This is a genomic window from Streptomyces sp. NPDC087845, from assembly GCF_044742755.1.
In the GTDB taxonomy this organism is placed as follows: Bacteria; Actinomycetota; Actinomycetes; order Streptomycetales; family Streptomycetaceae; genus Streptomyces.
In genome coordinates this window covers 54,774-166,039 of sequence record NZ_JBIUVC010000004.1, presented here as the reverse complement: position 1 = coordinate 166,039, position 111,266 = coordinate 54,774, and the positions used below count along the sequence as shown (strand labels likewise).

Annotated in this window: 107 protein-coding genes, 1 tRNA gene, 1 pseudogene and 1 riboswitch (1 of these 110 only partly in view); of the genes and pseudogenes, 42 read left to right on the top strand and 67 right to left on the bottom strand. The window is 71.5% G+C overall.

From position 1 onward, the window contains the following. From ACIOMQ_RS12755 to ACIOMQ_RS12745, 3 genes are all read left to right on the top strand, one after another. Nucleotides 1-2,439, top strand: the 3' portion of a protein-coding gene (locus ACIOMQ_RS12755; RefSeq protein WP_402188935.1) for a phosphoribosyltransferase. The gene continues 222 nt to the left of window position 1, outside the view; the window shows 2,439 of its 2,661 coding nt (coding positions 223-2,661); its start codon lies beyond the left edge, outside the window; the stop codon is at nucleotides 2,437-2,439. A 116-nt stretch (nucleotides 2,440-2,555) separates the two neighbouring features. After that, a complete protein-coding gene (locus ACIOMQ_RS12750; RefSeq protein ID WP_402189099.1) occupies nucleotides 2,556-3,392 on the top strand; it encodes an HAD family hydrolase in 837 nt (278 codons plus the stop codon). Between the two features lie 74 nt (nucleotides 3,393-3,466). Continuing rightward, the gene (locus ACIOMQ_RS12745; protein ID WP_362194491.1) at nucleotides 3,467-4,126 is read left to right on the top strand and encodes an O-methyltransferase; all 660 of its coding nucleotides are present in this window, start codon (nucleotides 3,467-3,469) and stop codon (nucleotides 4,124-4,126) included. A 35-nt stretch (nucleotides 4,127-4,161) separates the two neighbouring features. Here ACIOMQ_RS12745 and ACIOMQ_RS12740 read toward each other — a convergent pair whose 3' ends face one another. The 4 genes from ACIOMQ_RS12740 to ACIOMQ_RS12725 all read right to left on the bottom strand — a co-directional run bounded on the left by ACIOMQ_RS12740 (nucleotide 4,162) and on the right by ACIOMQ_RS12725 (nucleotide 7,594). Beyond that, nucleotides 4,162-4,386: a zinc ribbon domain-containing protein gene (locus ACIOMQ_RS12740; RefSeq protein ID WP_093895504.1), complete on the bottom strand. Its 225-nt coding sequence runs from the start codon at nucleotides 4,384-4,386 to the stop codon at nucleotides 4,162-4,164. Nucleotides 4,387-4,552: 166 nt separating this feature from the next. Next, nucleotides 4,553-5,149: a DUF4383 domain-containing protein gene (locus ACIOMQ_RS12735; RefSeq protein ID WP_362194495.1), complete on the bottom strand. Its 597-nt coding sequence runs from the start codon at nucleotides 5,147-5,149 to the stop codon at nucleotides 4,553-4,555. Between the two features lie 196 nt (nucleotides 5,150-5,345). Next, nucleotides 5,346-6,758 (bottom strand): hypothetical protein, encoded by a 1,413-nt coding sequence (locus ACIOMQ_RS12730; RefSeq protein WP_402188933.1) that lies wholly within the window; start codon nucleotides 6,756-6,758, stop codon nucleotides 5,346-5,348. Nucleotides 6,759-6,829: 71 nt separating this feature from the next. Further along, nucleotides 6,830-7,594, bottom strand: a complete 765-nt coding sequence (locus tag ACIOMQ_RS12725; protein ID WP_362194501.1) for a DUF4097 family beta strand repeat-containing protein — start codon at nucleotides 7,592-7,594, stop codon at nucleotides 6,830-6,832. A 259-nt stretch (nucleotides 7,595-7,853) separates the two neighbouring features. Between ACIOMQ_RS12725 and ACIOMQ_RS12720 the strand changes: the two genes are divergently transcribed. Further along, nucleotides 7,854-7,928 (top strand) — tRNA-Val (locus tag ACIOMQ_RS12720). Nucleotides 7,929-8,028: 100 nt separating this feature from the next. Here the strand turns inward: ACIOMQ_RS12720 and ACIOMQ_RS12715 are convergent. Next, the gene (locus ACIOMQ_RS12715; protein WP_362194567.1) at nucleotides 8,029-8,523 is read right to left on the bottom strand and encodes a cupin domain-containing protein; all 495 of its coding nucleotides are present in this window, start codon (nucleotides 8,521-8,523) and stop codon (nucleotides 8,029-8,031) included. Between the two features lie 80 nt (nucleotides 8,524-8,603). Between ACIOMQ_RS12715 and ACIOMQ_RS12710 the strand changes: the two genes are divergently transcribed. Further along, nucleotides 8,604-9,455: a LysR family transcriptional regulator gene (locus ACIOMQ_RS12710; RefSeq protein ID WP_401753289.1), complete on the top strand. Its 852-nt coding sequence runs from the start codon at nucleotides 8,604-8,606 to the stop codon at nucleotides 9,453-9,455. A 431-nt stretch (nucleotides 9,456-9,886) separates the two neighbouring features. Here the strand turns inward: ACIOMQ_RS12710 and ACIOMQ_RS12705 are convergent, their stop codons facing one another. Together ACIOMQ_RS12705 and ACIOMQ_RS12700 are read right to left on the bottom strand one after the other, a co-directional pair. Continuing rightward, nucleotides 9,887-10,270, bottom strand: coding sequence for a peptidase inhibitor family I36 protein (locus tag ACIOMQ_RS12705; protein ID WP_401263936.1), 384 nt, complete (start codon nucleotides 10,268-10,270; stop codon nucleotides 9,887-9,889). A 512-nt stretch (nucleotides 10,271-10,782) separates the two neighbouring features. After that, nucleotides 10,783-11,724, bottom strand: a complete 942-nt coding sequence (locus ACIOMQ_RS12700; protein WP_362194576.1) for a peptidoglycan recognition family protein — start codon at nucleotides 11,722-11,724, stop codon at nucleotides 10,783-10,785. A 44-nt stretch (nucleotides 11,725-11,768) separates the two neighbouring features. Between ACIOMQ_RS12700 and ACIOMQ_RS12695 the strand changes: the two genes are divergently transcribed. After that, nucleotides 11,769-11,930 (top strand): hypothetical protein, encoded by a 162-nt coding sequence (locus ACIOMQ_RS12695; RefSeq protein ID WP_401753293.1) that lies wholly within the window; start codon nucleotides 11,769-11,771, stop codon nucleotides 11,928-11,930. A gap of 384 nt (nucleotides 11,931-12,314) precedes the next feature. Here ACIOMQ_RS12695 and ACIOMQ_RS12690 read toward each other — a convergent pair whose 3' ends face one another. Continuing rightward, entirely contained in the window at nucleotides 12,315-12,626 is a 312-nt protein-coding gene (locus ACIOMQ_RS12690; protein ID WP_401264321.1) for a hypothetical protein, read from the bottom strand. Here ACIOMQ_RS12690 and ACIOMQ_RS12685 point away from each other — a divergent pair. After that, a pseudogene (locus ACIOMQ_RS12685) lies at nucleotides 12,523-12,753 on the top strand (phosphatase PAP2 family protein); the annotation flags it as partial. The gene ACIOMQ_RS12690 and the pseudogene ACIOMQ_RS12685 sit on opposite strands and share 104 nt — an antisense overlap. An 87-nt stretch (nucleotides 12,754-12,840) precedes the next feature. Here ACIOMQ_RS12685 and ACIOMQ_RS12680 read toward each other — a convergent pair. From ACIOMQ_RS12680 to ACIOMQ_RS12670, 3 genes are all read right to left on the bottom strand, one after another. Then, entirely contained in the window at nucleotides 12,841-13,527 is a 687-nt protein-coding gene (locus ACIOMQ_RS12680; protein ID WP_402188927.1) for a response regulator, read from the bottom strand. A gap of 7 nt (nucleotides 13,528-13,534) precedes the next feature. Then, on the bottom strand, nucleotides 13,535-15,001 hold the full coding sequence (locus ACIOMQ_RS12675; protein WP_402188925.1) for a sensor histidine kinase: 1,467 nt from the start codon (nucleotides 14,999-15,001) through the stop codon (nucleotides 13,535-13,537). 320 nt (nucleotides 15,002-15,321) lie between these two features. After that, the gene (locus tag ACIOMQ_RS12670; protein WP_100661309.1) at nucleotides 15,322-15,396 is read right to left on the bottom strand and encodes a 50S ribosomal protein bL37; all 75 of its coding nucleotides are present in this window, start codon (nucleotides 15,394-15,396) and stop codon (nucleotides 15,322-15,324) included. A gap of 313 nt (nucleotides 15,397-15,709) precedes the next feature. Between ACIOMQ_RS12670 and ACIOMQ_RS12665 the strand changes: the two genes are divergently transcribed. From ACIOMQ_RS12665 to ACIOMQ_RS12655, 3 genes are all read left to right on the top strand, one after another. Then, complete coding sequence (locus ACIOMQ_RS12665; RefSeq protein WP_362194588.1) at nucleotides 15,710-16,144, top strand: hypothetical protein; 435 nt, start codon at nucleotides 15,710-15,712, stop codon at nucleotides 16,142-16,144. Nucleotides 16,145-16,308: 164 nt separating this feature from the next. Then, nucleotides 16,309-17,682, top strand: coding sequence for a DUF1254 domain-containing protein (locus ACIOMQ_RS12660; RefSeq protein ID WP_401937675.1), 1,374 nt, complete (start codon nucleotides 16,309-16,311; stop codon nucleotides 17,680-17,682). Nucleotides 17,683-17,855: 173 nt separating this feature from the next. Next, the gene (locus ACIOMQ_RS12655) at nucleotides 17,856-18,080 is read left to right on the top strand and encodes a DUF2277 domain-containing protein (RefSeq protein ID WP_362194594.1); all 225 of its coding nucleotides are present in this window, start codon (nucleotides 17,856-17,858) and stop codon (nucleotides 18,078-18,080) included. Here ACIOMQ_RS12655 and ACIOMQ_RS12650 read toward each other — a convergent pair. From ACIOMQ_RS12650 to ACIOMQ_RS12640, 3 genes are all read right to left on the bottom strand, one after another. After that, a complete protein-coding gene (locus ACIOMQ_RS12650) occupies nucleotides 18,067-18,747 on the bottom strand; it encodes a VTT domain-containing protein (RefSeq protein ID WP_362194597.1) in 681 nt (226 codons plus the stop codon). The two genes, ACIOMQ_RS12655 and ACIOMQ_RS12650, sit on opposite strands and share 14 nt — an antisense overlap. A 426-nt stretch (nucleotides 18,748-19,173) precedes the next feature. After that, a complete protein-coding gene (locus tag ACIOMQ_RS12645; protein WP_401937671.1) occupies nucleotides 19,174-19,629 on the bottom strand; it encodes a DoxX family protein in 456 nt (151 codons plus the stop codon). Between the two features lie 742 nt (nucleotides 19,630-20,371). Further along, nucleotides 20,372-21,016: an HNH endonuclease family protein gene (locus tag ACIOMQ_RS12640; protein ID WP_362194603.1), complete on the bottom strand. Its 645-nt coding sequence runs from the start codon at nucleotides 21,014-21,016 to the stop codon at nucleotides 20,372-20,374. Between the two features lie 267 nt (nucleotides 21,017-21,283). On the opposite strand from ACIOMQ_RS12640, the gene ACIOMQ_RS12635 reads away from it, so the two are divergent. Then, nucleotides 21,284-22,087 (top strand): ABC transporter permease, encoded by an 804-nt coding sequence (locus ACIOMQ_RS12635; protein WP_362194605.1) that lies wholly within the window; start codon nucleotides 21,284-21,286, stop codon nucleotides 22,085-22,087. Here ACIOMQ_RS12635 and ACIOMQ_RS12630 read toward each other — a convergent pair. From ACIOMQ_RS12630 to ACIOMQ_RS12620, 3 genes are all read right to left on the bottom strand, one after another. Next, on the bottom strand, nucleotides 22,084-22,752 hold the full coding sequence (locus tag ACIOMQ_RS12630; protein ID WP_401937668.1) for an HAD-IA family hydrolase: 669 nt from the start codon (nucleotides 22,750-22,752) through the stop codon (nucleotides 22,084-22,086). The two genes, ACIOMQ_RS12635 and ACIOMQ_RS12630, sit on opposite strands and share 4 nt — an antisense overlap. A 507-nt stretch (nucleotides 22,753-23,259) precedes the next feature. Next, nucleotides 23,260-23,430, bottom strand: a complete 171-nt coding sequence (locus ACIOMQ_RS12625; RefSeq protein WP_362194611.1) for a hypothetical protein — start codon at nucleotides 23,428-23,430, stop codon at nucleotides 23,260-23,262. Nucleotides 23,431-23,868: 438 nt separating this feature from the next. Continuing rightward, entirely contained in the window at nucleotides 23,869-24,021 is a 153-nt protein-coding gene (locus tag ACIOMQ_RS12620) for a hypothetical protein (RefSeq protein WP_402188923.1), read from the bottom strand. 179 nt (nucleotides 24,022-24,200) lie between these two features. Here ACIOMQ_RS12620 and ACIOMQ_RS12615 point away from each other — a divergent pair, with 179 nt between their 5' ends. Next, nucleotides 24,201-25,445, top strand: coding sequence for a Twin-arginine translocation pathway signal (locus ACIOMQ_RS12615; protein WP_402188921.1), 1,245 nt, complete (start codon nucleotides 24,201-24,203; stop codon nucleotides 25,443-25,445). A 1-nt stretch (nucleotide 25,446) separates the two neighbouring features. Further along, nucleotides 25,447-25,764 carry a 4a-hydroxytetrahydrobiopterin dehydratase gene (locus tag ACIOMQ_RS12610; protein ID WP_402188919.1) on the top strand — a complete coding sequence of 106 codons (318 nt, stop codon included), beginning with the start codon at nucleotides 25,447-25,449 and terminating at the stop codon, nucleotides 25,762-25,764. A 120-nt stretch (nucleotides 25,765-25,884) separates the two neighbouring features. Here ACIOMQ_RS12610 and ACIOMQ_RS12605 read toward each other — a convergent pair whose 3' ends face one another. The 5 genes from ACIOMQ_RS12605 to ACIOMQ_RS12585 form a co-directional block, all read right to left on the bottom strand. Continuing rightward, nucleotides 25,885-26,169: a hypothetical protein gene (locus ACIOMQ_RS12605; RefSeq protein ID WP_402188917.1), complete on the bottom strand. Its 285-nt coding sequence runs from the start codon at nucleotides 26,167-26,169 to the stop codon at nucleotides 25,885-25,887. A gap of 755 nt (nucleotides 26,170-26,924) precedes the next feature. After that, nucleotides 26,925-28,118 (bottom strand): ABC transporter permease, encoded by a 1,194-nt coding sequence (locus tag ACIOMQ_RS12600; protein ID WP_362194626.1) that lies wholly within the window; start codon nucleotides 28,116-28,118, stop codon nucleotides 26,925-26,927. Further along, on the bottom strand, nucleotides 28,115-28,846 hold the full coding sequence (locus ACIOMQ_RS12595; protein WP_362194629.1) for an ABC transporter ATP-binding protein: 732 nt from the start codon (nucleotides 28,844-28,846) through the stop codon (nucleotides 28,115-28,117). Before ACIOMQ_RS12595 ends, ACIOMQ_RS12600 begins: the two co-directional genes overlap by 4 nt. Further along, nucleotides 28,843-29,916 carry a peptidoglycan-binding domain-containing protein gene (locus ACIOMQ_RS12590; RefSeq protein ID WP_362194633.1) on the bottom strand — a complete coding sequence of 358 codons (1,074 nt, stop codon included), beginning with the start codon at nucleotides 29,914-29,916 and terminating at the stop codon, nucleotides 28,843-28,845. Before ACIOMQ_RS12590 ends, ACIOMQ_RS12595 begins: the two co-directional genes overlap by 4 nt. Beyond that, nucleotides 29,913-30,572, bottom strand: coding sequence for a hypothetical protein (locus tag ACIOMQ_RS12585; RefSeq protein WP_401263911.1), 660 nt, complete (start codon nucleotides 30,570-30,572; stop codon nucleotides 29,913-29,915). Before ACIOMQ_RS12585 ends, ACIOMQ_RS12590 begins: the two co-directional genes overlap by 4 nt. A 135-nt stretch (nucleotides 30,573-30,707) precedes the next feature. Here ACIOMQ_RS12585 and ACIOMQ_RS12580 point away from each other — a divergent pair, with 135 nt between their 5' ends. The 3 genes from ACIOMQ_RS12580 to ACIOMQ_RS12570 are packed head-to-tail and all read left to right on the top strand — an operon-like array spanning nucleotide 30,708 to nucleotide 33,493. Beyond that, nucleotides 30,708-31,400, top strand: a complete 693-nt coding sequence (locus ACIOMQ_RS12580; protein WP_362194639.1) for a response regulator transcription factor — start codon at nucleotides 30,708-30,710, stop codon at nucleotides 31,398-31,400. Between the two features lie 45 nt (nucleotides 31,401-31,445). Beyond that, nucleotides 31,446-33,002: an ATP-binding protein gene (locus tag ACIOMQ_RS12575; RefSeq protein WP_402189097.1), complete on the top strand. Its 1,557-nt coding sequence runs from the start codon at nucleotides 31,446-31,448 to the stop codon at nucleotides 33,000-33,002. Next, nucleotides 32,999-33,493, top strand: coding sequence for a hypothetical protein (locus tag ACIOMQ_RS12570; protein WP_362194642.1), 495 nt, complete (start codon nucleotides 32,999-33,001; stop codon nucleotides 33,491-33,493). The genes ACIOMQ_RS12575 and ACIOMQ_RS12570 overlap by 4 nt, the downstream gene beginning before the upstream one ends. Before the next feature lie 178 nt (nucleotides 33,494-33,671). Here the strand turns inward: ACIOMQ_RS12570 and ACIOMQ_RS12565 are convergent, their stop codons facing one another. The 3 genes from ACIOMQ_RS12565 to ACIOMQ_RS12555 form a co-directional block, all read right to left on the bottom strand. Further along, nucleotides 33,672-36,062 (bottom strand): ATP-binding cassette domain-containing protein, encoded by a 2,391-nt coding sequence (locus ACIOMQ_RS12565; RefSeq protein WP_402188915.1) that lies wholly within the window; start codon nucleotides 36,060-36,062, stop codon nucleotides 33,672-33,674. Nucleotides 36,063-36,613: 551 nt separating this feature from the next. Further along, nucleotides 36,614-37,030 (bottom strand): VOC family protein, encoded by a 417-nt coding sequence (locus ACIOMQ_RS12560; RefSeq protein ID WP_362194648.1) that lies wholly within the window; start codon nucleotides 37,028-37,030, stop codon nucleotides 36,614-36,616. Between the two features lie 9 nt (nucleotides 37,031-37,039). Continuing rightward, nucleotides 37,040-37,459, bottom strand: a complete 420-nt coding sequence (locus tag ACIOMQ_RS12555) for a helix-turn-helix transcriptional regulator (RefSeq protein WP_362194651.1) — start codon at nucleotides 37,457-37,459, stop codon at nucleotides 37,040-37,042. 189 nt (nucleotides 37,460-37,648) lie between these two features. On the opposite strand from ACIOMQ_RS12555, the gene ACIOMQ_RS12550 reads away from it, so the two are divergent. Beyond that, a complete protein-coding gene (locus ACIOMQ_RS12550) occupies nucleotides 37,649-39,700 on the top strand; it encodes an MFS transporter (protein ID WP_401263906.1) in 2,052 nt (683 codons plus the stop codon). 119 nt (nucleotides 39,701-39,819) lie between these two features. Here the strand turns inward: ACIOMQ_RS12550 and ACIOMQ_RS12545 are convergent, their stop codons facing one another. Beyond that, entirely contained in the window at nucleotides 39,820-40,305 is a 486-nt protein-coding gene (locus ACIOMQ_RS12545) for a GNAT family N-acetyltransferase (RefSeq protein ID WP_362194657.1), read from the bottom strand. A 161-nt stretch (nucleotides 40,306-40,466) separates the two neighbouring features. Then, nucleotides 40,467-41,639, bottom strand: coding sequence for a DUF2330 domain-containing protein (locus tag ACIOMQ_RS12540; RefSeq protein ID WP_362194660.1), 1,173 nt, complete (start codon nucleotides 41,637-41,639; stop codon nucleotides 40,467-40,469). A 333-nt stretch (nucleotides 41,640-41,972) separates the two neighbouring features. Between ACIOMQ_RS12540 and ACIOMQ_RS12535 the strand changes: the two genes are divergently transcribed. Next, complete coding sequence (locus tag ACIOMQ_RS12535; protein WP_402189095.1) at nucleotides 41,973-43,958, top strand: bifunctional glycosyltransferase 87/phosphatase PAP2 family protein; 1,986 nt, start codon at nucleotides 41,973-41,975, stop codon at nucleotides 43,956-43,958. Nucleotides 43,959-44,137: 179 nt separating this feature from the next. On the opposite strand, the gene ACIOMQ_RS12530 is transcribed toward ACIOMQ_RS12535, so the two are convergent. Next, nucleotides 44,138-45,406, bottom strand: coding sequence for an ROK family transcriptional regulator (locus tag ACIOMQ_RS12530; RefSeq protein WP_402188912.1), 1,269 nt, complete (start codon nucleotides 45,404-45,406; stop codon nucleotides 44,138-44,140). 189 nt (nucleotides 45,407-45,595) lie between these two features. Between ACIOMQ_RS12530 and ACIOMQ_RS12525 the strand changes: the two genes are divergently transcribed. After that, complete coding sequence (locus ACIOMQ_RS12525; protein WP_402188910.1) at nucleotides 45,596-47,893, top strand: alpha-N-acetylglucosaminidase; 2,298 nt, start codon at nucleotides 45,596-45,598, stop codon at nucleotides 47,891-47,893. Nucleotides 47,894-48,073: 180 nt separating this feature from the next. Here ACIOMQ_RS12525 and ACIOMQ_RS12520 read toward each other — a convergent pair whose 3' ends face one another. Then, nucleotides 48,074-49,087 carry an AEC family transporter gene (locus ACIOMQ_RS12520; protein ID WP_401263900.1) on the bottom strand — a complete coding sequence of 338 codons (1,014 nt, stop codon included), beginning with the start codon at nucleotides 49,085-49,087 and terminating at the stop codon, nucleotides 48,074-48,076. Nucleotides 49,088-49,368: 281 nt separating this feature from the next. Further along, complete coding sequence (locus ACIOMQ_RS12515) at nucleotides 49,369-50,640, bottom strand: cytochrome P450 (RefSeq protein WP_401263898.1); 1,272 nt, start codon at nucleotides 50,638-50,640, stop codon at nucleotides 49,369-49,371. A 281-nt stretch (nucleotides 50,641-50,921) separates the two neighbouring features. Here ACIOMQ_RS12515 and ACIOMQ_RS12510 point away from each other — a divergent pair, with 281 nt between their 5' ends. After that, nucleotides 50,922-52,091: a steroid 3-ketoacyl-CoA thiolase gene (locus tag ACIOMQ_RS12510; RefSeq protein ID WP_362194675.1), complete on the top strand. Its 1,170-nt coding sequence runs from the start codon at nucleotides 50,922-50,924 to the stop codon at nucleotides 52,089-52,091. Between the two features lie 107 nt (nucleotides 52,092-52,198). Then, on the top strand, nucleotides 52,199-53,506 hold the full coding sequence (locus ACIOMQ_RS12505) for an alpha/beta hydrolase (RefSeq protein ID WP_401263896.1): 1,308 nt from the start codon (nucleotides 52,199-52,201) through the stop codon (nucleotides 53,504-53,506). A 66-nt stretch (nucleotides 53,507-53,572) separates the two neighbouring features. On the opposite strand, the gene ACIOMQ_RS12500 is transcribed toward ACIOMQ_RS12505, so the two are convergent. From ACIOMQ_RS12500 to ACIOMQ_RS12460, 9 genes are all read right to left on the bottom strand, one after another. Then, nucleotides 53,573-54,193, bottom strand: a complete 621-nt coding sequence (locus ACIOMQ_RS12500) for a hypothetical protein (RefSeq protein ID WP_362194681.1) — start codon at nucleotides 54,191-54,193, stop codon at nucleotides 53,573-53,575. Between the two features lie 275 nt (nucleotides 54,194-54,468). Continuing rightward, entirely contained in the window at nucleotides 54,469-54,909 is a 441-nt protein-coding gene (locus ACIOMQ_RS12495; protein WP_362194684.1) for a transglycosylase SLT domain-containing protein, read from the bottom strand. 321 nt (nucleotides 54,910-55,230) lie between these two features. Continuing rightward, nucleotides 55,231-56,049, bottom strand: coding sequence for an ECF transporter S component (locus tag ACIOMQ_RS12490; RefSeq protein ID WP_362194687.1), 819 nt, complete (start codon nucleotides 56,047-56,049; stop codon nucleotides 55,231-55,233). Next, a complete protein-coding gene (locus ACIOMQ_RS12485) occupies nucleotides 56,046-57,992 on the bottom strand; it encodes an ABC transporter ATP-binding protein (RefSeq protein WP_401753322.1) in 1,947 nt (648 codons plus the stop codon). The genes ACIOMQ_RS12490 and ACIOMQ_RS12485 overlap by 4 nt, the downstream gene beginning before the upstream one ends. Continuing rightward, complete coding sequence (locus ACIOMQ_RS12480; protein WP_362194693.1) at nucleotides 57,989-59,143, bottom strand: energy-coupling factor transporter transmembrane protein EcfT; 1,155 nt, start codon at nucleotides 59,141-59,143, stop codon at nucleotides 57,989-57,991. Before ACIOMQ_RS12480 ends, ACIOMQ_RS12485 begins: the two co-directional genes overlap by 4 nt. After that, entirely contained in the window at nucleotides 59,140-59,829 is a 690-nt protein-coding gene (locus tag ACIOMQ_RS12475; protein ID WP_402188907.1) for an SCO2322 family protein, read from the bottom strand. Before ACIOMQ_RS12475 ends, ACIOMQ_RS12480 begins: the two co-directional genes overlap by 4 nt. Further along, nucleotides 59,826-61,106, bottom strand: a complete 1,281-nt coding sequence (locus tag ACIOMQ_RS12470; protein ID WP_362194699.1) for a prenyltransferase/squalene oxidase repeat-containing protein — start codon at nucleotides 61,104-61,106, stop codon at nucleotides 59,826-59,828. The genes ACIOMQ_RS12475 and ACIOMQ_RS12470 overlap by 4 nt, the downstream gene beginning before the upstream one ends. Before the next feature lie 108 nt (nucleotides 61,107-61,214). Beyond that, nucleotides 61,215-61,350: riboswitch (cobalamin riboswitch) on the bottom strand. A gap of 52 nt (nucleotides 61,351-61,402) precedes the next feature. After that, nucleotides 61,403-62,443, bottom strand: a complete 1,041-nt coding sequence (locus ACIOMQ_RS12465; RefSeq protein WP_401263886.1) for an MBL fold metallo-hydrolase — start codon at nucleotides 62,441-62,443, stop codon at nucleotides 61,403-61,405. Nucleotides 62,444-62,708: 265 nt separating this feature from the next. Continuing rightward, entirely contained in the window at nucleotides 62,709-63,212 is a 504-nt protein-coding gene (locus tag ACIOMQ_RS12460; protein ID WP_362194705.1) for a lipocalin-like domain-containing protein, read from the bottom strand. A gap of 250 nt (nucleotides 63,213-63,462) precedes the next feature. Here ACIOMQ_RS12460 and ACIOMQ_RS12455 point away from each other — a divergent pair, with 250 nt between their 5' ends. The 3 genes from ACIOMQ_RS12455 to ACIOMQ_RS12445 all read left to right on the top strand — a co-directional run bounded on the left by ACIOMQ_RS12455 (nucleotide 63,463) and on the right by ACIOMQ_RS12445 (nucleotide 65,539). Continuing rightward, nucleotides 63,463-64,923 carry an aldehyde dehydrogenase gene (locus tag ACIOMQ_RS12455; RefSeq protein ID WP_362194708.1) on the top strand — a complete coding sequence of 487 codons (1,461 nt, stop codon included), beginning with the start codon at nucleotides 63,463-63,465 and terminating at the stop codon, nucleotides 64,921-64,923. Beyond that, nucleotides 64,923-65,156, top strand: coding sequence for a ferredoxin (locus ACIOMQ_RS12450; protein WP_362194711.1), 234 nt, complete (start codon nucleotides 64,923-64,925; stop codon nucleotides 65,154-65,156). Before ACIOMQ_RS12455 ends, ACIOMQ_RS12450 begins: the two co-directional genes overlap by 1 nt. A gap of 173 nt (nucleotides 65,157-65,329) precedes the next feature. Further along, nucleotides 65,330-65,539: a hypothetical protein gene (locus ACIOMQ_RS12445; RefSeq protein ID WP_362194714.1), complete on the top strand. Its 210-nt coding sequence runs from the start codon at nucleotides 65,330-65,332 to the stop codon at nucleotides 65,537-65,539. Between the two features lie 75 nt (nucleotides 65,540-65,614). Here the strand turns inward: ACIOMQ_RS12445 and ACIOMQ_RS12440 are convergent, their stop codons facing one another. Together ACIOMQ_RS12440 and ACIOMQ_RS12435 are read right to left on the bottom strand one after the other, a co-directional pair. Next, a complete protein-coding gene (locus ACIOMQ_RS12440) occupies nucleotides 65,615-66,058 on the bottom strand; it encodes a hypothetical protein (RefSeq protein WP_362194717.1) in 444 nt (147 codons plus the stop codon). Between the two features lie 208 nt (nucleotides 66,059-66,266). Further along, nucleotides 66,267-67,736 carry a PHB depolymerase family esterase gene (locus ACIOMQ_RS12435; RefSeq protein WP_402188905.1) on the bottom strand — a complete coding sequence of 490 codons (1,470 nt, stop codon included), beginning with the start codon at nucleotides 67,734-67,736 and terminating at the stop codon, nucleotides 66,267-66,269. 235 nt (nucleotides 67,737-67,971) lie between these two features. On the opposite strand from ACIOMQ_RS12435, the gene ACIOMQ_RS12430 reads away from it, so the two are divergent. The 3 genes from ACIOMQ_RS12430 (at nucleotide 67,972) to ACIOMQ_RS12420 (ending at nucleotide 71,918) form a co-directional block, all read left to right on the top strand. After that, nucleotides 67,972-68,958 carry an aldo/keto reductase gene (locus tag ACIOMQ_RS12430; protein WP_362194723.1) on the top strand — a complete coding sequence of 329 codons (987 nt, stop codon included), beginning with the start codon at nucleotides 67,972-67,974 and terminating at the stop codon, nucleotides 68,956-68,958. Nucleotides 68,959-69,067: 109 nt separating this feature from the next. Continuing rightward, on the top strand, nucleotides 69,068-69,910 hold the full coding sequence (locus ACIOMQ_RS12425; protein ID WP_401753330.1) for a 3-hydroxybutyrate dehydrogenase: 843 nt from the start codon (nucleotides 69,068-69,070) through the stop codon (nucleotides 69,908-69,910). A 31-nt stretch (nucleotides 69,911-69,941) separates the two neighbouring features. Next, on the top strand, nucleotides 69,942-71,918 hold the full coding sequence (locus ACIOMQ_RS12420) for a GAF domain-containing protein (protein ID WP_362194729.1): 1,977 nt from the start codon (nucleotides 69,942-69,944) through the stop codon (nucleotides 71,916-71,918). Nucleotides 71,919-71,960: 42 nt separating this feature from the next. On the opposite strand, the gene ACIOMQ_RS12415 is transcribed toward ACIOMQ_RS12420, so the two are convergent. From ACIOMQ_RS12415 to ACIOMQ_RS12380, 8 genes are all read right to left on the bottom strand, one after another. Further along, nucleotides 71,961-72,863 (bottom strand): alpha/beta fold hydrolase, encoded by a 903-nt coding sequence (locus ACIOMQ_RS12415; protein ID WP_402127622.1) that lies wholly within the window; start codon nucleotides 72,861-72,863, stop codon nucleotides 71,961-71,963. Then, the gene (locus tag ACIOMQ_RS12410; protein WP_402188902.1) at nucleotides 72,860-74,008 is read right to left on the bottom strand and encodes a branched-chain amino acid ABC transporter permease; all 1,149 of its coding nucleotides are present in this window, start codon (nucleotides 74,006-74,008) and stop codon (nucleotides 72,860-72,862) included. The genes ACIOMQ_RS12415 and ACIOMQ_RS12410 overlap by 4 nt, the downstream gene beginning before the upstream one ends. Continuing rightward, the gene (locus ACIOMQ_RS12405; protein WP_362194736.1) at nucleotides 74,005-74,892 is read right to left on the bottom strand and encodes a branched-chain amino acid ABC transporter permease; all 888 of its coding nucleotides are present in this window, start codon (nucleotides 74,890-74,892) and stop codon (nucleotides 74,005-74,007) included. The genes ACIOMQ_RS12410 and ACIOMQ_RS12405 overlap by 4 nt, the downstream gene beginning before the upstream one ends. Next, entirely contained in the window at nucleotides 74,892-75,656 is a 765-nt protein-coding gene (locus tag ACIOMQ_RS12400; protein WP_362194739.1) for an ABC transporter ATP-binding protein, read from the bottom strand. The genes ACIOMQ_RS12405 and ACIOMQ_RS12400 overlap by 1 nt, the downstream gene beginning before the upstream one ends. Continuing rightward, entirely contained in the window at nucleotides 75,653-76,444 is a 792-nt protein-coding gene (locus ACIOMQ_RS12395; RefSeq protein WP_401937624.1) for an ABC transporter ATP-binding protein, read from the bottom strand. The genes ACIOMQ_RS12400 and ACIOMQ_RS12395 overlap by 4 nt, the downstream gene beginning before the upstream one ends. A gap of 3 nt (nucleotides 76,445-76,447) precedes the next feature. Continuing rightward, the gene (locus ACIOMQ_RS12390; protein ID WP_401753342.1) at nucleotides 76,448-77,695 is read right to left on the bottom strand and encodes a substrate-binding domain-containing protein; all 1,248 of its coding nucleotides are present in this window, start codon (nucleotides 77,693-77,695) and stop codon (nucleotides 76,448-76,450) included. A gap of 235 nt (nucleotides 77,696-77,930) precedes the next feature. Next, nucleotides 77,931-78,275: a DUF4190 domain-containing protein gene (locus ACIOMQ_RS12385; protein ID WP_401263867.1), complete on the bottom strand. Its 345-nt coding sequence runs from the start codon at nucleotides 78,273-78,275 to the stop codon at nucleotides 77,931-77,933. Nucleotides 78,276-78,344: 69 nt separating this feature from the next. Continuing rightward, a complete protein-coding gene (locus ACIOMQ_RS12380) occupies nucleotides 78,345-78,956 on the bottom strand; it encodes a TetR family transcriptional regulator (protein WP_362194751.1) in 612 nt (203 codons plus the stop codon). A 230-nt stretch (nucleotides 78,957-79,186) separates the two neighbouring features. On the opposite strand from ACIOMQ_RS12380, the gene ACIOMQ_RS12375 reads away from it, so the two are divergent. The 7 genes from ACIOMQ_RS12375 (at nucleotide 79,187) to ACIOMQ_RS12345 (ending at nucleotide 85,720) form a co-directional block, all read left to right on the top strand. After that, nucleotides 79,187-80,518, top strand: a complete 1,332-nt coding sequence (locus ACIOMQ_RS12375) for a glycosyltransferase family 4 protein (RefSeq protein ID WP_401937618.1) — start codon at nucleotides 79,187-79,189, stop codon at nucleotides 80,516-80,518. Between the two features lie 54 nt (nucleotides 80,519-80,572). Then, nucleotides 80,573-81,328, top strand: a complete 756-nt coding sequence (locus ACIOMQ_RS12370) for a class I SAM-dependent methyltransferase (RefSeq protein ID WP_362194758.1) — start codon at nucleotides 80,573-80,575, stop codon at nucleotides 81,326-81,328. Further along, a complete protein-coding gene (locus ACIOMQ_RS12365) occupies nucleotides 81,325-82,398 on the top strand; it encodes a prenyltransferase (RefSeq protein WP_401986226.1) in 1,074 nt (357 codons plus the stop codon). The genes ACIOMQ_RS12370 and ACIOMQ_RS12365 overlap by 4 nt, the downstream gene beginning before the upstream one ends. 165 nt (nucleotides 82,399-82,563) lie before the next feature. Further along, nucleotides 82,564-83,115 (top strand): hypothetical protein, encoded by a 552-nt coding sequence (locus ACIOMQ_RS12360; protein ID WP_362194945.1) that lies wholly within the window; start codon nucleotides 82,564-82,566, stop codon nucleotides 83,113-83,115. Between the two features lie 41 nt (nucleotides 83,116-83,156). Continuing rightward, a complete protein-coding gene (locus tag ACIOMQ_RS12355; RefSeq protein ID WP_401263862.1) occupies nucleotides 83,157-83,933 on the top strand; it encodes a maleylpyruvate isomerase family mycothiol-dependent enzyme in 777 nt (258 codons plus the stop codon). A 118-nt stretch (nucleotides 83,934-84,051) separates the two neighbouring features. Then, nucleotides 84,052-85,140: a PHP domain-containing protein gene (locus ACIOMQ_RS12350; RefSeq protein ID WP_362194767.1), complete on the top strand. Its 1,089-nt coding sequence runs from the start codon at nucleotides 84,052-84,054 to the stop codon at nucleotides 85,138-85,140. 4 nt (nucleotides 85,141-85,144) lie between these two features. Next, on the top strand, nucleotides 85,145-85,720 hold the full coding sequence (locus ACIOMQ_RS12345) for a VOC family protein (protein WP_362194770.1): 576 nt from the start codon (nucleotides 85,145-85,147) through the stop codon (nucleotides 85,718-85,720). Between the two features lie 48 nt (nucleotides 85,721-85,768). Here ACIOMQ_RS12345 and ACIOMQ_RS12340 read toward each other — a convergent pair whose 3' ends face one another. From ACIOMQ_RS12340 to ACIOMQ_RS12310, 7 genes are all read right to left on the bottom strand, one after another. After that, a complete protein-coding gene (locus ACIOMQ_RS12340) occupies nucleotides 85,769-86,776 on the bottom strand; it encodes an LLM class F420-dependent oxidoreductase (protein WP_401986400.1) in 1,008 nt (335 codons plus the stop codon). Nucleotides 86,777-86,898: 122 nt separating this feature from the next. Then, nucleotides 86,899-87,735 (bottom strand): hypothetical protein, encoded by an 837-nt coding sequence (locus ACIOMQ_RS12335; RefSeq protein WP_362194773.1) that lies wholly within the window; start codon nucleotides 87,733-87,735, stop codon nucleotides 86,899-86,901. 190 nt (nucleotides 87,736-87,925) lie between these two features. Beyond that, complete coding sequence (locus ACIOMQ_RS12330; RefSeq protein ID WP_362194776.1) at nucleotides 87,926-88,870, bottom strand: N-acetylmuramoyl-L-alanine amidase; 945 nt, start codon at nucleotides 88,868-88,870, stop codon at nucleotides 87,926-87,928. A gap of 214 nt (nucleotides 88,871-89,084) precedes the next feature. Beyond that, nucleotides 89,085-89,741, bottom strand: a complete 657-nt coding sequence (locus ACIOMQ_RS12325; protein ID WP_401263859.1) for a class I SAM-dependent methyltransferase — start codon at nucleotides 89,739-89,741, stop codon at nucleotides 89,085-89,087. A 145-nt stretch (nucleotides 89,742-89,886) separates the two neighbouring features. After that, nucleotides 89,887-91,215, bottom strand: coding sequence for a M20/M25/M40 family metallo-hydrolase (locus ACIOMQ_RS12320; protein ID WP_362194779.1), 1,329 nt, complete (start codon nucleotides 91,213-91,215; stop codon nucleotides 89,887-89,889). Then, on the bottom strand, nucleotides 91,212-92,600 hold the full coding sequence (locus ACIOMQ_RS12315) for a cytosine permease (protein WP_362194782.1): 1,389 nt from the start codon (nucleotides 92,598-92,600) through the stop codon (nucleotides 91,212-91,214). Before ACIOMQ_RS12315 ends, ACIOMQ_RS12320 begins: the two co-directional genes overlap by 4 nt. Further along, complete coding sequence (locus tag ACIOMQ_RS12310; RefSeq protein ID WP_401753353.1) at nucleotides 92,600-93,553, bottom strand: DUF1177 domain-containing protein; 954 nt, start codon at nucleotides 93,551-93,553, stop codon at nucleotides 92,600-92,602. Before ACIOMQ_RS12310 ends, ACIOMQ_RS12315 begins: the two co-directional genes overlap by 1 nt. Before the next feature lie 152 nt (nucleotides 93,554-93,705). Here ACIOMQ_RS12310 and ACIOMQ_RS12305 point away from each other — a divergent pair, with 152 nt between their 5' ends. Both ACIOMQ_RS12305 and pepE read left to right on the top strand, forming a co-directional pair. Beyond that, nucleotides 93,706-94,533: an IclR family transcriptional regulator gene (locus tag ACIOMQ_RS12305; RefSeq protein ID WP_362194788.1), complete on the top strand. Its 828-nt coding sequence runs from the start codon at nucleotides 93,706-93,708 to the stop codon at nucleotides 94,531-94,533. Nucleotides 94,534-94,562: 29 nt separating this feature from the next. After that, nucleotides 94,563-95,291 carry a dipeptidase PepE gene (gene pepE, locus ACIOMQ_RS12300; protein ID WP_362194954.1) on the top strand — a complete coding sequence of 243 codons (729 nt, stop codon included), beginning with the start codon at nucleotides 94,563-94,565 and terminating at the stop codon, nucleotides 95,289-95,291. On the opposite strand, the gene ACIOMQ_RS12295 is transcribed toward pepE, so the two are convergent. Continuing rightward, nucleotides 95,254-97,047, bottom strand: coding sequence for an MFS transporter (locus ACIOMQ_RS12295; RefSeq protein WP_402188900.1), 1,794 nt, complete (start codon nucleotides 97,045-97,047; stop codon nucleotides 95,254-95,256). The genes pepE and ACIOMQ_RS12295 overlap by 38 nt on opposite strands. 258 nt (nucleotides 97,048-97,305) lie before the next feature. Between ACIOMQ_RS12295 and ACIOMQ_RS12290 the strand changes: the two genes are divergently transcribed. The 3 genes from ACIOMQ_RS12290 to ACIOMQ_RS12280 all read left to right on the top strand — a co-directional run bounded on the left by ACIOMQ_RS12290 (nucleotide 97,306) and on the right by ACIOMQ_RS12280 (nucleotide 102,397). Beyond that, on the top strand, nucleotides 97,306-99,486 hold the full coding sequence (locus ACIOMQ_RS12290) for an acyl-CoA dehydrogenase (RefSeq protein WP_362194794.1): 2,181 nt from the start codon (nucleotides 97,306-97,308) through the stop codon (nucleotides 99,484-99,486). Nucleotides 99,487-99,552: 66 nt separating this feature from the next. After that, on the top strand, nucleotides 99,553-100,749 hold the full coding sequence (locus ACIOMQ_RS12285) for a lipid-transfer protein (RefSeq protein ID WP_362194957.1): 1,197 nt from the start codon (nucleotides 99,553-99,555) through the stop codon (nucleotides 100,747-100,749). Between the two features lie 214 nt (nucleotides 100,750-100,963). Further along, nucleotides 100,964-102,397 (top strand): DHA2 family efflux MFS transporter permease subunit, encoded by a 1,434-nt coding sequence (locus ACIOMQ_RS12280; protein ID WP_401937601.1) that lies wholly within the window; start codon nucleotides 100,964-100,966, stop codon nucleotides 102,395-102,397. 28 nt (nucleotides 102,398-102,425) lie between these two features. Here the strand turns inward: ACIOMQ_RS12280 and ACIOMQ_RS12275 are convergent, their stop codons facing one another. Both ACIOMQ_RS12275 and ACIOMQ_RS12270 read right to left on the bottom strand, forming a co-directional pair. Beyond that, a complete protein-coding gene (locus ACIOMQ_RS12275; protein ID WP_401263849.1) occupies nucleotides 102,426-103,067 on the bottom strand; it encodes a response regulator in 642 nt (213 codons plus the stop codon). Nucleotides 103,068-103,362: 295 nt separating this feature from the next. Continuing rightward, on the bottom strand, nucleotides 103,363-103,686 hold the full coding sequence (locus ACIOMQ_RS12270) for a hypothetical protein (RefSeq protein ID WP_401986220.1): 324 nt from the start codon (nucleotides 103,684-103,686) through the stop codon (nucleotides 103,363-103,365). 182 nt (nucleotides 103,687-103,868) lie between these two features. Between ACIOMQ_RS12270 and ACIOMQ_RS12265 the strand changes: the two genes are divergently transcribed. Continuing rightward, the gene (locus ACIOMQ_RS12265; RefSeq protein WP_401263847.1) at nucleotides 103,869-104,132 is read left to right on the top strand and encodes a GntR family transcriptional regulator; all 264 of its coding nucleotides are present in this window, start codon (nucleotides 103,869-103,871) and stop codon (nucleotides 104,130-104,132) included. Nucleotides 104,133-104,523: 391 nt separating this feature from the next. Here ACIOMQ_RS12265 and ACIOMQ_RS12260 read toward each other — a convergent pair whose 3' ends face one another. The 7 genes from ACIOMQ_RS12260 to ACIOMQ_RS12230 all read right to left on the bottom strand — a co-directional run bounded on the left by ACIOMQ_RS12260 (nucleotide 104,524) and on the right by ACIOMQ_RS12230 (nucleotide 109,060). Further along, nucleotides 104,524-104,967, bottom strand: coding sequence for a hypothetical protein (locus ACIOMQ_RS12260; RefSeq protein ID WP_402188898.1), 444 nt, complete (start codon nucleotides 104,965-104,967; stop codon nucleotides 104,524-104,526). Between the two features lie 261 nt (nucleotides 104,968-105,228). Then, nucleotides 105,229-106,368 carry a methyltransferase domain-containing protein gene (locus ACIOMQ_RS12255; protein WP_401986216.1) on the bottom strand — a complete coding sequence of 380 codons (1,140 nt, stop codon included), beginning with the start codon at nucleotides 106,366-106,368 and terminating at the stop codon, nucleotides 105,229-105,231. Between the two features lie 13 nt (nucleotides 106,369-106,381). Then, nucleotides 106,382-107,251 (bottom strand): radical SAM protein, encoded by an 870-nt coding sequence (locus ACIOMQ_RS12250; RefSeq protein ID WP_401263840.1) that lies wholly within the window; start codon nucleotides 107,249-107,251, stop codon nucleotides 106,382-106,384. A 477-nt stretch (nucleotides 107,252-107,728) separates the two neighbouring features. Further along, the gene (locus tag ACIOMQ_RS12245) at nucleotides 107,729-107,950 is read right to left on the bottom strand and encodes a hypothetical protein (protein WP_401263838.1); all 222 of its coding nucleotides are present in this window, start codon (nucleotides 107,948-107,950) and stop codon (nucleotides 107,729-107,731) included. A gap of 192 nt (nucleotides 107,951-108,142) precedes the next feature. Then, nucleotides 108,143-108,367: a hypothetical protein gene (locus tag ACIOMQ_RS12240; RefSeq protein ID WP_402188895.1), complete on the bottom strand. Its 225-nt coding sequence runs from the start codon at nucleotides 108,365-108,367 to the stop codon at nucleotides 108,143-108,145. A gap of 88 nt (nucleotides 108,368-108,455) precedes the next feature. Then, nucleotides 108,456-108,650: a hypothetical protein gene (locus ACIOMQ_RS12235; protein ID WP_401263834.1), complete on the bottom strand. Its 195-nt coding sequence runs from the start codon at nucleotides 108,648-108,650 to the stop codon at nucleotides 108,456-108,458. Between the two features lie 215 nt (nucleotides 108,651-108,865). Beyond that, a complete protein-coding gene (locus tag ACIOMQ_RS12230; RefSeq protein ID WP_401263832.1) occupies nucleotides 108,866-109,060 on the bottom strand; it encodes a hypothetical protein in 195 nt (64 codons plus the stop codon). A gap of 170 nt (nucleotides 109,061-109,230) precedes the next feature. Between ACIOMQ_RS12230 and ACIOMQ_RS12225 the strand changes: the two genes are divergently transcribed. Both ACIOMQ_RS12225 and ACIOMQ_RS12220 read left to right on the top strand, forming a co-directional pair. After that, nucleotides 109,231-110,061 carry a helix-turn-helix domain-containing protein gene (locus ACIOMQ_RS12225; RefSeq protein WP_401263830.1) on the top strand — a complete coding sequence of 277 codons (831 nt, stop codon included), beginning with the start codon at nucleotides 109,231-109,233 and terminating at the stop codon, nucleotides 110,059-110,061. Next, nucleotides 110,058-110,267 (top strand): DUF397 domain-containing protein, encoded by a 210-nt coding sequence (locus ACIOMQ_RS12220; protein ID WP_401263828.1) that lies wholly within the window; start codon nucleotides 110,058-110,060, stop codon nucleotides 110,265-110,267. Before ACIOMQ_RS12225 ends, ACIOMQ_RS12220 begins: the two co-directional genes overlap by 4 nt. An 88-nt stretch (nucleotides 110,268-110,355) precedes the next feature. On the opposite strand, the gene ACIOMQ_RS12215 is transcribed toward ACIOMQ_RS12220, so the two are convergent. Continuing rightward, a complete protein-coding gene (locus ACIOMQ_RS12215; protein WP_402188893.1) occupies nucleotides 110,356-110,622 on the bottom strand; it encodes a hypothetical protein in 267 nt (88 codons plus the stop codon). Between the last annotated feature and the right edge of the window lie 644 nt (nucleotides 110,623-111,266).

The following is a 111,266-nucleotide window of genomic DNA, read 5'->3' as shown; positions in this document are numbered from 1 at the left end:
TACGGCGTCGGATTCGAGCTCGGCCGACGGGTGCACGCACTTCTCGGCGACGCCGAGGCGCGCCGGGCGGTCGTGCTCGGTTACGCGGAGACGGCCACCGGTCTCGGCCACGCGGTCGCCGACGGGCTCGGCGTGGCGCCGTACCTGCACTCGACCCGCCGCCCCGTCGAGGGTGTGGCGCGGGCAGGCGGCTTCGAGGAGTCGCACTCGCACGCCACCTCACACCTGCTGCTCCCCGAGGACCCGAACCTGCTGGCGGGCGGGCACGACCCGGCGGGCTCGGGCGCGGGCGCGCAGACCGGCGTGGACGCGGAAGCGGACGCGGGAAGAAGCGCGGACGCCCCGCTGGTGCTGGTGGACGACGAGTTCTCCACGGGCAACACGGTGCTCAACACCATCCGCGCGCTGCACGAGAGGTACCCGCGGAGCAGATACGTCGTCGTCGCCCTGGTGGACATGCGGTCCGCGGCCGACCAGGGGCGACTGACCGAGTTCGCCGCGGAGATCGGCGCGCGCGTCGACCTGGTGGCGAGGAGCTCGGGCACGGTCGTCCTCCCGGAGGGCGTCCTGGCCAAGGGCCAGGCACTGGTCGCCGCGCAGGAGAGCGCCGCCTCCGGGAGTCCGGAGAGGAGTCCGGAGAGGGCGGGTTCCCCGGCTTCGGAAACGGCCGTAGAGCCTGTTCGCCGACCGTGCACCCGGGTGGACCTCCAGTGGCCCGCCGGTGTGCCCGACGGCGGACGGCACGGCTTCACACCCGCTCACCGGGCCGCTCTGGAGCCGGCCCTCCCGGCCATGGCCGCCCGCCTTGCCGCGGCACTGGGCGACGCCCGCCGCGTACTGATCCTCGGCTTCGAGGAGCTCATGTACGCCCCCCTCCGCCTGGGCACGGCCCTGGAGGGCCGCATCGACGCAGAGGTGCGCTACTCCACCACCACGCGTTCCCCCGTCCTGGCCGTGGACGACCCCGGCTATGCGATACGCAGCCGGCTGGTCTTCCCGGCCCACGACAACCCGGCCGACGGGCCCGGTGACCGGTACGCGTACAACGTCGCGGGCGCCGGTTTCGACGCCGTGGTCGTGGCCGTCGACTCCACCGCCGACACGCCCGAACTCCACGCTCCCGACGGCTTGCTGGCGCAGCTCGCCGCCCACACCGACCACGTCCTGCTGGTGGTCGTTCCCTCGTACGTCCCGTCGGAGGACCGGCCGGGTCTCCACCCGTACGTTCCGTCGGACGTCCCGTCGGCCGGGACGCTGAACCCCACTCCGAACGTCTCCGAACGGCAGGACCCCCGCATGCTGCCCGAGCCCCTCCGCGGCCCCGCCTTCTCCTCCTACGCACCGGACGACGTCGGCTGGCTGCTCCAGGACCTCTCGGACACCGAGCTGGAGGCGCCCACCGAGGAGCGCGAGGAGGCGATACAGAGCGGTGGCGCGCACTACGCCGAGTCGCTGCCCGTCGAGTACCAGCCGTCCGCCCAGTACCAGGAGCTCTTCAAGGCGGCCCTGGAGCTGTCGGCCGCCCGCGTCGCCCGTGCCGTCGGCACCGTCACCGAGACGGTCCTCGCCGAGCGGGGCCCCCGGCCCGTTCTGGTCTCGCTCGCCAGGGCCGGTACTCCGGTCGGCGTGCTCATGCGCCGCTGGGCCCGGCACCGGCACGGGGTCGATCTGCCGCACTACGCCGTCTCCATCGTGCGGGGGCGCGGCATCGACGCCACCGCGCTGCGCTGGCTGGCCGCCCACCACGACCCGGCGGACGTCGTCTTCGTCGACGGCTGGACGGGCAAGGGGGCGATCACCCGTGAACTCTCCGCGGCGCTCGCCGAGTTCGACGGCTTCAACCCGGAGATCGCGGTCCTGGCCGACCCGGGGGGCTGTGTCCGCACCCATGGCACCCGCGAGGACTTCCTCATTCCGTCCGCCTGTCTCAACTCGACCGTGTCCGGGCTGATTTCGCGGACCGTCCTGCGCTCCGACCTGGTCGGCCCGGACGACTTCCACGGCGCGAAGTTCTACCGGGAGCTTGCGGACGCCGATGTGTCCGGCCACTTCCTCGACGCCGTCGCCGCCCATTTCGACGAGGTCGTCGACGCCGTGGACGCCGACGTCAAGGAGCTCCTCGCGGCCGACCGCGCGCCCACCTGGGAAGGCTGGGCCGCGGTGGAACGCATCAGCGAGGAGTACGGCATCCACGATGTGAACCTGGTCAAGCCGGGCGTCGGCGAGACGACCCGCGTACTGCTGCGCCGCGTCCCGTGGAAGATCCTCGCCAAGCGCGGCGCGGGCGCGGACCTCGATCACATCCGTCTGCTGGCCGAGCAGCGGGGTGTACCGATCGAAGAGGTCGACGGACTCCCGTACACCTGCGTCGGGTTGATCCACCCGAAGTACACCAGGGGTGCGACGGGCGCGGACGGCAAGGCGGTGGAGTCGAAGTGACGACCCCGGCCGCCCCCGCCACTTCTGCCGTCCCGGCCACTTCTGCCGTCCCGGTCGCCGCGCCCGCCCCGGCCGTTTCCGCTGCCTCTGCCACCTCTGCCGTCCCGGCCGCCCCTGTGACGCTGGTCGCCAGCGACCTCGACCGCACCCTGATCTATTCGGCGGCGGCGCTCCGGCTCTCCATGCCGGATGCCGAGGCGCCCCGGTTGCTCTGTGTAGAGGTGTACGACCACAAACCGCTCTCCTACCTGACCGAGACGGCCGCGACACTGCTCGACGAGCTCGGCCGCTCCACGGTCTTCGTCCCCACGACCACCCGCACCCGCGAGCAGTACGGCCGGATCCATCTCCCCGGCCCCGCACCGCGGTTCGCGATCTGCGCCAACGGGGGACACCTCCTGGTCGACGGGGTGTCCGACCCCGACTGGCAGACACGGGTGGCCCGTCGGCTCGCCGACGAATGCGCCTCGCTCGCCGAGGTCCGCGCCCATCTCCTGGCCGCGGCCGACCCGGCCTGGCTGCTCAAGGAGCGGGTCGCCGAGGACCTCTTCGCCTACCTCGTCGTCGAACGCCCGCTGCTGCCGGAGGGCTGGGTCAAGGAGCTGGGGGAGTGGGCGCAGACCCGCGGCTGGACGGTCTCCCTCCAGGGCCGCAAGATCTACGCCGTGCCGGGCCCGCTCACCAAGAGCGCCGCCATGGAGGAAGTCGCCCGGCGCACCGGCGCCACGCTCACTCTCGCCGCCGGCGACAGCCTCCTGGACGCCGATCTGCTCCTCGCCGCCGACCGCGGCTGGCGCCCCGCCCACGGCGAACTCGCCGACACCGGCTGGAGCGCCCCGCACGTCGACGTGACGGCCGAGTGCGGCGTGGCGGCGGGAGAGGAGATCCTGCGGAACTTCCTGCGGGCATCGGGTCAGGGGCGGGCGCCCTCGTCCGGCAGTAGCAGTATGTGAGGACGCCGACGTGGACGGGGAACGGGAACGGGACAGCGCGGGCCCGACCCGGTACGAGCAATGAGGAGCACGCGATGACCAAGGGCAACGAAACCAAGATCACGGACGAGCTGTACGCGTACATGCTGGCGCACAATCCGTCGCTCGACGCGGTGCAGCGTGAGCTCGTCGAGACCACGTACGCGCGCCTGCCCGAGCACGCCGGCATGCAGTCCGCCGAGGAGCAGGGGCCGCTGCTCGCCTTCCTCGTCCGGCTGACCGGGGCCCGGCACGTCGTGGAGGTCGGGACGTTCACCGGCTTCTCCGCCCTGTCGATGGCGCAGGCGCTGCCCGCCGACGGGCGGCTGATCGCCTGCGACGTCTCGGAGGAGTGGACCGCGTACGGACGGGAGGCGTGGGAGAAGGCGGGCGTCGCCGACCGGATCGAGCTGCGTATCGCGCCCGCGCTCGACACACTGCGGGCCATGCCGGCCGAGCCGCACATCGACCTCGCCTATCTGGACGCGGACAAGGGCAACTACATCCCGTACTGGGAAGAATTGGTGCCCCGGATGCGGCAGGGCGGTCTCGTCGTCACGGACAACGTGTTGTTCCACGGCGGCGTGACCGATCCGCAGGCGACCGGTGGAGCGGCGGCGATCAAGGAATTCAACGACCACGTTGCCGCCGATCCGCGCATGGACAGCGTGATGCTCACCGTGTCCGACGGGCTGACGCTTTCCCGCAAGCGATAGGAGCCGCGGGCCGGCGGCCCCGGCTGCCCGCTCCCTCAGCCGCAGCAGCCCCCACCGCAGCAGCCGCCCCCGCCCCCGCCTGCCGACGGGGCGGCGGGGGCGGACTTGGCCGACGACCCGCCCACGGCGACGGTGGACAGCAGCTTCACGGTGTCGGCGTGTCCGGCGGGGCAGGAGGCCGGGTCCGAGGACTGGGCCATCGGGCGGCTGAGTTCGAACGTGTCTCCGCAGGAGCGGCAGCGGTACTCGTAACGAGGCATGGGCCCAGGCTATCCGGCGCGGACCCATGGAAGACAGGCACGACGGGCGGCGGCCGACGGGCTGCGGCCGCCGGGCGCCGAGAAGCCGGAGTACGGGTCCAGGAGACGCTTACGTGCCTACGCGCGCCTACGGGTGCGCGGGTCACGGGCTCATGGGCCAGTGGGCTCACGATTCAGGGCGACGGACGACCGGCATCGCCGCGGGTGCGGTCCTCCGGACCGTCCGCAGCTCCCGTTCGGCCTCCTCGGGGTGGCGGGTCCGCCAGTACGGATTGTCGTGCGGGAGGCCGCCGCTGACCCGCCCGTACATCCCGAAGACCATCAGCATCAGACCGACCACAAAACTGAACAGCACGTTCTGGAGGTGGAAGGCGAGGAAGTTGTAGTCGGTTTCGAGCAGTGCGAGATTGACGAAGCCGCTGAGGATGAAGGCGATGCCCAGAATCATGTTGAGCGTCGAGGCGAAGTTGCCGCCGATCACCATCCCGATGAACAGCAGCAGGCCGACACAGATGGACAGGACGCTGAGGGCGCCGTTGGTGTTCAGGCCCGCGACGGTGGCTCCGCCGGTGCTGAAGAAGCCGATCTCGTCGATCAGCCCCAGGATTCCGAAGGCGAGCAGCACCAGTCCCATCAGCCCCGCCCCGACCCGGTAGACGCGGTTGAGCCGGTGATCGACCGGCAGGTGCTTGTCGAGCTGCTTGGCCCTGCGACGGCGGCGCGAGGCGTGCCGTCCGGTGGCGTGCAGTACATGGGTGGCCATGTCGGTCTCCTTCGGGCGTACTACCAGGATCCGCCCACAGCCCTGTCGCCGCACATCAGGAAATCAGAGGTCCGAGCCCCGCACGTGGCCTCGTTCCCGGGCCTCGTTCCCGGCTCGTTCCCGCCCCTGTGCCGTTCGCGTAGAACCGTGTACGCGAGCCCGTGCGCGAGAGCCCGCGTACGAGAGCCCGTACGGATCAGGCGCCCGCCCCGCGCTCCTCACGGATCTCGGAGACCACCCGCGCGGTCGTCTGCCGTACCGCTTCGGTCTCGGTCAGAAAGTGCCAGTAGTCCGGGTGGCGCTCCTCCAGTCCGGCTACGGCGCGGTCCAGCCGGGCCACGGCGTCGTCCAGCGGGCGGGCGTGGCGCGGTTCGGGAGTGTTGCGCCCGGCCATGGCCAGACGCTGGGCGTCCCGGATCGCGAACCGGGTCCGCTGGATCTCCTGCTGCGGGTCCTTGGCCACGTCGTTCAACCGGTGGAGCCGGTCGCCCGCGGCGGACACCGCCTCGTCCGTGGCGTTCAGCAGGGCGCGTACCGTGCTCAGCCGGGAGGTCGCGTCGGCCCACCGCTGCTCGTCCCGCGCCTCGACGGCTTCCTTCAGCTTCTCCTCGGCCTGCCGCACATTGGCCGCGGCCTGCTCCGGCACGGGCTGGAGGTCCTGCCAGCAGGCGGCCGAGAAACGCCGCCGCAGCTCGCTCAGCACCGGCTCCACCGAGCCCGCCCGGGTCGTCAGCGCCTGGGCGCGGGTACGCAACGACACCAGCCGGTGGTCGATCTCGGCCGCACGCTCGGGCAGCCGGGCCGCCTCGGCCCGTACCGCCTCGGCATCGCGCAGCACCCGATCGGCACGCTGCAAGGTCTCCGGGACGCCGTGCCGGCCGGCGCCCTGGTTGAGCTTGGTCAGCTCGGGGGCGAGGGCCGCCAGTCGGGCGGCGAGATCGTCCGCCCGCAGTCCGGACGCCCGCACCGCGTCGAGAGCGTTGCTCGCACCGAGGAGCGCCTGCCGGGCCCGCTCCACGGCGGGTGCGAGCCGGGCGAGCTGCGTCTCCGCGTTGCCCAGCAACGGCCCGAGACCCTGCGCGAACCGGTCCAGCTCGCCCTTGACCCGTACCAGCTCGTCCTTGGCGGCGGTCAGCTCGGTCCTGGCACGGGCCGCGACGGCCTGCTCCAGATCGTCCCGGTCGAGGTCGTGCGCGTCGACCGCGGTGATGTACGTATGACTGGCCTCGTCGATCCGCCGGCCGAGAGCGGCGAAGTCGTCCACCGCCCTGCGTGCCCCGGGAGAGCTGTCCACCGCGGTGATCGTCTCGATCGAGATCCGCAAGTCGCGCTGGGCGGTGTCGAGCTCGTAGAAGGCGGCAGCGGCGGCGTCCTTCGCGGCCTGGGCGTCCGCCCGCTGGCTCTCCCCGCGCCCGCCGAACCAGCGTCGCGTACCGCCACCGGCGAATGTGGCCGGCAACGCGGCGGCGACCAGCGGCACAGGCAGCAGCATCAGCACGAGGACATCCCCGAATCCCCTGACACCCCTGGCGCCCTTGACACCCCTGGCACCCCTGACGGCGGAACTCCCACCCGCTCGCGCCCGCGGCCGCCCGTGTGTCGCCGTCACATCCCTCTCCCGTGCCGTTTCGCCCTGCCCGGTACATTCTCCCACCAGGTAAGGACGAACACACGGGCCGGTTAGTTCACGCTTCGGACGGTGACTTGGCCGTTGTTGCTCCGGGCCTTCACCACATGGCCGCTGTTTTCGCTGCGCGGAGCGTCCACCGAGACACGTCCGTTCTCCGCGACGGCGTCCACCGCGTACCTCACGGAGCCGGCCGGCAGATCGATGGTGATCCCTCCGTTGTCGCTCACGGTGTCCACGAGATCCGGCGCGGAGGCGAACCCCAGCTGGATCCTGCCGTTGTCGGACCGCGCCGATACGGACTTGGCCGAGACCCCTACGGCGACGATGCCACCGTTGTCGCTGTCCAGCTTGAGCGGCCCACTCGAATCCCGGACGGTCACCTTGCCGTTGTCGGCGTGCAGGGTGAGGGGGGTGTCGAAGCCGGACGCGACGACCTTCCCGTTGTCCCCCTCGACGACCACCGCCACCCCGCGCGGCACCTTCACCTGGTGCTGCGAGGCACAGTCGCTGATCATCGCCCTGCACTTCACCTGGAGCGTGAGCGTGTCGTCCTGCATCTTCCACTGGGGATCGGGCCCGTTCCCGAGAACCACCCAACCGTCGACCCGACGGGTCACCTCGACCTTCTGCACATCGGCCGGTACGAGCTCCAGCGACGAATCCCCGGAGTGGATGGTCAGCGTCTTCCCACCGAGCGCGAACGACTTGTGCTCGGCGGGCGCGTCGCCCGGATTCGCACTGCCGCATCCGGTGAGGCCGAAACCGAGGAGCACGACCCCGGCGGATGCGATGAGAGTGCGAGTACGGAGTGCCACGATGAACTGTCCCCCAGGTTGTACGGCGGGTGATCCCCGACGCTGTGGGCTCCACCGTACGTACGCCGGCCCACCCGGCAGAATCCGGACGGCTACCGTATGAGGGGTGGGGATATCCCCCGGACGAGACCGAGACCGAGACCGAGACCGAGACCGCGCTGCCGCGGCCCCGGCGGCCCGGTTTCCCGTCGGTCCCTGCCGTTCCGGCAACCGTTTGTGACCGTGGGCCGTAGTCCATGTACGCTGTTGCCTCATCCACGGGTGCGTAGCTCAGGGGTAGAGCGCTGCTCTTACAAAGCAGATGTCGGCGGTTCGAAACCGTCCGCGCCCACCAGTGCGAAGGCCCCCAACCGATCATGGTTGGGGGCCTTTGACGTCCACTTGACCGCACGGTCACCAAGGCCGGGCGGTGTTGTCCTCTCGGGTTTCAGTCTTCAGCCGACGTCGGTGACGGGCTCGGTGGCGTAGCGGCTCATCACTCGGATGGTCGCTTGTGGGGTCAATGCCTGGCCGCCGGCGATCATGTCCTGCAGGTCGCGGAAGTACTGCACGTACAGGTCTGGTGTGAACGTGCTGAGCATGACGGCCGGTTGATCGGTCGTGTTGGCGAAGGTGTGCGGTGCGCCGGGCGGGACCATTACGAGCGTGCCCGCAGTCGCGTCGTAGTCCTTCTCTCCGACCGTGAACCGCACCGTGCCGGAGATGATGTAGAAACCCTCGTCGTGCTGGGCGTGGCGGTGCTGCGGCGGTCCGGGCGTGTGCGGCGCGAGGACGGACTCGGCGAGCCCGATGCGGTGCCCGGTGTTGCTGCCGTCTTCGAGTACACGCAGTCGTGTGGTGCCCAGGACGATCGTCTCACCGTCGCCCGGACCGACCACCGATACGGCGGGCTCGGCGATTGGTTCACTGGTCTTCGGTTCGTCAGTCATGCTTCGATTCCACTGCCGGGGCACTGCGAGTGTCCAAGACCTGTTCTGTGGCATCGATACCGTGTGGGTATCGTTGCAGCATGGAGCTGCGCACGTTGCGCTATTTCGTGGCGGTCGCCGAAGAGCTCCACTTCGGCCGGGCCGCCGCCCGGCTGCACATGAGTCAGCCACCGCTGAGCCGGGCGGTCAAGCAGCTGGAGACGGAGCTCGGCGCCGCGTTGTTCGACCGGTCTTCCGCCGGTGTCACGCTCACTCCGGTGGGGGTGGTGCTGCTTGATGAGGCACGCTCCCTGCTCGACCAGGCCGACCGCGTACACGTACGCGTAGCAGCGGCGGCCGGCGCCGCGACCATCACGATCGGCATCCTGGGAGACCGCACCGACCCGGGCGCAACCCGGCTGGCCGGCGCCTACCGCCGACGGCACCCGCACGTTGAGGTCCGCATCCGCGAGACCGACCTGACCGACCCCACCTGCGGGCTGCGCGCCGGGCTGGTCGACGTCGCCCTGACCCGCGGGCCGTTCGACGAGACCGCCCTGACCGTGCACGAGCTGAGCGCCGACCCGGTGGGAGCGCTCCTGCGCGCCGACGATCCGCTGGCCTGCCGCGACAGCCTGAAGCTGGCGGATATGGCCGACCGTCGCTGGTTCGTCTTCCCGGAGGGCACCGACCCCCTCTGGCAGTCCTACTGGAACGGCGGAGAACCTCGCAAGGGTCCAGTGGTGCGCGCCGTCGTGGAATGCCGGCAAGCCGTTCTCTGGAACGGCACGGTCGGCATGACTCTCCTGGACCACCAGCCGGCAGAGGGGCTCACCGTGGTGCCGCTGATCGACATGCCGCCGAGCCGCGTGGTGGCGGCATGGAACGCGGGCGACACGAATCCACTGATCCGCTCGTTCGTCCAGATCGCGAGCACCGCCTACCGGGACTGAGCGCCCCACCGGTGGCACGGCGGCGCGGCGGCAAGGACCGTTCTGCATGGAGCCACGGATCAGATGCCGGCCGTGCCGGTCACATCCCAGGTGCTGGGGGACCCGCGGAAGACGGCGGGCGCAGTGAGGGAGACAACTTGTCCCCTGGGAGCTGCTCGGGCCGGAACGTGCGGCGCGGGCCGAGCAGCGGGCCAACGCGTTGACCGGGGAGGCGGCGGCCCGGGTACAGGCAGCGATCACCGCCCGTGCCGAGGCGACCGGGCCGCCCCGTTGCGAAGTCGAGCGGGAGCTGAAGCGTGTCATCCGGCACTCGGTCGAGGACGACGGCCGGTCCCTGGACGTACGAATACGCCCCCTGCCGGCCGAAGCCGGGCAGGGGGCGCGGTGGCCGGACGGGCCCCATGTATCCGTGGGGCCCGACCAATGCGGTGTCAGCGCCAGGAACCTGCACTGGCGTTGAGGCCGATCTCCGACACGGCCTCGTAAGGCTCGATCACCGTCTCGAAGTTGCCTTCTTTGCAGTTCTTGAACTGGTACAGGAACCGGTCGTGGTCAGTGAGGTTGACTGCGGACTTTGCCGGCGGGTTGAGGTTCCCGCAGGTCTCGGTGCCGGCAGGGTTGGCGCGCACGCTGAGAGTGCCCCTGAAATCTTGCTCGGACCAGAAGCAGATCCCCGAAGACTCCTCGATGTCGTTCAGGGCTTCGCGGCAGTCCGTTGTGGGGGACGACGCATGGGCGGTGCTGGTCAGCAGGCCGGCCGAGGCTGCTCCGACCATGCAGGTCGCCATTAGTGACTTGATGAGTCGACTCTTCACAGGTGTCCTCTTCGATCATTCGGTCGTGGCGGTCCGCTCACCTCTTGAGGGCGGACCGCCCTCGGACACAAATGATTGTGACTGCTACGTAACTCTGAGTCGCTACGCCGTGGGGGTGATCGTGGAGTCCGGTTTGCGAACGCATTCGAAGTTTCTTCGAACCACATTCGAAACACCGCGGGGACGAACCGTTGGAGTCACGGCGTCCGGCTATCGCGTGGGGCGCCGCACGACGCAGAGAAGCCTTCCTGTTTGCCCCTCGGCTGATGCTCCCGAGGGGCAAACAACGTGGCCTGCTTCAGTACGCCAATCGTTTCGTTCCGGGGTCCGTATCACGTGAGTTGCTGGGTGCGGGGCGTTGTCGCGGTCGACGGCGTCCACCGCGTACCTCACGGAGCCGGCCGGCAGTTCGGGACCGGGCGGCAGTGCGTCGGCCGGCCGCCGGGTGATGCTGTCACGCGGCTTGGTCACCGCCCGGGGGTGCGGGGTGGCGGGGTGGTGCGCGGCTGTGGTCACGCCTCCTTCGAATTGATGTCGACGGTGATCACGGCGTCCTTGATGGCGGCCTGGACCGCGGCGACGATGGTCTCGGTGTCCGCACCCGTGCCGAGCTGGCCCGCGAGTGCGGTGATCGCGGCGGACTGGGCGGCCAGGGTCTTGTCCATGCTTCGGATGCGGGCCTGCACGTCCTTCAGGATCGACTGCGCCTGCCAGGTCGGGTTCGTCTTGTGGTCCGCGGCGTCCGCCGGACCGCCGATCGCGTCCGTCTTCCATACGGCGTCGAAGATGTCCTTCTTGGTGATCCCTGCCATGGGGTCCTCCTCGTTCGGGTTCCAGCTCGCGGGGTGCTTCAGCCGCTCGGCCACGTCGGAGCGGAGCTTGGCCATGGTGAAGCCGCGGGGGTCGACCTTGTCGTTCGACCACTCCAGGTGGCCGATCACCGACTTCGCCGACCAGCCGTGAGCCCGGCACAGTGCTGCCTGGACGCGGACAATCGCCTGGTACTGCGCCTTGGGCCAGGGGTCCTTGCCGTCGCCGAGGTTCTCGCACTCCCAGCCGTAGAAGCGCGCATTGCCGTCGGTTCCGTTCGCGTTGCCCTTCGTGGGCGGGGTCGGGCGGGTGCCGTAGGACTCGGCGATGACCTGCTCCAGCACACGCGGGTCGCCCCCGCCGGCGTGGTTGGCGCGGCCCCAGCCGACCATGTGCACCCGGCCGTCCTTCGCGATCATCCCGTGGCACAGAGGGCCCGGCAGCGCTGTGTATCCGTCACGGACCATGGCGACCGTGGATGCGGTGCCCTTCGTGACCGTGTGGTGCACGATCGATCCGTTGACCGGACCCCACGGCCCCTTCGAGTTCCGGTTGTGTGTACGCCAGTTACCGACTTCAACGATGCGCACGCCTTCCGCTCGCAAGGCGGATACGACCTTTGCGGCAGTCAGGGGCTGTGCCATGCGGTTCTTCCTTTCACCCTGAGATGTACGCGACGTTCCGGGACGTGCCCTTGAACTCGTCGGCAACCCTGTCGATCGACTTCGCCCTCTCCACCCGGAAGTACGGACCACGTCCCGCCGAACCCGCCGCCGCGACCGCGTACTTCGTGCCCTTCGCCGACGGCCGCGTGAACGCCGGCCGTTGCGGAGCGACGACTGGCTCGTAGGAGTTCCATACCCCTGCCGCGATCGCCGGACGCGGCCGTGTGGCGGGCAACGTGTACGCCCTTCGGCCGGGGCTCCATGGCCGGGCCCTGACGGGCAGGGGGGCCAGGGGGCCACTCGCTCCCGCGGAACCCGGTACCCCCGACGATCGTCAGGGGAGGCCCTTGCCGTTCGGCCCGGGTCTCCCGCTTCCCCCAACTCCTAGGTTCGCTTCTCATGAAACGAGAAACCGGAACCGGAACCGGAAGAAGCAGGACCCGGAACGGGCGGCCGCTGCTCGCCTGTGTCGTCCTGGGGGCGGGGGCGGCCGCTGTCGTGGGGCTCGCCCCCGGCGGATTGGGCAGGGACGAAGCCGTGGAGGTGAAGGGGGGTGCCTCCGCGTCCGCCTACCGTTCGCTGACCGAAGCGGTGGCCGACGGCCCCTCCTGGGCGGGGCCGCTGCTGGAGGCGGCCACCGAGGGCACCCTGGTGGCTCTCGGGCTGCTGCTGGTGTGGGTCTGGTGGAGCGGTGTGCGGCGCGGAGACACCCGGCTGTCCGCCGGTACCGTGCTCGCCGGCGTCGGCACCGTGGTGGCGTACGCCGTCAGCGAGGCGGTGAAACCGGTGGTGGACGAGGAACGGCCCTGCCGGGCTCTGCACGGCGCCGCAAAGGCCGTCGCCGAGTGCCCGGCCCCCGGCGACTGGTCCTTCCCGAGCAACCACGCCACCCTGGCCGCCGGCCTCGCGGTGGGCCTGGCCGTGCTGCGGCCCCGCCTCGCCGCCGTCACCCTGCCGCTGGCCGGGGCGGCGGCACTGCTCCGGGTCCTGGTGGGGGTGCACTACCCGCACGACGTGCTGGCCGGTGCGGTCCTCGGGGGCTCGGTGACCGCGGCCGTGCTGCTCGCCTTCCTGCCGCTCGCCCGGACGGCGGCGTCAGCGGTCGAAGGGCGGCTGCGCAGGCGCGACGATCCCGGCCTCGTGGGCGACGACCGCCGCGGCGGCGCGATTGTCCACGCCCAGCCGGGCCAGGATGGAGCTCACATGCGCCTTGACCGTCCCTTCCACCACATGGAGCCGCCGGGCGATCTGACCGTTGGACAGCCCGCTGCCGAGGAAGGCCAGCACATCGCGTTCCCGGCCGGTCAGCCCACGGACCTGTTCGCGGGCGGCGGTACGGCGGCGGGCCAGGGCGCCCGCGCCCGTAGCCGAGAGATGGGCGACGACCCGCGCCGCGACCTTCGGTGACAGATAGGCGGCGCCGTCGGCCACCGCGCGGACCCCCGCGATGAGCTCCTCGGGCTCGCCCGACTTGATCAGGAAGCCGGCGGCGCCGCCCCCGAGCGCCTGGAGGATGTAGTCGTCCTCACCGAAGGTCGTCAGCATCACGACCCCGGTCTCCGGCGCGGTGCGCCGGATCTCGGCCGCCGCTTCGATGCCGTTCATCCCCGGCATCCGGATGTCGAGCACGGCGACGGCCGGACGGTGGCGGCGGACCAGTTCGACGGCGTCGTGCCCGTCGGCCGCCTCGGCGACGACGTCGATGCCGGGGTCGGTGGACAGGACCGAGCACACGCCCTTGCGGATCATCGGCTCGTCGTCGGCGATCAGTACCCGGATCACCGGCCGCTCACCGTCCCTCCCCTGCGCGGCGCACTTGCGGGGTCAGGGCCTCCTTGGACATCAGCCTGCCGCTGCGGAAACAGAGCCGGTAGGCGTCTCCGGACCGGTCGTCGAAACGGTCCGCCGTCATCGCGTAGTACTCGCACGTGGTGCCTTGTCCCTTCGGTTCCCCGGCCACCGGCCGCTGGGTGGTCTGGCGCTCGGGCAGCAGCCGTCGCACCGCGTCCCGATCCTGTCCCACCCGCAGCCGGGCGTAGTCGCCCGGGTCCAGTACGGACTGCCGGGCCGAGCGGATGTCCCAGCCCATGAGGGCGGCACTCAGCACCGCCCACACCACCAGGGGCAGCACGATCGCGGTCGCCAGGGCCCGGCGGGCCCGGCTGCGGGCGTGCCGGTGCTCCGGGGGCAGCGCCGGGGCCGCCGCCCGGGGCTCGGTGGCCGGACGGAGGGCGGCCGGGGAGCGCGGAATCCGCGCGGTGACCGCGAAGCCGCCGCCCGCGTACGGTCCGTACTCGAAGGTGCCGCCCGCCAGCCGCACCCGTTCATCGAGCCCGATCAGTCCCCGCCCCGTGCCCGGTATGCCCTCCGCTCCGCCTCGTGCCGGTGAGGGCCCGTTCCATACCCGGACCGCCGTCTCCTCGGCCGTGTGCGTCACCCGCACGATCACCCGCGCGTGCGGCGCGTGCTTGGCCGCATTGGTCAGGGACTCCTGGACGACCCGGTGAGCGGCGCGTGCGGCCTGCGGCGGCAGGGCGTCGGCGTCGGTGTCGGTGGCGTCGTCGATCCGCAGTTCGACGACGAGACCGGCGGCCGCGGCCTCGTCGACCAGCCGGGGAATGCCGGTGCCGGGCGTGCGCGGCGGCTCGTCGTCGGCTTCCTCGCGCAGAATGCCGATCACCTCGCCGAGCCGCTCCACCGAGGCGGCCGCCCGGGCCCGGATCTCCCCGGCCGCGGCCCGCTGGGCCTCGTCGAGTCCGGGGGCGAGCTTCAGGGCGCCCGCCGACAGGGCGATGAGACTGAGGTCGTGCCCGAGGACGTCGTGCATGTCCTGGGCGATCCGGGCCCGTTCCCGGGAGCGGGCCTGTTCGGCGACGAGCTGCTGTTCGCGCTCCAGCCGCCCGGCCCGCTCCCAGCCCGCCCGGACGAGCTCCTGGTACTGGCGCCAGAAGCGTCCGGCGAACCAGGGCAGCATCGCGGCGACCACCACCACGGCGACGAACCGCCCCGCCATCAGCAGCCAGGAGGGCACCAGGGCCACCGCCACCACCCCGCCCGCGACGACGGCCACGAGCACGAGGACCGTGGGCCCGGTCCTTCCCGGCTCCCGGCCGGCGGAAAAGGCCGCCGCGGCCGCGGGCAGGGCCCACCACATGCTGACGGCACTCAACCCGACACAGACCGCCGCGGCAACGGTCAGAAGACTCCCCGGGCCGATGGCCCGCCGGGCCGCACCGCTGATCGTCGCTCTGTTCACCCGGACGACGGTACGCAGCCCAGGCCCGTCCGAGCACTGCCGAAAGTCACCCCTGTGACATCTCTTTCAAGAGGCCGACGTCTGTTCGCGCCGGCTTCTCGAAGCATCGGTATGCACCCCTGAGTCATCGGCACGTGCTGCGAAGCCGTCGGCATGCGCCGCGAGACTGTCGACATGCGTTGCAAAGCCGTCGGTAGCCGCGAGGCCGTCGGCGTGCGCCGCCAAGACATCGGCGCGCGGCGCGTCGACTGCTTCACGGAGCGGGGCGCACCGCAGGTGATGTGCCCCGTCGACCGTGGCGGACTCGGTACTCGGTCGGGTCAGGCGTTGGGGCGCTTGCCGTGATTGGCCTTCTTCTTCTTGCGGGCGCGGCGCTTGTTTCCTCGCTTGGCCATGCTGAGCATCTCCCTCATTCGGGGCTTTTCGGGCGTCGGTCAGTCTAGATTCGGCCCGTCGTAGCCGCAGCCGTATCACTGTCGCGTCGCCGGACGATCACCCTCGGCAGCCGGGCGCGCAACACCACCGGATCCGCCCGGCGCGAGGCCGGGGCGCGGAGGTGCCGCGGAGGTGCCGCGGTTTCCGGGACCGCAGCCCGCGCGCGGTGCTTCTCGGTGTGTCACCCGTATGGGTGTGTCCGGGTGGTTGCCCGGGAGGGTCCCGCGCAGGGTCGGTTCTGTCTTGCAGTCCCGCTCCGGTCAAGGGGTTCCCATGGCACACTCAGCGTCCACGCCCGGCCCGTCCCGTTCCGCCGCCCAGGGGGACATCAATCCCTGGGCGGCCGGCGGGATCATGTTCGCCGGCGTGCTGCTTCTCGTCGACGGTGTCCTCGGCGTCATCAAGGGCATCTCCGGCATCGCCTCGGACGACGTCTACGCGCACGTCAGGAACTACACGTTCAAGTTCGACGTGAGCTCATGGGGATGGATCCACCTCGTTCTCGGCATCGTGCTCGGATGCGTCGGCTGGGGCATCCTCAAGGGTGCCACCTGGGCCCGTGCCACGGGTGTGGTGCTCGCCGCGATCAGCCTGATCGTCAACTTCATCTGGCTCCCGTATCAGCCGATCTGGGCACTCGTCTCCATCGCCATCGACGCGTTCGTGATCTGGGCCCTGTGCACGGAGACTTCGAAGGCGGTCATCTGAGGCGTAAGGGCGTAAGGGCGTAAGGGCGTAAGGGCGTCCGGCGATACGGGGCCCGACCGGGCCTCCTCGCGGAGGGAAGCGCGGTCCTCGCAGGGCCTTCCCCGGGCCCTCGCCGTGAGTGAGCGCGTGACCGAGTGAGCAGGCGTGTGAGGGAGAGGACTGCGGTGTCGGAGAAGAACACGGAAGAACGCGTCGCTCTTGTCGCCGAGGCGTATGTCTACGGCTGTCCGCTGGTCCATGGCCTGTCGGCGGTCGAGGACTTCATGCAGACGGGCTCCGGCTCGCTGCCGCCCGCCCCCTTCAACCACTTCGCGCATTCCGGTCGGCCGGAGCCCCCCGCCGGGCACTTCGTGTCGGTCGGTGACGACGACACGGTCCACTCCCTCGCCCACCTCGACCTCTCCGGCGGTCCAGTCCTCCTCCATGTCCCCGACACGGGCGGCGCGTACTACGTGCTGCAGTTCGTGGACGCCTGGACCAACAACTTCGCGTACGTCGGCCGCCGTGCCACCGGTACGGAGGCCGGTGACTGGCTCGTCGTACCGCCGGGCTGGGCGGGCAGTGTGCCCGACGGGGCGCGGGGGGTGATCGACGCACCGACCTCCGTCGTCTCCGTCATCGGGCGCGGCGCCTGCGACGGTCCGGACGACATGGAGCGGGTCCGCGCGCTTCAGGCGCGGCTCTCCCTCGCGCACGTCGAGCCGGGTGTCCACCGCACGGGTCTGCCGGCGCCCGATCCCGACGTACCGGATTCGCTGAGGTTCTTCGAGCGGCTCAGAGTGTGGATGGCCGACTTCCCGCCGTCCACGGCCGACCAGGCGTATCAGGACCGGTTCCAGCCGCTGGGACTGCTGGAAGAGGGGCCGTCGCCGTACGCGTCCGCCGACCCCGGCCTCGTACACGCACTGACCGAGGGCCTGACACGGGGCAGGGCGCGGGTGGAGGGGGCGAGCCGGTCCGCGGTGGCGGGCGGCGGCTGGGAGATGGATCCGCATCTCTTCGACTACGCCCTCGACCGGCACGGCGTCGGGACCATCGACTCCCCGCAGTGGCGGATCGCGGACCGGGAGGCCTCCTACCTGACCAGGGCGGTGGCGGCGCGGAACGCGCTGTGGGGGAGTCACGGCTACGAGGCGGTGTACGCCCACACCTGCCGCGACGCCGACGGTGAGCGCCTGAACGGTGCCCACTCCTATGTACTGCGTTTCGAGCGGCAGCCGCCGGTCGGGGCGTTCTGGTCCATGACCACGTACGGCACGCGGGACCACCGCGTCGTGGAGAACCCGGCCGCGCGGTACTCGGTCGGTGACCGCACCCAGGGCCTCGTGCACGACGTGGACGGTTCGCTGACGATTCACATCGGGAGGGAGCGGCCTGCCGGTCCGGCCGCGGGGGCGAACCGGCTGCCCGCGCCCGAGGGGGAGTTTCGCGTGGTGCTCAGGCTCTATGAACCGGGGCCGGAGATCCTCGACGGTACGTACGAGATCCCCGCCGTCGAACGGAACGGGGAGCAAGGGGCCGGCAGCGGTGAGCGGTGAGGCGCAGTGACGGTGCCTGAAGCGATGTGAGGCGATGTGGGGTGACGTGATGCGGGGCGACGCGAGGTGACATGAAGCGGAGCGTGATCAGGCGAGGCGAGGCAAGGCGGGGGCGCGGCCGTCGGCAGGAGATCGCCTCGGCCGTTGTCAGTGGCTCGGGTCACACTGGGGGCATGTGCCGCAGTATCAAGACCCTTCGCCCGCCCGCCCTCCCCGAAGAGGCCACCGAGGAGGAGATCCGGGCCGCCGCCCTGCAGTTCGTGCGCAAGGTGTCCGGCTTCCGTGCTCCGGCCGCGCACAACCAGGAGGTGTTCGACCGGGCCGTCGCCGAGATCGCCGAGGCGACCGCCAGGCTGCTGGACGGTCTGGAGATACGGGGTGCCGTCAGGACGCCGTAGATGCCGTCGCGGTCGCCGCTGCCTGGGCAGCCGCGGCGGCCGGGCGGCGCATGACGTACGCGGCGAGGGCACCCGCCATGAACAGGGCGAGGACCGAGACGGCCGTGCCCACCCAGGTCGCGCCGAGCCACTGGCCGCCGAAGTAGCCGAGGCCCACGCTGTAGCCGGCCCAGGCCACGCTCGCCAGGGCCGACCAGGGCAGGAATTCCTTCACCTTGCGATGAGCGGCGCCCGCGCCCAGCGAGACGACCGAGCGGCCGGCCGGGGCGAAACGGGCAATGATGACGAGGATGCCGCCGCCCCGGGCGAGGGCGGCGCCGAGGCGTTCCTGCGCCGAGGTGAGACGGCGGGAGCGCGCGATGGCCCGGTCCAGGCGCTCGCCGCCGCGCCAGGCCAGCCGGTAGGCGACCAGGTCGCCGAGAACGGAGGCGGCGGCCGCGCACAGGGTCAGCGCGAGGAGTGAGGGCACCTGGGAAGCCTGCTCGGCGGCGCTCGTCGCGGAGGCCGCGCCCGCGACGGTCGTCGAACCGGCGGCGACCGCCGTGGCGGCGGTGATCACCAGGACTCCGCTGGGCAGCACGGGCAGGAAGACGTCCAGGAGCACCGAGAGGGCGACCACGGCGTAGATCCATGGGCTGCCGACCAGCGCGCCCACACTCTCAAGCACCTACTACTCCCCGATTCGGAACAACGCCGCGACGTCGCAGGGGAGCGGCAGGAGCGGCAGGGCCAGCTGTACAGCGTACGCCTGACGCTGATCGGGTGATCCATAAATACGGACGATGTTGGGAAGGTCACGTACGCCCGGAAATGGGAAGACAGGGTTCCGGCTGTACGTGAGGAATGGCCCTCGCGGACCGGCCCGTGGGCGGAAGGGCCGGTCCGCGAGAGGCGGGCCATGCGGGCCATTGCGGCTGTCGGACCGATGCGGCCGACCGTCATAGTCCGCCACAGCGGTCGCAGCCGTCGTAGTCATCGGACGGGAGTCGTCAGACGGATTCAGGCGGATACAGCCGGATACAGCCGTCAGGTCGTCACAGCCGTCACAGCCGTCACAGCCGTCGCGGTTGTCGGACGGGTACGGCCGCAGCCGTCAGACCGTCATGGCCGGTGCCTGCTCATGCGCGCGGTCCTCGCCGCGCTCCGCGCTGCCCCGGCTGAACAGCCGGTCCAGGGCCAGTGCGCCGGGGCCGGTGAAGACCAGCAGGAGAAACGCCCAGCAGAAGACGGCCGAGGGCTCGCCGCCGTTCTGCAGCGGGAAGAGCGCTTCGGGCTGGTGGACCTTGAAGTACGCGTACGCCATGGAGCCGGAGGAGATCAGGGCCGCGATACGGGTGCCCAGGCCGAGCACCACCAGGATGCCGCCGACAAGCTGGATGACCGCCGCGTACCAGCCGGGCCAGGTTCCGGCGGGTATGGAGCCGCCGCCCGTCGCGCCGCCGAGGACACCGAAGAGTGAGGCGGCGCCGTGGCAGGCGAAGAGCAGGCCTACGACGATCCGGAACAGGCCGAGAGCATAGGGCTGAGCCTGATTCAAACGTGCGTGCATGGGGGGAGGGCTCCTTCGGTCTGGTGGGGACGTGAACCGATTGAGTGCCCCAGATTAGGGAAACCTCACCAATGCTTGCAAGTTCAACATTCTGTCGACTGGCTGAAAATCGTCCCGTGGTTGTCCGTCAGGGTTCGGTCCGGCACCGCCCCCAGCTGCGCACCTTCCTTCGCTGCTCTGGCCTGAACCAATGGCAGCGCAGCTTTCCGGCCATGAGGAGGGTGGGCGGCACGAGGTGATTGCCGCGACGGAAGCCGGCCCCGAACGGTCCCGGCGGCTACGTCGAGCGGTTGTGGCGGCTGTGCCGTGCGGCGGTGGGCAGGGTGCGCAGGTCAGCTCAAGGGTGCGGGCGGCCCCGCCGGCCTTCCCGGCGCGCCGTGCCGTGTGCCACCGCTCCGCGCCGGAGGCGAGCGGTGACAGGAGCGGCGGCGGCGGAGCGCCGGTCGGGGGTGGGAGTGCGCGGCCCGAGGCCGGGTGGGGGACGCCCCGCGCACCCGGTGCGCCGTGTCGGTGTCGAGTGCCGCCCGTCGCCGTTCTTCGGGCCTGTGGGCGACGCGGGTCCTCCTCGTCGGCGGCCGTACTCGGCCGAAAACGCGCCTCCCCCGCGTCCTCCCCGCGCCCTCTCCGCGACCTCCCCGCGCCCTCCCCGTCATCCTGGCCTCGTCCCGGAATACGCGTACGGAGCCGTGCGGTGTGCACGGCTCCGTACGGTGCGGAACGGCGGGGGAGGGGGTGCGGCGGTTCAGCAGTTGTTGAGGATGGACTGCAGCGCGCTCTTCTCGGCCGAGTCGACGGTCAGGTCGTAGTAGTGCTTCACGTGGACCCAGGCGCGGGCGTATGTGCACCGGTAGGCGGTGCGCGGAGGCAGCCACTTGGCCGGGTCCTTGTCGCCCTTGGCCTGGTTGACGTTGTCCGTGACCGCGATGAGCTGCGGCCGGGTCAAGTCGTTCGCGTACGCCTGGCGTTGGGCGGTGGTCCAGCTGCTGGCGCCCGACCGCCATGCCTCGGCGAGCGGGACCATGTGGTCGATGTCCAGGTCGGAGGCGGCGGTCCAAGTGGCGCCGTCGTACTCCGAGTACCAACTGCCGCTGACGGCCGCGCAGCTGGAGTCCTGTGTGACATTCGTGCCGTCCCGCTCAAGGACGACCTCGCGGGTGTTGCAGGCGCCCGACTGGGTGATCCAGTGCGGGAACTTGTCGCGGCTGTAGCCGGTCGACGAGCCCTCCGCGGAGACGGTCAGCTCGCTCAGATAGGTGCGGGCGGTCGATGCGGAGACCGGGGTGGGCATGGCTGCCTGGGCGGTGGGGGCGGTGAGCAGTCCGGTGGATGCGGCGAGTGCGGCGGATGCGGCGACGACAGCGATGCGACGCGCGTAGACACCTGACATGCGAACTCCCTTGATGTGGGGGGATCTTGGACGGGCGACCCGTGGGGCCCGGCCATCGTGGCGGCGCAAGGTTTCCGTGGGGTGGGCGCCAGGTAACAGGGTGGCGACATGGGCACGTCACATCAAGGGTTCTGACCAACAGGACTGGAGCGTGGGGGCGTACGTCCGCATCTGCGCGGGCGTACGTGCTGATGTGCCGACAATTCGCCTGTGTGGTGGGTCGGTTCGTGCGGGTGGCCCGGGCCGGACGCGTCGTAGGGTTACGGCGTGCTGCTTCCGGTCGACATCACGCTCGGGGTCGTCCTCGCCCTGCTGCTCGCGGCGGCGGCCACCGTCGCCGCCCTGGCCTCGCTGGGCCGGTCGCGCGAGATCCTGCTGGCCGGCCTGCGGGCCGCGGCCCAGCTCGCCGCGGTCTCCCTGCTCATCGGCTGGGTGGTCCGTTCGCTGCCGCCGCTGCTCGCGTTCGTCGCGCTGATGTACGCCGTGGCGGTATGGACCGCGGGCCGCCGGATCACCCGTAACCGCACCTGGTGGTGGGTGGCCCTGCCGATCGGGGCGGGGGTCGCGCCGGTGGTCGCCCTGCTGCTGCTCACCGGACTCGTCCAGGCCCGGGGCATCGCGCTGATCCCGGTGACCGGAATCCTCATCGGGGGTGCGCTGACCGCGACCGTGCTCGGCGGGCGGCGGGCGCTGGACGAGTTGACGACCCGGCGCGGGGAGGTGGAGGCAGGCATGGCGCTCGGGCTGCTCGACCGTGACGCGAGACTGGAGATCGCCCGTCCGGCGGCAGCGGACGCGCTGCTGCCGGGGCTCGATCAGACGCGGACGGTGGGGCTCGTCACGTTGCCGGGCGCCTTCGTGGGCATGTTGCTGGGCGGCGCCTCACCGGTCCAGGCGGGCGCCGTGCAGCTGTTCGTGCTGGTGGCGTTGATGGCCGTACAGGCGGTGGCCGTGGCGGTCGTACTCGAACTGGTGGCACGGGGGCGGCTGCACCGGGACTCGGGTCCGCCGGAGCGGCGGCGCGGCGATGGCCGCCTCGGCCGGGGCCGCCGGCCGCCGGGGACCGGCTAGCGCGCGCTGATGTGCAGCCGGATCGAACCGTCGGCCGCGGCTTCCACCCGGAGCTGGGTCAGGTCCTCGACGTGCGCGTCGGGGGAGAGCGCCGCCGCCCGCGGGCCGACGCCCACCACGCGCATGCCCGCCGCCCGGCCCGCCGCGATGCCCGCCTCCGAGTCCTCGAAGACGATGCAGTCCGCCGGGGCGAAGCCCAGCTCGGCCGCTCCCTTGAGGAAGCCCTCGGGGTCCGGCTTGCTTGCGCCGACGCTCTCGGCGGTCACGCGGGTGGCGGGCATCCGCAGTCCGGACGCGGTCATCCGGGTCCGGGCCAGCGCCTCGTCGGCCGAGGTGACCAGGGCGTGCGGGAGCGCGGCGATCGCGTCCATGAAAGCGGGCGCGCCGGCGACCGGCACGACGCCGTCGGTGTCGGCGGTCTCCTCGGCGAGCATCACCCGGTTGTCCGCGTAGTTCTGCTCCATCGGGCGGTCCGGAAGGAGCACCGCCATCGTGGCGTACCCCTGCCGTCCGTGAACCACCTTGAGCGTGGCTTCCGGGTCCAGCCCCTCCCGCAGTGCCCAGCGCCGCCAGCAGCGTTCCACGACGGCGTCGGAGTTCACGAGGGTGCCGTCCATGTCGAGGAGCAACGCCTTAAAAACACCAATGGTCTCTGACCTGGGCAAGGGGGCCGTCCTCTACGTGTGGCGAATTTGTTTCACCAAGATACAAAGGGAAGGGTCGGTGTGGCTAATCCAGAGACATGGCGGAGCCCCGACCGCGCTTGCGGCCGGGGCTCCGGTTGTTCAGTCAGGTCACAGAGCGGGCTGCCCGCTGCTGGGGCAGGTCTCCGTGCCGGATCCCGCTGTCCGACCTTGTCCGCGAGCAGGGATTACCCCTCTTCCGGAGGATCAGCGAACCCCCGCATAGAGGCGGTCAGGGGTGTGCTGCCGGATGTGCCGGTCAGCCACTGCGTCCTGCGTCCGTGCGGGGTCGTCGGGCGTGGCCGAGTTCTCGAGGTCTCGCGCAACGACGGTCTTGGCGGTCTTCATGGTGTCTCTGATGCCCATACGGGTGTCCTTGCGTGATGGCGGATTTGAATGGCTGCCCGGACCCCGGCCGCCGCCGGCCTCGGGTACGGGCGGGAGCCCGCCCGCGGCTGGTCGGCGCGATGTCACAGCCGCGGGCGGGAGTCAGGGGGTGTGGCAGGTGCAGGCGCAGCCGGTCTTTCGGCACTCCTGGTGCAGCGATGGGCCGTCGAATCGGTCGGCGGCCACGCAGAGGGCACTGACCGGGGAGCCCCACGCGGCCTCCATCTGGGCCAGGCGGGCATCCCATGCCGCCTCGTGCTCCTCGGGGCTCACCGCGTCAGGCCGTGCTGCCTGGGGTCCTGGCAGCCGCCCTGAGTGGTGCCGCAGCCGAAGCAGCCGACTGTTGGTGCTGCGCGCTTCGGGGGCGGCGGCATCGGGGCCGGACTGTCGGGAGCGTGAGTGGCCGCCTGTGCCCACATCGGCCGGGGTGGTTCCAGGACGGGCGTGCGTACCAGTCGTGGTGATCGCCCGTGTGGCCGGGCTCTCGAACGCAGTGGCCCGGCCCGTCCGGGTTAGCGTCCCAGCAGTAGCAGGTGCTGAGGTCAGTCGATGCGGTCCTCATTGGCGCACCGCCTGCACCGGCCCGCGCGCTGTCCGCCAGGCGCGGCCGAGCTGTACCACCGTGAGGCACGACGCCCCCGCCCGGCAGGCAGCGCAGGTCAGGGTACGTGCGGTACTCGGCATCGCCGGGCGCGGGTTTCGTCGAGGTGATCACGACTGCTTGGCCTTGCACTGGTCGCACTCGCAGGCCGGGAACGCGAACGACTGGTCCACGGTCTTCGCCGGGACCACCTCGGACTCCGGCCGTACGACGCGCGTCTTGCCGTAGCGGTCCATCTCGTACACCTTGATCGTCATCGCCATGTGCTGGCTCCCGGCCTACGTCGATTGAGGGGTGTGCCAGCCAGATCGCTGTACCGCCCGCCTTCACACCCTGATGATGTGTGTGCACGGTGAGCAGCCAATAGGCCGCCGGATGGTCACGTGTGGCCACGTAGCGGCCACGGCCAGGAGCGCGGACGACGACACCTCAGACTGGAGACATGAGCCGCAACGACGCGCTTCGAGCTGCCCGCTTACGCAAGGGATGGCGGACCAGCGAAGCAGCCGCCACGGCCATCACCGAGCATGGGCAACAGCTCCTCGACGACAGACAGTTCACTGTGTCTGCGAGGTCCTGGCGGCGCTGGGAAGGTGACCGCCCCGATTGGCCGGCAGAGGAGACCGCGATCGTCATCCACGACGCGCTCGGCCGCTGGCCGGAGGATCTCGGGTTCACCACACCGCCGGGCTGGATCCGGCCCGAGCGCCACGATGAGGAGCAGGTGCGCCGCCAGTCTTTCGCTTCAGTCACCGCCGCGGCGCTCGTTGCGGGTCCCGTCGCGCCGCAGCACGTTGACCCTGCCCTGATCGAATACTTCCAGCAGCAGTTGGAGGGCCACTACCGAGCAGACATGTTCCTCGGGCCGCATGACCTGATCGGTACCGTGTCCGCGCAGTACCAGCTGATCGACAAGCTCGTGCGGTCCGCCAAGGGTGAGACCCGCCGCGGCCTTCTCCGCGTCGGAGCTGCATACGCTGCCTTGGTCGGCTGGCTGTACCAGGATGCCGGAGATATGGACGGCGCGGCATTCTGGCGCGGGGCGACGCAGGAGATCGCAATGCGGTCCCGCGACCCGCATCTCATTGGCTACAGCCTGGTCAATCAGGCTCAGGTGCGCACTGATCTCGGAGATGGGCACGCGGTTGTCGACCTGTGCGAAGCCGCGCTCGACGACGCCGACCAGCTCGTCCCGAAGGTCCGCATCATGGCTATGCAGCAGCAGGCGCACGGTGCCAGCCTCACCGGGGAACGGCGCATGGTCGACCAGCTCATTGACCAGGCCGGCCGACTACTGCCGTGCGTGGACGATGATCTGCCCTGGGGCAACGCCTGTCGCCGGACCCCCGGCTACCTCGAAGTACAGCGGGCCACCTGTTACGGACGGCTCGGCCTCGGCGCAGAGGCGGGTGCCCTGTGGTTGCAGGTCCTCGCTATCGTCCCGGAGACCGCTCGCCGCGACCGGGGGGTGTACATGGCTCGGCAGGCGACAGCTGCGGCAACTGCTTGGGAGCCGGATCAGGCGGTGGAGATTGCTCGGACCGTGGCGATGATCGCGGTAGAGACCCGATCGGCCAGAATGCGGCGGGAATTGGTGACCCTGGAGCGGGCGATGCGGCCGTGGCAGGATGCCCCGGTCGGCCGCGATCTTGCGGAAATCCTGGAGACCGTGACCGAAGGGGGATGACGTGGCAGACGTACCGAAGCCGCTGACGGACGAGAAAATTGAGGCGCGGCTGGCCAAGTTGCCGGAGTGGACTCGTGACGGGGACGAAATCACGCGACGGGTGAACGTCCGGTATCACGCAGGGGTGGCGGTGATCGTGCACATCGCCGACCGGGAACGCCGCATCGGCCACCATGCAGACATCGACCTCAGGATTGACCACCTGCGCATTGCCGTCACGACGCATGACGCTGACTACAAGCTGACCGAGGCTGACTTCGACTTGGCGGCCCGGATCGATGCCATTGCCGCGGCGCACCAGTCCACGCCGCTCGACTGACCCCAGACGCACGAAACCGCCCCTCCCCGCGCGCGGCGGGAAGGGGCGAAACCCGCCTCCGGTGGGGGGACCAGGTTATTGACCAGGGGCTCTAGCTAGGGCCTGTTGCGAAAGTGCTGGTCACGGCCACTCGTTGACGGCTGCGACCAGCACGGTCGCTTCATAGCGGACGGCGAGCTTGTCGTACCTCGTGGCCACGGCTCGGTGGCGTTTGAGGTGATTGATCCCGCACTCCACCGCGTGGCGCTCCTTGTAGTCGTCCTTGTCGAACTTGGGCGGGCGCCCGCCACGGGAGCCGAGCTTCTTGCGATTGCGGACCTGGTCGGCCTTCTCTGGGATCGTGCAGCCGATCCCGCGTCTGCGCAGGTAGGCCCGGCGCGAAACTTTTGAATGGCTTGCGGACACCGTGGCTGAAGGGGCCGACGCCGCAGCGCCGGCCATCCCCCCGCCAACGGCGCGACGTAGCCAAGGACCGAGCCCGTGCGGCTCGTGAGCGGGCCCGGCTGCAAGGGGAGCTGGTGAAGCTTCAGGATGGATTGGCAAGACTCCAGGCCGACCGCGCCGTGAACCCAGACGACTACCGCCCGGCGTCTACGAGGCTGCCCGCGACCGCATCAAGACCCGGCGCGAGGCGGCCGAGCAGTTGCTCGCCAAGTCCACTGCCATTGAGGCGACGCCGGACGTATCCGACTATGAGCCGCTGATCGTCGGGCTGCTGGACGAGTGGGAGACCATCAACGACGGGGAACGAAGCGGCATACTTCGCCAGCTGCTACGCCGTGTTGCCGTCTATCGAGTGGAGCGCGAGGGGGACGTGCGGGCCACGTCGCGGATCGAGTTACAAGCGGAACAAGTAGCCTCGCCCGCCGGTCAGGGGGTGGCGGGCGGAGGCTACTTTGTTCCATCACGATACAAAAACCCGTCCGGGAAAGCCAATCCGGTGAGGCGGGTGCCGTGGCGGGACCGCGCGTATGGCTGCGGCGAGAGGGCCGGCGGCATCGCGCATTGGGGACCTGGCGCCGGCTCGTCCGTCCGACCCTGGCGGCTGGGGGAAGGGGGGCGCCGTGTGGGGCGAGTGGGGCGTACGGGGCGCCGCCTCAGGAAGGCCCCGTACGCCGTCTCGGGAGGACTTCCCCCGGAGGGCCCCGTGCGCCGTCGCCTCACGTCGCGTTCAGGGCCACCGTCGGGTGGAGGCGCGAGGCGCGGATCGCCGGATAGAGGCCCGCGACCACGCCGATCAGCAGGGTGGCGGCCAGGCCGCCCGCCAGGGACCAGGGCGGGACCACCGCCGTCCACCCCTGGACCCGCGCGAAGCCGTACGTTGCCGCCGCGCCCAGCAGCGCGCCCGTCGCCCCGCCCAGCGCCGACAGCAGCAGCGACTCGGTCAGGAACTGGAGCCGGATCGCGTTGCGGGTCGCGCCCAGTGAGCGGCGCAGGCCGATCTCCTGGCGGCGCTCCAGGACGGAGATGACCATGGTGTTGGCGACGCCCACCCCGCCGACCAGGAGGGCCACCGCGCCCAGGCCGAGCATCAGGGTCGTCAGGCCCTCGTCGGTGGCGGCCTTGGCGGCCAGCGCGTCCGAGGGGCGGGAGACCCTGATGGCCGCCTCGTTGCCGGGGCTGACGGTGCGGGCCAGGATCGCCCGTACGTCCTCCACCGAGGCGTCCGTGGAGCGCTCGAAGACGGTGGTGGGGTGGCCGTCGAAGCCGAAGTGGCGCTCGGCGGCGGGGAATCCGACCATGGCCACGCGGTCGAGGTTGGGGACCAGTTCGAGCGGTGCGAGGATGCCGACGACGACCACCCGTGTGTCGTTCATCATGATCGTCTCACCGGTGCGGGTGATGCCGAGGCGGTCCGCCGCCACCGCGCCGAGGACCGTCACCGGGAGGCGTTCGCCGGCCGGATCCAGCCAGGCGCCCCGGTCGACCTCGCCGCCGAGCGCGGACAGCAGGTCGATGCGGACCGCCTGGGCGGTGACGCCGGCGGTGCGCTCCTCGGGGACCACGTCGCTGCGGCGGATGCGGGCGTCGATGTCGGCGGTGGCCGTGGCGTGCTGCACCGGGCCGACACGCTCGACCATCGCGACCGCGTTCTTGGGGAGCTCGACCTCCCGCCCCATGGCGTCCTGGCCCGCCTCGGCGGTGAGGAGGTTGGTGCCGAGGCGGTCGAGCCGGGCCATCAGGTCCGCGCGGCTCGACTCGGACAGGCCGACGACCGCGACCATGGTCGCGATACCGATGGCGATGCCGAGCGCCGAGAGCACCACGCGCGCGCGACGCGCACGCAGGCCGACCGCACCGACGCGGAGGACGTCGCGGGGGGAGAGGCGGGAGGGCTTGAGGTCGTTCCTCATGAACCGGCCTCTTCCGTAAGGGAGTCGGCGTACGCACCAGAACGCGAGCCGGAACGCGAGTCCGAGACGATCTCGCCGTCCCTGAAGCGGACCCGGCGCGGCAGCGAGTCCGCGATCTCGTTGTCGTGGGTGATCACGCAGATGGTGGTGCCGGACGCGTTCAGCTCGTGCAGCAGCTCCATGACGATTTCGCCGGACGCGGTGTCCAGCGCCCCGGTCGGTTCGTCCGCCAGCAGCAGCCGGGGGTCTCCCACCAGGGCGCGGGCGATGGCCACGCGCTGCTTCTCGCCGCCGGACAGCTCGTTCGGCGTGTGCGAGTAGCGGTGGTCCAGCCGCACCTTGGCGAGCGCCTCCCGCGCACGCGCGCGCCGTTGCCTCAGCGGTACGCCCGCGTACAGCAGCCCGTCGGCGACGTTGTCCACCGCGTCGCGCCCCGCCGCCAGGTGGAAGTGCTGGAACACGAAGCCGATGTGGCGCGCGCGCAGTGCGGAGAGCCGGGAGTCGGAGAGCGCGGACACGTCGTACCCGGCGACCCGGACGGTGCCCGTGGTGGGCTTGTCGAGGGTGCCCACGACGTTGAGCATCGTGGACTTGCCGGAGCCGGACGGGCCGACGACGGCGACCAGTTCGCCCTCCTCGACGGTGAGATCCACTCCGCGCAGGGCGTGGACGCCACCGGGGTACACCTTGGTGGCGTTGCGCAGTTCGATCACCGGGACGGACGTCATGACTTCGCCACTCCGACCTTCAGGCCCTCGCGCACGTCCGGGCCCGACACCTCGATCTGCCCGTCGGCGGTCATGCCCGTCTCCACCCGCACCATCTTCGAGGTGGCGCCCCGGACGACCTGGAGGCCGTAGCCGCCGTTCTCGCCGCGCAGGGCGACGACCGCCTCGACGGGGACCGCGAGGACTCCCTTGTGCGCCTCGCTGACGAACTTCACGCTCACCGACGCCTTGGCGTCCTCACCGGACGCGGCGCTCACACCGCCGTCCAGGACGACCTCGACGGTGATCCCCTCCGTGGCGCCCGCACCGTCCCCGGCGGCGGGCCCCTCGGGTCGTACCGTCCCGTCGACCCGGCCGGCCACGGTCTTCCCGCTGGCCAGGGTGACCTCGACCTTGGTGCCCCGCGAGGTGAGCGGGCCGTCGGTCTGGTCCAGTTGCGCCCGGACGACGGGCTTGGTGGAGGCGATCGTCAGGACCGGCTCGTCCGGGCCGACCTGGTCGGCGAGCGCCGCGTCCGCGGAGACCACCTTGACCGGGCCGGGCTGGAAGACGACGTCGCCCCTGCCGACCCTGCCGGTGCTGTCGCGGTTCAGGGACTTCTGCCACTGTTTGACGACGGCCTCGGTGTCCTTGTCGTACCGGGTGTCGGCGTACAACCCGTACCCCAAATCGCGCAGATTGCGCTCCAGCTGGAGTACGTCGCTGCCCCGGTCGCCCACCTTCATCTCGCGGAACATCGGGACCGGCCCGTAGAGCAGGGTGACGGGCTTGTCGTTCAGCTCGTACAGTGCCTGCCCCCTCGTCACCGTCTTCCCTTCGGAAGCGGCCACCGTGACGGTGCCCTCGACGGCGGACTTGACGGCGCGGCGCTGCGCGAAGTCGAGCCTGCCGTCGACCGTCTTGGACTGTACGAGGTCGGTGCGTACGACGGTGGCGGTGGCGGGCGGCAGGTCGCCGCTCCTGCCGGAGGCGCCCGGGTCGCCGCCGTCGCCGAGGAACAGGAATCCCCCGGTGACGGCGGCGGCGACGGCCGCCGTACCGAGCGCGAAGAAGGCGGTGCGGCGCTTCACTGCATGCCGTCCAGACCGTCGAGCAGCTTGGACTTGCACGCCTCGCGGGCCTTCTTGTACGAGGGCGACGTCGTGTCGATGGACGGGGACGCCGGGTTCGGGTCGCCGCCCGGCTGGGCGTTGCCGCTGTTCATGGTCGGGTTGGTGAACCTGGAGACGCCGTTGTCCCGCATGCACTGGGCGTGCGCGAGCATCGACTCGTAGGCCTTCTGCTGGTCGCGCTTGGGCTCGGCCGTCATGGCGGCCTGGAGCTCGGTGGCGCAGACGCCGTTCTTGCCGCCCTTGTACGCTTCGTTCTTGCCCGGCTGGGAGGCGATCTTCTCGATCTTTGCCCAGTCGAGGTACCCGCTGAGCTTGGGGTCGGGGTAGTCCTTGTAGCCGCCCTTGACGCGCATGCACTGGACGTACTTCATCTGGGCGTCGTAGAAGGCGCTCTTGCCCGCGGGCGGGGCACTCGGCTCGCCCTCGCCCCCGCCCTTCGCCGCGCTCGCGGCCGGCGCGTCCGGTACGTCGGCGATCGCGTCGTCCTTCTTCGTTCCGCCGGAGCTGCCGTCACCGCCGCCGCAGGCGACGGAGAAGGCGAGTACGGGCACGGCCACGAGGCTGGCCATGCGCAGCCGGGCGGTGGAGCGGGGGTTCGTCCTGAGGAAGTTCATGCGCTTCACGTTCGCCGCCGCAGATCATGACCCGTCCATGGCCACATGATGGGAACGTAACAATGCCCCCGGCCTGCGCGTCCGCCCCCGTACGGAGCAGGCGGAAACGGTCCCGGCGTGCCCATAATCGGCCCCATGCCGCATGTACTGCTCATCGAGGACGACGCGTCCGTACGGGACGGAATGGAGCTCGTGCTGCGCCGGCACGGGTACGGCGTGGACACCGCCGCCACCGGCGAGCAGGCCCTCGCCCTGCTGGCCGGGGAGCAGGGCGCGCGGGTCGAGTTGGCCGTACTGGACCTGATGCTGCCCGGCATCGACGGCTTCGAGGTGTGCCGCCGCATCCGCGCCCGCTCGGCGACCCTGCCGGTCATCATGCTGACCGCGCGCGGTGACGACTCGGACATCGTGACCGGCCTGGAGGCGGGCGCCGACGACTACGTCGTCAAGCCGGTCACCGCGCCCGTCCTGGAGGCCCGCATCCGGGCCGCTCTGCGGCGTGCGGAACCGTCCGCACGAAAGGGGTCGGACGCCGATCTCGCCGGGCTGGTGATCGACCGCGCCGGACTGACCGTCACCAAGAACGGCGCCCCGGTCCCGCTGCCGCCCACCGAACTGCGGCTGCTGCTGGAGCTGTCGGCCTCCCCCGGCCGTGTCCTCAGCCGCGAGCAACTCCTCGAATCCGTCTGGGACCACACCTTCCTGGGCGACTCCCGGCTGGTGGACGCGGCGGTCGGCCGACTGCGGGCCAAGATCGAGGACGTACCGGCCAAGCCGCGGTACGTACAGACGGTGCGGGGCTTCGGCTACCGCTTCGGGCCGTTGTGAACCGGACGGACCCGCTGTGAACCGAACGGACCCGCTGTGAAACGTATGGACAAGGACAGGCGCCGCGCCGCCTCGAAGCGGCCTTCCCGGCGGCTCGTCGGCGGGTTGCGCACCCGGCTCGTCGTCACCTTCGTCGTCGTCGCCCTCATCAGTGCGGTGACCGCGACCGCCCTCGCCTACCGGGACGCCCGCACCGCCGTCCTCCAGCGCACCCAGAACTCCGCCGTGGACGACCTCCGGGAGCGGGTCACCGCGGTCGCCGCCGACTTCGACATACCGCCCGACCAGGGGTCGCTGTCCCGGTTCGCGGCGAAGGTCTCGGACGGCATCGGTGCCCGCATCGTGGTCGCCCGCTACCAGGGCCTCACCGCGGTCTCCGACCCGCTCGCCGAGACGGAGGGCCGGATCACCGTCGAGCTGCGCGCCGCCGTCATGACCGGCGACGACGCCAAGTTCCAGCGGGTGCGGTGGCGGGGCGAGCCCTATCTGGTCGTCGGCATGCCCGTGATGTACGCCGACGGCGACCGCCGCACCTCCGGTCTGGAGGTCTTCGCGATCACCGATCTGCGGGCCGAGCGCGACGACACCGCCGCCCTGCTGGACTCCGTACGGGCGGGCACCGTGCCGGTGGTGCTGCTGGCCGCCGTCCTGGCGCTGCTGGCCGCGGGGACGGTCCTTCGTCCGGTACGAAAGCTGAGCCGGGCCACCCGCGGGCTCGCGGCCGGAGACCTCGGCAGCCGGGTCGCCGTCACCGGGCACGACGAACTCGCCGACCTGGCACGGACGTTCAACGAGTCAGTCGACGCACTTCAGGCTTCCGACGCGGAACTGCGCGAGCAGGAGGCGAAGGCACGCCGCTTCGTGGCGGACGTGTCGCACGAACTGCGCACGCCCCTCGCGGCGATGACGATGGTGGCGACCGTCCTGGAGGAGGACGCCGACCAGCTGCCGCCGGACGCGGCGCGGGCGGCCCGTACCGTCGGCGCGGAGACGGCACGGCTGTCCCGGCTGGTCGAGGACCTGATGGAGATCTCCCGCTTCGACGCTGGGGCGGTGCGGCTGAACGCGGCCGAGACGGACCTCGCCGACACCGTACGGGCGTCGCTGGCGCTGCGCGGCTGGACGGACCGGGTGCGCACGCAGCTCCCCGAGGGCGTACGGGCGGTGGTCGACCGGCGCCGCATCGACGTGATCGTCGCGAACCTGGTGGGCAACGCGCTGCGGCACGGAGCCCCGCCGGTCACCGTGACCCTCGGGACGGACCTCGCGGCGGACGGGGAGTGGGTGACGCTGGAGGTCTCCGACCACGGCCCCGGGCTGCCGCCGGGGGCTCGGGACCGGGTCTTCGACCGGTTCTACAAGGCGGACGCGGCCCGCACGCGTGGCGCGGCCGACGACAGCGGACAGGGCAGCGGCCTCGGTACGGCGATCGCGCTGGAGAACGCGCGGCTGCACGGCGGCACGATCGACGTGACCGACGTGACCGACGTGACCGACGTGACCGACGTGACCGACGTGGCCGACGTGGCCGATGGACCGCAGCGCGGCGTGGTGTTCACGCTGCGGCTGCCCCTGCGACGTACAGGAGAGGACACGGAGTGAAGGTCCGGCAGGGGGGCGTGGCCGTCGCGCTGGGGTTGATCGCCCTCATGGGCTGCGGCGTCCAGCCGACCGGAGTGATAGGCGCGGGCGAGCCGGCGTCCGGGCTGACGCGCGGAATGCGGCTGTACTACGTATCCGCCGGCGGGCTGCGCGGAGTACTGCTCGACAGGGAGGTCACGGACCTCAACGGGGCGGTGAAACTGCTCGGCCAGGACCCGTCGCCCGCCCAGCGGCGCGACGGCCTGACCTCGCTCGTCCAGCTCGGCGGGTACGGGGTCACCGGGACGGGCACCCGGGTCACGGTGCGCATCGACGGCCCTTATACGGAAACGGGGCGCGACCTGGGCACGGGGCAGCTGGTGTGCACGCTGGCGCGCGCCCAGTCCGTACTCGACCCGAAGGTCAGGGCCGACGACGTCGAGGTCACCCTGCGGCCGTCCGAAGGCGCGGCGCTGGGCCCCTACCGGTGCGCGGAGTTCCTCAACAGGTGAGGCGGGGCGGGTGAGTTCGCGCCGGCGTTCCGGGTGAGCGGTCGCGCCGCCGCCCGCGCCGCGGGCTTGTCCCGCACTGCCCGTTTGTCCCGCGCCGCCCGCACTGCCCGCTCGTTCCGCGCCGCCCACTTGTCCCGCACCGTTCACTCGCCCCGCGCGCCGCCCGCGAGGGCCCCGGTCAGGTGGCGACGTAGGCCGCGAGGTGCTCGCCGGTGAGGGTGGAGCGGTCGGCGACGAGGTCGGCGGGTGTGCCCTCGAAGACGATCCGGCCGCCGTCGTGTCCGGCGCCGGGGCCGAGGTCGATGATCCAGTCGGCGTGCGCCATGACCGCTTGGTGGTGCTCGATGACGATGACCGACTTGCCGGAGTCGACGAGCCGGTCGAGCAGGCCGAGCAGATGCTCGACATCGGCGAGGTGGAGGCCGGTGGTCGGTTCGTCGAGGACGTAGACGCCGCCCTTCTCGGCCATGTGGGTGGCCAGCTTGAGCCGCTGCCGCTCGCCGCCGGACAGCGTCGTGAGCGGCTGGCCGAGGCTGAGGTAGCCGAGCCCGACGTCGGCGAGCCGGACGAGGACGCGGTGCGCGGCCGGCGTGTGCGCCTCGCCCGCGCCGAAGAACGCCTCGGCCTCGGTCACCGACATCGCGAGCACCTCGCTGATGTCGCGGCCGCCGAGGTGGTACTCCAGCACCGACGCCTGGAACCGCTTCCCCTCGCACTCCTCGCAGGTGGTGGCGACACCGGCCATCACCGCCAGGTCGGTGTAGATGACGCCGACGCCGTTGCAGGTGGGGCAGGCGCCCTCGGAGTTGGCGCTGAACAGGGCGGGCTTCACGCCGTTGGCCTTGGCGAACGCCTTGCGGATCGGGTCGAGCAGTCCGGTGTACGTCGCCGGGTTGCTCCGCCGCGAGCCGCGGATCGCGCCCTGGTCGACGGAGACCACACCCTCGCCGGCGGGGATCGACCCGTGCACGAGCGAGCTCTTGCCGGAACCGGCGACGCCGGTGACGACGGCAAGCACCCCGAGCGGGATGTCGACGTCGACGCCCTGCAGGTTGTGCGTCGTCGCGCCCCGGATCTCCAGAGTGCCGGTGGGCTTGCGCACCGTCTCCTTGAGGGCGGCCCGGTCGTCGAAATGGCGGCCCGTGAGGGTCCCGCCGGACCGCAGCCCCTCCACGGTGCCCTCGAAGCAGACGGTGCCGCCCGCCGTACCGGCGCCGGGGCCGAGGTCGACGACGTGGTCGGCGATCGCGATCGTCTCCGGCTTGTGCTCCACGACGAGCACCGTGTTGCCCTTGTCCCGCAGCCGTAGCAGCAGGTTGTTCATCCGCTGGATGTCATGCGGGTGCAGGCCGATGGTGGGCTCGTCGAAGACATAGGTGACATCGGTGAGCGAGGAGCCGAGGTGGCGGATCATCTTGACGCGCTGCGCCTCGCCGCCCGACAGCGTGCCCGACGGCCGGTCGAGCGAGAGGTAGCCGAGGCCGATCTCCACGAACGAGTCGAGGGTCTGGCGCAGCGCGGTGAGAAGCGGCGCCACCGACGGCTCGTCGAGGTCACGGACCCACTCGGCCAGGTCGCTGATCTGCATCGCGCAGGCGTCGGCGATGTTGATCTTCCTGATCTTCGACGACCGGGCCCCCTCGCTGAGCCGGGTTCCGTCGCAGTCGGGGCAGGTGGTGAAGGTGACCGCCCGCTCCACGAACGCCCGGATGTGCGGCTGCATCGCCTCCTTGTCCTTGGAGAGCATCGACTTCTGGATCTTGGGGATCAGCCCCTCGTAGGTGAGGTTGACGCCCTCGACCTTCACCTTGGTCGGCTCCCGGTAGAGGAAGTCCTGCATCTCCTTCTTGGTGAACTTGCGGATCGGCTTGTTCGGGTCGAGGAGGCCCGACTCGGCGTAGACCCGCACGGTCCAGAAGCTGTCGGACTTCCAGCCGGGGATGGTGAACGCGCCTTCGGCGATCGACTTGGAGTCGTCGTAGAGCTGGGTGAGGTCGATGTCGGAGACCGTGCCCCGGCCTTCGCAGCGCGTGCACATGCCGCCGGTGCGGGTGAAGGTCGCTTTCACCGCCTTCTTGGCACCGCGCTCGACGGTGATCGCACCGCTCGCCCGGACCGAGGGGACGTTGAAGGCGTACGCGCTGGGCGGGCCTATGTGCGGCTGCCCGAGCCGGCTGAAGAGGATGCGCAGCATCGCGTGGGCGTCGGTGGCGGTGCCGACCGTGGAGCGGGGGTCGGCACCCATCCGCTGCTGGTCGACGATGATCGCGGTCGTGAGCCCGTCGAGGACGTCGACCTCGGGCCGCGCCAGCGTCGGCATGAAGCCCTGCACGAAGGAGCTGTACGTCTCATTGATCAGCCGCTGCGACTCCGCGGCGATCGTGTCGAACACCAGTGAGCTCTTGCCCGAGCCGGAGACGCCGGTGAACACCGTCAGCCGACGCTTCGGGATCTCGATGCTGACGTCCTTGAGGTTGTTCTCGCGCGCGCCGTGCACGCGGATCAGATCGTGGCTGTTGGCAGCGTGCGGCGCAGGCGACTGCGTGTCCGCCCTCGTGGCCTTGCTCATCGTGTCTCCATCTGTCGGGCGGGGCCGCCTGCGCGGTCTTTTTCGGCGTCGCCTGGCCGTATCCGGCCGCCTTCGAGCGTAACGGCAGGTCCTCGTTGGTCGGCACGGTCGCGGCAAAGGGCCCGTGGGGCGGCCGGCCCCGGCCGACGTGGCGTGCCCGCCCACGTGGCGTGCCCGCCCACGTGGCGTGCCCGCCCGCGTGGCGTGCCCGCCCACCTGGTGCGCCCGGCCGACGCGTCGGACCGGCCGGTGGCCGTCGCGCGTCAGCGGCCGTCGGGCATCAGCTCGCGGTCGCGCGGGCCGCGCAGCGGACGCCCGCCCGCCGCCGACACGGCCCGGTCCCGGCGCCACCGGCGATTCACTCGGGACCGGACGCGGCTTCGCGGGCATCGTCGCCGGTACGGCCGGCGTGAACGCCGGCCCCGGCGGCCCCGGCGCAACACCCCCCCCGCGCCGCCCAGGAGCCGTAGCGCTTCCCGGCCACGGGGCGGGAGCCCACTCGGGTTGGAGGGGCGGGGGTCGGGGGCCGGGAACCCCGTCGCAGGTGGTTCCTACCGCTTGCGGGGCTGGGTGAAGCGGAGCATGTTGCCGGCCGGGTCGCGGAAGGCGCAGTCGCGGACGCCGTACGGCTGGTCGATCGGCTCTTGCAGCACCTCTCCGCCGCCCGCCCGGATGCGTTCGAAGGTGTCGTCGCAGTCGTCGGTGGAGAAGATCACGCCGCGGAGCATGCCCTTGGCCAGCAGCTCCGCCATCGCCTGCTTGTCCGCCGGCGAGGCATTGGGGTTGGCGAGCGGCGGTTCGAGGACGATCTCCACGTCCGCCTGAGCGGGTGAGCCGACGGTCACCCAGCGCATCCCCTCGAAGGCGACGTCGTTGCGCACCTCCAGGCCGAGGACGTCACGGTAGAAGGTGAGCGCCTTGTCATGGTCGTCGACTGCGATGAAGCACTGCGCGAGCTTGATGTTCATGCCTCGACGCTACGAGGCGGCGGCGGATCGCGCTTCTCCATTCCTGACCGGTCGCGTGAGGATCTTGGCGACGCACGCCGGGATCTCCGCGCCCGCCTCGTGGCGGCGGGCCCGGTAGGCGCTGGGGCTCTCGCCGACCAACTCGGTGAAGCGCGAGCTGAACGACCCGAGCGAGGTGCATCCGACCGCGAAGCAGACTTCCGTCACGCTCAGGTCGCCCCTGCGCAGCAGTGCTTTCGCCCGCTCGACGCGGCGGGTCATCAGATAGCTGTACGGCGTCTCACCGAAGGCGGCGCGGAAGCTGCGGGAGAAGTGTCCGGGTGACATGAGGGCGACACCGGCCAGCGCCGGAACGTCCAGCGGCTGCGCGTAGTCGCGGTCCATCACGTCCCGGGCGCGGCGCAGCCGTACCAGGTCCTCCAGTGTCATGCGCACCAGCATCGCACGACGACGGTGGCCCACCGGCCCACCGGCCCGCCGTGCACCGGTCTCGCCCGGCCCCCGCTGATTCCGTCCGCCCCCGCCCAGTCCCGCCCGGCCCCCACTGGTCCCGTTCGGCAGGCCAGAAAGGTAGGGAACGGACAGGATGGGGATGTAGTGGACCCGAGGAGATGTTCTATGGCCCAGCACCTGAGCCCCCCGGCCCCCACCCCCGGTGGGGACCGCTCCACGCGGTCGGTCATGGTGGCCATCGGTGCGCTGCTCCTCGGCATGCTGCTCGCCGCGCTCGACCAGACCATCGTCTCCACCGCGCTGCCGACCATCGTCAGCGACCTCGGCGGGCTGGAACATCTCTCCTGGGTGGTCACGGCCTATCTGCTGGCATCGACCGCCGCGACCCCGCTCTGGGGCAAGCTCGGCGACCAGTACGGGCGCAAGAAGCTCTTCCAGAGCGCCATCGTCATCTTCCTCATCGGCTCGGCGCTCTGCGGCATCGCCCAGAACATGCCGCAGCTCATCGGCTTCCGCGCCCTTCAGGGCCTCGGCGGCGGCGGCCTCATGGTGCTCTCGATGGCAATCGTCGGCGACCTCGTCGCGCCGCGCGAACGGGGCAAGTACCAGGGCCTGTTCGGTGCGGTCTTCGGTGCGGCGAGCGTCCTCGGACCGCTCCTCGGCGGTCTCTTCACCGAGCATCTCAGCTGGCGCTGGGTCTTCTACGTCAACCTGCCGGTCGGCGTCGTGGCGCTCCTCGTGATCGCCGCCGCGCTGCACATCCCGGTGCACCGCACGAAGCACACCATCGACTACCTCGGCACCTTCCTCATCGCCTCCGTCGCCACCTGCCTCGTCCTCGTCGCCTCGCTCGGCGGGACCACCTGGGCCTGGGGCTCGGCGCAGAGCATCGGTCTCGCCGTACTGAGCGTGCTGCTGCTGATCGCCTTCGTGCGGGTGGAGCGCCGCGCCGATGAGCCCGTCATTCCGCTGGAGCTGTTCCGGACGAGGACCTTCACCCTCGTCGCCGTCATCAGCTTCGTGGTGGGTTTCGCGATGTTCGGCGCGATGACCTATCTGCCGACCTTCCTGCAGGTGGTGCACCACATCACGCCGACGCTGTCCGGTGTGCACATGCTTCCGATGGTGGTCGGTCTGCTCCTCACCTCGACCCTGTCCGGGCAGATCGTCAGCCGCACCGGCCGCTGGAAGGTCTTCCCGATCGCGGGCACCGGCGTCACCACCATCGGCCTGCTGCTCCTGCACCGGCTCACGGAGACCAGCAGTACGGCGAAGATGAGCATCTACTTCTTCGTCTTCGGCGCCGGCCTCGGCCTGGTGATGCAGGTCCTGGTGCTGGTCGTGCAGAACGCCGTCACGTACGAGGATCTCGGCGTCGCCACGTCCGGAGCCACCTTCTTCCGCTCCATCGGCGCCTCGTTCGGTGTCGCCGTCTTCGGCACGATCTTCACCAACCGGCTCACCGACAAACTGACCGCGGCCCTGACCGGCCGCACCCTGCCGCCCCGGGTCAGCGCCCAGGGGCTGGCCGCCGACCCGCGGGCCATTGGCCAACTGCCGCCCGCGTTGCGGTCCCCGGTACTCCACGCGTACTCGACCTCGATCACCGATGTGTTCCTGTACGCGGCCCCCGTCGTCCTGGTCGCCTTCGCCTTCGCCTGGTTCCTCAAGGAGGACAGGCTGCGCGGCTCGGTGACCGCCCCGGAACCCACCGAGACCCTGGCGACGAACCCGGTCGAGCGGTCCTCGTACGACGAGTGCGCCCGAGCCCTCTCGGTGCTCGCCACCCGTGAGGGCCGCCGCGAGATCTACGAGAAGATCACCAAGAGGGCGGGGTACGACCTGCTGCCCGCGGCGAGCTGGATGCTGCTGCGGATACGGCGGCACGGCACGGTCGAACCCGCCATGCTCGCCGACGTCGCCCCGGTGCCGCTGCGGGTGATCACCGACGCGGCACGTCAGCTGGAGGAGCGCGGACTGGTCCGGCGCGAAGGGGTACAGCTGGTGCTCACCGAGGCCGGTGCGGAGGTGGTGGTGAAGCTGGCGGAGGCCCGTGAGCAGTCGATGGCGGAGCTGCTGGGCGACTGGTGGGGGCCGGAACGGCCGACCGATCTGGTCAGGCTCGTGGCGGAGCTGACCGCCGAGACGACCGGGTCGAGCAAGGAACGGCCGCGCGGCCCCGAGCCGAGGCGGAACCACGCGGCCGGACCCGCGTGAGCGTCCCGCGGACGGCTCGGCCTTTGGGCCCGCGTGAGCCGCCCTGCTGACGGCTTCGGAAGCTCCCTGGAGTTCCCGGGGCCCTGGATCCGCTGGAGTTCCGGGGGTTCCCGGGGTGCCTACAGCTCCTTCAGCTCCTTGGCGAACCAGTGTTCCGCGTACTGCCGCCGGTGGAACGCCGGGACCTCCCGGTAGCCGTGCTTGGCGTACAGCCCCCGTGCCTCGACCAGGTCGCTGCGGGTGTCGAGCCTGATGGTGCGTACGCCGACGGCGCGCGCCGCGCTCTCGACGGCCGCCAGCAGCAGCCCGCCGCCGCCCGTGCCGCGGTACTCCGGGCGCACGAACACCCGGGTCAGTTCCGCCAGCTCCGCGTCCACCAGCAGCAGCCCGGCGCAGGCCGCAGGCTTCCCCTCGAAGCGGCCGACGAGGAACCGGCCGGTGGGCGGGACGAGCCGGTCGGCACCGTCGTCGGTGAGCCCCTCGTCGATCTCCTCGGCGGTGGCCGGCCGCCCCCAGTAGCGACTGGCGACCTCGTCGTAGTAGTCGCGACGCAGCAGCGCCGCATCGGGGGAGTCGACGGGTTCGGGGGCCGCGGTCCAGGTCATGCCGTCATTCTGGCCTGAGCATGATCAGAAGCGCGAACGGTTTGTCCGCAGGCGGCGCTCCACGCCGGATTCACTCCGCACGCAAGCGTTCGGATTGCCGGGCGGGACGGCCACCGCGTTCATGCCAGCCGCCACCGCGCTCACCCCAGCGGCCACCGTGCTCACCCCAGCGGCGGCGGAACCATGACCGGCGGCGGAGGCACCACCGGCCGGCGCCGCCGGATCCGCAGCACCAGGAGCGCCGCAGCCGCCGCCGACAGCGCGGCCCCGAGCAGCGACAGCAGCCAGACGGGGACGCCGCCCGCGGTCAGCAACCGGTCCGTGTACACCACGGTCCGGTACGGGTTGTCCGTGTCGGCCGCGCGCAGTTCGTGATCGCCGTCGATCCGCTCGGGCCGCGGGAACGACTGCTCGATCGCGGTGACGAACACCGGCTCACCGCCCGTCATCGCCGCCAGCGCCCCGGTGTCCTCCCGTACCGAACCGGGGTCGATCCTGCCCGCGTACGTCACCTGCGGCGCCTCGCCGCCGATCGCGCCGCGCGGCTCCATCCGGTGCGCCGCCAGGACGTACAGGCCGAGCTGCTGAGGCGTCGAGGCGAGCTTCGACAGCCGCATCGGGTAGACCGGCCGGTCACTGGCGAAGCGCAGCCGCAGCGGATCGAGGTCGCCGCCGAGCGGGCTGTTCCCGTCCTTGGGGGCGAGACGGATCGCGACGTACTCCCACTTCCGGTCGGCATAGGGCTTCAACGCCGTCGCCAGCCGGTCGGGCAGCTCGAAGCCGTTGTCCGCCAGCCAGGTCTGCAGCGCCTCGGGGTCGGTCGCGGCCAGCCGCGCCACATCGAAGGGGCCGAGCCGCTCCCGGCCCACCACCCGGACCGGCGGGGCGCCGGCCGAAGGAGCGCCTACCCCGTCCGCGCTGCTGCCCGAACCGGCGAACGGCCAGTCGTCGGAGCGCGGCCAGAAATAGTGCCTGGTCGCCTGCACCGGCGCAGTGAGTGCGGCCAGTTCGGAGAAGAGCGACGGATCGCCGAGCTCCACGCTCGCCCGGTGCGGCACCGGCATGACCCAGGCCGCCTCGGGGGCGTCCCCGCGGACCGTGAGCCGCATGACGATCTGCTCGGTACGGCCGTCCCAGTCCACCACGGAGGTCTCCCGGTCGACCGATACCCGGGTCGCCCCGCTCGGGACCATCGCCCCGCAGCCGCAGGCGTACGCCGGGCTGATCAACGAACCGAGCTGAAGCGACACCAGCGTCAGTGCCAGTGCCAGCGCCCGCACCAGCCACGCGCGCCCCTCGGCCCGCGCACTCCGTTTCCTCCCTGCGCCCCGCATGTCCCGTCTTCCTCCCCCGTGATCGACGAACACGGGAGAGGACGTGGGCACCACCGATCCGGTTCCGGTGCCGGTCCGCCGCCCGTCCGGCCCGGTACCGGGCCCCGGGCCGAACGGCTTTTCGGTCATTCTTTCGGAAAAAAGGAGGATGACAGTCAGGCGAAGTGGGGGTTGATTGTGTCTACCTCATAGCGCAATGCGAAGGTTTCACAGCACGCCCAGGTCGAGGGACGGGCACAGAAACGGCGGGAGGGTCGGCGCAGCGTGGCGAATGCGGAGCACAGTGTGCGCGGGGACGCGGCGACAGGGGCGAGGACCGGGGCTGCCCGGGCTCTGCTCTGGCTGGTTGTGGCCGCACTGGCCGTACGGCAGATGGCGGTGGTTCTGCGGCAGCCACCGGGAGAACGGCTCATCGATCTGGAGACCTGGATCGGTGAGAACGGTGTCCTGCATGTGACGGGCTCGCTGTACGACAGCGACCGCTTCACCGGAACCCCGTTCGCCGGGTTGGTGCTGAAGCCACTGGCCCGGACCGCGGAACAGAGCCTGGGCGTCGCCTGGACCTTCGGATCGCTGCTGCTCGTCGCCGCCCTGGGCGTCGTCGCCGCCCGCGCGCTGCCGGGCCCCGTCAGCCGCCGCACCGCACTGCTGGCCGCCCCTGTCGCGATCAGCCTGCTGATGCTGTCCCTGCCGGTCCGCAACGCGTTCTACCTGGGGCAGACCAGCATCCTGCCGGTCCTGCTGGTGCTGCTGGCCTGCTTCGCCGTCCGCGGGGAACGCGCCTCGGGCCTCCTGATCGGGCTCGCGGCCGCGCTCCAGCCGGCGGTGCTGCTCTTCGCGGTCCTGCTCTGGCTCACCGGCCGCCGGCAGACCGCGGCGACCGGCGGTGCCGCGTTCATCGCCTGCACCGCACTGGCCTGGGCCGCGCTGCCGAGCGACTCGTGGACCTACTGGGTGCACCATGTCGCGGGCGCCGGGCTCGGTGACAACCCGGACAGCCTGGCCAACCAGTCCCTGCACGGTGCGCTGCTCCGCCTCGGCCTGGAGGGCCCGCTCGAAAGAGCGCTGTTCGTGGTGCTGGCGGCCGGTGTCTGCTACCTCGGACTGCGCCGCGCCGTGCGGTACGCGCGCGACGGGCAGCTGCTGCTCGCCGTAGCCGTGACCGGCTGCGTCGCCGTCGCCGTCTCGCCGACCGCCTGGCAGCACCAGCTGCTGTGGGTGCTGCTCGCCGTGGTCGGCCGGGTCGGCAAGCGGGCCTCCGACCGGATGGTGTGGCCGGCGGTCGTGGTGCTCGTGATCACGCTGCCGGGGAAGATGCTGCTGCCGAACATGGCGGTGGTCTTCCCGCTGCGCGACAACGTCCTGCTGATCGCTGCGCTCGGCGCGGCCTGCGCCGCACCGTTCCTGCCGCGCACCTCGCCGTACTGGCAGCAGCCGATCCCCACGGACTACGCGACCCCGGTCCCGGCCCGCTGGAGCCGCGTCCCCCTGCTGCCGTTCTGGCGGCGGGTGCTCAGCCGTCCCAACCTGCTGCTGGAACTGCTCCTGATCCGGGTCGTGTACTCCGCGTACGCACACGTCAGGCTCGCGGCGACGGCGGGCCGTGCCACCGCCGAACACCACGGCCGCCAGATCCACTCCCTCGAACAGTGGTTGCACATCGACATCGAGCACTGGGTCAACCACGCGGTCGTCGGGGTCGGCTGGTTGAGGGAGTTCTTCGACTACTACTACTCGACGTTCCACTTCATCGTGCCGCTGGCGATCCTCGGCGTGCTGTACGTGCGGCGCCCCGCGGACTACCGCTGGGTCCGCAGTTCCATCGGCTTCGCCACGCTCCTCGCGCTGGTCGGCTTCTGGCTCTACCCGCTGGCCCCGCCCCGGCTGATGCCGGGGCTCGGATTCATCGACACGGTCCATGGCGTCCAGGACTTCGCCAAGCCGGACTACGGAACGCTGACCTCGATGACCAACCAGTACGCGGCGATGCCTTCGCTGCACTTCGGCTGGTCGCTCTGGTGCGGTGTGGTCATCGTCATGCTGGCCCCGAAGCTGTGGATGAAGGCGCTGGGGCTGCTGCACCCGCTGTTCACGGTCTCCGCGATCATCGCCACGGCGAATCACTGGGTGCTGGACGCGGTGGGCGGCGCGGCCGTCGTGGCGCTCGGCTTCGGGCTGACCTACGTACTGGCGGGGCCCCGGAAGCTGCGGGTGCCGGCGGTGCCGGCGGCGGCGAGACCGCAGGATGACCTGCCGGTTCCGGTGCCGGTGCCGAGAACGACCGGCGACGCGGTGGGCAGCAGATCGGGCAGCGTGTAGGAGCGGGTGCGTCGGCGCACTCGTCGGCGGGGGCGACCGGGGCGGGCGTCCGACCGGGGCGGGCGTCCGACCGGGGTGTGACGGCCGATGGGGGAGAGCGCTCCACGCGGGGCAGCGGCCACGTGGGCGTGGCACCGCGGGCCCGGCGGCCTCGGCACCGCTTTCGCACCTGCGCGGGGTCACGGCTCCGGTGCGGCCTGCGGCGACCGGCCGGTGCCCTGCCACGCCGCCGTCACACGCTCCTCGGCGACGTCCAGGGCGCGGCGCACCGCCCCCGTGGCGACCGCCCGCTCGCCCAGGGCCGAGGCGCTCACGGTCACCGGGACCAGCGTGTGCGTGCGCAGATGGCGGCGTACCGGGTCGAGCAGGGTGTCCCCGGCACGTGACACTCCGCCGCCGATGACGACCCGGCCCGGATCGAGCACCAGCAGCAGCGCCGCGAGGCCGCGGGCGAAACGGGCGGCGACCCGCTCCACCATCTCGACCGCCGTGCGGTCGCCCGCCTCCGCAGCGGCGAACAGCGGCGCGATGTCGGGGGCCTCGCCGACCGGGGCGCCGGACTCCAGGGCCAGCCGGTGAATGGCCTCGGCGCCGACGAGCTGCTCGAACGGGCCCATGCCGTCGGCCGGGCGCGGACCTGCGGGCGCGTCGGGACTGCCCGCCAGGTCGATGAAGCCGAGCTCTCCCGCAGCGGCCGAATGGCCCCGGTAGGGCCTGCCGTCGATGACGATGCCGGTGCCGATGCGCCGGCCCCACTGGACGAAGACGAGGCAGTCCGAGCCGGTGCCGGAGGCGGTGCCCGCCCCGACGGCCGCGCCGCGCCAACGCTCCGCCAGAACGGCGAGATTGACGTCGTTGTCGATGGTCACCGGGCAGTGCAGCCAGTTGCGCAGCAGGGACACGGCGGGCAGTCCGGCCCAGTCGGGAATGCTGGGGGCGAGCAGGACCTCGCCGCGTTCGCGGTCGACGATGCCGGGGGTCCCCGTACTCACGGCCCACAGCCGTGACAGCGGCACATCCGCCCCGGCCGCCGCCGTGGTCAGGGCGGACCGCACCACGGCGAAGAGCTCGGGCCCGGCCACGCCCGCGTTCACCGCCGCCCGGTGCGAGGCCAGGACCTCGCCCGCGAGATCCGCGATCATCACGTGCACGTGGTGCGGGCCGATGTCCACCCCGGCGACGTACCCGGACTCGGCACGGAACCTGGCGTACTGGGCGGGGCGGCCCAGTTGCTGCGGCCCGGCGCCCGCGGTGGATTCCACCAGGCCGCACTCCCTCAGCTCGGTCAGGGCCCGTGTGACCGCGGGGCGGGACAGCCCGGTGCGTGCCGCGAGGTCGGTGACGCGGGCGGTGCGGGTCCCGCCGTCACGCAGTGCGGCAAGAACCGCGGCGACGTTCATACGGCGCAGGACATGTGGACCGGTGGCCGCCGTATCCCGGACTGCCATGTGTCTCAACTCCCTTGGCCGACCGCGCTGTCGGCACTGTACCCAGCACATCCGCGGCCCCGGCCGTCCGCCCTGTTGACGGCGATCGAGCAGGCCCGCATATTAACGAATGCTCCGTTAGTAAATCCGAAGCCGACGGTGCACGTGCTCCAGCGAGTCCCTGCCTTCCTCCACCGGACGAGGTCAACGTTGAGAAGCCTCAGAACCTGGGCTGCCGCCTGCGCGGCCACCGCACTTGCCGTCCTCGCCGGGGTGGTGTCCGCGCCGGCCGCCACCGGGGCGGACACCCCGCGCGGCAGGCCGGCCTTCGCGCCCGGACCGGCCGAGGCGGCGCTGGGCCGGCTGCTGCCGCGCCACGCCGGCCAGTTCGACCTGGTGCCGGTCGGCCGCCCCGCCTCCGGTGACTACTTCACCGTCTCCGGGACCGCGGGCCATGTGCGTATCCGGGGCACCAGTCCCGCCGTGCTGCTCAGTGGTGTCGACTGGTACCTGAAGTACACCGCGAAGGTGGACATCGGCTGGCCCGGCGACAGCACCTCGAAGCTCCCGAGGAGGCTCCCGGCACCTGCCGGCACGGTCCGTCAGGACGCCTCGGTGCCGCACCGCTTCGCCCTCAACGACACGGACGACGGCTACTCCGGTGCGTACCGGAACTGGGCCTCGTTCGAGAAGCAGATCGACGTCCTCGCCCTGCACGGAGTCAACGAGGTGTTCGTGCAGATGGGCGCGGACGCCGTGTACTACGACACCTTCCAGGAGTTCGGGTACGCGAAGGGTGAGCTGAGGTCCTGGATTCCGGGCCCGGCGCACCAGCCGTGGTGGCTGATGCAGAACATGTCCGGCTTCGGCGGCCCGGTCACCGAGAGGCTGCTGGACCGGCGTGCCCAGCTCGGCCGCAAGATCGCCGACCGGTTGCGGCAGCTGGGCATGACCCCGGTCCTGCCCGGCTACTACGGCACGGTCCCGCCCGGATTCACCGACCGCAACCCCACCGGCCCCGTGGTCCCGCAGGGCGGCTGGGTGGGCTTCGAACGGCCGGACTGGCTGGACCCGCGCGGCGCGATGTTCCCGAAGGTCGCCGAGTCGTTCTACCGGCACCAGCGCGCCCGGTTCGGCGACTCCACCCTGTACAAGATGGATCTGCTGCACGAAGGCGGCAGGCCGGGCGACGTACCGATCGGGGACGCGGCCAAGGGCGTCATGAACGCCCTGCAGTCCGCACGCCCGGGAGCCACCTGGGTCCTGCTCGGCTGGCAGAGCAACCCCTCCACCCAGCTCATCGACGCGGTCGACAAGAGCAAGCTGTTCATCGTCGACGGTCTGGCCGACCGCTACGACGGCCTGGACCGCGAAGCCGCCTGGCACGGAACGCCCTACGCCTTCGGGACCATCCCCAACTTCGGCGGCCACACCACGATCGGCGCCAACACCTCCGTGTGGACCGAGCGGTTCGCGCAGTGGCGTACGAAGCCGGACAGTGCGCTCCGGGGAATCGCGTACCTCCCGGAAGGCACCGGAGGAAACCCCGCCGCGTACGAACTGTTCACCGAACTCGCCTGGCACGGCGCTCCGTTGGACCACCGGGCCTGGTTCGCCGACTATGCGGAGCGCCGCTACGGCGGCGCCGACCCGCATGCCGCCAGGGCCTGGGAACTCCTGCGCACCGGCCCGTACAGCACCGCGTCCGGCAGCTGGAGCGAGTCGCAGGACAGCCTCTTCACGGCACGCCCCCGGCTGACCGCGGACACGGCGGCCAGCTGGAGCCCCGCGGCCATGCGGTACGACGCGTCGACGGTGCAGCGGGCTCTGGCCGAACTGCTCCAGGTCGCCCCCGAGCTGCGCGGATCGGACGCGTACCGGTTCGATGTGGTCGATGTGGCCCGGCAGGCCCTGGCCAACCGCAGCCGCACGCTGCTGCCGCAGATCAAGGCCGCGTACGAGGGGAAGGATCTGCCGCTGTTCCGGCAGCGGGCCGAGGAGTGGAAACAGGACCTCGCCCTGCTGGACCGGTTGCTGGGCACCGACCGCCGGTTCATGCTGGGGCCCTGGCTGGAGGACGCGAAGTCGTGGGGCGGCACCGCCGCCGAGCGGGCCGCCGCCGAGTTCGACGCCCGGTCGATCCTCACCACCTGGGGCGGCCGGTCCGGCAGTGAGTCCGGCGGACTGCGCGACTACGCGAACCGCGAATGGTCGGGCCTGGTCTCCGACTTCTACGCCAAGCGCTGGACGCTCTACCTGGACTCCCTCGACACCGCCCTCGCCACCGGCCGCCCGCCCGCCGAAATCGACTGGTTCGCCCGGGACAACGCCTGGAACCTGGAGCGCGGGAGCTACCCGGTGAAGCCCACGGGCGACCCGGTGGCACTGGCCGAGACCGTACGGACGTCCCTGCCGGCCCCCGTGGTGCCGGGCCCGGTCAGGGGGGCCGCCACGTCCGGCCGCTGCCTGCATGCCGAGGCCGGTGCCGCGACGGTGCGGAGCTGCTGATCCGCACCTGCACCGCACAGGCCGCGCAGCGGTGGGTGCTGCCCGCCTGAACGGGACCGGCCCGCATCCCCGCGGGCCGAAGGGGTGCCGGGGACGACTCGTCGTCCCCGGCACCCCTTCGGCATGGATCGCCGCCCGACCAGCATCCGCCCATCGGCCCGGGTCCGCCACTCGAACGGTTCAGGGGGCCGTCCCCAGCGCCCAGGTGGCGAGGGAGAGCGTGGCCATGGACACCACTGTCGAGGCCACGACGGAGTTGCGGGCCACACGGGTGTCCAGGCCGTACTGCTGGGCGTAGATGTAGGCGTTCTGAGCGGTCGGCAGCGCGGAGCAGAGCACGACGGCCAGCAGCTGATGGTCCGGCAGTCCCAGCAGCGGGCCGCCGACGACGAGGGCGATCAGGGGCTGGAGGAGCGTCTTGAGGGCGACGGTCACCACGACCTCCGCACGCTTCGTGCTCACCGCCCCCGGCTCGGCGGGCTCCCTCTCCTCCGTCGGACCGCCGGCCGCCGGGCGGACGTTCAGGGACAGCCCCAGGGTGATCAGGGCCGTCGGCACGGCGGCGGCGCCGAGGACGTCGCAGGAGTGGGCGAGGGCGTGCGGCAGCCGCAGCCCGAGCGCGGAGACGACGACACCCAGCAACGAGGCCATGATGACGGGGTTGCGCACCGGCATGGTCAGCATCCGCCGGAGCACGACGGCCCTTCCGGTTCCTCTCCCCGCCCCCGCTCCCGTCCCTGCTCCCGTCCCCGTGTCCAGCAGCGTCAGGATCACCGGGGAGACCAACAGCACCTGGAACAGGATGATCTGGGCGACGAACGAAGCGTCGCCGAGCACCTGGACCGCCACCGGGATGCCGAGGTTGGCGGAGTTGACGTAGCCGGACGCCATGCCGCCGATGGCCCGGTCGGCCGTCCCCCGGCCGAAGAGCCGGCCCGCGGCCGCGAAGCCGAGACCGCACACCAGCGCCGTACCCGCCGCGAAGGCCACCATGGAGGGGTTGGCGAAGGCGTCCAGCCGCGCCCGGGAAACCATGAGGAAGAGGGCGGCGGGCATGGCCACGTGGAAGACGAACCGGCCGAGCACGGCTTCCGCCTGTTCGCCGAGGAGACCGCTGCGGCCGACTGCGTACCCGAGGGCGGTGAGCGTCCAGATGGGGGCGAAGGCGGAGAGCAGGGCGTGCATGCCCGTCATGATCCTCGCGCGATCGTGCGCATCCCGCGCGGGGGTTCGCACGGGACGGAGGGCTGTTGGCACGGACGGCGGGGGCCGGGGCGTGAGGGGAGTCCCCGCCGTCCGAAGCTCCCGGAATCCGAAGCTCCCGCCGTCCCAAGCTCCCGGAATCCGAGGCTCCCGCCGTCCGAAGCTCCCGGAATCCGAGGCTCCCGCCGTCCGAAGCTCCCGGAATCCGAAGCTCCCGCCGTCCGAAGCTCCCGCCGTCCGAAGCTCCCGGAATCCGAAGCTCCCGGAAGCGGTCAGCTCCCGGCGGTTTTGGCGCTCGCGGCCGCGCTGCCGACCTGAAGCTGCTTGATCCCGTTGAGCCACGCCGAGCGCAGCCGCCGCGGGTCGCCGACCAGCCGCAGGTCCGGCATCACATCCGCGATCGCATGGAAGATCAGGTTGATCTCCATCACCGCGAGGGACTTGCCGAGGCAGAAGTGCGGACCGCCGCCGCCGAAGCCGAGATGCGGGTTGGGATCGCGGGTGATGTCGAACGCCTCCGGGTTCTCGAAGACCTCGGGGTCGTTGTTGGCCGAGGAGTAGAACAGCCCGACCCGGTCGCCCTTCTTGATCTGCTTCCCGCCCAGTTCGACGTCCTGGGTGGCGGTCCGCTGGAAGGAGACCACGGGAGTGGCCCAGCGGACGATCTCCTCGGCGGTCGTCTCCGGCCGTTCGCTCTTGTAGAGCTCCCACTGGTCGGGGTGGGTGAGGAAGGCGTGCATGCCGTGGCTGATGGCGTTGCGGGTGGTCTCGTTGCCGGCGACGGCGAGCAGGATCACGAAGAAGCCGAACTCGTCGGAGGAGAGGTTCCCCTGGCCCTCCGCGGCGACCAGCTGGGAGACGATGTCCTTGGCCGGGCACTCCTTGCGGGAGGCCGCCAGGTTCATCGAGTACGAGACGATCTCCATGGCCGCCTCGGTGCCGACCTCCTCGGTGATCGCGTACTCGGGATCGTCGTACGCGGCCATCTTGTTGGACCAGTCGAAGATCCTGGACCGGTCCTCCTGCGGCACGCCGATGAGTTCGGCGATGGCCTGGAGCGGCAGTTCGACGGCGACGTTCGTGACGAAGTCGAAGGAGCCGTCGTCGTCGGCCGAGGCGAGCGCCGTCTCGACGATCGAGCGGGCGCGGCTGCGCAGGGCCTGCTCCAGGGAGCGGATCGCCCGTGGTGTGAAGCCCCGTTGGACGATCTGGCGGACCCGGGTGTGTTCGGGCGGGTCCATGTTCAGCATGATCAGCTTCTGGACCTCGATCTGGTCGCGGTCGATCGACTCGTTGAAGCGGATGACCGCGGTGTTGGTGTGCGAGGAGAACAGTTCGGGGTGGGTGGAGACGTACTTGACGTCCGCGTGCCGGGTGACGACCCAGTAGCCCTCGTCGTCGAAACCGGAGATACCGGCCGGCTGGGTGCACCACCAGACCGGTGCGGTCTGCCGCATCTGTGCGAACTCCGGGTGCGGAATGCGGGCTTGGAGCAGGTCGGGGTCGGTGAAGTCGAACCCTTCGGGCAGATGGGGGCAGGACATCGGCAACTCCAGGTCGGTCCGAGAGTCGCCCGAAGTTGTCTGACGACCCATCAGAAGTTGCTCGAAACGTAGTAACGAGTTCTACAACTGGCAAGAGGGGCCGCCCGATCTGTTGCGTGAAGAGTGGGTGAGGCAGGTATGAAGCGGACGCAAGGTGCGTGCAAGACCCTTGCGTACCGGGGGTAAGCCTCATAAGACTGCTCGCAGAACTAGAACGCGTACTAGTTCCCTTCCGCGGGCGCCGGGACGCCCCTGCGGAGGCGCGAGGAGAGGACGAGCTCATGGCCGCGGAACCCGTCATCGTCGAAGCCGTACGCACCCCCATCGGCAAGCGCGGAGGCGCGCTCGCCAATCTGCATCCCGCCTATCTGCTGGGCGAGACCTACCGAGAACTCCTCGCCCGCACCGGCATCCACGCCGACTGCGTCGAGCAGATCGTCGGCGGCACGGTCACCCATGCCGGCGAACAGTCGATGAACCCGGCCCGCAACGCCTGGCTCACCGTGGGGCTCCCCTACGAGACCGCCGCCACCACCGTGGACTGCCAGTGCGGGTCCTCGCAGCAGGCATCCCACATGGTGGCCAACATGGTCGCCGCCGGAGTGATCGACATCGGGATCAGCTGCGGTGTCGAGGCCATGTCGCGGGTGCCCCTGGGCAGCGGATCCAAGCACGGACCGGGCAAGCCCTGGCCCGACGAGTGGAACGTCGACCTGCCCAACCAGTTCGAGGCCGCCGAGCGCATCGCCCGCAACCGCGGCCTGACCCGGGAGAACGTCGACTCGCTCGGGCTGATCTCGCAGGAGCGGGCGGCCGCCGCCTGGGCCGAGGAACGGTTCAAGCGGGAGACGTACGCGGTCCAGGTGCCGACCACCGAGGAGGAGCAGGCGGCCGGGCAGGGCATGTGGCGTCTGGTCGACCGGGACGAGGGGCTGCGGGACTCCACGATGGAGGGGCTCGGCCGGCTCAAGCCGGTCATGCCCACCGCGATCCACACCGCGGGCAACTCCTCGCAGATATCCGACGGCGCCTGCGCGATCATGTGGGCGTCCAAGCGGATGGCGCGGGCGCTCAAGCTCAGGCCGCGCGCCCGGATCGTCGCGCAGGCGCTGGTCGGCGCCGACCCGCACTTCCACCTCGACGGACCGATCGACGCGACCCGCGCGGTGCTCGGCAAGGCCGGGATGTCGCTCAAGGACATCGACCTCGTCGAGATCAACGAGGCCTTCGCCTCGGTGGTGCTGAGCTGGGCCCAGGTCTTCGGGCAGGACCTCGAAAAGGTCAACGTCAACGGCGGGGCCATCGCGCTCGGCCACCCGGTGGGCGCCACCGGGGCCCGGCTGATCACCACCGCCCTGCACGAACTGGAACGCCGGGACAAGGAGTTCGCCCTGATCACGATGTGCGCGGGCGGCGCACTGGCGACGGGAACCATCATCCAGCGGCTGTGACACGGCATCGGCGGGAAAGTCCACCGGCCGGGGTGTTGCCAGGTGTACCCCCGGTCGGGTGTCCACGCCGATACCGGCGCCGCGCGCGGTTGCATAGCGTCGTGCCCATGAACAACAGCAGCCGTACGAACGGCAACAACCTTGTGAGCGGCACCACTTGGGACGTGCGCGCGCGCCGTCGCGCCGCCCGCCGAAGGGTGGCGGCCGCCGCCGTGGTGGTTCTCGCCGCGCTCGGCACCGCGCCGGCCGTCGCCCAGCAGCCCTCCGGCGCAACCGACGCGACCCGCTCGGCGGCCGCGCACGGCAGAGGCACCCTTCTGGACATCACCCCCGTGGCCGACCTCGGCCGCGCCGACGTCGCCCGCTTCCTCGCCTCCGGTGGCATGGACACCGCCACCGTCCGGCATGGCCTGCGGGCCTACCGCCTCACCTACCGCACCATCACCCCGCAGGGCACCCCGACCACCGCCACCGGACTCCTCGCCCTCCCCAAGGGCGGCCCGCACCGGCTGGACCTGGTCTCCGACACCCACGGCACGATGGTCCACCGGGACTACGCACCCTCCGTCGGCGAGGACTTCGGCCGCTTCGCCCCCTACCTCCACGCCTCGGCCGGCCGCGCCGTCGCCGCCCCCGACTACCTGGGCCTCGGCAAGGGGCCGGGCCACCACCCGTACATGGACACGGAATCCGCCGTCACCGCCTCCGTCGACATGCTGCGGGCCTCCCGCACGGCCGCGCTGCGCCTGGACCGCCCGCTCACCGGCGAGGTGTACGCGAGCGGCTTCTCCCAGGGCGGCCAGGTCGCGATGGCCCTGGCCAGAGCCATCGAGGGCGGCGTCGACCGGCACTTCGAGCTCCGGGCCCTCGCCCCCGTCTCGGGGCCGTACGCCATCGAGCAGGCGGAGATGCCCAGCCTTTTCGACGGGCGGGTCAACGACACCAGCGGCGTCTTCTACATGTCCTACTTCCTCACCGCGCAGAACCGGCTCCACCCGCTCTACAAGGATCCCTCCGAAGCGTTCCGGGAGCCGTACGCGGGCATCGTCGACGACCTCTTCGACACCAACCACACCGAGGAGCAGATCATCCCGGCGCTGCCCGCGACACTGAAGGAACTGCTCACCGACGACTACTACCAGCAGGTCCAGCACCCCACCGGCGCCCTGCTGGCGGCGGTGCGCGCCCAGGACGGCAACTGCGCCTGGAAGCCGGACGTCCCGGTGCGCCTCTACTCCTCGTCCGGCGACACCGACGTGCCGATCGCCAACGCCCGTGAGTGCGCCGCCGATCTGGCCGCGCACGGTGCCGCGGCCCGGGTGGTCGACCAGGGATCGACCGGCCACAACGCCACGTACATGAAGTCGGGGCCGCAGATCGTGCGCTGGTTCGACACGGTCGCCGCGCGGCACTGAGCCCGGTGCCGCCGAGGGCGGGGCCGGCCGCAGCCCTGCCGCCGCGGCGGCGGACGCGCGCGCCGCTCAGTACGGCGAGGGTGAGGGGAAGGTGGCGGTGGGGCTGAACAGTGAGGCGTACCCCTCCTCGTACTGGCGGCGGTGCCGACCGGACCGGCTCACCTCGGCGACCGAGGGCGAGAGCGTGAGCCGTCCGTCGTTGGCGAGCTCCTGCACGCGCGTCAGCAGTGCCCGTACGTCCAGGCCGAGTTCGGCGGCGACCGTCTGCACGTCGAGACCGGATTCCCAGCTCCACAGCAGTACGGAGTCCATGCTGGGCGACCAGGCGACGGTGACCTCCGCCTCGATGGGCGGGAGCGGGGGAGGAGGGGGAGGTGGCGCGTCCGGTGGCGCGACGGGCGGTGCGACGAGCATCTCTTCGCGCGGACGCGGCACGGGGACCTCCGGCACGGGAGGGGGCTCGTCCGCCGCTTCCCGCACCGCCGGCGTGGTCCGGTTCAGGATCTCCTCGGCGAGGGACCGCGCGTCACTGCGCCCCACCGTGCGCCGTGCTAATCGCACTTCGCGCTCGTTCAGGCCCATCAGATCGGCGATCGATCCGTCGTCGCCGACCGTGACGGCGAACGCCGCGAGCGTTCTGCTCCGCTCCGCCTGCGCCTCGTCCAGCAACGCCTGCGCCCGGCGCATGCGTTCGTCACTGGCGCAAAAAGCTTCCGCCAGGACGGTGTTTCGATCCCAGAATTCGCGAGGTTCCACGTATGTGACAACGCTTCGGCGGCTGACGGGCACGGACAGCCAAGCAAAATGCGCCTAAATGGACCAACGGGTAATTTTGTTGGCCAAGCTATATGAAGGTGGTCATTTTTTGGGCGATCGGTTTTGACCGGTGCTGACCGGTTCCGAACGTGGCGAAGGCCCCGAACGGGGGTCGGGGCCTTCGCGCGAGCTCATGGGGTGCCGGCTCAGTACCAGTGGTTGGCCTGCCAGAACGACCAGGCGGCACACGGGCTGCCGTAGCGGGAGTTCATGTAGTCCATGCCCCACTTGATCTGGGTTGTGGGGTTGGTCTTCCAGTCGGTGCCGGCCGAGGCCATCTTCGAACCGGGCAGGGCCTGGACGAGGCCGTAGGCGCCGGACGAGGCGTTGGTCGCGCTGGGGTTCCAACCGCTCTCGTGGTGGACGATGTTGCTGAAGCACCGGAACTGCGCGGCGTCGCCGATCATCGACTTCGCCGTGTCCTGCGCGCCTGCTGCGACGGCGGTCGGCGCGGTGGCCGGTGCGGCCATGGCCGGGGTGACGCCGAGGGCCAGGCCGGTGGTGCCGAGGAGTACGGCGGTGCCGGCGACGGCGGACTTGCGGCGGGCGGTGCGGGGCAGGGCGAGGAGGTTGCGGGCGAACGGCACAGGAGTCCTGACGTCGGGTACGGGGGAGTCGCGCGACCGGTCCGGACGGTGCGGTGGTGCGGGTGGACCGGTCTGCGCCGACCGCGGTCCGTTTCGGTGGACCGGGCGGTGCTCGGCGACGTGATCCAGTGTTAGCGGCGCCGTCCGGCCATGGCAACGACCCCCGATACGAGCCCGCCTCGCACCCGGAACCGAAAGCCCTAGACCGCCCGAATCACCGCGAAAGGGTCATGGCAGGTGGGAGGGGGTGCCAAGGCGCCGGTACGCGGCCCGGCGGACTACTACCCCGCGTAGGGGAGGACCAAGGGCCTGTGGGAGTCCTCACTCGCCGGAGGCGTCGAATGTGACCTGGGCCTCGAAGGCGGCGCGCCGCGTGGCCCGGCGCAGCGCCTTCAGCAGCGTCGCGCCGACGGTGAGGGTCAGCACCAGGGTGAGCACGGCCCGGCCCAGGTCCCAGCCCAGCGACGTGGCCGTGCAGTAGGCGAGGAAGCGCACCAGGTTCTCCGGCAACGGGTCGCCCGGCCGGAAGGAGATCCCCGAGCCGAGGCCGGGCACGATCGTCCAGCCGTACAGGTTCATCACCGTGCCGTACGCGAACGCCGCCACGAACCCGTACACCGCGAGCATCAGCAGCTCGGCCCGCCCGCGCAGCCGGTCCGGGCCCGGCAGCAGCCCCGCGCCCATCGTGAACCAGCCCATCGACAGCATCTGGAACGGCATCCACGGACCCACTCCGCCGGTGAGCAGCGCGGACGCGAACATCGTCACGGAGCCGAGCACGAAGCCGAAGCCGGGCCCGAGCACCCGGCCGCTCAGCACCATCAGGAAGAACATGGGTTCCAGCCCCGCCGTGCCCGCGCCCAGCGGGCGCAGCGCAGCGCCGACCGCCGCCAGCACCCCCAGCATCGCCACCGCCTTCGCGTCCAGTCCGGAGTCCGCGATCATCGCGACGACCACGCCGACCAGCAGCGGCAGCAGCGCCGCGAACAGCCACGGCGCGTCCTGGGAGTGCGCCAGACCGGAGTCCGCCCCGGCCAGCAGCGGCCAGCCGAACGCGACGACGCCGATCGCGCTGACAAGGACGAGCGCGGCGATCGCGCGCGGCCCGAGCCGTACCGGCCGCGCCCGGCGCCCGCTCATGACGGGTCTCCCAGCGCGCCGCGCACCTGCGCCACGGTCAGCCACTCCTGCGGGGCGAGGATCTTCGCGGTCTGCGGGGCGAAGGAGGGGGAGGAGACCACCACCTGCCGGGTCTCCCCGTCCGCGACGGTCTCCCCGTCGGCGAGTATCACCACCCGGTGCGCCAGCTCGGCGGCGAGTTCCACGTCGTGCGTGGCCAGGACGATCGCATGGCCCTGTGCCGCGAGACCGCGGAGCACCCCGACCAGCCGGGCCTTCGCCGCGTAGTCCAGGCCGCGGGTCGGCTCGTCCAGGAGCAGCAGCGGGGGCCTCGCGGTCAGTACGACGGCCAGGGCGAGCGCGAGACGCTGGCCCTCGGAGAGATCACGGGGGTGGGTGTCGTCCGGCACACCGGGCAGCAGCTCGGAGACCAGGGCCCGGCAGCTGCCCGCGGCGGCGCCCGCGTCGGCGTCGGCCGCGGCGCACTCGGCGGCGACCGTGTCCGCGTACAGCAGATCGCGTGGTTCCTGCGGTACGAGCCCGACCCGGCGCACCATCTCGCGCGGCTGCGTACGGTGCGGGACCCGGCCGCCGACGAGGACGGTGCCGGTGGTGGGCTCGACCATGCCGACGAGTGTGGCCAGCAGGGTGGATTTGCCCGCTCCGTTGCGGCCCATGAGGGCGACGGTCTCGCCGGCGGCGACGGCGAGCGTCACCCGGCGCAGCGCCTCGACACGCCCCCGGCGCACGCCGAGCCGTTCGACCCGCGCCGGGGCGTCGACGACGGCTTCGGGAACGGCGGCGGCGACGGGTGCGCCGCGGCCCAGCAGCCGGGCGAGCACCCCGCGCCGCGCCGCCGGGGCGGCGGGCAGCGGTGGTACGGCGTCATCGACTGCACGGGCTGCACCGGCTGCACGGGTTGCACCGACCCCATCGGTCCCGTCGATCGCACGGGCGGCATCGGCGGCACCGGTTGCACTGGTCGCACGGGCTGCACCGGTCGTATCGGCGGCACGGGCCGCATGGCCGGAACCGGCGGCGCCGACCGCATCGGCCGCACCGACCCCATCGATCGCATCGCCCGCGTCGGCCGTCCCGGTCCGCACGCCCGGCCCGCCCGCCCGGGGCGACGGTCCGGGTGGCTGCGTCCGGGCCAGCCGCTCGCGCAGGTCCGACGCCCGGCGCCGGGCGTCGCGGACCGAGAGCGGAAGTGGTTCCCACCCCGCCAGCCGGCCCAGCGCCACGACCGGCGGGTGGACCGGGGAGACGGCCATGACGTCCGCGGGCGCGCCCATGACCGGTGCGGCGCCCGGTGACGGCAGCAGGACGACCTGGTCCGCGTACTGCACCACCCGCTCCAGCCGGTGCTCCGCCATCAGGACCGTCGTGCCCAGGTCGTGCACCAGCCGCTGCAGCACGGCGAGGACCTCCTCGGCCGCCGCCGGGTCCAGCGCGGACGTCGGCTCGTCGAGGACCAGGACCTTCGGGTGCGGGGTGAGGACCGAGCCGATCGCGACCCGCTGCTGCTGACCGCCGGAGAGCGTGGCGATCGGCCGGTCGCGCAGCCCGGCCAGGCCCAGCAGGTCGAGGGTCTCCTCGACCCGCCGCCGCATCACGTCGGGAGCGAGTCCCAGCGACTCCATCCCGTACGCCAGCTCGTCCTCGACCGTGTCGGTGACGAAGTGGGACAGCGGGTCCTGGCCCACCGTGCCGACCAGGTCGGCGAGTTCGCGTGGCTTGTGGGTACGGGTGTCGCGCCCGTCGACCGTGACGCGGCCGCGCAGCGTGCCGCCGGTGAAGTGCGGCACGAGACCGGAGACGGCGCCCAGCAGCGTCGACTTGCCGACCCCCGACGGGCCGACGAGCAGCACCAACTCGCCCTCGGGAACGGTCAGATCGACCCCGGAGAGGGTGGGGCGCTCCGTCCCCTCGTACTGCACCGAGACATGCTCGAACCGGATCACTGGCTCTCCTTGGAATGCGGGGCGCCCACCGGGGGCGGCACCGGCGCCACCACCGCGGGCAGCAGCCCGATCAGCACCGCCGCCGCGGGCCACAGCGGAAGCACCGGCGCGGTCAGCGGTACGACTCCGGGGTGCAGCGCCTCCGCGTCGACACCGCCCGCCCAGATCATCGCCACGGCCACAGCGGCACCCGAACCCGCGACCAGCCAGGCCCGCGCACCCCACCGGTCGGGCCGGTAGCGGGTACGGACCGAGCGGGCCCCGCCGAGCCGGAGCCCGGCCATCGCGGCGACGAGTCCCGCGATCAGCAGCGGCAGGCCGTACACCGCACCCTGCGCGGCCAGCAGCCCGTACGTCCCCGCGCACACCCCGAGCAGCCCGCCGAGCGTGAGGACGTTCGTGGTGTGCCGGACGGCGGACGGGACCTGTGCGCTGCGCCCGTATCCGCGCGCGTCCATCGAGGCCGCCACCGCGACCGACCGCTCCAACGCGCCTTCCAGGACCGGCAGTCCGATCTGGAGGACCGCCTTGACGCCGCCGGTCGGGCGGCCCCGCAGCCGCCGGGCGGTGCGCAGCCGCACCACATCGGCGACCATGTTCGGCGCGAACGTCATCGCGACGACGACGGCGACCCCCGCCTCGTACAGGGCCCCGGGCAGCGACTTCAGCAGCCGGGCCGGGTTGGCGAGCGAGTTCGCCGCACCGACGCAGATCAGCAGGGTGGCCAGTTTCGCCCCGTCGTACAGCGCGAAGAGCAACTGCTCGGCGGTGACCCGGCCACCGATCCGGACCCCCTTCGCCCAGTCGGGCAGCGGCACCTCGGGGAGCGTGAACAACGGATGCGTACCGGGGACCGGCGAACCGAGGAAGACGGAGAAGACCAGCCGCACGCCGACGACGAACAGCCCGATCTTGATGAACGCCCCGTACGAACGGGCCCACGGCGCGTCCGTACGGCGCGCAGCGACCACGTAGCCCGCCACCCCCACCAGCAGCCCGAGCAGCAGGGGATTGGTGGTCCGGGACGCGGCGGTGGCGAGACCGAGCGCCCACAGCCACCAGGCCCCGGCGGGCAGGGCGTTGCTGCGGGTCGCCCCGGGGGCGCGCAGCGGGCGCCGCGGCCGCACCGGGCGGGTGGTCGAGGCCGTCATCCGCGGCGGCGGCGGGCCTGCACGACTGCGGCGATGCCGAGGAGGAGAACGGCGCCGACCCCGACGAGCACCCCGGCGGAGGGACCACCACCCGAGCCGTCCGCGCTGTCCGCGGCGTCGGCGGCGGATGCGTCCGGGGCCCCGGACGCGGGGGCGGCCGGCGTCCCGTGCCCGGTGCCCGAGACCTGTTCGCCGCAGCCCGAGCCCGGATAGCCGGATATGGCGCAGAGCAGCGCCCCGCTGTTGTAGCGCAACGGCTTGGCCACCGAGGCGAGCGCCTCCGCGGTGCTCGCGTCCGGGGCGACCCGCGCGCACGCGGTACGCGGCGCGGGAGGAGTCTCCCCGGCCGGGGCGTCCGCCGCGGTGCCCGGGTCGATGACCAGCGCGACCCGCTTGCTGCCGTCCTTGGCCGGGGTGTCCGCGCAGATCTCCGAGAACCCGGGGGAGCGGCGCGGCTGCGCCGAGTCCTGCGAGTCCTCGCTCACCGCGAACCGGAAGCCCTGCACCGCGCCGTCGTCCGGCCGGACCAGGGACGGGCCCTGGGTGGCGTACGTCCAGCCGGTGCCGGAGCCCTCCCAGAACGACCAGTACCGGTACCCGTCCGCCCACGCCGTCCCCGCGCCGAGCACGGCCAGGACGGCACCCAGGACCACCAGGAGGGCGGCTGCCCTTCCCGCCCGCCTCACAGCTGCTGGTTCTTCCGGCGCCCGCTGATCAGGAAGCCGGCGCCCGCACCGACGACGAGACCGATGCCGACGTACCACCACACGCCGCCGATCACGTCGTCGCCGCTGTGGACCTCGTCCTTCTCCGTGGCCACGTACCCGGTCTCGGCGGACGGGTCGGGCGTCGTGACGGCCGCCGGAACGGGACCGGCCGCGTTCAGCCGGTCGACCAGGTCGACGCCGCCGAAGTCGCGGGCGTCGGAGCCGGTGGCGTGGGCGGCCAGGATCAGCTGCGCGTAGGCGGCGGGACCGTTCTGCTCGGCCCACGCCCCGGAGTTCTTCTTCAGCCAGGCCACGGCCTTGGCGGCCTTGTCCTGGTGGCCCGCGGCGGACAGCGCGACGACCGCGTCCGCGGTGTTGCCGAAGTCGGGCTGCGGGGTGGAGTCGGCGGCTCCGGGCATCGGCGCCAGGTCGAGATGGCCGCTGGTGGCGAGTGCGTCCGCGAGGTAGTGGGCGCCGTTCTGGGCGGCCTGCTCGGGCGTGAGCCCCGGCCCCGGCCCCGGGTGGCAGGTGGGCGCCTTGGCCGAGGCGTTGTTCCCGACGGCCATGGCCTTGCCCATCGTGCCGAGCACCGCGGCCGCGGTGGCGTCCGCGTTGGCGGCGAGCTTCCCGGCCTTGTCGGGCTGGTAGGCGAAGGCACCCCCGTCCTTGCCGCCGCACGGGATCGCGAGCCCCAGCAGCGGGGCGTAGGGGGTCTTGCCGCCGTGGGTCGTGATGTCGCCTAGCCGCTGGCCCTGCCGGGCGAGGGCGCCGATCACCAGCGAGGTGGAGTTGGCGTCACTGGCCGCGCCCGGGGAGTAGCCCCAGCCGCCGTCCTCGTTCTGTACGGACTTCAGCCAGCGGACCGAGTCGTTCACGGTGTCCCGGTGCCCGCCCACCTCGACGAGCGCCTGGACGGCGGCCGCGGTGGCGTTGGTGTCCAGCACGGTCTTCCCGGTGCACGGCTGGGAGACGTCGGGCCGGTACGCGGCGTAGGCGCCGTTGGAGCACTGCTGGGAGATCAGCCAGTCCACCGACTTCGCGGCGGGCGTGACGCCCTCGACCCGCTGCGCGAGGAAGGCGAGCGACTGCCGCCAGACGCCGTCGTAGGTGGGGTCCTTCGTGCCGTACAGCCCGGACGGCAGCGCCGCGGACGGCGAGGGCGACGGGGACGGCGCTGCGACCGCGACCGGGGCAGCGGCCGCACAGAGCACGGTGGCGGTGGCGGCGAGCGTTGCTGCTCTGCGGCGTACGGTCATGGCGGGCGGGGCCTCTCCTGTGGGGGGATCCGGGCACAGGCACGCTCAGGCACCAGGCTCCGGCCCCGTATTCCTCGACGGTGCCGACCACCGGGGTTCCGGTGGCGGGAGCCGGTCACGACCGCGGACAGGGCATTCCGGCTCACCGCCTGGAACGACGGTTCACGGCTGCGTGGTCAGTGCCGGATTTGCACCGGCTTCCCCCTGAACGGGCATGATGACGACTCGCACACTGTACCGGGCGGGGAAGGGCGGGTTCCGGGCCGGTGGCCGCGGCAGAGCCCTTCGCGGAGTGGTCACACCGCGATGTACGTCACAGGGTCGCTCCCCGCCACGGCCTCCGCGCGCCCCAGCTTCACCAGCCGCCGCAGATGCGCCTCGGCCTCCGAGACGGCGATGTTCCGCGAGCCGCGCGGGATCCGGTCCCACGGCCGGTTCCACTCCATCCGCTCGGCCAGTTCCCACGGCGTCAGGGCGGTGGCCAGCAGCCCGAGCAGCCCGGTCAGCCGCTCCTCGTGATGAGCCAGGAGTTCCTGTACGCGCCCCGCGGCGTCCGCGAACGCGTACTGATGGGCGGGCAGCACCTCCGCCGCCCCGAGCCTGCCGATGCGCTCCAGCGAGTCGAGGTAGTCGCCGAGGGGATCGGTGACCGCGGCGTCGTCCGGGTCCTCGTACAGCCCGATGTGCGGGCTGATCCCGGGCAGCAGATGATCCCCGGAGAAGAGCCGGCCCCGGCCGGGCAGATTCCCCGGATGCCGCTCCTCCAGATGCAGGCAGACATGGCCGGGTGTGTGCCCCGGCGTCCAGATGGCCCGCAGCGTGCGCCCCGCCAGGTCGAGGAGCTCCCCGGGAACGATCTCCCGGTCCGGGAGCGCGGCCCGCTGACCGGGCAGGGTGTGTGCCCGGCCCCGCTCGGCCGCGGCGGCCCGCAACGGCGCGAGATGCTCCTCGGGCGCACCGACCGCGGTGAGCTTCGCCACGAGATACGACAGCCAGGTGCCCGGCCGGGACTCGCGGGTCCGGCGCACGATCGCGGCGTCCGCCGCATGCATGGCGATCCAGGCCCCGGACGCCTCGCGCACCTGCCCGGAGAGGCCGTGGTGGTCGGGATGGTGGTGGGTGACGACCACGCCGTGGACGTCACCGGCATCCGCGCCGACGGCGGCGAGCCCGGCGGTGAGCGTGTCCCACGCCTCCGGGTCGTCCCAGCCCGTGTCGATCAGGACCGGCCCGCGATCGGTGTCGAGGACGTGCACCAGGGTGTGGCCGAGCGGATTGTCCGGGATGGGGACCTTGATGCTGTGCACGCCCCCGCCGTGGTCGGTCACCTGCGTCATGGGCTCGCCCTCTCTCTCCGAGGCATGGCCGGTGTACCGGACGTACGGGTGTGCGGTGCACCGCGCCCACTGTAACGAGAACTTGTTTCAGTAGTAGCCCCGGTCGACCATCTCTTCCGTCCGTGGTCCGCGTGCGCCGCGCGTCACGCGGACCACGGTTCCCGCGTCAGCGCGAACGGTGGGGGGCGGTCCTCACGGTCCGCACCCCGCGCCGGGCAGTGGATGCGGCCGGCCGGAAGGCCGGTGAACCCGGATCAGCCGTCGCTCACGCGGCCTCCGCGGCCGGCCGGTGCCACACGAGCCGCGGGGCGCGGGCGTCCTCGCCGATCCCCTCGTTCGGGGGGAACAGGGTTAATCGGTCCCCCTCCACTTCCCAGCGGCGCTCCTGCTGGGTGCCGACCCAGGGGCGTAACGACGCGATGTGCAGGTGGTGGACGACCCGGTCGCCCGTCACCTCGTAGGTTCCCGCATACCCCAGGTACGGAGAGGTCCTGAGCAGGGTCGCGGAGTCGACCGAGTCGGTCGACTCCGGCTCCGCCGCCGGTTCGGAATCCAGGTCCGGGTTCAGCACGCTGACGGACATGTGGCCGTCGGTGGTGTAGGTGATCAGCCCTGTCGGACGTTGCCCCAGGGGGTGTTCGAGGGTGCGGCCGGAGACGTCCACGATGGCGACGCTGCTGAGCAGCCAGGCGCCTATGAGGGGATGCTCGGAGGCATCCGGCCGGGGGGCTGATGGATGATGTGGTTCGGTGCGGGACGGGGTGTACACGTGATTCCCTTCCTGGGCGTATGGACTTTTGGACAGGTGCGTGGGGGACGGGGGTCGTTCTCGTCCCTACCCGCGCGGAACGCCCCGGAAGCGACGGACGTGCGAGGAAACCGGCCGGGCGGCACGGCGGCGGCCGTCCGTGCCCCGCGCTGTCGTGGCCGTGGACTCCTGGAACTGGAACTGGTATCAGTTCTGACACGCAGTCAGTTGGTGAGTCGGGAAACGCGCCGGGTCGCGGGAGGCAGCAGCCATGACCGAGCTTGTCGAACACGGAAAACTGTTCATCGGCGGGGAGTTGGTCGATCCGCTGGGCCGGGAGGTCATCGAGGTCGTCTCGCCCCACACCGAACAGGTCATCGGCCGGGTGCCGCATGCCTGCGAGGGGGATGTGGACCGGGCCGTCGCCGCTGCCCGGCGGGCGTTCGACGAGGGGCCCTGGCCGCGGATGACGGTGGACGAGCGGATCGCGGTGATCACCCGGATCAAGGACGCTTTCGCCGTGCGGTACGAGGAGATCGCCCGGGTCATCAGCGCGCAGAACGGCACCCCGTACACGTCCGGTGTCATGGTGCAGGCGCTCGCCGCGATGATGGTGTGGGACGCGGCGATCACCGTGGCCCGCTCCTTCTCGTACGAGGAGCGGCGGGACGGGGTTCTCGGGCCGCTGCTGGTGCGGCGGGAGCCGGTCGGCGTGGTCGCGGCCGTGGTGCCGTGGAACGTCCCGCAGTTCACCGCCGCCGCGAAGCTCGCGCCCGCGCTGCTGGCCGGCTGCTCCGCCGTGCTCAAGGTCTCGCCCGAAACCCCGCTGGACGCCTATGTCCTGGCCGAGATCGCCGCCGAGGCCGGGCTGCCGGAGGGGGTGCTGTCGATCCTTCCGGCCGACCGCGAGGTCAGCGAGTACCTGGTCGGGCATCCCGGCGTCGACAAGGTGTCGTTCACCGGGTCCGTGGCCGCGGGGCGCCGGGTGATGGAGGTCGCCTCCCGCAACCTCACCCGGGTCACGCTGGAGCTGGGCGGCAAGTCCGCCGCCGTGATCCTCCCGGACGCCGACCTGGACGCGGCCGTCGCGGGCATCGTCCCCTTCGCCTGGATGATCAACGGCCAGGCGTGCGTCGCCCAGACCCGGATCCTCGCCCCCCGCTCCCGCTACGACGAGATGGCCGAGGCGTTCGCCGCCGCCGCGGGCGCGCTGAAGATCGGCGACCCGCTCGACCCCGCCACCGAACTCGGCCCGCTCGTCGCGCGGCGCCAGCAGCAGCGCTCGCTGGACTACATCCGGATCGGCCAGGACGAGGGCGCCAAACTCCTTGCCGGCGGCGGCCGTCCGGCGTCCCAGGAGCGGGGCTGGTACGTCGAGCCGACCCTCTTCGGCGATGTCGACAACTCCATGCGCGTCGCCCGCGAGGAGATCTTCGGCCCCGTCATCTGCCTCCTGCCGTACGACGACGAGGACGAGGCCGTACGGATCGCCAACGACTCCGACTACGGCCTCAGCGGCAGCGTCTGGACCGCCGACACGGAGCGCGGTATCGACGTCGCCCGCCGGGTCAGGACGGGCACGTACAGCGTGAACACCTTCAGCCTCGACATGCTCGGCCCCTTCGGCGGCTACAAGAACTCCGGCCTGGGGCGGGAGTTCGGGCCCGAGGGGTACGCCGAGTACTTCGAGCACAAGATGATCCATCTGCCGGCCGGATACGAGGGGGCGTGATGGGGGACCGCTGGTCCGTCGAGGTCGACCGCGGGGTCTGCATCGGCTCCGGGATGTGCGTGAACCACGCGCCGGGCGGATTCGCGCTGGACTCCGCCCGGCAGTCCCGTCCGTCGTCGCCGGAGACCGACGCCAACGAGAAGGTCCTCGCCGCTGCCGAGGGGTGCCCGGTCGAGGCGATCACGATCACGCTGACCGGCTCGGGGGAGGCGGTCTTCCCACCGGAGGAATAGCCGGGACGGGCGCGGCGGAAGCGGACATGTCCTCGGTGACGGCCATTTCCCGGAAGGCCCGGAGCGGCCTGTGCTGCCGGATTCGGGCAGTGACCGCCGTCCCGGTACCGGTTACGATCCGGTCGCGGCAGGAAGCGTGTTCCTGACGCGACCGGTACGAGGGGTGGTCCGCCATGGAGCAACTGTTGGTGATGTTCGGGGTCCTGGCGTCGGCGGTCGCGTATCTGATCGTCGTTCTGCTTCGGCGCGGGAGTTCCCGTACGGAGAACTCCGACGGCCTTCTCATGGAGCAGCGGGCACGGGACGAGGCACGGCACACACGTGCCGCCTTCCACTCCGTCGCGATCCACAACTCCATGATCGGCAGATCCCACAAGTCCTGAAAAGCCGGACCGCCGCGCCCCGGAAGACGGCGACCCGGATCCGGACCGAACCGCGCAGTGGTGGGAACGGCCGGGTCAGCGGGGTGGGAACAGGACCAGGCACTGGTCCCATTCGTCCGCCGCCCGGCGCAGTTCCTCAGCGGTGGTCCTGATCTCGATCACGTACTCGTCCGGCCCGTCACCGTCCCGGCGCCGCGCGGGCGCCGCCTCGTAGCGGAGGTGTACGCGGACCGCCCCGGCGCCAGGACGCCCCGCGGCATGGCTGAACGACAGAACGGGCTCCAGGAAGGAGAGGCCCGGCAGTGTGCCCGTGAGTGTCTCCCCGCTCGCGGCGCGCAGCCACGGAGAGATCTGGCGTGCCTCCTCGGTCAGCAGGCACGGGTCGGTGAAGGACCAACTGGCCCCGGAGGTGGACACCCTGCCCTCGACGACCAGCCAGTTGTCGTCGTACCGGTCGCCGATGACCGCCGGGAACTGGTAGCGCAGCGGACGCAGTTCGATGCGATGTTCGTGATCCATGAGCAGCACCGCCCAAGGGTGTCACGCACTCTCCCGCACACCAACGTGAATAAACGCGGAACCGGCCGAATATCAGACGCCGCAGATCTCGGCGGGCGCGGTTTTTTCACCCGTGAAACGGCCATTTCGGTATTCGGGATTGGCTTCCCGGAGTATGCGGTCCTCCGAATCGACTTGATTCATGTGGTTCCGCCAGTTCGAGACGGGCTCACCGGTTCGTACATCCGGTGTCGGCAATCACGAAATATCCCGCCGGTGACTCTCTCAGCGTGTGCGTGACGAAGACGTTGTACAGGCCCATGTTCTCGTTCGAACCGTTGGCGTACGCGTAGCCGCCGGTGGTGTGCGCTCGTCCCGCCGCCACGTGCGCGTAGTTGGTCGCCGTGAGGCACCGGGCGGGTGTGCCGCCGGAGGCGGTGGCCGTCACCTGGGGCGAGGGGGCGCCGGATGTGGCCGATTCGTCGACCGCCGTGACCGTGTACTGGTAGGCGGTACCGGCGGCGAGGCCCGTGTCCGTGTACGCGGTGGAGGCGGGGGAGGCGACCTTCGTACCGTCGCGGTGGACCGTGTACGAGGCCGCGCCCGGGACCGGGTCCCAGGAGAGCGACGCGCTGTCAGCCGTGACGCCGGTGACCCGCAGGCCGGACGGGGCGGGCAGTCGGCCGCCGCCCGGTGCGCCCCGGTCCAGGCCCCAGAAGACACCCGTGTAGTACGTCGAGCAGAGGGCGCTCAGGAAGTACGCGCCCGTCGAACCGCACCGGTCGGCGCCCGAGCCGGCGCTCACGGCCAGGCCGTGGCCCATGCCGGCGACGGAGTACGTCTCCACGGCGGGCTTCCCGGACGCGTCGTCGTAGACGCTGCGTGTGGTGTTCCCGGGGAGGGTGTCCGTGGACGACGGGGTCTGGCCGATGCCCCAGACGTCCGTCCACTGGTCGCGCAGGGCCGTGGCGTTGGCGGGGTACACCGTGTAGTCGGAGGTGCCCTGCCAGATCGCCACACGGGGCCAGGGGCCCGCGTAACCGGGGTGGGCGCCGCGGACCTTGTCGCCCCACTGCGCGGGCGTCAGCCTCTGCGGGCCCGTCTGGCAGCCGGAGGCGGCCGCCTGGCTCGTCGCGCACTGGGCGGGCAGGCCCGAGGCGACCGAGCCGCCCGCGAACACGTCCGGGTACGCGGCCAGCAGGTCGGCCGTCATCCCGCCGCCGGCCGAGAGACCGGTGACGTAGACCCGGCGGGCGTCCGAGCCGTACTGCTGCTTCGCGTGCTCCACCATCTGCACGATCGAGGCGGCCTCGCCCCGGTCCCTGCTGTCCTCGGCCGGGTCGAACCAGCCGAAGCAGGACAGCGCGTTGTTGGCGGACGTGGTCTGCGGGAAGACCACGGCGAAGCCCCACCGGTCGGCGTACTCCGGCCAGCCCGAGTGGGTGTAGTAGTCGGTGGCGGTCTGCGTACAGCCGTGCAGGGCGACCACCAGCGGCGCGTTCGCGGGGAGGCCGGCGGGGGCGTACTCGTACATCTGGAGGTTGCCGGGGTTCGTGCCGAAGGCGGTGACCTGCTCCAGACCGCCGGCGGCAGCGGCCGGCTGTGCCGCTGCGACGGTGCCCGGCACCGCCGCGACGAGAACGAGAGCGGCCGTGGACGCGACGCGGCGGAGCAGGCGGCGCAGGACGGATGGGCGCACGGGTTCCTCCCTGTTCGGCCGGTGCGGCCGGTGCGGCCGGTGCCGGCCGTCGTTTCGGCTGTGTGCGCGGCGGACGCTATGGGGCCGGGCCTGCGGCGCCCATGGGCCGCGCGGACACTCCGCGGTCCCGGCTGTGTGCCGCACCGCCCTTGCGCACGTTGACATGGAGTGCGCTCCAGCATGCAGACTCCCCGCCAACGCCCGTACGGAGACGGGCCGCTGAGGGAGGACCCACATGCGCTACCGCACCATCGGCACCGACCCCGCCACCCGCCGGGAGGTCAGTGTGCTCAGTCTCGGCGCCATGCTGATGGGCACGCTCACCGACGAGGCGACATCGTTCGCGATCCTCGACCGGTACGCCGAGGCCGGCGGAACCTTCATCGACACGTCCGACAACTACGCGTTCTGGGTCGACGGAACCCGCGGCGGCGAGAGCGAGAAGCTGCTCGGCCGCTGGCGCCGCAGCCGCGGCGTCGAGGACGAGATCGTCATCGCCACCAAGGTCGGGGCCCGGCCGAACGTCCCCGCCACCGACTTCTCCCAGGGCATCGAAGGGCTCTCGGCCGAGGTGATACGCCAGTCCGCGGAACAGAGCCGGGAGCAACTCGGCGTGGACAGGCTGGACCTGCTGTACGCGCACGTCCAGGACCCGAGCGTGCCGACGGCGGAGACCGTCGGGGCCTTCGCGGAACTGGTCGCCGAAGGCACCGTCGGCCTGCTCGGGGTGAGCAACCACTGGGCGTGGCAGGTGGAGCGGGCCCGGACCGTCGCCGCGGCCGCCGGTCTGCCCGGGTACGACGTCCTCCAGTACCACCACAGCTATCTGCGGCGGCGCACGGACGCGCCGAGCCGACGCTCCCCGGACGGCCAGGAAGGGGTGGTCGGCGGAGACCTGCTCAGCTATCTGCGAGCCGAACCCGCGCTCGTACCGGTGGCCTACTCGCCGCTGCTGTCCGGCGCCTACGTCCGGGCGGACAAGCCGCTGGGCCCGGAGTTCGACCACCCCGGCACCACCGCCCGGCAGGCGGCCCTGCGGGCGGTGGCCGAGGAGACCGGGGCGACCGTCAACCAGGTGGTGCTGGCCTGGCTCATCGGCGGCGACATCCCGTTCGTCCCGCTGGTCGGCGCCTCCTCGGTCGCGCAACTGGACGAGAGCCTGGCCGCGGTGGACCTGGAGCTGACCGCGGAGCAGCGGGCGGTGCTGGACGCGGCCCACTGACGGTCCCCGGCGCGGGCCCGCACCATGTACGCCGCCACCATGCCGGCGTACGACGGTGTGTGCACCGGCCCCGTGTGACGCGGGCTCCGGCCTCCTTACGGTGACGACCATGGAGACTCCCCAGAGCCCCGACCACGGGCCCGCCCCGCACGCCGCCCCGGCCACCGTCCCGCCGCTCGCCGCCGGCCCCTCGCCGTCGTCCGCGGACCGGCTCCTCGCCGGGCGCACCGCCCTGGTGACGGGCGCGGCGAGCGGCATCGGGCGGGCCTGCGCGCAGGCCCTGGCCGCCGCGGGAGCCCATGTCCACGTGGTGGACAAGACCGCCGGCGCCGCCGAGGAGCTGGCGCGGTCGATCGGCGGGACGGCGTGGGTGGTCGATCTCTCCGACCCCGACGCGGTGGACACGCTGCCCGCCGGCGCGGACATCGTGGTCAACAACGCCGGGCTCCAGCACGTCGCCCCCGTGCACGAGTTCCCGCCGGACCGCTTCGCACTGATCCAGCGGGTCATGGTGGAGGCCCCGTTCCGCATCTTGCGCCGGACCCTCCCGGGCATGTACGAACGCGGCTGGGGGCGCGTGGTCAACATCTCGTCCGTGCACGGCCTGCGGGCCAGCCCCTACAAGTCGGCCTATGTGACGGCCAAGCACGCACTGGAGGGACTCAGCAAGGTGGTCGCGCTCGAAGCGGCGGAGCACGGGGTGACGAGCAACTGCGTCAACCCCGGGTACGTACGCACCCCTCTGGTCGAGAACCAGATCGTGGACCAGGCCCGTACCCACGGCATCTCCGAGGAGGAGGTGGTGGGCCGGGTCATGCTGGAACGCAGCGCGATCAAGCGCCTGATCGAACCCGACGAGGTCGCCGAGGCCGTGCTGTGGCTCTGCGGGCCGCGTACCGGGCACATCACCGGCACCTCGCTCTCCATGGACGGCGGCTGGACCGCCAACTGAACCCCCCGCCCCCTACGAACGCCGGTCGCCCATGTCTGAACCGTCCGCCTCCGCCGCGCCCCACCTGCGGCGCCTCCTCGATCTGCTGGCCGACGACGCCCCCGCCGAGGCGCTGGGCGCCGTCTCCTCGCAGGCGCGGGCCGACGGGGTGCCCGCGGGCGACCTGGCGGAGGTGGAGCGGGCCACCGCCACCGCCCTGCGGATCAGGGGCGCCCTGCGGCAGCACCGCCGCCGCGAGCTCCAGCTCACCGCGCTCTTCGACACGGCGGGCGATCTGGCCGCCTCCCGCGACCTGGACGAGGTGCTGAACGCCATCGTCCGCCGGGCCAGGATGCTGCTCGGCACCGACACCGCCTACCTCACGCTCCCCGACGAAGAGGCGGGGGACACCTACATGCGGGTCACCGACGGGTCGGTGTCGGTGCTCTTCCAGCGACTGCGGCTGGAGCTCGGCCATGGGCTCGGCGGTCTGGTGGCGCAGACCGCGAGCCCGTACGCGACCCCCGACTACCGCACCGACGACCGCTTCCACCACACCCGCAACATCAACGCCGGGGTGCTGGACGAGGGGCTCGTCGCCATCCTGGGCGTGCCCCTGCTCCTGGGCTCCAGCCGCGGCGGCACCGGAAAGGTCATCGGCGTCCTCTTCGCCGCTGACCGCGCCCCCCGCGTCTTCAGCCCCGACGAGGTCGCCCTGCTGTGCTCGCTCGCCGCACACGCCGCGATCGCCATCGACACCGCCCGCGCACTCGACGACACCCGGTCCGCACTGGACGAACTCGCCGAGACGAACGCGGAGCTGGCCGAGGCCAATGCCGCCGTACGGGCCCACTCGGCGGCCATGCGGCGGGCCGAGGAGTCCCACGACCGGCTGACCGACCTGGTGCTGCGCGGCCGTGACGTCAAGGAGGTCGCCGCGGCGGTCGCCGGGCTGCTGGACTCCCCGCTCACCATCCACGACCCGGGCGGGCGGCCCCTGGCGGCCGTCCGGCCCGACGGCACGGACTTCGCCGTCGACAGCATGGACGCCGGGTGGCTGGCCGAGACCGCCGAGGAGTCCCGTACGGGTGCCCGTGCCGTGCACCGCGACGGCCGGTGGATCTGCGCCGTGCTCGCCGGACGGGAACTCATGGCCGGCCTGGTCCTGCACCGGCGCCGGCAGCTCGACGACTCCGACCGGCGGCTGTTCGAGCGGGCCTCGGTGGTCACCGGACTCCTCCTGCTGCTGCGGCGCACGGTCGCCGAGACCGAGAACAGGATCCGCGGGGAACTGATCACCGACCTGCTGACCGACGCGGACCGCGACCCGGCCGGGCTCGCCGAACGCGGCCGGCGCCTCGGTATCGACCTCGACCGCCCGCATCTGCTGCTGGTGGCCGAGGGCGGCACCCGGGAGCGGCTGGTCCCTGCCGCGATGCGCTATCTGTTCGGCGGGGAGATCCACGGCGTGAGCGCCGAACACCACGGGAACGTGGTGCTGCTGATCGGCGCCGGCGACCCCGGCCCGGCCGCCGGTGACGTGGCGCGCGCGGCGGCGGCACAGCTCGGTCAGCTGGTCCAGGCCCCCGTCACCGTCGCCGCCACCGGCCCGGCCCGCGGCGCCCGCGAGCTGGCCTCCGCGTACGGGGAGGCCGCCCGCTGTCTGCGTGCCCTGCGGGTCCTGGGGCGTACGGGCGAGGGCGCGTGCGTCGAGGAACTCGGCTTCCTGGGAGTGGTGTTGGGCAACGCCCAGGACGTCGACGGCTTCGTCTCGGCGACGCTGGGGCCCTTGCTGGAGTACGACGCGCGGCGCGGCACGCATCTCATACGCACCCTCGGCGCCTATTTCGGGTCCGGGGGCAGCCTCATCCGTGCCAAGGACGAACTCCACGTGCACGTCAACACGGTGGTGCAGCGGCTCGACCGGGTGCAGGTGCTGCTGGGGCGGGACTGGAACGAGCCCGGACGGGCGCTGGAGCTCCAACTGGCGCTGCGCTTGCACGCGCTGGCGGGCGGCCGGGAGCGGTAGGGGCCGTCCGGCCGTCCGGGGAACGCTGCGGTGTCTCCGTCCTCAGGTGCCGGCCGGGCCGGGCACGCCGGACACGGCCGACAGGCGGCGGGCGATCTCTCCGGCGCCCGCCTCTCCCGTCAGCAGTGTGTAGTGGTTGACGTCCCGTACCGCTACCGGCGTCACCCCGGTGCCTTCGAGTCCGGCCGCCGCCAGGCGGGCCTCGTCGTACAGGCCCTGCTCCTCGTCCATCAGGCCCCGCTGCGCCCACAGCAGCGTCGCCGGGGCCGGCAGTTTCCGTACCGCCGTCAGTACCTCCTCGTCGAAGAGGCCGATGCCGTCGGTGCGCACCGCCTCGATGCGGCAGGTGGAGCGCATGGCGGGTTCGTCCCCGGTCAGATCGCGCTGGATGTACGCGTCGACCTCGGCCGACCAGGCCTCCGCGAACGCGGGGTGCGCCTGCCAGAAGGAGCGGTACGCCGCCCGGTCGGGGAAGGTCATCGACAGCCGGTCCATGGCCGGGCCGATCACGGCGGTCATCAGTTCGTCCGGGGAGAGATGCGTGGGAGCGGGGAAGCCGATGCCGCCGTCGGCCAGCAGCAGCGGCCCGAACCGTTCCGGATGGCGTACGGCGGCCAGCGCCGCCACGAACGCGCCCATCGAATGGCCCGCCAGCACCGCCCGGCCCGGGACCAGGGCCTCGGCCAGGGCGGCGACGTCGTCGGCGTGCCCGGCGATCCCGTAGGGACCCGGCAGGGCGGAACTCCCGGCCCGGCCGCGCAGGTCCGGGGCGATCAGGGTGAGGCGGCCGTCCAGCAGCCTCGCCACCGTGCCCCAGGACAGCGCGTTGGCCGTGATGCCGTGCACGGCGACGACGACCGGTGCGTCCGGCTCACGGGCCGGCCACCGGAGCACGGCCAGCTCGCCTCCGGGCACGGGGACCTTTACCTCTTCGTACGGAATCACGGGCGTCCGTTCTCCTTCCTGGCCTTCCTGGCCGGGAGCGTTCCGGTGGTGGCGGGAGCGCGGCGCAGCGCGGCCAGCCGGGACGGCAGCCGGGCCAGGCCGCCGGGCAGCAGGTGTACCACGGCCACGAACAGCACACCGAGCACGAACAGCGGCTGGGACAGCGGCACCCGCAGCACGGCGGGCAGTCCGGCGACCGCGCCCGACCCGGCCAGATCGCCGAGCCGGTGATCGGCCCAGGTGTAGAGGATGCCGCCGGCCATCGGGCCCCAGCGGGTGCCCGACCCGCCCAGCACCACCATCACCAGCAGGGAGAGGGTGAAGTCGGAGGTGGTCGTCTGCGGCGTCGAGCCGCCGGTGAGCAGCAGGTGCACCAGGCCGCCCAGCGCGGCCAGCGCACCCGCCAGGACGAACGCCGTCAGCTTGAAGCCGTACGGCTTCAACCCCAGTACCTCCACCCGGCGTTCGTTCTCCTTGATGCCCTCCCAGACCCGTCCGGTGGGGGAGCGGACCGCCCAGTGGACGACGGCGAGGGTGAGGACCAGATAGGCGAGCGCCACCCAGTAGAGGTTCGCGGTGTGCTCGATTCCCACGAGCGCGGACGGCAGCAGATCGGCGGGGGCGGCCCGGCCCTCCTCCCCGCCGGTGAGACCGCCGGGGTTGCGGGAGACCAGGATCGAGCCCGCCTGGGCGAAGGCCAGCGTCACCATGGAGAAGCCGATCCCGGTGACCCGCAGGCTCACCGACCCCAGCACCAGCGCGAGCGCGATCCCGCAGCAGAGGCCGAGCAGCGCGGACACGGCGAACGGGAGGCCCGTCTCCAGCAGGAACATGTTGGTGGCGTAGCTGCCCGCGGCGAAGTAGAGCGCGTGCCCGAAGGAGAGCAGCCCGGTGCGGCCGAGCAGCAGGTCGTAGCCGGTCGCCAGTGCCCCGAACAGCAGGCAGGTGGCGAGTAGTTGGAGGCTCCCGGGGCTTCCGAGGGGGCCGTCCAGCAGCCCCGGCAGCGGCAGCGCGCTGTACGGCGCGAGGAAGAGGAGGAGCAGCGCGGCGGCGGGCCACCAGCGGCGCAGCGGCCGGACGGTGCTGCCGGCGGCCGGTGCGGCCGGGTGTCCGTCGCGGTCGTGTGTCTCGGTGACGGTGCTCACGCGAGCCTCCCGGTCAGTCCGCGCGGCCGGACGAGCAGCAGCGCGGCGAGCAGGACGACGACGGCCAGGTCGCCGAGGCCCGCTGCGGTGTAGTAGTTGGCGAACTGCTGGACCAGGCCGATGACGACGGACGCCGCGGCGGCACCGGTCACCGAGCCCATGCCCCCGGTGACCACCACGACGAACGCGAAGATCAGCAGCGAGGTGCCCTGGCGGGGGTCGACCGAGCCGAAGTACAGGCCGCCGAGCGCCCCGCCGAGTGCGGCGGCCGAGCCGCCGATCGCGAAGACGAGGGTGAACGCCCTGCGTACGTCGATGCCGAGGGCGGTGACCATCGCCCGGTCCTCGACCCCGGCCCGTACCACCAGGCCGTGCCGGGTGCGGCCGAGGAAGAGCCGCAGCGCCACGAGTACGACGACCGCCGCCGCGACCAGCACCAGCCGGTTGACCGGGACCCGTGCGCCGAGCAGCCCGAAGGTGCCGGACAGTGCCTCGGGCCCCGGGAAGGTCCGGGCGTCCGAGCCCCAGATCCCCGACAGCAGCGCCGGGACGGCGAGCCCCACCCCGACCGTGGCGAGGACCTGCTCGCGCGGCCGGGCGTAGAGCGGGCGGACGACGGCGAGTTCCAGCAGCACGGCGGCCGCGGTGCCCACCGCCGTACCGAACAGGACCGCGAGGGCGAAGCCCGCTCCGCCCGGTCCGGCGCCGGGCAGATTCCCGGCGGCGGCCCACCAGGTGCCGTAGGCGCCGATGGAGAGCAGTGCCCCGTGGGCGAAGTTGAGCACGTCCATCAGCCCGAAGATCAGTGAGAGTCCCGATGCGATCAGGAAGTACAGCGCCCCCAGACCGAGTCCGGTCATGGTGAGCAGGACGACGGTGGACATCAGGAATCCGCCTCCACGGCCGGAGAAGAAGAGTGCGGGGTCACGGTCGCGACCGGGCCGCGGCCCACGCCCAGCAGGCGCCGTGCCGCCGCCGCGTCGCCCAGCAGCCCGGCGGCCGGCCCCTGATGGGCGGTCCGGCCGTCGGCGAGCACCACGCAGTGCTCGGCCAGGCGCCGTACGACGGCGAGGTTCTGCTCCACGAGCAGCACCGGCACCGCCTCGGCGGCCCGCTCCAGCACCTGGGCGACCTCGGTGACCACCTTGGGCGCCAGGCCCTTGGTGGGTTCGTCGGCGATGATCAGCCGGTTGCCGTTCAGAAGCGTGCGGCCGATGGCCACCATCTGCTGCTGCCCGCCGGACAGTGTCCCGGCCAACTGCCGTTCCCGGCGCTTCAGTTCGGGAAAGAGTTCGTGGACGAGCGGGTACGCGGGCGTGCCCCCGCCGGGCCGTTCGGCCAGGCGCAGGTTCTCCGCCACCGTCAGCCCGGCGAAGATCCCCCGGTCCTCGGGGGCGTAGCCGATGCCCAGCCGCACCACGGTGTGGGTGGGCATCGACACGGTCTCCTCGCCGTCCAGCCGCACGCTGCCGGTGCGCGGGACGAGGCCGAGGACGCCGCGTACGGTCGTGGTCTTCCCGGCGCCGTTGCGGCCCAGGAGCGCGGTCACGCCGTGCGGGGCGACGTCCAGGTCCACGCCGTGCAGAATGTGCCGGCCGCCGATCAGGACCCTCAGGTCCCGTACGGCGAGCAGGGGTCCCGTCGTCACAATCCCTCCCCGAGGTAGGCCTGTTGCACGGTCGGGTCGGCGGTCACGGCCGCGGGGGTGTCCAGCGCCAGCAGCCGGCCGTGGTGCATCACGGCGAGCCGGTCGGCCAGGCCCAGCAGGACGTCCATGTGGTGCTCGACCATCAGGACGGTGCGGCCCTCGTCCCGGTGCAGGGTGCGGATCAGTTCGGTCAGCGCGGGCACCTCCTCCGCGCTCACGCCGGCCATCGGCTCGTCCAGCAGCATCAGCCGCGGCTCGCCGACCAGCAGCACCGCCAGCTCCAGCTTCCGCTTCTCGCCGTGCGACAGCTCGGACGCCGTCGCCCGCGCCCGGTGGCCGAGACCCGTGCGCTCCAGTACGCCGTCCACCTCGGCGGTGTACGGGGAGGCGCGCCGCCACAGCCGGTACGAGCCGCCCCCGGCCGCCTGCGCGGCCAGCCGGACGTGGTCGGCCACGGTCGTCCCGGGCCAGAGGCTGGACGTCTGGAACGTGCGGCCGATGCCGCGCCGCGCCCGCGCGTGCGCGGGGCGGCCCGTCATGTCCGCGCCGTCCAGCTCGATCGTGCCCGACGTGGCCGTGGTCAGCCCGCTGATCAGGTTGAACAGGGAAGTCTTGCCGGCCCCGTTGGGGCCGATGAAGGCGAGGAACTCGCCCTCGCCGACGCTCAGCGAGACGTCCTCGACGATGGTCGCCCCGCCGACGGTCCGGCCGAGGCCGGTCAGCCGGAGCACCGGGGCGGCGGTCCGCGCCCCGGCAGAGTGCTCCGCGGTGGTCTCCGGTACGGCCATCGGTCAGCCCGCCGAGGGCTTCGCGGGCGGCGCCACCTCGTCCATCGGCTCGGTGGTCACCAGCTCCGGCTTCGCACCGGCGCCCTTCCCCCTGAGCTTCGCGACGAACATCGGCTGCACCAGCGCGTGGTCCTCGGCACGGACCTGCTCCTTGCCCTTCACCCCGTCGAAGCTCCAGCCCTCCAGGGCCTTCACCATCGCGGCGGAGTCGGTGGCGCCGCCCTTCTCGACGGCGCGCACGACCATCTGCGCCGCCGTGAAGCCGTCGGGGGTGAACAGGTCCGGGGTGCCGCCGGCCTCGGTGACCGAGTCGAGCATGGACTTCTCCACGGCGTTGCCGCCGCCCGCGCCGGGGAAGTAGTGCGCCAGGAACGACACCTTGGAACCGGCGTTCCCGAAGACCGGGTACGAGGCCGTCCCGGCGAGTCCCGTGACGACCTTGCCCGCCCCCAGCACGCCCTGCTGGTCCAGCGCGGTCCACAGCGCCGGTGCGGTGGAGCCGGCCCAGGCGACGAAGACGAGATCGGGCCCGCCCGCCTTGACCTGCCGGGCGAACGGGGTCAGGTCCGTGGCGCCGGGCGGAGCCAGTACGGAGCCCACCTTCGCCCCCTTGGCCCCGAGCACGGTCTTCACGGCGGCGACATTGGCCTGGCCGAAGGTGGAGTCCTGGGCCAGCACCGTGACCTTCTTGCCCTCGCCCTCGCCGAGCATCGCCCCGGCGGTGAGGATGTCCTGGTAGGACTGCCGGCCCGAGCGGAAGGTGTAGTCGTTGATCCCGGTCACGGCGTCGGTGGCGGCCGGTCCGCTGATGTACAGCACCTTGTTCTGGGCGGCGAGCGGCGCCATCTGGAGGGCCACCCCGGAATCGGTGGTGCCGGCCAGCACCTGGTAGCCCTTGCCGATCAGGTTCTTGGCCGCGGAGACCGCCTTGCCGGGGTCGCCCGCGTCGTCCTGCTCGGTGACCTCGATGCGGTGCCCGGCGACCTTGCCGGTGCCCTTCGTCGCATAGTCCAGGCCCGCCATGAACCCGTCGCGGTACTGCTTCCCGTAGTCCGCGAGCAGTCCGGTGCGGGAGTAGACCAGGCCCACCTTCACGGTCCGGTCCTTCGCGTCCTTCCCGGACGCGGAACCGGTTTCGCCCGCCTTCCCGGCGGCGGTGCACCCGGCCAGCAGGAGGCCGGCCGAGGCGAGCGCGACGGCGGCGGAGAGGGATCTGGGGGGACGGGCGGTGCCTGTGGCTCTGCGACGCATGGTGACCGGCTCCTCGGCGTGTACCTGTGATGTCGCCGAACCGTATGAACACCGTGCCGCCGTCGACATGGTGCAGGGCACCCCACCTGGCGCGGTGCGCATGTGGGGCCCGCACATGGGTCGAGGGCGCGGGCCGTCCCCGGGCCGAAGCGGCGGGCCGCGCCCGGGGAACCGGTGGGTACGGTCCCCGGGCGCGGCCTAGTAGTCACGCCTCGGCGCCGCGAGCGGTGGCCCGTCAGACGAAGGCGATCACCTGGGCCGTCGCCACGAGCACGCCGAGGGCGGCGAACGCGATGCCGACGATGCCCATCACCATGCCCGCGGTCGTCTGACCGCGGCCGCCGCCCTCGCCCCGGTCGGCCATCCGCCGGGCCGAGACGCCGAGGCGCAGCGCGATGATGGGCAGGACGATGGGGATCAGCACCGGCCCGAGGATGCCGAGCACCATCGAGGCCGTCGCCTTGCCGCTGGGCAGCGGGGCGCCGTACCCGTAGCCGGCCGGGGGCTGTACGCCGTATCCCGGTCCGCCCGGGGCCCGCGTCCCCGTCGCGCCGCTCGAACCGCCTGACTGGTCAGCCATGGTGAGGAGAGGTTTGTGGTGCTTTCGGGCGGGGCGGTGAGGGGCAGGTGAGGAAAGGACCCCGATCCGCTACGGGGTGTCCCGGGGCGCCGTCACGTCGATCAGCCGGCACACCGTCTCGATGTCTATCTTCACCTGGGCGATCGACGCCCGCCCCGACAGCCAGGTGATCAGCGCCGAGTGCCAGGTGTGCTCGATGACCCGGACCGCGGACCGCTGCTCCGGCGTCGGATGTTCCAGGCCCATCGCGTCCAGGATGATCGCCGTCGTGATCCGCGAGACCGTGTCCACCTCCGGGCTGACGCTGCGGTCCGCGAAGGTCAGCGCCCGCACCATGGCGTCCGCCAGATGCGGTTCGCGCTGGAGTGCGCGGAACGCCCGCATCAGGGTGTCGGCGACCCGCTGCGCCGCGTCGTCCCCGGCCGGGGGACGCTTGTGCAGCGTCGTGTGCAGGTGCTGGAGCTGGTCCTGCATGGTGGCGACCAGGAGATGGATCTTGGACGGGAAATAGCGGTACAGCGTGCCCAGGGCGACCTCGGCGGCCTCCGCTACCTCGCGCATCTGGACCGCCTCGAATCCGCCCCGGCAGGCGAGCTGGGCGCTGGCGTGCAGGATACGGCGGCGACGGGCCTCCTGGCGTTCCGTCAGGGGCGGCGATGCCGGCTTGGCTTCCGCTGTCATGTGTCCCCATCCATGGCTTCTGTCCGCAACCGGAGGGAGGCGCTCGGTCTCCCGGCGGCGCACAGCATGCCAGGGCGCCCGGTCGTGGCGCGAATCACCCGGTCCGGCCGTTGCACCGACGCTACCTGCCGGTAGATTCGTAGCTCATTGAACGATCCAGTCTGAAACTTGTTCTAGATTAGCGTGAGCGGTTACGCTCCGGCGAACACGCAGTGAGAAGGGGGCCGAGTGTGACCGCTGAGGCCGTAGAGACGGGCCCCCGCGCGGGCAGCGACGCGTCGGGCACCCCCGGCGAGCGTCCGTTGCGCATCGCACTCCTCACCTACAAGGGGAATCCTTTCTGCGGCGGCCAGGGCGTCTACGTACGCCACCTCGGCCGCGAGCTCGCCCGTCTCGGCCACAGCGTCGAGGTGATCGGCGCCCAGCCCTACCCGGTGCTCGACGAGGGCGTCCCGCTCACCGAGCTGCCGAGCCTGGACCTCTACCGCCAGCCCGACCCGTTCCGCACCCCGAAGCGCGGCGAGTACCGGGACTGGATCGACGCCGCCGAGGTCGCCACCATGTGGACCGGCGGCTTCCCGGAACCGCTCACTTTCAGCCTCCGCGCCCGCCGCCATCTCGCCGCCCGCCGGGGCGAGTTCGACGTCATCCACGACAACCAGACGCTCGGCTACGGGCTGTTGGCGGACCTCGGTGCCCCACTCGTCACCACGATCCACCACCCCATCACGGTCGACCGGCAGTTGGACCTGGACGCCGCCGGGACCCGGCGCCGACGGGCCTCCGTACGCCGCTGGTACGCCTTCACCCGCATGCAGAAGCGGGTCGCGCGCAGACTGCCCTCCGTGCTCACCGTCTCCGGCTCCTCCAAGCAGGAGATCGTCGACCAGCTCGGGGTGCCCCAAGGCCGCATCCACGTCGTGCACATCGGCGCCGACACCGACCTCTGGTCGCCCGATCCCTCGGTCGCCGAGGTGCCCGGAAGGATCGTCACCACCTCCAGCGCCGACGTCCCGCTCAAGGGCCTCGTCCACCTCGTCGAGGCGCTTGCCGAACTCCGCGCCGAGAACCCGCGGGCGCACCTGGTGGTCGTCGGCAAGCGGGCCGAGGACGGACCGGTCGCGCAGGCCATCGAGCGGCACGGGCTCCAGGACGCCGTCGAGTTCGTCAAGGGCATCAGCGACGCCGAACTCGTCGACCTGGTGCGCGGCGCCCAGATCGCCTGCGTCCCCTCGCTGTACGAAGGGTTCTCGCTGCCCGCCGCCGAGGCCATGGCCACCGGCACGCCCCTCGTCGCCACCACGGGCGGCGCGATCCCCGAGGTCGCGGGCCCGGACGGCGAGACCTGCCTGGCCGTTCCGCCCGGCGACGCCGGGGCGCTGGCCGGCGCGCTCGCCCGGCTGCTCGGCGACCCGGAACTGCGCGCCCGGCTCGGCGCGGCGGGCCGCGCCCGGGTGCTGTCCCGGTTCACCTGGAAGCAGGCCGCCCTCGGCACCGCCGCCCTCTACCGCGAGGCGATCGCCGCCCGCGCGGCCACCACGCGTCCCGGCGGGCGACGGTGACCCCGCAGTCCGCCCCCGCCCACTGATCCCCCTCGACCGCGAAAGCAGGCCTCCGTGCTGACCGTGGATTTCACCCGCTTCCCGCTCGCCGCAGGTGACCGAGTGCTCGACCTGGGCTGCGGCGCCGGACGCCACGCCTTCGAGTGCTACCGGCGCGGCGCCCAGGTCGTGGCCCTCGACCGCAACGCCGAGGAGATCCGCGAGGTCGCGAAGTGGTTCGCCGCGATGAAGGAGGCGGGCGAGGCCCCCGAGGGCGCCACCGCCACCGCGATGGAGGGCGACGCGCTCAACCTGCCGTTCCCCGACGAGTCCTTCGACGTCGTGATCATCTCCGAGGTGATGGAGCACATCCCCGACGACAAGGGCGTGCTCGCCGAGATGGTCCGGGTCCTCAGGCCCGGCGGCCGGATCGCGATCACCGTGCCCCGCTACGGCCCCGAGAAGGTCTGCTGGACGCTCTCCGACGCCTACCACGAGGTCGAGGGCGGCCACATCCGCATCTACAAGGCCGATGAGCTGCTCGGCAAGATCCGCGGTGCCGGTCTCAAGCCGTACGGCACCCATCACGCCCACGCCCTGCACGCGCCGTACTGGTGGCTCAAGTGCGCGTTCGGGGTGGACAACGACAAAGCGCTGCCGGTTCGCGCGTACCACAAGCTGCTGGTCTGGGACATCATGAAGAAGCCGAGGGCGACCCGGGTGGCCGAGCAGCTGCTCAACCCGGTCGTGGGCAAGAGCTTCGTGGCGTACGCGACCAAGCCGCACCTGCCCGTGGCCGCCGCCGAGGACCTCTCCAGGGCCGAGGCGTGACCACTCCCGAGCAGACCGAACACCTCGTACTGCCCGGAGTCCTCACCGCCGAGCAGGCCGCCGAGACCGTCGCCGCCCTCCTCGCTGCGCAGTGCGAGGACGGTGCGCTGCCCTGGTTCCGCGGCCACCACCTCGACCCGTGGGACCACACCGAGGCCGCCATGGCCCTCGACGCGGCGGGCGAGCACGCCGCGGCGGAACGCGCGTACGACTGGCTGGCCCGGCATCAGAACGAGGACGGCTCCTGGTACGCCGCGTACCACGACGGTGACCCGGAACGGCCCACCGACCGCGGTCTGGAGACCAACTTCTGCGCGTACGTGGCCGTCGGCGTCTGGCACCACTACCTCGCCACCGGCGACGACGCGTTCGTCGACCGGATGTGGCCGACCGTCTTCGCAGCCGTCGAATTCGTGCTGCGGCTCCAGCAGCCCGGCGGGCAGATCGGCTGGAAGCGCGAAGCCGACGGAACCCCGGTCGACGACGCCCTGCTGACCGGCTGCTCCTCCATCCACCAGGCGCTGCGCTGCGCACTCGCCCTCGCCGAACGGCGCGAGGAGCCGCAGCCCGACTGGGAGTTGGCGACCGGCGCACTGGCCCACGCGATCCGCAGCCACCCGGAGCGATTCCTCGACAAGAGCCGCTACTCGATGGACTGGTACTACCCGGTCCTCGGCGGCGCGCTCACCGGAGCGGCCGCCAAGGAGCGCGTCGAGGAGGGCTGGGACCGCTTCGTGGTCCCCGGCCTCGGGGTGCGCTGCGTCCTGCCCAACCCGTGGGTGACCGGCGGCGAGAGCTGCGAACTCGCCCTGGCGCTCTGGGTGATGGGCGAGTCCGACCGGGCGCTGGAGATCCTCCAGTCCGTCCAGCATCTGCGCGCCGAGGGCGGCATGTACTGGACGGGGTACGTCTTCGAGGGCAACCGGGCGTTCTGGCCGGAGGAACTCACCACCTGGACCGCCGGTTCCCTGCTGCTCGCGGTGGCCGCGCTCGGCGGCGACGAGGCGACCACGGCCGTCTTCAGCGGCGAGTACCTGCCGCGCGGGCTGGAACCGGACTGCTGCGACTGAGGGCCGCCGGGGCCTCTTCCCGGCGGGCGGAACCCGGACGGCGGCCCCGAGTGGCGGACCGCCCGGGGCCGGGCGAGCCTTGCGGGGCGTGGCGAATTCCGCCACTCACCGCAGAGGTCGCCGTGAGGTGCCCGGCCAGGGAGGCCCGCTGTGCCCAGTTCCGCCGTGAACGGTTCCGTGCCGCTCCGCCGTCCGCTCGTCCCGCTGCTGCTGTCCTGCGCCGTGCTCGTGGGCGCGACCGCGTGCGGCGGCGGTGGCAAGAACAGCGCGAGCAGCTCCGCGTCCCCGAGCGGCACGGCCTCGGCGCAGGCGCAGAAACTCGCCAAGACGCGGTTCGTCGCCAACGCGGGGCTCGCGGCCGGGGCGACGTATCAGTGGATCGTGAAGCCGTACCGCGCGGGTACGTTCAAGAAGGGCGCGGACGGGCGGAAGTTCGCCCTGGTCAAGGCCGGTCTCGCGGGTGGCTTCGCCTACAACCGGCTGAAGGCCGCCGCCGTCAATGCCAAGGGCGACCCGCTGCTCTCGAAGGCGGTCGCGCCGCTGACGGCGGGCATCGAATCGCTCAAGGGGCTCGGCACCAAGCTGCGCAACGGCCAGGCGGGCGAAGGCGACGTCGGCGCCTTCGAGGGCGTGATCAACAGCGTCAAGGACGCGGGCAAGAGTGCGGGCGCCGAGGTGAAGGACAAGGTGCCCACCACCTCGCAACTCGGCGGATAATCGATGCGGTCCCGGCCCTTGATCGAACTAGGGTACGTGCCATGAGCGTACTCTCACACGACCTCTACTGTGACGAAATCATCGGCCGTACCGACGCGTTGAGGGCGGCGATCAACGGCGCCGACCTCGGCGCGACCGTCCCGACCTGCCCCGACTGGACCCTGCGCGATCTCGCCGTCCACGTCGGTGGAGCGCACCGCTGGGTGAGCGAGATCGTACGCACCCGGGCCACCGAAATGGTCCCGCTCCAACAGGTGGCGGAGTCCAGGCCCGAGGGCGACGACCCCGCCGTGCTCGACGCCTGGCTGGCGGACGGGGCGGCGGAGACCGCCGGGCTCCTGCGCGCGGCCGGCCCCGACGAGAAGGTGTGGTCCTGGGGATGGGAGCGCAGCACCGGCTTCTGGTCCCGCCGCATGGCGCACGAGACGATCGTCCACCAGGCCGACGCGGCGCTCACCGCGGGGGCCGGGTACGAGGTGGCTCCGGAGCTGGCCGCGGACACCATCGAGGAGTGGCTGGAGATCATCGCCTTCGTGCGGTCCACCGGCGACAAGAGGGCCGCCGGGCTGACCGGCGCCGGGCGCTCGATCCATCTGCACGCCACGGACGTACCGGATGCCGAGTGGCTGATCGAGTTCGGCGCGGACGGCTTCGGCTGGCGGCACGCCCACGAGAAGGCGACGGTGTCCCTGCGGGGCCCGCTCACCGACGTCATGCTGGTCTTCAACCGGCGCCTTGCGGCGGACAGCGACCGCGTCGAGGTGCTGGGGGACGCGGAGCTGCTGGACTTCTGGCTGGAGCGCACCACCTTCGGCTGAGCGCGTACCGGCCGCCGCCGCCCGCCGGGCGCTCCGCGTCCGCTGTGCGGGCGGGGCGGTGCTGAGCCAAGCTGGAGAGGAGAGCCCGTTGTGTCCGGCGGCCCCGGTGGAGGTGCCGATGGAGCCCGTCCGCGCCCTGAGACGGATCGCCTTCCTGCTGGAACGCGGCAGGGCCGCGACCTACCGCGTCCAGGCGTTCCGCGCCGCCGCCGACACGGTGGCGGCGATGGCGGACGGCGAGGCCGCGCGGCGGGCGGCGGACGGCTCGCTGGAGACGGTCAGGGGCATCGGGCCGAAGACCGGGCAGGTGATCCGCGAGGCGGTGGCCGGGGAGGTGCCCGGCTACCTGGAGCGGCTGGAGGAGGAGGCCGCCGCCGCCCCGCTCCCCGAGGGCGGCGGCAGCCTCCTCGCGCTGCTGCGCGGCGACTGCCATCTGCACTCCGACTGGTCGGACGGCGGCAGCCCGATCGAGGAGATGGGCCGCACAGCGGCGGAGCTGGGCCATGAGTGGGCGGTCCTGACCGACCACTCGCCCCGGCTGACCGTGGCGAACGGGCTCTCCCCGGAGCGGCTGCGCCGCCAGCTGGACGCGATCGCCGGACTCAACAGGCAGTGGGCGCCGTTCCGGCTGCTCACCGGCATCGAGTGCGACATCCTCCCCGACGGCTCCCTCGACCAGGAGGAGGAGCTGCTGGAACAGCTGGACGTCGTGGTCGTCTCCGCGCACTCCGCACTGCGGATGGACCCCGCCCCCATGACCAGGCGCCTGCTCGCGGCCGTCCGCCATCCGCGGGCGAACGTCCTCGGGCACTGCACCGGGCGGCTGCTCACCGGCCGGGGCCGCCCGGAATCCCGGTTCGACGCGGACGAGGTCTTCGCCGCGTGTGCGGAGGCGGGCACGGCGGTGGAGATCAACAGCCGTCCCGAACGGCTCGACCCGCCCCGCCGGCTGCTGCGCCGCGCCGTCGGCGCGGGCACCCTGTTCGCCGTCGACAGCGACGCACACGCGCCGGGACAGCTGGACTGGCAGATCCACGGCTGCGCCCGCGCGGAGGAGTGCCGCGTCCCGGCGGAGCGCGTGGTCACCACCTGGCCGGCCGGCGAGCTGCTGGCCTGGTCGCGCGGGGGTACGACCCCGGAGCGGGTCCGTTCCGGGGCGGACGGGGCGGACGGGGCGGTCGGCGCAGCCCCGGGACGGGAGTGGTGAAGCCATGACGGCCACAAGCGTGCGAGGGATCGACCACATCGGGGTCACGGTCCCCGATCTGGAGACCGCGACCCTCTTCCTCGTCAGGGCGTTCGGCGCCGAGGTGCTGTACGACGGCCTGCGCCGCCATGACGGGCCGCGCGCAGGACCGGAGGTCGAGCGCCGGCTCGGTGTCCCGGCGGGTACCCAGCAGTTGGCGGTCCGGATGCTGGCCCTCCCCGGCGACGGACCGGGCATCGAGCTGTTCGAGTTCCAGGGGCCCCGCCGCGAACCCCCGGTGCGGCCCTGCGACTTCGGCTGGCAGCATGTGGCCCTCTACGCGGACGACCTGGACGCGGCCGTACGGAAATGTGTCGCCGCGGGCGCCTCGCTGCTCGCCGAGGCGCAGCCGCTGCCGGGTCCCGAAGCGGGGGAGCGCAACCGGTTCGCGTATCTGCGCACCCCGTGGGGCAGCACCCTGGAACTCCTGACGTACCCCGACCCCCAGCCCTGGGAGCACACCGCGACACGGCGGCGCGTCCGCCCCACCCCGGTCGCCACCGGAGCCTGGCCCACGGACCCGGCCCGGCCGGCGGCCTGAGGTCTGCCCCGCCGTCCCCGGCGCCCGCCGCGGATGACGGGACAGCCCTCAGTTGAGCTCCGCGAGCACCCGCAGGGTGTGCGGGTCCGGCGCCGTCACCAGCAGATCGGTCACCGGCCCCTTGCGCCACAACTCCAGCCGTTCCGCGATGCGCCGGCGCGGGCCGACGAGCGAGATCTCATCGGCGAACGCGTCCGGTACGGCCAGCACCGCCTCCTCCTTGCGCCCTTCGAGGAAGAGCCGCTGGATCCGCCGCGCCTCCTCCTCGAAACCCATCCGTGCCATCAGATCGGCGTGGAAGTTGCGGGCCGCGTGCCCCATGCCCCCGATGTAGAAGCCGAGCATCGCCTTCACCGGCAGCAGCCCCTCGGCCACATCGTCACAGACCCGCGCCCGGACCATCGGCGCGATCATGAATCCGTCGGGCAGACCGGTCAGCGACGCCTCGTACACATCGGTGCGCAGCGGCGACCAGTACAGCGGCAGCCAGCCGTCGGCGATCCGTGTCGTCTGCGCGATGTTCTTCGGCCCCTCCGCCCCGAGCAGCACGGGCAGCCGCGCCCGCAGCGGATGCGTGATCGGCTTCAGCGGCTTGCCCAGACCGGTGCCGTCCGGGCCGTCGTACGGGTGGGAGTGGAAGCGCCCGGCCAGTTCCACGGGGGCCTTGCGGCCGAGCACTTGGCGGATGACGTCGACGTACTCGCGGGTGGCGGTCAGCGGGCTCTTCGGGAACGGCCGCCCGTACCAGCCCTCCACCACCTGCGGCCCGGACAGCCCCAGGCCGAGCATCATCCGGCCGCCGGAGAGATGGTCGAGGGTGAGGGCGTGCATGGCGGTCGCGGTCGGGGTGCGCGCCGCCATCTGTGCGATGCCGGTGCCCAGCCGGATCCGGGAGGTGTGTGCGGCGATCCAGGTCAGCGGGGTGAACGCGTCGGAGCCCCAGGCCTCCGCCGTCCACACCGATGCGTATCCCAGTGCCTCCGCCTCCCGGGCGAGGTCCAGGTGGGCGGGGTCCGGGCCGCGGCCCCAGTAGCCGAGCGCGAGTCCGAGCCGCATTCCGCCGCCTCCCAGTATTCCTGACGGTGTGTCAGTTGTCTGACGCACGGACGGAGGGTACGACAGCGGCCCCCCGCCCGGAAGGGGCGGGGGGCCGCTGTTCGTCCTGCGGGGGCGTGGACTCAGCCGCGCTGGATGCCCGTGGTGTCCTGGAGCACCCCGCGACGGCCGTCCTGCGTCTGGGCGATGAGCGCGGCACCGCGCTGCTCCACCGCGAGGTACCAGGTGCCGGGCGCCAGTTCGGCGATCGGTGACGGCGAACCGTCCTCCCCGTACAGCGGGCGGGCCACCGGCACCGCGAACCAGAACGGTGTGAAGTCACCGGTCGCCGCACCGGCCGCCGGGGCCGGCTGGGCCTTCTGCGGCTCGGGCTGACCGGGCTGCGGCTGACCGGCCTGCGGCTGCGCGCCGTACGGCTGCTGCTGACCCGGCTGCGCGCCGTACGGCTGCTGCTGGGCGCCGGGGTAGCCGTATCCCTGGCCGGGCTGCGGCTGACCGCCGTACGGCGGCTGCACGGCCTGCGGACGCGGGGAGCCCATCAGCGGTGCCTTGAGCGCGGGGACCAGCGGGGTGGCGATCGCGCCGCCCGCGAGCACGATGGACCCGAGCAGGCCGAGGATCATTCCGGCGCCGGCGTTGCTGGCGTCGATGGTCGTCCAGAATGCCGTCCACAGCGCGAAGACGCAGAAGGCGGCACCGAATTGACCGAGGTCGAGCCCGACGACCTTGCGGTTCGGCATGGCACGGCCCACAACGACCAGCGCCGCACCGATGATTCCGGCCAGGAAGACGCTCATGAGGATCCCGAGGGCGTCCCAGGCGTTCGGGGCGTTGTAGCTGGAGCAGTTGAGGCCCGCAGGGCAGTCGAAGCCGGAGAGGTCGAGGAAAGAGGCGATGAACAGCACCACCGCTGCTCCGATCACCACGCCGTCGCCTCGAGTGAGGGAGCGGATATTCACGTGAAGGTCCTTAGTCGGTCGTCTCGTCGGGGCGGTCGTCGCTGCCGCCTGTACGGGTACGGCGGGCACGGCGCGAAGCTCGGGGGCGGCTCCATCGTACGGATGAATCTATCGTCTGCCCGGCCGGGTTGTGCCCCTGCCCGGAGCTCGGACGCACTTCCCCCCAATTTCGCCTCAGAACTACCTCTTGCTACCCCTTCAGGTAGCTGCTGATGCCCTCGGCAATGCCCTGCGCCGCCTTCTGACGCCATCCCGCGCTGGTGAGCAGGGCGGCATCCTTCGGATCACGCATATTGCCGCATTCGATGAAGACTTTGGGCACGGTCGACAAATTCAGTCCGCCCAGATCCTTGCGGATGTCCAACCCGCTATTGCCGCCGACGTAATTGGAAGGCGCACTTCCGGTATCGCGGACGAAGAGGCCGGCGATCCGGGTGCCGAGATCGCGCGACGGCTCGACGATCTTCGAGGTGTCCGCCGCCCCGCCCCGCACCAGTCCGGGAAGGATCACGTGGAAGCCGCGGTTGCCGACCGCGGAACCGTCCGCGTGCACCGAGACCACGGCGTCCGCCCCGGCTTCGTTGCCGATCCGGGCGCGCTCGTCGACACAGGGCCCGTACGGGCGGTCGTTGTCGTATGTCAGCACGACGTTCGCGCCCTGCGCGCGCAGGAGCGTGCGCAGCCGGTGCGACACGTCGAGGGTGAACCGGGCTTCCGCGTAACCGGAGTCGGTCGATGTCCCGGTGGTGTCGCACTCCTTGTGCGTGGTGCCGATGTCCACCTGGCGGTTGATCTCGCGGGTGTGCAGATGGTTGCCGGGGTTGTGTCCGGGGTCGATGACGACGGTCTTCCCGGACAGCGGTCCGGTGGCCCGGCCGCCCGTGGACTTCGAGGGCTTCGCGGACGGGGCGGTGGAGGCGGAGGTCTTCTCCGGGGCCGGGGCGCTCTTCGACGGCGGGGCCGACGACGGCGCGGCGGTGGTACCGCCGCCGCCCGGCACGGGCCGGGCCTGCGCCCCGCCGCCGTCTTCGCCCGCGCCGCAGCCCGCGGCGGTCAGGGACACGGCGGCGAGCACGGCGGCGGCGAGCAGGGGCCGGCGGCGCGGTGTGGGGGGAACGCTCTCGTCGTACGGCACCCCGCGATGCTATCGGGGCCCTTCGGCCGACCGGCCCGGATGCCTCGCACCTGCGCCCCGTGCCCGAACCCGGCCCGCTCGGAGCCCCGTTCCGGTACGCCTCGGTACTCGCTCGGATGCCCGTTCCGGTACGGGGCAGCACCTGCCCGGATGCCTGGTCCGGTACGCGGCAGCACCTGCTCGGAGTCCCGTTCCGGTACGCCTCGGTACTCGCTCAGATGCCCGTTCCGGTGCGCCGCAGCACCCGCAGCGAATCCGTCACCGAGACCTCGGCGAACGCGCCGGAGGCCAGCGCCCGCAGATACACGCGGTACGGGGCCTGGCCGCCGTGCGCCGGATCAGGGAACACGTCGTGGATCACCAGCAGCCCGCCCTCGGCGACATGCGGGGCCCAGCCCTCGTAGTCGCCGTTCGCATGCTCGTCGGTGTGGCCGCCGTCGATGAAGACGAGTCCGAGCCTTCCGCCCCACACGGCCGCGACCTGCGGAGACCGTCCGACCAGTGCCACGACGTGGTCTTCGAGACCGGCCGCGTGCAGGGTCCTGCGGAACGTCGGCAGCGTGTCCATCCGGCCGACCTCCGGGTCCACGACGGTCGGGTCGTGGTACTCCCAGCCGGGCTGCTGCTCCTCGCTGCCGCGGTGGTGGTCGACGGTGAGGGCCGTCACACCGGCCGCTCGGGCGATGTCGGCGAGCAGGACGGTGGAGCGCCCGCAGTAGGTGCCGACTTCGAGGATCGGCAGCCCGAGAGCCGCGGCCTCGGCGGCGGCCCGGTACAGCGCCAGTCCTTCGACCACCGGCATGAAGCCCTTGGCGGCCTGGAAGGCGGCGAGAATCTCGGGCGACGGCTCGGCGACGGACTCGGCGGGCACGGGTTCCTCCTGGTGGGACGGTTCTGCGGGGTGCGCGTTCGACGGCGCCCCATCGTGCCGTACGCCCCCGCCGAAGACATCGGCGGGGGCGTACGCGGGGTGAGCCCGGGTCGGGGCGCCACCTGGCGGGGCTCTGATGTGGAGGTCAGCAGCTCTGCCAGAGTCGGGTCATGACGCGGACGCCGAAGCGCAGGCCCTCCAGCGGGACGCGCTCGTCCACGCCGTGGAACAGCCGGCCGTAGTCCAGGTCGTGCGGGAGCTTGAGGCCCTTGAAGCCGAAGCAGCGGATGCCGAGGTGGGTGAAGGCCTTGGCGTCGGTGCCGCCGGGGTTGCAGTACGGGACCGGGTGGCCGTCCGGGTCCTCGGCGCGCACGGCCTCGCACATGGCGTCGACCAGCGGGCCGTCGAACGTCGTCTCCAGCGCGATGTCGTGGTTGACCCACTCGCGGGTGACGGAGGGGAGGAGGAGTTCGTCGATCGTGTCGATCAGCTCCTGCTCGTGGCCGGGGAGAAAGCGGCCGTCCACGCGGGCGGTCGCCTTTCCGGGGATGACGTTGGTCTGGTAGCCCGCGTCGAACATGGTGGGGTTCGCGGAGTTGCGGAGCACCACCTGCATGAAGTCGGAGACCGGGCCGAGCCTGGCGAGGCTGCCCTCGATGTCGTTCTCGTCGAACTCGACCCCGTAGAGGCGGGCGGCTTCTTCGAGCAGGGCGCGGACCGGTGCGATCAGGCGGACCGGGAAGGTCGCGCGGCCGATGCGGGTCAGCGACTCGGCGAGGTCGGTGACCGCGTTCTCGTCGTTGGGGGACGAGCCGTGGCCGGCCCGGCCGGTGGCGGTGAGCTCCATCCAGGCCATGCCGCGCTGGGCGTTCTCGATCGGGTAGAGGCGACGGGTGTCGTCGATGGCGAAGGAGAAGCCGCCGCCCTCGCCGATGGCCTCGGTGACCCCGGAGAAGAGCTCCGGGCGGTGCTCGACCAGCCAGTGGGCGCCGAACTTCCCGCCCGCCTCCTCGTCGGCGAGGAAGGCGAGGACCAGATCGCGCGAGGGCCTGGTGCCGGTACGGGCGAAGTGGCGGGCGGTGGCCAGCATGACGGCCACCGTGTCCTTCATGTCGATCGCGCCGCGGCCCCAGAGGTAGCCGTCGCGGATCTCGCCGGAGAACGGCGGGACCTGCCACTCGGAGGCGTCGGCGGGGACCACGTCCAGATGGCCGTGGACGAGGAGGGCGCCGCGCTCCGGGTCGCCGCCCGCGATCCGGGCGATGACGTTGGCGCGGCCCGGGGCGGACTCGACCAGCTCGGATTCGATGCCCACCTCGGCGAGGCGGCCCACCACCCAGTCGGCGCTCGCGCGCTCGTTGCTGGTGGGGTTGGAGGTGTCGAACCTGATCAGTTCGGCGCAGAGTCCGACGACCTCGTCCTGGGCCTCGTCGGAGGCCGGGACGAACGAGGCGGTGGGGTCGGGGATGGTCATGCTGCTCCCGCAGAGGTTGTCGCACGGGCGGCGGGGGCGGTGTCGTCCTCGTCGTCCAGGGTGGAGGTGCCGTACGGCTTCACCCAGCCCAGCAGGCCGAGAACGCTGTACAGGACGAAGGCGGTGGCCAGCGAGTTCAGGGCCGGGATGCCGCCGTCGTAGAACTTGCCGACGCAGAACGCCGCGATCCAGATGGCGATGGACATCGGCACCCAGGTCGGCGAGGACTTCGGCAGGGTCTGCGACTCCCGGGTTTCGTCCAGCGGCTTGCGCATCTTCTTCACGACCCAGTACTCGGCCACGATGATCCCGCCGATCGGCGGGATCGCCACACCGAGGACGGAGAGGAACTCGGTGAAGTGGGTCATGATCCCGACCGCGGACAGGGCCGTGCCCGCGATGCCGAGGACGATCGTGACTGCGCCGCGGTGCAGCCGCTTGCCGAAGACGACCTGGAAGAAGTTGACGACGCCGAGCGAGGAGCCGTACAGGTTCCAGTCGTTGATCTTGGCGGTGGACATCAGGACCACGATGACGCCGAAGGCGCCGGAGGTGGAGAGCACGATGTGCGAGACCTCGTTGCTCTTGACCAGGTGGCCCAGGAGCACACCGGTCATGCCGACGATGTACTCGGAGAGGATCATCGAGGAGGCGCTCTGCAGGAAGACGTGCGAGCCCTTCCTGTTGTACCGGGTCATCTCCGGGGCCACGATCGCACCGGTCATGAAGCCGCCCGCGATGGCGGTGGCGGCGACGGCCAGCGGAATCGTCTGGCCGGGCGGCGGCGAGTGGATCAGGTCGCTGATCGAGTGGTCCTTCAGCGTCGAGACGATCGACCAGGCGACCATCGCGAAGAAGAGCGGTGTGACGATCTTGGCGAAGACGGCCATGTACTTGAAGCCGAAGATCACCAGGGCGGTGATGGCGATGCCGGCCAGCACGCACCACATCCAGGACGGGCCGCCGACCAGCGCCGAGACGCTGTTGCCGAAGATCGTGTTCTGGACGCCGAACCAGCCGACCAGGCTGACCGCGATGACGAAGCTGACCAGCGCCGAGCCGTTGCGTCCGAAGCCGACCCAGCGGGTCAGCATCGGGGTCGCCAGACCCTCGCGCATCCCGGCCAGACCGATCGCGAAGATCACGACCTCCAGGATCACCGCGCCGAGCGTGAAGGCGAGGAAGGCGTCCCCGAAGGTCATGCCGACACCGATGGTGGCGCCGAGGGTGAACTGCGAGATCGAGCCGGACTGGGCCAGCCACTGGAGCAGCATGGACCAGAAACCGAAGCGCTTGTCACGCGGGACGCGGGAGAGCGCGTAGTCGTCGCTGCCGATGCTTCTGGCCTCGGGGGCCACGGCCTCGGCCTGCGGGGCGGCTGCCATCAGGACTCCTGGGGTGTACGGCCGAAGGTCTGCAGGTGAGCCAGCGACCCGTAGCGGTTGACGAGGTTGTCGAACTCCACCGCGTCGTGGAAGTCCAGGTGGCCGCCGCCGTAGGCCTTGGCGACCTCCACGGCGTAGCGGGCGGCGGACGCGATGTCCGTCTCGTGGCTCGCGCCCGTACCGCAGCCCGGCACCGCGGCGGCCGAGGTGATGGCCAGACCGACGACCGGGGCGGCCGTCGCGGTGGAGGGCTGCAGGATCGAATTGATGTGGTGTGCACCATTACCGTACGGGGTGATGTCCTGTGTGGTCACCGGGTACGTGACCAACGGCTCACCGGTCACCACGGCCAGCAGCTCGCCGAGCTGCTCGCCGACCCGGAGCACCCAGCCCTCCTTGACGGTGGGCGACAGGGCGAGGCCCTTGTGGTTGATGATCCGGTTGCCCTTGGTGGTGTCGATGGAGAGCACGGCCTCCATCTCGCCGGTCACCTCGTGGCGGTTCATGGTGGCGATGTCCACGGGCGAGCCCATGAACGGCACCGGGTCGTGCGGCTCGGTCGGCGCGTCCGGGCAGATGTGGGTGGCAACGATCACATCGCCGGGCAGCACATCGCCGCGGCGGCGCATGTCGAGCAGTTTCGCGGCGGTGGCGAGGGCGGAGACCGCGCCGTCGGCGTCGGAGACCATGCCGGTCACCTCGGGCCGGGCGCCGATGCCGCCGAGCCGGCCGACCACGCCCAGCGTGCGGGCGCTGCCTCCCGACGTACGCCCTCGGGCGCCCGGGATGCGGACCGTCACGAAGTCCGTCGAGCCCCGCTCGCCGGTGACCGTGGTGACCTGTGCCGACGAACCCTCGGCCCCGCTCACGGAGTCGAGGTACTCGGCGACCGTCTTGCCATTGACCTGGGGATCGTCCAGCAGCTCGACGATGTCCAGTACGTACTTCAACATGGGGGGCCTTTCTCGCTCATCCGGGCACCCGGGCCGAGGCGCTCGACGGGGGAAGCGCGGGGCGGGGTGCTGAGGCAACATTCGGGATCGGATAGCGTTGAACGCAACTGTTTCCCGTTATTTGCAATTCAGGTCTGAATGGTGAGATGACGATGGCCGACTTCGATCTGGACCGGCGCACCCCCGCCGGGGCGCTGCAAACCGTCGACCGGGCGCTCCTCGTGCTGCTCGCCTTCGAGCGGACCCGGCCCGACTGGGGCGTCACCGAGGTCGCCGAGGAGTTCGGCTGGGACACCTCGGTGGCCCAGCGGCTGCTCGCCACCCTCGCCGGGCGCGGCTTCCTGGTCTCCGACCCGGCCACCCGCCGCTACCGCATCGGCCCCGCGGTGCTGCGCCTGGGCAGGCTCTGGGAGCGTTCCGGATCGCTGGAGCTGCTGGCCGGGCCGGTGCTGGAGGAGCTGTGCCGGGTCACCGGCGACACCGTCCTGTTCTGCCTGCCGGACAGCTTCCACATGCGGTGCGTCGCCGCGGAGGAGGGGGAGGCCGGGCCGCTGCGCTACTACCCGCTCGTCGGTGAGCTCTACCCGGCGCACGCCGGGGCGACCAGCAAGTCGTACTACGCGTATCTGCCCGACGAGCAGCGCCACCGGCTCTTCCGGGGCCGCCCGATGGCCCGCTTCACCGACCGGACGGTCACCGACCCGGACCGGCTGGAGGAGGAGTTCCTCAGAGTCCGTGCCCAGGGGTACGCCTGGACGGTCGGCGAGTACGACACCGGTATCGCGACCGTCGCCGTACCGGTCTTCCTCGGGCGCGAACCGTACGGGAGCCTCAGCCTCGGCGGTGCCGAGGAACTCTTCCGCGGGGCTCCGCAGGACCGGCTCGACGCCCTGCGCCACGCGGCCCAGCTGCTGGAGCGGCGGCTCACCCAGCCGCCGCAGCGCCCGAAGCCCCGCGCCCGCCGCCCCCGCACCACCTGATGATCCAGAACATGACCAAGAGGAACCCCGTGAATCTGCTGCTGCTCTCCAACTCCACCCAGTACGGCCGCGGTTACCTGGAACACGCCCTCGACACCGTCACCGCGTTCCTGCCCTCCGGTGCCCGGCTGGCCTTCGTGCCGTACGCGCTCGCCGACTACACCGCGTACACCGCACGCGTCCGCGACGCCCTCGCGCCGTCCGGCATCACCGTCCGCGGGGTCCACGAGAACGCCGACCCCGTTGCCGAACTCGCCGCGTCCGACGCGGTGTTCATCGGCGGCGGCAACTCCTTCCGGCTGCTGAGCGCCCTGTACCGGACCGGTCTGCGGGACGCCGTGACCGAAGCGGTGCGGGGCGGGCTGCCGTACATGGGCGCCAGCGCCGGTACGAACATGGCGGCCCCCACCCTCCGCACCACCAACGACATGCCCATCGTGCAGCCGCCGTCCTTCGAGACGCTCGGCCTCGTCCCGTTCCAGATCAACCCGCACTACCTGGACCCGGACCCGGAGAGCACCCACAAGGGCGAGACCCGCGAGGAGCGGCTCACCGAGTTCCTGGAGGAGAACGACGTGCCGGTGCTCGGCCTGCGCGAAGGGTCGTGGCTGCGGGTCTCCGGGCGCCAGGCCCGGGTGCAGGGCGCCCACCCCGCCCGGCTGTTCACCCGCGGCGCGCAGCCGCAGGAGCTTCCGGCCGGGTCGGACGTCTCTCATCTGCTCACGACGGCACCGCGGTTCGACGCTCCGGTGCACTGACCGCGAGCTCCAGATCGGCGTCGACCGGCAGCCCGTTGCCGGGGTAGGCCGCCGGGTAGGCGCGCGGCGCGTATCCGGCGGCCGATCCGGCCAGCACGTACGTGCCGCCGGCCGGGGCGGCCAGCATGTAGTGGCCGTCCTCGTCCGCCACGGCGAGACCGGCCTGCCGGCCCCGGTGGTCGATCAGCGTGACATTGGCGCGGGCCACCGGCGCGCCGTCCGCGTCCCGTACCCGGCCGCGGAATCCGCCCGAACCGGCGACCGGGCGGGACGCGGGGCGTGCGGGGGCCGCCGCGTCGTCGCTGCTCGCCAGGAGGGCCGGGCGCAGCGCGTCGCGCTGCGACGGCAGGAACGCGGCCAGCACCAGCCCGGCCAGCACCGCGCCCGTCGCGATCCCGAAGGAGATGCGGAACCCCTCCATCGAGGGCAGCGGCACCCCGCCCGTCCGCACCGAGGTGTTGGCCAGCACCATGCCGATCACGGCGCTCGACACCGACGTCCCGATCGACCGCATCAGGGTGTTCAGCCCGTTGGCCGCACCCGTCTCGGACGGATCGACGGCCCCGATGATCAGCGCGGGCAGTGAGGAGTACGCGAGTCCGATGCCGGCCCCGAGCACCACCGCGATGATCACGGTCTGCCAGGCGGCGCTCATCAGCCCGAGCCCCGCCCCGTAGCCGATCGCGATGATCAGCAGGCCGAGCATCAGCGACACCTTGGGGCCCCGGCGGGCGGACAGCCGGGCGTACACCGGGGCGACGAGCATCATCGTCAGACCGAGCGGCGCCACGCACAGCCCCGCGACCACCATCGACCGGCCGAGCCCGTACCCCGTCGACGCCGGCAGCTGGAGCAGCTGCGGCAGGACCAGTGAGACGGCGTAGAACGCGACCCCGACCATGATCGAGGCGAGGTTGGTGAGCAGTACCTCGCGCCGGGCCGTGGTCCGCAGATCGACCAGCGGCGCCGGGCTGCGCAGCTCGAAGAGGCCCCACAGGACGAGGATCACCAGGGCGGCGGCGATCAGACCGAGCGTGGCACCCGAGGTCCAGCCCCAGTCACTGCCCTTGGTGACGGGCAGCAGCAGGCAGACCAGGCCGAGCGAGAGCCCGAGCGCGCCGACGAGGTCGAACCGCCCGGGGGCGCGCAGCGTGGTCTCGGGCACGACGAGGACGGTGAGCACCATCGACAGCACGCCGAGAGCGGCCGCGCCGAAGAACAGGGTGTGCCAGTCGAAGTGCTGGGCGACCAGCGCGGCGGCGGGCAGGGCGAGTCCGCCGCCCACCCCGATCGAGGAACTCATCAGGGCCATCGCCGAACCGAGCTTCTCGCGCGGCAGCTCGTCGCGCATGATGCCGATGCCCAGCGGGATGGCACCCATGGCGAAGCCCTGGAGCGCGCGTCCCGCGATCATGACCACGAGATCGTCGGTGAAGGCGCATATCAGTGAACCGATCACCATCACGGCGAGACTGGCGAGCAGCATCTTCCGCTTGCCGTAGAGATCACCGAGCCGCCCCATGATGGGTGTCGCGACGGCCCCCGCCAGCAGGGTCGCGGTCATCACCCAGGTGGCGTTGGACGGATCGGTGCGGAGAAGGGCGGGCAGATCCTTGATGACGGGTACGAGCAGGGTCTGCATCACCGCGACGGTGATACCCGCGAAGGCGAGCACGGGGACGGTGCCGCCGCCCGCCCTGCGCGGCCGCGGATCGGGGAGTCCCCCGGCGTGCTGTCCGTTCGTCGTCTGTGGCATGCGGGTGGCCTCCGGGCGGCGTGATCGAGGATCTGACGGGGCGTGCGGGTGAGGTGGCGGGCAGCATCGGCCGCCAAGTGTGTGCAGCGTGAAACCTTCCTCATGCCCCCGGTATTCCGGTGAACGGGGTAGGAACGGGGGCACAACCGCGCACCCGGCCGGAGCGCGCGGCAATCCGCCCGTCACCTGACCTTCCGTCAGAATGGAACGTGTTCTACTCTTGCGCCGTTCCAGTGGCTGCGACCGGCGAGGATCCGCATGGGCATCGGAATCACCGAAGAACAGAGGGAGTTGGCGCAGGCCGTACGGGGGTGGCTGGCGCGCGCCGTACCGCCGGAGGAGATACGCAAGCTCCTCGACGCCGACGCTCCCGGTACCCCCGGCGTGCGCCCCGGGCACTGGGACGGGCTCGCCGAACAGGGCCTCCTCTCCATCCATCTGCCCGAGCGGTACGGGGGCGGGGGCGGCCAACTCCTCGACCTGGCGGTGGTCCTGGAGGAGGCGGGCCGGGCCGCGCTCCCCGGCCCGTATCTCGCGAGCTCCCTCGCCTCCGCCGTACTGCACGCGGCGGGGGCGGGCGAGCTGGTGCGCGACCTGGCGGCCGGTGCGCGCATCGGCGCCGTCGCCCTCGGCACCGGCACCCTCACGGCCGTCGAGCACGGGGACGGCCATCTGCTCGACGGCACCGCCCCGCCCGTCCTCTCCGGCGCCGACGCCGATCTCCTGCTGCTCTGCGCCGAATCGGCCGCCGGCCCCCTCTGGTTGGCCGTCGACGCCGCCGCCGACGGGCTGGCCGTCCGCCCGCACCGCAGCGCCGACCCGACCCGCCCCACGGCCGAGATCCGCGCCGAGGGCGTACTCGTCCCCGCGGAACGCGTCGTGCGGACCGACGCCGCGCACGTCCGCGACCTCGCCGCCGTCCTCCTCTCCGCCGAGGCGTGCGGTACCGCGGCCAGGGCGCTGCACACCGCCGCCGAATACGCCAAGGTCCGCGAGCAGTTCGGCCGGCCCATCGGCCGGTTCCAGGGCATCAAGCACCTCTGCGCCGACATGCTCGTACGGGTCGAACGGGCCCGCGCGCTGGCGTGGGACGCGGCCCGCGCCGCCGACGGGGAGGGGGACCCGGACGTACGGTCCATGGTCGCCGCCCTCGCCGCGTCGGACGCCCTCGACGCCGCGTACGGCTGCGCCAAGGACTGTGTCCAGATCCTCGGTGGCATCGGCTTCACCTGGGAGCACGACGCCCATCTGTATCTGCGCCGCGCCCTGGTGGCCCGGCAGCTGCTGGGGGCCGGTGACGCCCACCGGCTGCGGGCCGTCCGGCTGGCCGAGGGCGGGGCGCGCCGCGAACTCGCCCTCGAACTCCCCGCCGGGGCCGCGGCGTACCGGGCCGAGGCGCGCGAGGCCGTCGCCGCCGCCCGCGGCCTCGACCCGAAGGCCGCCCGCCGCGCGCTCGCACCGACCGGCTACGCCGCCCCGCATCTCCCCGCCCCCAGCGGGCTGGGCGCCGGACCGGTCCAGCAGCTCGCGATACAGCAGGAGTTGAGGGACCAGGGGGTGAAGCTGAGCGACCTCGGGATCGCCACCTGGGTGGTGCCCTCACTCATCGCCCACGGGACGGCACAGCAGCAGGAGCGCTATCTGCTGCCCACCCTGCGCGGTGAACTCCTGTGGTGCCAGCTGTTCTCGGAGCCCGGCGCGGGCTCCGACCTCGCCTCGCTGCGGACCAGGGCGGAGCGGACCGACGAGGGCTGGCGGATCAACGGGCAGAAGGTCTGGACGAGCGCCGCCCAAGCGGCCGACCACGGAATCCTGCTGGCCAGGACCGACCCGGACGCCCCCAAGCACCGGGGGCTCAGCTACTTCCTCGTCGACATGAAGAACACCGAGGGCATCGACATCCGCCCGCTGAAGGAGATCACCGGCGACTCCCTCTTCAACGAGGTGTACTTCGACGACGTCCTGCTGCCCGCCGACGCCGTCGTCGGCGAGATCGACGACGGCTGGCGGGTCGCCCGCAACACCCTCGGCAACGAACGCGTCCACATGGCCGACCAGATGACCTTCGACACCGGCCTGGAGGCGCTGATCGCCCGCTCCGGCGAACTCGACGGCACGTACCGGGCCCGTATCGGAGCACTCGCCGCCGAGGCCCACGCACTCGCCTGCATCGGACTGCGGACCACTCTGCGACAGGTCTCGGGTCTCGAACCGGGCGCGGGAGCCTCCATCCGCAAGCTCGTCCAGACCACCCACCAGCAGAAGGTCGCCGAGCTGGCCCTCGAACTCCTCGGCCCGGCCGGCGCGGTGGGCGAAGGGGCGGGCGAGCGGGCCGTGCACGGCTTCCTGATGTCCCGCTGCCTGACCATCGCGGGCGGTACCACCCAGGTTCAGCTCAATGTCGTCGCCGAGCGCATCCTCGGCCTTCCGCGCGACTGACGCGATCGAAGGGACTTGCCCATGAAGCCCGTGAAGCCTGTGAAACCCATGAAGCCCATGAAGCTCATGAAGGCGTACATCGTCGGCGTGGGAATGACGAAGTTCGAGAAGCCCGAGACGCGCGACTGGCAGTACTGGGACATGGCGAAGGAGGCCGGGACGGCGGCGCTCGCCGACGCCTCGGTCGCGTACGAGCAGGTCCAGCAGGCCGTCGTCGGCTACTGCTTCCAGCCCTCCACCGCCGGTCAGCGCGCCGTGTACGGACTCGGACTGACCGGCGTGCCCGTCTACAACGTCAACAACAACTGCGCCACCGGCGCCACCGCGCTCATGATGGCCCGGCAGTTCGTCGAGGGCGGCGGCAGCGACTGCGTCCTCGCGCTCGGCTTCGAGAAGATGACGCGCGGCGCGCTCGGCGGCGGAGGCGCCGACGGCGGTGCCGCAGACTTCAAGACCTCACCCGTCGCCCGGCACTACGGGATCATGGCCGCCGCCCACGGTTTCGAGATGAGCCCGCCCACCGCCCAGATCTTCGGCAACGCGGCCCGCGAGCACATGGAGCGGTACGGGACGACCGAGGCGCAGCTCGCCGCGGTCGGCGCCAAGAACCACCGGCACTCGGTGAACAACCCGTACGCCCAGTTCCAGGACCCGTACACGGTCGAGGAGATCCTCGCCGCGAAGACCATCCACCGCCCGCTGACCAAACTCCAGTGCTCACCCACCTCCGACGGATCGGCCGCCGCCGTCGTCGTGTCGGAGCGCTTCGTCGAGCGCCACGGCCTGGAGGACCGGGCCGTCGAGATCGTCGCCCAGGCCATGACCACCGACACCGAGGACTCCTTCGCCTCCGGCACCTGCGTCGACGCCGTGGGACAGCCGATGTCACGGGCCGCCGCCCGCCAGGTGTACGCGGCCTCGGGACTCTCGGCCACCGACCTCGACGTCATCGAGCTGCACGACTGCTTCTCCATCAACGAACTCCTCACCTACGAGGCGCTCGGCCTGTGCGGCGAGGGGGAGTCCGGAAAGCTCGTCGAGTCCGGGGCCACCACCTACGGCGGCCGGTGGGTGGTCAACCCGTCCGGTGGGCTGATCTCGAAGGGGCACCCGCTCGGCGCCACCGGAATCGCCCAGGCCGCGGAACTGACCTGGCAGCTCAGGGGCGAGGCACAGGGCCGGCAGGTGGAGGGCGCGCGGGTCGGCCTGGCGCACAACATCGGGCTCGGCGGGGCGGCGGTGGTGACGCTGCTGCGGCGCTAGGGACGCTCCGGCCGGCCGGGGCCGGAGACGGTCCCCGGCCGTGCCTTAGTACGTTGCCGTACCGTCCCCGGCCGTGCCCCTCGTACGTTGCCGTACCGTCCCTGGCCGTGCCTTAGTACGTTGCCCTACCGTCCCCGGCCGTGCTTTCGTACGCCGCCGGACCGAGCCGGGTCGGTCCGAATACCGATGTACGGGGCTCGGGGCGGCTGCGAGTATGACCGTCATGGTTGACGTCACGACGCCCGCGCCCCCGCAAGAACGGATCAGGACCCGCACCTGGGCGGCGGTGCTCGCCGCGTGTGTCGGCCAGTTCCTCGTCGTGCTCGACGTGTCCGTGGTCAATGTCGCCCTGCCGTCCATGCGTTCCGACCTCGGGATGAGCGCCGCCGGGCTGCAATGGGTGCTGAACGCCTACTCGATCGCGTTCGCCGGTTTCATGCTGCTCGGCGGGCGCGCCGCCGACATATACGGCCGCAAGCGGATGTTCCTGATAGGACTCGGCCTGTTCACGGCGGCCTCCCTGGCGGGTGGGCTCGCCCAGGAGGGCTGGCAGCTGCTGGCCGCCCGCGCCGCGCAGGGGCTCGGTGCCGCCGTGCTCGCCCCCGCCACCCTCACCCTGCTCACCACCACCGTCCCCGAGGGCCCGGCCAGGACCAAGGCGATCGGCACCTGGATGGCCGTCGGAGCGGGCGGCGGCGCGGCCGGCGGGCTGGTCGGCGGAGTACTCACCGACCTGCTCTCCTGGCGCTGGGTCCTGCTGATCAACGTACCGGTCGGTGTACTCGTCCTGGCCGGTGCGGCGGTCTGGCTCGCGGAGGGCCGGACGGGCGGCCGGCGGCGGATCGACTTCCTGGGCGCGATCCTCGTCACGGCGGGCCTCGCCTCCGTCGCGTACGGCATCGTGCAGACCGAGGAGTCGGGCTGGACCGCGGCGGCGACCCTGGTGCCGCTGCTCGGCGGGGTGGCCCTGCTCATCGCCTTCGTGGTGGTGGAGGCCGGGACCGCGGAGCCGCTGATGCCGCTCAGGGTGCTCGGGGCGCGGGCGGTGACGTCGGCGAACGCGGCGATGTTCGTGATCGGCTCCGCGACCTTCTCCATGTGGTACTTCATGACCGTGTACGCCCAGACCGTGCTGGGCTACACACCGCTGGAGGCCGGACTCGCCCTGATGCCGACGTCGTTGGCCGTCGTCCTGGGCTCGAAGTGCGCGCCCCGCGTCATGGCCCGGGTCGGGGCGAAGAACCTGGCGCTCATCGGTACGGCGATCGCCGCAGCGGGCTTCGGCTGGCAGTCCACGATGGGCGCCGACGGCTCCTACCTCACCTCGGTCTGCCTGCCCGGTGTCCTGATGATGGCCGGTGCCGGCCTGGCGTCCACCCCGCTCGCCTCCCTCGCCATCACGGGCGCGGCCCCCGGCGAGGCCGGTCTCGTCTCCGGCCTGGTCAACACCTCCCGCACGGTGGGCGGCGCGCTCGGTCTCGCCGTGCTCTCCACCGTCGCCGCCGCACGCACCGCGGGCGGCACCGGGCCGGAGGAGCTCACCGCCGGGTACGCGTTGGCGTTCCGGACGGCCGGTACGGTGCTGCTGGGCGGCCTGCTGCTGATGGCACTCTGGCTGCCGCGCCACCGGTCCGGCCGGCGGTCCTGAACCGGGCCCGGCCCACCGCTGGGCCCGCCTACAACCACCCCTGCTGCCGTGCCGCCCGCACCGCCTCCATCCGGTTGCGCGTACCCGTCTTGCCGATCGCCGACGACAGGTAGTTCCGTACCGTCGACTCGGACAGATGGAGCTTCGCCGCGATGTCGGCGACCGTCGCCCCGTCCACCGAGGCGTTCAGCGCGTCGCGTTCCCGCGCGGTCAGCGGGCTGGGCCCGGCGCTGAGTGCGGCGGCGGCCAGCGCCGGGTCGATGACCGTCTCGCCGCCGAGCACCCGGCGGATCGCGGTGGCGAGCTCCTCGACCGGTCCGTCCTTGACCAGGAATCCCGCCGCCCCGGCCTCCATCGCCCGGCGCAGGTAGCCGGGGCGGCCGAACGTGGTGAGGATCAGCACCCGGCAGTCCGGCACCTCCTCGCGCAGGTCGGCGGCGGCGTCCAGGCCGCTGCGGCCCGGGAGTTCGATGTCCAGGAGCGCCACGTCCGGACGGGAGAGGAGGGCGGCGTTCACGATCTCGTCCCCGGCGGCCACCTGGGCCACGACCTCGATGTCCGGTTCCAGGCCCAGCAGCAGGGCGAGCGCGCCCCGCATCATGCCCTGGTCCTCGGCGAGAAGAACTCTTACACACCTTACAGGGCGGTGGTCCTGCGGCATCTCGTCCATGTGCCAAGAGTACGCGCGGAGTTGCTGGTCAGAGCAGCAAGAAACCCCGCCCGGCACGTGGCCGAACGGGGCTCTCTGGACCCTCTGCGGGCCTGCCTGGCGGACGCTGATCACGTCGTAGGGGTCGGTCCCGCCCCGAGCTTCACGGCGTGTTCGGGGCACGCGTAGAGAGTCGTTCCGGGGCCGCTGTTGCTCTGTATCCAGCGGACAGGGACGGGGGCGTTGGTGAGCTTGTGGCACCGAATGCAGAGCGCGACTGTCACGGCGGGCGGTTCGCTGGTCAGCCCATCGCGGGTCATGCCGACACCCCCGCAGCGGCAAATGCGGACGCGGGGAAGGGGGCACCGTCGTATGTGTACGGGTAGTCCACGCCGAGCGTTGCGAGGGCTGCCGCGCGTCGTCGTTCGCGGATCACGCCGAGTTCCATCGTGGTCTCGGCTTGCTGCCGGAAGATTGCGGCGGCTTCTTCCTTGGTGGGGCTGGTCCAGGGTCGGGACCAGGGCGACACGGGGGCGGGCTCGGATGGTTCGGCGAGAAATTCGGCGGAGTGGCGTCCGGGGCGGCGAGGGGCGAGGACGGAGAGCACCCAAGCGAGGGTGTGGGCGATAAGATCGCGCATGTCGTTTCAGCTCCTAGCAAGCTGTTGCGGCTGAGCCCCGGCGGACCGGTCCTAAGCGGTCTTCCGGGGCGCTTTCGTGTTCAGGAGGTCACGCTAGGCCAACTTGTCTAACTCATCTACCTGTCTAACTGGTCTGCCTGTCTAAGTCGCCTAGGGTTGGCCGTTTGTCTACGCTCTCCTCCATGCCTGAGCACTCGCCTGACCCGCGCACTCCGCACGCGCCGTATATGACGGTTCTCGATGCGCTTACGGCGGAGATCAAAGCGGGGAGGATCAAGCCGGGCGAGAAGATCCCGTCGGATGCCGAACTGGTCCAGCGCTTCGGCGTGGCTCGGATGACTGCCCGGCGGGCCGTGGGAGTGCTCCGGGAACGCGGGCTCGTCCGGACCGAATGGGGCAAGGGGACGTTCGTGGTCGGCCCGGAGCCGGCGAGCGAGGACGACTAGTCGTCTTCCCCACGAGTGGCGACCGCCAGCACTGCCCGGAGTGCTTCCCATGTGGGGTCCGTGACGTCCCATGAGTGTCCGGCAGGGTGGTCGGCGAACATTCCGCACGCGTCGCCCCGGCTGTCGAGTACCGGGCACCAGGGCACTTGGGTGAGTGTTGCTTTGCGGTTGTTCCACCGGACCCAGACAGCATTGTCGGCGTCGTCCCACAGCATTTGGGCGTGGTCGTCGTCGTGGCCCTCGCCGAGTTCGCACAGTATGTGTCCGGAGTGGGCAGAGTGGCCGGGCGGGATCTGATTTGCGACGTCTTCCGGGGGGTGGAGCTTGGCTATGGCTGTGCATTGGTTCATGGGGCGGTCGGCTTCCTTCGGTGCGGTTGGGGCAGGGTGAGCTAGTCCGTGTCGTCCTGGTCGTCTGCTTCCTCGTAGAGGCGTCGTACTTCTTCGCGTGCTATGTCGGTCAGCAGGTCTCCGAGTGGGTCCGTCACGTCCCAGGAGTGGGTGGCGGAGTGCTGCGCAAACAGCCTGCAAACCCTTGTATGCCGAATGGGCAGTCGGCGACTGACGGCCTGGCATATGGGCCGTTCGTCAAAGCGGTACACGCGGTGCGCGCCGGTGCCGGTCCAGAACATCCACAGATCGCGCGCGTCTGGCAGTTCGACCGGCCAGAGTCGCGCAGCGTGCTCGGTGTACTCGTCGTGCTCGCCGAGTTCGCATAAAAGGTGGTCGTACAGCGCGAGCACGTCCGGCGGGTGGTCGGGGCCGTTCTCCATGTCCAGGAGCGCAACGAATGCGTCCAGCTCGGGTATGTCGGTAAGGGCTGTGCATTGCAGCACTTCTGTTCTCTCTCGTGGTGGTGGGGCAGCACCGAGCCCCGCCCATGCGCCACGTGAAGGCAGCATGGACAGGGCTCGGTTTCCTCACCGCGCGGGCGAATGCGCGGCACCCCTGAAAGACAGCAGTCCGTCATGATCGGACCGGCTCACATCTCGCGGGGCGGACCGGGGCGGGGAAGGGGCACGTCTGTCCCTACCAAGGCTTGTCCGGTCGGGGGCCGTCCGCTCGTCCGGAGTATGCGGGGGACAAGCGGACGGGGTCTATCCGATAGACGCGCGCCACTGTCCACGGGACAGATGGCACACTCCATCGGGAGTGATGCGGACCCGTGCGCCGAGCAATGGCAACGAGCCCAAGGTGTTCAGCCGATTTCGGATGCGCTCCAACTCTGTCCAGAGCCGTTGCGGGCCGCCCTGGTGGACTTCTGGCGGGTCGGTCCACTCGGCGGATGCGCGTGCCCACGAACCGTCGGGGTGCACCAGGTAGGCAGTCCGGTGCCGGTTGTGTTCTTCAAAGGCGAGTTCCACACCCGGTGTCATGACTTCCAGCATGGAACGCAGCTCCCACGCTTCGGCCACGTCGACCACGGGATAGCGGCCCGTACTGCGCTCATCCCCTTCCGTGTCTCGGGCGAGGGCGAACAGTTCGGTGAGGGCGGGCGGGTAGTCGTCTCCGGAGCGGGTGAGCATGAACCCGGCCATGTCCCGTTCGACTTGCCCGATCACGTCCCCGTCTCCGTGCTTCCATCCGGTGACGATCAGACAGGTTCGCCCGATGGTTGTAGCGATCCGTCCGCCCGGAACCAGCGCGGCAAGGGCGGGACGGAGCCCCGGACCGGCGGGCAGCCCTACCGTGGAAACGATTCGCTCGTAGGAGCCCGGTACTTGGTCGGTCGCGTCCGCGGTGACGAACTCGGGGTGAAAGCCCATTCGTGCGAGCCGTTCACCGGCCGCGCTGGTCAGATACGGGTCCACGTCCAGACTCGTCACGTTCTCGGCCCCGATGCGACGGGCCGCGTACGCGGTGAGCCCTCCGGCTCCGGTACCCAGATCGAGCAACGGCAGCCCGTCCCCAAGCCGCCCATGCCGAAGCATACGGACCACCAGACTCGGCAGCGTGGCCGACGACGTAGGCAGCCCCTCGGGGTGATCGCCGGGCTTCGCGTGGTCGGCGTGCAACGGGCCAACTTTGGTGACCAACGACCTGTCCGCATAGGCGGCTTTCGCCCATGCTTCCGGGTCGCTCGCTCCGTCGCGGAGAATCCACGTGCCCGAGTCGTCCACGTCCCACCAGTGTGGGACCAGCTCGTGACGGGGCACGCTCGCTACGGGGGCAAGCCACCGAGAATCCGGGTCGGTCACCTGGTTGGCGAGCCTGCCCGCCCTTTTCTCCCAATCCATGTTGCCAAGCCTTTCAGTCGTAGGCGGGGCCGCACGCTTCGTTGTTCGCCGGGTTGCAGTCGCTGGAGTCGTCCGGGGGGCACGCGTTGCGGGCGGGCATGGGGATGCTCGCTGCGAGGGACGCCCATTCCTTACCGCCGAACAGCTCGGCGAGCCTGGTTTCCCTCACGTTGCCCACCGGGAAGTCCCGCGCAAGCACGCAGCCGGCGAGATCCCCGTTCGGCAGGATGGCAGCGCGTCCGCGCGTGCACCGCCCGCACATTTCGTCAAGGTTCGACCCCTGTCCGGGCAGCATGGCGCGTCCGACCGCACGGGCCCGGTCCACGATGATCTGCTTCACGCCCATGGATTCCAGCTCGGCCCGTGCTTCGGCGACATGCTGCCCCGGCAGAACTTCCACGATTCCGGCCCGCACGGTGATTCCGCGCGTGATCGCTTCCCGGATGTTCGTCCTGGTGCGTACGTAGCTGTTCTTCCGCCCGGTGATCTTGTCGTGTTCTACCGGGTCGTTGCTGTAGTAGCTCGTTCCGAGCGTCACCCCGTCACGGGCGAACATGTCCCACCACTCGTCCCGAACGTGGAACAGGTTGGAGAACACTTCCACGCGCATCCCGAGTGAGAGCGCCAGTTCGGCGAACTCCTGCCAGTTCGGGTGAACGGTGGGCTCACCGCCGATGAGCTGGATGGTGCGCACGCTGAGCGCGGCGGCGTCGATGATGACTGTTCGCCAGTCCTCGGGGGTCATGGTGCCGTGCGTCGCCTGCGGGCTGGACTCCGACAGGCAGTGCGTGCACGTGAGCTGACACTTTCCCGTGATCTCCAGTTCAAGGGACTGGATACCGGCGAGGGATTCGCGGGTCGGGGGCTCAATGAGCGTCGTCATGCTGTGTTCCTCACTCTCGGATGTGCACGGTCCAGAACTTCAGCGCTGGACAGTTCGCAGCGCTCTGCTAGGTGGTTGTCGGTGTGTTCGGCGAGCCGGTCCCGGACGACGTAGACCAGTCGGCGACACCGGGCACCGGGACAGCGCAACGTCCGGATATCACTGGTGCGCTCGTCCCGGAATACCTGGTGCAGGTAGGGGAGTTGCCTCACGCTCGCTGCCCCGGCGGGGGAACACCGGGCCCACGCAGAATCGCGGCTTCCGAACGGTCTCGGCGGGGTTCGCCCCACTCGTCGAACTGCGAGGCAAGCCACTTTGAATCCACGCCCCACGTGCGGCACAGATTCAGCATGGATGCACCGTCGCGGTACGCCTGCACCACGTCGTTCCGGTGCGCAAGCAACTCAACTCTTGCAGCCTTGACTTCGGCCTTGCTACGGCGGTACACGCGTCCTCCTCAGTCGTTCCCTGTACGGGTCACTTGTCGGAGTGGTCCCGGTCGGCCGCGTTGTCCTGCGTCGCTTCCTCCCGTCCCTGTTGGCGGATGTCCACGGGGACTTCGTGTAACAGCGCCTTGCGCTGTGCTGCGGCCTGGTTGTCGGCGGGGGTTGTCGGCTCCCCGCCCGTCATGCGCTTGGCTTCCTTCTTCACAGCCGCCACGGTGGGACTGGACTTCTTACCGAACACTGTTCGCGTCATGTCTTTCTGCGTGCCGAATCCGGCCCCGGTTGGGGTCGGGGGTGCTCGGCTCCGCCCTCTGTCGTCACACGAAGCCGAGCGACCCGCCATCGGGTGAGCTACCGGGCGTGAGTGGTCCGGAGCCTTGGGAAGTCCCTGCCGATGACGGAAGTGGTGGGGTGGACTACAGCGGGGGTTCTTCCAACTCCGCTGTCACGACTTGCGACCGCTCCGGATCAACTCGCCCCACTCCGCGAAGCGCGCGCGGAGCCAATCGCGATCCACGCCCGACACCGTGGCGAGTTCCTTCATCGTCGTCCCGTTCCGGTACTTGGCGATCAGTTCGTCTCGGGCCGCAACCGCGGCTTCGCGGGCTGCCATCACTTCTGCGGGGGTCCGGCGGGTGCGGGAGCGCTGATTGAAGCTGGGGCTTCCCATGTCTGCCTGATCTTTCATCTGCTGGGTGGAGCCGCCCGACTGCCACCGTCCCCATGACAAGGGGCAGCCGGGCGGGGTCTGGTGGGGGTTAGGCGCTGATCAGTGAGCCCGTCTTGGGCGTGAATTCGGGTATGAGGAGGGGGCGGGCGGTGAGCCCGTACCAGCACGTCTCATCCCTGGCGATGAACTCGAACTCTGCCCCCGTGGCGAGCCGGTGCAACGCGTCGTCCTGGTGCTCGTCGTCGCTCGCCCACGCACGTAACTCGGCCGGTGCGTCAGCCACGGACAGGGGCACCGGCCGTAACACGAACCGGGGAATCCACGGGGCGTCCGGGTCCGGATCTAACCCGTTCGCGAGCCGTTCGGCCTCTTCCCGGAGCCACCGGAGCGCAAGCCGGGGAGTTGCGACGAGTACTCCGCCGAGATAGACGGTCGTCCGGTCGTCGCCCGCGTATGCCTCGGCAAGGTACTGACCTTGAAACGCGGAAGGGTTCGCGCTCACAGTCCGCCCCGCCTACTTCTGAGGTTCCGCAACGCGTTCTCGGCGCTCAGTCGCTCGGCGGGGGTCAGCGCGCGGACCCATTCGGGTTCGGCTTCCCACTCGACCCCGCCACCGACCGGCCGCAGCGACCAGTACGGGCCGGCGAGCCCGCGGAACTCGCCCACACGATCACTATGGTTCGCATCCGCCATGAGCGTGCCAGGGGGCGGGACGTGTGGGGGTTCCTGTCCGTTCGGGGGACCGTTCTTTGCAGGCACGGGCCGCTCCTCTCCGTAGTGCTTCCACTACCAGGGCGGCCCAGCGTGGCCTACAGTCGGGCTGTCTTCAACTTACGCAGGCTGACAGGCAAGTTAGGTGCCAGATGGTGAACCGAAAGGAACTAGACCCCGAGCGGTCGCCGAGTGCGGCGTTTGGGGCACGTCTTCGCAGCTTGCGGGATGAGCGCGGCTGGACACAGGACGAGCTCGGCGAGCGCATGGGGTGTTCCGGGGCGCATATTTCTGCCGTTGAAACCGGTCGGCGGACTCCAACTCAACAGTTCGCAGCAAGTGCTGACAGGACGTTCGGCACCGGAGATCGGTTCGAACGTCAGAGCCGGGCCGTCAGACACAGGGCGTTACTTGAGGGGTTCCCGGAGTACGTCACTCACGAGGGGCGCGCGGTAGAAATCAGGCTCTATGAAGTCGGTGTCATACCTGGCCTGCTCCAGACACAGGAGTACGCATCAGCGCTCGGAGACAGCACCGTGAAACGGGGCGTTGCCTCGCGGGAGCAAGCTGACGAACGGATTGCGCTGGTTGCGCAGCGTCAAGCGTCGCTCACACGAACACCGCCCCCGTTGGTTTTCGTGGTGCTCGATGAAAGCTGCCTCCTCCGCCCCATCGGGGACAGCGCCCTTATGGACGCACAGTTCACGCGCCTGGTGGAGTTTGCCGAGCTGCCGAACACCGTGCTTCAGGTCGCCCCGTTCGACATCGGGGTTCGTCGTCCGATGACGTTGCCGGTAACCGTGCTCACGATGCCAGACCGCTCGCTCATGTCGTACGCGGAGTCCGCCAATCGGGGCCACCTTGAGCGGGACAGCGCTTCGGTATTGCCCATCCTGACGGACTACCATCAACTACAGGCCGAAGCGCTGGCGCGAGCGGCGTCCGTGGCCATGATCAGCCAGTTACGAAAGGGCACCCCGTGACGACCGAATCCCCCCGTTGGTTCAAGTCCTCATTCAGCGAGAACGGCGGCCAGTGCATCGAGGTCGCCGCAAACCTCGTCGTTCCGCGCGGCGTGGTCCCCGTCCGTGACTCCAAGAACCTCGGCGGCCCGGTTCTGAACGTTCCCGCCGGCTCGTTCGCCTCGTTCGTGGCAGGCGTCAAGGCCGGAGAGTTCGGCACCGTCTGACCGCCCGACCGGCGCGCACCGATCCCGAACACGTCGCAACGACGAAAGCCCCGCCACGCCCCGATTTGGGAGCATGGCGGGGCTTTGGTCACGCTGCCTGGTGGTGTACCGCGGAGCGTGCGAGGCTGCCGAGATTCAGCCCGGCGGGGGGCTTCTGATCAGGGTGCCGGTCGGTGAGGTACACGCCCCATCCTTGGACAAGCCGGGGCGCCGTGGGCATGGGATGCACGGACACGCCGTATCGCTCGGTGATGCCGGCTCGGCGGAGAGCGCGCGCCATGCGGAACGCGAGGTTGTACGCGTCCGCTTCTCGGGCCGCAGACTCCACGATGGTCCGCGTTTCGGTGGCGGTCATGCGACCAACGTCAGACCGGTGCGTCGGTTTTCGGGGTAGTGCTGCCCGTACGCGCATCCGGTCATGGGCTCGTCGTGCTGGACCCAGAGTCCGCATGGGTGCTGCACCCACTCGACAGAACCAACCAGAGAGTGTGTTCGGGGCTCGCGGGCGAGCAGCCGAAAGCCGGGCAGGGTGATAAGTCCTCGCAGCAGTCGCGAGACCATGCGCCCCTGTGATTCCAGGACCCGCAACAGGTCCTCGCATGACCGAATCCGGTCTTCCCCCAATACGTCCGGCAGGCTGCCACACGCTTCCCACGTGCCGTTGGTGCCGGGAACCTCAACCGATGTGTGTACCTCGTAATCCTCGCGGTGCGTAACCATTCCCTCGCGGTAGTACAGGTGTTCGATATATGGAAGTCTCATATCTTACGTGACCGGGCTCACACGGTCGCATGCGTGAATCGGACCGTCTAGTCCGTTTCCGGGCCCCACCTGCATTGACCGTACGCATGGCAACTCGTGTTCCCGGTTGCGATCTCGTGCGCGCGGCGAGCCCGGCAGTCACAGCAAGTTAGGTCCGAACCTATTCGCCCTAGGCTAGTGGGCGGTGTGGTCTCCCCGCGCTCTGCCTCACGACCACTGCGGCCACCCCGTGAGGGT

Bases quoted from the DNA above. Each gene is read 5' to 3' on its own strand.
- ACIOMQ_RS12745 (WP_362194491.1), top strand. From the start codon at position 3,467: ATGACCAAGGGCAACGAAACCAAGATCACGGACGAGCTGTACGCGTAC.
- ACIOMQ_RS12740 (WP_093895504.1), bottom strand. From the start codon at position 4,386: ATGCCTCGTTACGAGTACCGCTGCCGCTCCTGCGGAGACACGTTCGAA.
- ACIOMQ_RS12735 (WP_362194495.1), bottom strand. From the start codon at position 5,149: ATGGCCACCCATGTACTGCACGCCACCGGACGGCACGCCTCGCGCCGC.
- ACIOMQ_RS12715 (WP_362194567.1), bottom strand. From the start codon at position 8,523: ATGACTGACGAACCGAAGACCAGTGAACCAATCGCCGAGCCCGCCGTA.
- ACIOMQ_RS12710 (WP_401753289.1), top strand. From the start codon at position 8,604: ATGGAGCTGCGCACGTTGCGCTATTTCGTGGCGGTCGCCGAAGAGCTC.
- ACIOMQ_RS12700 (WP_362194576.1), bottom strand. From the start codon at position 11,724: ATGGCACAGCCCCTGACTGCCGCAAAGGTCGTATCCGCCTTGCGAGCG.
- ACIOMQ_RS12665 (WP_362194588.1), top strand. From the start codon at position 15,710: ATGGCACACTCAGCGTCCACGCCCGGCCCGTCCCGTTCCGCCGCCCAG.
- ACIOMQ_RS12655 (WP_362194594.1), top strand. From the start codon at position 17,856: ATGTGCCGCAGTATCAAGACCCTTCGCCCGCCCGCCCTCCCCGAAGAG.
- ACIOMQ_RS12645 (WP_401937671.1), bottom strand. From the start codon at position 19,629: ATGCACGCACGTTTGAATCAGGCTCAGCCCTATGCTCTCGGCCTGTTC.
- ACIOMQ_RS12640 (WP_362194603.1), bottom strand. From the start codon at position 21,016: ATGTCAGGTGTCTACGCGCGTCGCATCGCTGTCGTCGCCGCATCCGCC.
- ACIOMQ_RS12620 (WP_402188923.1), bottom strand. From the start codon at position 24,021: ATGGCGATGACGATCAAGGTGTACGAGATGGACCGCTACGGCAAGACG.
- ACIOMQ_RS12615 (WP_402188921.1), top strand. From the start codon at position 24,201: ATGAGCCGCAACGACGCGCTTCGAGCTGCCCGCTTACGCAAGGGATGG.
- ACIOMQ_RS12600 (WP_362194626.1), bottom strand. From the start codon at position 28,118: ATGAGGAACGACCTCAAGCCCTCCCGCCTCTCCCCCCGCGACGTCCTC.
- ACIOMQ_RS12595 (WP_362194629.1), bottom strand. From the start codon at position 28,846: ATGACGTCCGTCCCGGTGATCGAACTGCGCAACGCCACCAAGGTGTAC.
- ACIOMQ_RS12585 (WP_401263911.1), bottom strand. From the start codon at position 30,572: ATGAACTTCCTCAGGACGAACCCCCGCTCCACCGCCCGGCTGCGCATG.
- ACIOMQ_RS12580 (WP_362194639.1), top strand. From the start codon at position 30,708: ATGCCGCATGTACTGCTCATCGAGGACGACGCGTCCGTACGGGACGGA.
- ACIOMQ_RS12575 (WP_402189097.1), top strand. From the start codon at position 31,446: ATGGACAAGGACAGGCGCCGCGCCGCCTCGAAGCGGCCTTCCCGGCGG.
- ACIOMQ_RS12565 (WP_402188915.1), bottom strand. From the start codon at position 36,062: ATGAGCAAGGCCACGAGGGCGGACACGCAGTCGCCTGCGCCGCACGCT.
- ACIOMQ_RS12560 (WP_362194648.1), bottom strand. From the start codon at position 37,030: ATGAACATCAAGCTCGCGCAGTGCTTCATCGCAGTCGACGACCATGAC.
- ACIOMQ_RS12555 (WP_362194651.1), bottom strand. From the start codon at position 37,459: ATGACACTGGAGGACCTGGTACGGCTGCGCCGCGCCCGGGACGTGATG.
- ACIOMQ_RS12550 (WP_401263906.1), top strand. From the start codon at position 37,649: ATGGCCCAGCACCTGAGCCCCCCGGCCCCCACCCCCGGTGGGGACCGC.
- ACIOMQ_RS12545 (WP_362194657.1), bottom strand. From the start codon at position 40,305: ATGACCTGGACCGCGGCCCCCGAACCCGTCGACTCCCCCGATGCGGCG.
- ACIOMQ_RS12540 (WP_362194660.1), bottom strand. From the start codon at position 41,639: ATGCGGGGCGCAGGGAGGAAACGGAGTGCGCGGGCCGAGGGGCGCGCG.
- ACIOMQ_RS12530 (WP_402188912.1), bottom strand. From the start codon at position 45,406: ATGGCAGTCCGGGATACGGCGGCCACCGGTCCACATGTCCTGCGCCGT.
- ACIOMQ_RS12520 (WP_401263900.1), bottom strand. From the start codon at position 49,087: ATGACGGGCATGCACGCCCTGCTCTCCGCCTTCGCCCCCATCTGGACG.
- ACIOMQ_RS12515 (WP_401263898.1), bottom strand. From the start codon at position 50,640: ATGTCCTGCCCCCATCTGCCCGAAGGGTTCGACTTCACCGACCCCGAC.
- ACIOMQ_RS12510 (WP_362194675.1), top strand. From the start codon at position 50,922: ATGGCCGCGGAACCCGTCATCGTCGAAGCCGTACGCACCCCCATCGGC.
- ACIOMQ_RS12505 (WP_401263896.1), top strand. From the start codon at position 52,199: ATGAACAACAGCAGCCGTACGAACGGCAACAACCTTGTGAGCGGCACC.
- ACIOMQ_RS12500 (WP_362194681.1), bottom strand. From the start codon at position 54,193: ATGCGCCGGGCGCAGGCGTTGCTGGACGAGGCGCAGGCGGAGCGGAGC.
- ACIOMQ_RS12490 (WP_362194687.1), bottom strand. From the start codon at position 56,049: ATGAGCGGGCGCCGGGCGCGGCCGGTACGGCTCGGGCCGCGCGCGATC.
- ACIOMQ_RS12480 (WP_362194693.1), bottom strand. From the start codon at position 59,143: ATGACGGCCTCGACCACCCGCCCGGTGCGGCCGCGGCGCCCGCTGCGC.
- ACIOMQ_RS12470 (WP_362194699.1), bottom strand. From the start codon at position 61,106: ATGACCGTACGCCGCAGAGCAGCAACGCTCGCCGCCACCGCCACCGTG.
- ACIOMQ_RS12465 (WP_401263886.1), bottom strand. From the start codon at position 62,443: ATGACGCAGGTGACCGACCACGGCGGGGGCGTGCACAGCATCAAGGTC.
- ACIOMQ_RS12455 (WP_362194708.1), top strand. From the start codon at position 63,463: ATGACCGAGCTTGTCGAACACGGAAAACTGTTCATCGGCGGGGAGTTG.
- ACIOMQ_RS12450 (WP_362194711.1), top strand. From the start codon at position 64,923: ATGGGGGACCGCTGGTCCGTCGAGGTCGACCGCGGGGTCTGCATCGGC.
- ACIOMQ_RS12445 (WP_362194714.1), top strand. From the start codon at position 65,330: ATGGAGCAACTGTTGGTGATGTTCGGGGTCCTGGCGTCGGCGGTCGCG.
- ACIOMQ_RS12440 (WP_362194717.1), bottom strand. From the start codon at position 66,058: ATGGATCACGAACATCGCATCGAACTGCGTCCGCTGCGCTACCAGTTC.
- ACIOMQ_RS12430 (WP_362194723.1), top strand. From the start codon at position 67,972: ATGCGCTACCGCACCATCGGCACCGACCCCGCCACCCGCCGGGAGGTC.
- ACIOMQ_RS12425 (WP_401753330.1), top strand. From the start codon at position 69,068: ATGGAGACTCCCCAGAGCCCCGACCACGGGCCCGCCCCGCACGCCGCC.
- ACIOMQ_RS12420 (WP_362194729.1), top strand. From the start codon at position 69,942: ATGTCTGAACCGTCCGCCTCCGCCGCGCCCCACCTGCGGCGCCTCCTC.
- ACIOMQ_RS12405 (WP_362194736.1), bottom strand. From the start codon at position 74,892: ATGTCCACCGTCGTCCTGCTCACCATGACCGGACTCGGTCTGGGGGCG.
- ACIOMQ_RS12395 (WP_401937624.1), bottom strand. From the start codon at position 76,444: ATGGCCGTACCGGAGACCACCGCGGAGCACTCTGCCGGGGCGCGGACC.
- ACIOMQ_RS12390 (WP_401753342.1), bottom strand. From the start codon at position 77,695: ATGCGTCGCAGAGCCACAGGCACCGCCCGTCCCCCCAGATCCCTCTCC.
- ACIOMQ_RS12385 (WP_401263867.1), bottom strand. From the start codon at position 78,275: ATGGCTGACCAGTCAGGCGGTTCGAGCGGCGCGACGGGGACGCGGGCC.
- ACIOMQ_RS12380 (WP_362194751.1), bottom strand. From the start codon at position 78,956: ATGACAGCGGAAGCCAAGCCGGCATCGCCGCCCCTGACGGAACGCCAG.
- ACIOMQ_RS12355 (WP_401263862.1), top strand. From the start codon at position 83,157: ATGAGCGTACTCTCACACGACCTCTACTGTGACGAAATCATCGGCCGT.
- ACIOMQ_RS12350 (WP_362194767.1), top strand. From the start codon at position 84,052: ATGGAGCCCGTCCGCGCCCTGAGACGGATCGCCTTCCTGCTGGAACGC.
- ACIOMQ_RS12345 (WP_362194770.1), top strand. From the start codon at position 85,145: ATGACGGCCACAAGCGTGCGAGGGATCGACCACATCGGGGTCACGGTC.
- ACIOMQ_RS12340 (WP_401986400.1), bottom strand. From the start codon at position 86,776: ATGCGGCTCGGACTCGCGCTCGGCTACTGGGGCCGCGGCCCGGACCCC.
- ACIOMQ_RS12320 (WP_362194779.1), bottom strand. From the start codon at position 91,215: ATGACCATCCCCGACCCCACCGCCTCGTTCGTCCCGGCCTCCGACGAG.
- ACIOMQ_RS12315 (WP_362194782.1), bottom strand. From the start codon at position 92,600: ATGGCAGCCGCCCCGCAGGCCGAGGCCGTGGCCCCCGAGGCCAGAAGC.
- ACIOMQ_RS12310 (WP_401753353.1), bottom strand. From the start codon at position 93,553: ATGTTGAAGTACGTACTGGACATCGTCGAGCTGCTGGACGATCCCCAG.
- ACIOMQ_RS12305 (WP_362194788.1), top strand. From the start codon at position 93,706: ATGGCCGACTTCGATCTGGACCGGCGCACCCCCGCCGGGGCGCTGCAA.
- ACIOMQ_RS12295 (WP_402188900.1), bottom strand. From the start codon at position 97,047: ATGCCACAGACGACGAACGGACAGCACGCCGGGGGACTCCCCGATCCG.
- ACIOMQ_RS12290 (WP_362194794.1), top strand. From the start codon at position 97,306: ATGGGCATCGGAATCACCGAAGAACAGAGGGAGTTGGCGCAGGCCGTA.
- ACIOMQ_RS12285 (WP_362194957.1), top strand. From the start codon at position 99,553: ATGAAGGCGTACATCGTCGGCGTGGGAATGACGAAGTTCGAGAAGCCC.
- ACIOMQ_RS12280 (WP_401937601.1), top strand. From the start codon at position 100,964: ATGACCGTCATGGTTGACGTCACGACGCCCGCGCCCCCGCAAGAACGG.
- ACIOMQ_RS12275 (WP_401263849.1), bottom strand. From the start codon at position 103,067: ATGGACGAGATGCCGCAGGACCACCGCCCTGTAAGGTGTGTAAGAGTT.
- ACIOMQ_RS12270 (WP_401986220.1), bottom strand. From the start codon at position 103,686: ATGCGCGATCTTATCGCCCACACCCTCGCTTGGGTGCTCTCCGTCCTC.
- ACIOMQ_RS12265 (WP_401263847.1), top strand. From the start codon at position 103,869: ATGCCTGAGCACTCGCCTGACCCGCGCACTCCGCACGCGCCGTATATG.
- ACIOMQ_RS12255 (WP_401986216.1), bottom strand. From the start codon at position 106,368: ATGGATTGGGAGAAAAGGGCGGGCAGGCTCGCCAACCAGGTGACCGAC.
- ACIOMQ_RS12250 (WP_401263840.1), bottom strand. From the start codon at position 107,251: ATGACGACGCTCATTGAGCCCCCGACCCGCGAATCCCTCGCCGGTATC.
- ACIOMQ_RS12245 (WP_401263838.1), bottom strand. From the start codon at position 107,950: ATGACGCGAACAGTGTTCGGTAAGAAGTCCAGTCCCACCGTGGCGGCT.
- ACIOMQ_RS12240 (WP_402188895.1), bottom strand. From the start codon at position 108,367: ATGGGAAGCCCCAGCTTCAATCAGCGCTCCCGCACCCGCCGGACCCCC.
- ACIOMQ_RS12230 (WP_401263832.1), bottom strand. From the start codon at position 109,060: ATGGCGGATGCGAACCATAGTGATCGTGTGGGCGAGTTCCGCGGGCTC.
- ACIOMQ_RS12225 (WP_401263830.1), top strand. From the start codon at position 109,231: ATGGTGAACCGAAAGGAACTAGACCCCGAGCGGTCGCCGAGTGCGGCG.
- ACIOMQ_RS12215 (WP_402188893.1), bottom strand. From the start codon at position 110,622: ATGACCGCCACCGAAACGCGGACCATCGTGGAGTCTGCGGCCCGAGAA.